Consider the following 114,868-nt stretch of genomic DNA (forward strand, 5'->3'; position numbering starts at 1 on the left):
GTGGGGCCGTCCCAGGTGAAGTCTGTTTGCTCCAGGACGGTTTCGCCGTCGGCGGCGAGGCGTTGTTTTGTGGTGCGGCGGCCGAAGGGGTCGTATTGGTAGCGCCAGAGGGTTCCGTCTGGGGTGGTGACGGTGGTGAGGCGGTCTTCGGTGTCCCAGGTGTAGTGCCAGGTGTCGGGCTTCTTGGAGAGGCGGGTCTTCTGGCGGAGGGTGAGGCGGCCCGCTTCGTCGTGTTCGTAGCGGATGGTGCCCGCGCGGGTGATGCGGGTGCCGGTGTAGGTGCGTTCGCCGGTGGCTTCCTGGGGGGCACCCTTGGTGGGCCAGGTTGCTTGGGTTTGGTTGCCTGCTTCGTCGTAGGCGTACGTCTCGGTCCAGCCGGAGGCGCGGACCGTTGTCACGCGGCCTGCCGCGTCCAGGTCGAAGGTGCTCGGGCCGTTCAGGCGGTCGTTCACGGCGGTGACGTTGCCGTCTGCGCGGTAGGTGTAGGCCCGGTGCTGGATGGGGGACGCGTCGGATCCCCCGGCAAGGGACTGGGTGGTCAGGCGGCCCAGGGGGTCCCAGGTGTTGGTGAGGGTGAGCGCGTCGCCGATGTGGCGGGTTGTTTCGCGGCCTGCCTCGTCGTGTTCGGAGGCGAGGGTGTGGCCACCTGCGGTCAGGGCTGTGCGGTTGCCTGCCGCGTCGTAGGCGTACGTGGTGATCGCGCCGCTTGGCGTGACGCGGCGGGTGCGGCGGCCCAGGGGGTCGTACGAGTGGGCCAGTACGCGGCCGTTGACCATCTCCGACTTGATTCGGCCCAGGCGGTCGTGTTGGTAGACCACCTCGGTGTCGGGGCCGACCGCCGAGGTTAGGCGGCCTGCTGGGTCGTAGGTGAGGGTCGTCACCTGGTCTGCGGCGGTCTTGCGGGTGATCTGGCCGAGTGCGTCGTGGTCGTATGTGACGGACTCGCCCAGGGGGTTGGTGCGGCGGATCAGTTGGGCGGCTGCGTCGTGTTCGTATGTGACGGTGCGGTTGTCGAAGTCCGTCTCTGAGGTCAGGCGGCCAGCGGGGTCGTACTCGTAGGACCAGGTCAGGCCCTGGGGGTTCGTGACCTGGGTGAGGCGCAGGGACGCGTCGTGCTCGAATTCGTAGCGGACGCCGTCCGGGCCGGTGCGGGCCGCGAGCAGGTCGAAGTGGGTGTACTCGAAAACGGAGGTCGCGCCGATGGCGTCGGTGTGGGTGGTGCAGTTGCCTTCGCCGTCGTACGTCCAGGTCTCCGTGGAGCCGTCCGGGGCGGTGCGGCGGATGAGCTTGCCTTCCACCGTCCAGGTCAGATGGGTGGTGGCGCCGACCGCGTCGGTGATGGTCACCGGGCGGCCGAAGGCGTCGCGTTCGTAGCGGGCCACCGCGCCCAGGGGGTCGGTGATCTTTACGGGGAGGCCCGCCTTGTCGCAGCCGACCTGGGTCGTTTCGCCCAGCGCGTTGGTGACGGAGGAGAGGTGGCCGTACGCGTCGTAGGCGTAGCGCGTGGTGTGGCCCGCCGCGTCGGTGGACGAGGTACGGCGGCCCGCCTCGTCGTACGTCTGGGTCCAGGTGGCGCCGTCCGGGCCCGTGACGGACGTCGGCTGGCCGAGGTCGTTGTAGGAGGCTGAGGACTCGCTGCCGTCGGGGGCGGTGATCCGGGTGAGGTGGCCTGCCTCGTCGTAGACGAATGCCACGGTGCGGCCCAGCGCGTCCGTGCGGGACAGGACGCGGTCGTGGCGGTCGTATTCGGTGCGGGTGGTGTGGCCCAGGGGGCTGGTCTCGGCGACAACCTTCCCCGCGTCGTTGATGAAGTAGCGAGTGGTGTGGCCCTCGGGCGTGGTCACCCTCGTGACGCGGTGGCCGGTCGCCTGGTCGACCTCGTCGTACGAGATGTGGATGGAGACGTGTCCCGCCTCGCCGCCCTCGGCGATACAGCGGTCCTGGTTGTCGTAGACGTAGTCGTACCGGCGGTCGTTGGTGTCGATCCACGCTATGACGCGGCGTTCTTCGTCGTACTCGAAGCGCAGGGGGAGTTCGCTGGAGTTGATGACTTCGGTGAGGTTGCCGTCCGTGTACGCGTAGCGCATCAGCTCCTGGTCGCCGCCGTCCTCCGCCGCGCCCGCCAAGTGGAGCGCGGTGATGCGGCCCTCGGCGGTGCGGAGCTTCAGCTCGTATCCGGCGCTGTGAGCGATGCCGGTCGGGGTGCCCTCGGTGTCGTACTCGAAGGTGATCCAGTGGCCGGAGCGATCGGATATCTGCTCCAGCGGCGCGATCCCGTCGCCACCGGGGTCCACGTCCCGTGGACCGTTGAAGTGGCGGACCCGGCCGGTGGTGGGGTCAGTGAGGGTGTAGTCGCCGTGGGGGTCGCGTTCGAGGGGCCAGCGGGGGCCTGCCTCCGGGAGGGTCGGGAGGTCGGGTGCGGGGTGCGGGTAGGACAGCAGCAGTCCGTCGTCGCTGATGAAGACGACACCTTGAGCGTCGATCTCCAGCCGCTGGTCCGCCGTGCTTGTCCAGGAAGGCCCGAACCAGCGCCCCGCCGTGTAGCCGGATTCCACCCGGCGCGTGAACACCAAGGGCAGGGCGCCGGGCAGGGAGACATCGGTCTGCGGCAGGAACATCTTCCCCGTGGCGAGGTCGATCGGGTCCGTACCGTCACATGTCTTTTCGCCGTCTTTGTGCCCGTGGCCGTGCGGCCCCTCGCTGTTCAGCGTGTCGCGCGCTTTGCCCTTCGGGAGACCCCCGTGCTTGCCGAGGCTGGCCCCCTTGCGGGCGGCGCCGAGGCCCTTGGTGCCGAAGAGTTCGGGGAGGAGCCGTCCCGTGCCTTCGGCGGGGTCCTTGGCGAACCCGTCGATCATGCCCTTGAAGGCCTTGCCTGGGTTGCTGGCCACCGTGTGGAGTTGTGCCGCGGCCTTGTTCAGGTTCGTGTAGTACTCGGCAGGGTGGGTGAGGTTGTACGGATCCCACACGTTCAGTGCCCGCGCTTGGCCGAAGAGCCCGGCGGTGCCTTTGAGGGCGCCGCCGGTGAAATGCATCGAGTCCAGCTGCAGCCCCTCGAGCCCGTCGCCGACCTGTTTGCCGTACGACGGCTTCGGCGGGGCCGAGTCCTTGGCCTGCTGGACCGCCTTGCGCGCCGCGATGACCGCCTCGTCCCGCTGGCGCCGCGCCTCGTCCAGCTTCTCCTGCGCGGCCTTCGCCTTGGCCGTGCCGGGGTCGTGGAACTCGCCCGGCTTGGTGGGTTTGGCGCCCGGGTCCTTTCCGGACTCCGCCTTCGTGTTGTACGCCTCGGCGGCCGTGTTGTACGCGTCCACCTTGGTGTTGTGCGCGGAGCGGGCCTCTTCGGAGGCGGTCTTGGCCTCCTTGTACGCGTCGATCGCGTCCTGTGCCTGGCCCTGCGCCCATTCCACGGTTCCGGCGAAGTCCTCCAGCGCCCCGGCGGCCTTCTTGCACGCGTCCGCCGCCTTGAACCACTCCTTCGGCTTGACCGACACCTCCTGCCGGAAAGCGTTGGCGGCCTCGCCCTTCCAGTGGGAGGAGTCCAGGGCCTTCAGGCCGTTGCCGACCTTCTCGAACGCCGACTGGAAATCCGTGAGGTGCTTCACCGTGGAGCGGATTTTGTTCACGCTGCCGTAGACCAGCTTCTTGGGGTCCTCGGTCTCCCCGAGCTGCATCTCGGCGACGTCCGCGCCCAGGTAGTTCGCGGCGGAACGGGACGTGTCGCGGACCGCGTCCGCGCCGCTCTCCCAGCCGACCTTGTCCAGGCCGTCCGCTGTCTTGTTGCCCGCCCATTCGACGCCGTCGCCGACCAGCTCACCGCCCTTCTCGACGGTGTCGTCCAGCCAGTCGGGCGTCAGGTCACCGATACCCATCAGCGGTCACCCTTCTCCGTCGCCTGCTGGGCGAGCTGTTCGCTGGCGTGCTGAAGGCCGGGTGCCTTCTGGGACGTCTCTTCGCCGGTGGCCTCCCAGATTTTGTTGACGTCGGCCTGGCTCTTCTCGAAGGACTCTTTGCTGTAGTCAGGGTCGTAGGTGTCGGAGGAGAACAGTCCTCCCCGCCCTCCCCAGTCCTTCTTGACGACTTCCTCCTCGCTCAGGTGCGGATTGCCCGCGATCGCGTTCGCGGTGACCTTGAACGTCCCCTGGGCGTACTGCTCCTGCTCCCACTGCGAGCCGGCCGCCAGTCCCACCTTCTCCGCGAGCTTGCTCGCGTCCTCGATCAGGCCGCGCACACCCCAGTCCCACAGCTCGCAGAACTCCTCGAAATCCTTGGCCAGGCCGTTGTGTCCGGCCTCCATGGACGTCATCGACAGATCATCGAACCCGGCACCCATCTCCGCGCCCGACGCGGAGCCGACGTCCCGCAGTTCATCGATCGCCCCGCGCAGCCCCTTGACGATCAGCGCCTGCGAATCCTCGTCCAGAGCCAGGTCCGCGTTGCCACCCTTGGCGCCGCCCTCGCCACCGCTCACCGTTCGCCCTCCCCGTTCGACACAGCCCCCATCCAACCAGCACCGTACGACACTCGGTCACCGCGAGCGACGAAGGGTAGGCGGTGTGTTCGATTGTGGAGCCGGGTCTCCGGGGCTCAGTCCGCTACGAGGACGACTTCCAGGGTGCGGGGGCCGTGGACGCCCTCCACGCGGTCCAGCTCGATGTCGCTCGTCGCAGACGGGCCCGAGATCCAGGTCAACGGGCGGGCCGGGTCGAGGAGTTCGAGGGCCTGCGGGACCGAGTCCACGACCTGGGACGGGACGCGGATCACGCAGATGTGGTGGTCGGGGACGAGGGAGATGCGGCGGCGGCCCTGGTCGGTGTCGGCGTCCAGGACGATGGTGCCGGTCTCGGCGATGGCCACCGCGCAGGCGGTGACCACACTGGACACGTCGTCCAGGTCGTGGGGCGTCTGGTCGGGGGAGTCCGTCAGCCGTACGGCGTCGGTGGCGGACAGCCACTCGGCGGGCAGGCCGGACGGGGCGACCACGCTCGTGGCGCCGCGTGCGGTGAGCAAGCCCGCGATCACACCGGGCAGGGCGGAGGCCGTGGTGCGGTGGACGATCGCGCGGTAGTCGGCCAGGTGCTCCGCGAGCAGGTCGACGGTCTCGGCGGTGGTGCGGTCGCCGTGGACGCGGTGGTACGTACGGTCGACCGCCACCTCGCGCGGTGTCTCGGCGCGCGGGATGTCGGCCAGGGCGCGGCGGATACGGGCCATCACCAGGGCGCGGGAGCCGGAGGGACCGGATGGGGTGCTCATGGGGTTTTCCTCGCGTCGTGGTCGGCCTGAGTGGCGCCCCGCGTCCGTTGCCACCAGTCGCGGAACGACTCCGCCGGTACCTTCGGCACCTCCCGGGTGTCGCTCCACGCCCGCCCCGGCCCTGGCAGGCGGCGCGGGTGGAAGCGGCGGGTGCGGGCGGCCAGGCGCTGGCCGGTGCGCAGCACCCCGGGGTGGTCCAGGGCCCAGCGCGCGGCCCGCATGGCGGCGCGTTCCGCGGCGTGGCCCTTGGCGGGCTTGATGACCGTACGGGTGCCACGGACGGAGGCGGGGCCGCCCTCGACCACCCGCTCGCGCAGGTGCACCAGGATCTCGGGGATGTCGATGGCCACCGGGCACACCTCGTAGCACGCGCCGCACAGCGAGGACGCGTACGGGAGCGAGGCGTCCAACTCGCTCTGCGTACCGCGCAGTTGCGGGGTCAGGATGGCGCCGATCGGGCCCGGGTACGCCGAGCCGTACGCGTGGCCGCCAGCCCGCTCGTACACCGGGCACACGTTGAGACACGCCGAACAGCGGATGCAGCGCAGCGCCTGGCGGCCCACGGTGTCCGCGAGGGTGTCGGTGCGGCCGTTGTCCAGCAGGACGAGGTGGAAGGTGCGCGGGCCGTCGCCGTCCGTGGTGCCGGTCCAGGTGGAGGTGTACGGGTTCATCCGCTCGGCGGTCGAGGAGCGGGGGAGGAGCTGGAGGAAGACCTCCAGGTCCTGGAAGGTGGGCACCACCTTCTCGATGCCGACGACGGAGATCAGCGTCTCCGGGAGCGTCAGACACATCCGGCCGTTGCCCTCGGACTCGACCACCACCAGGGTGCCGGTCTCCGCGATCATGAAGTTGGCGCCGGAGATGCCCACCTTGGCGTTCAGGAACTTCTCGCGGAGGTGGAGACGGGCGGCCTCCGCCAGGTCGGCGGGCGCGTCGGTCAGCCCCTCCGGGGCCGGGCGGCCCCACCCCGCCATCCGCTCCGTGAAGATGTCGCGGATCTCGCCGCGGTTGCGGTGGATCGCCGGGACCAGGATGTGGGACGGGAGGTCGTCGCCGAGCTGCACGATCAGCTCGGCGAGGTCGGTTTCGTACGCTGTGATCCCGGCGGTGGCGAGGGCGTTGTTGAGGCCGATCTCCTGCGTGGCCATCGACTTGACCTTGACGACCTCGCGCTCGCCCGTGGCCCGCACCAGCTCAGTGACGATCCGGTTCGCCTCCTCCGCGTCCGCCGCCCAGTGCACCTGGCCCCCGGCCGCCGTGACCGCGCTCTCCAGCTGCTCCAGATAGTGGTCGAGGTGGCGCAGCGTACGGTCCTTGATGGCCGCGCCCGCGGCGCGCAGCCCCTGCCAGTCGTCCAGCTCGGACACGGCCGTGGCGCGCTTCGCGCGGATGGTGTGGGTGGCGTGGCGCAGATTGGCGCGCAGCTGGGTGTCGCGGGTGGAGGCGTCGGCCGCCGCCGGGAAGGCGGGCATGCCCAGGTAGGTGGCTTGGTGGGTGGCTTGGTGGGTACCGCTCACCAGACATCTCCTTCCGTGCTGGCCAGGATCTCCGCGATGTGCACCGGGCGGACCGCCGAACCCTGGCGGGCGAGCGTGCCGCCGATGTGCATCTGGCAGGAATTGTCGACCGTGCAGATCGCCTCGGCGCCGGTCGCCGTGATGTTGCGCGCCTTGTCCGCGCCCATCGCCGCCGACACGGCCGCGTTCTTGACCGCGAACGTGCCGCCGAAACCGCAGCACTCCTCCGCTCCCGGCAGCTCCACCAGGTCCAGCCCCTTGACGGCGGTGAGGAGCGCGCGCGGGCGGTCGCCCAGGTGGAGCATGCGCAGACCGTGGCAGGTGGGGTGGTACGTCACGGTGTGCGGGTAGTACGCGCCCACGTCCGTCACCTTCAGGACGTTGGTCAGGAACTCGGTCAGCTCAAGGGTTTTCGGGACGACGGTCGCCGCGAGGTCCGAGAGTTCGTGGCCACGGCCCTCGGCGGCGGCCTTCGCGCCCATCCTCGGGTAGTTGTCGCGCACCATCGCTGCGCACGATCCGGAGGGCGTGACGATGTAGTCGTAGTCCCGGAAGGCGGTGGCGTAGCGGCGGAGGAGGGGTTCCGTCTCGTGGCGGTAGCCCGTATTGAACTGCGGCTGGCCGCAGCAGCTCTGCTCGGGTGGGAAGCCGACCTCGACGCCTAGGCGTTCCAGGAGGGTGACCACGGCCTGGCCGGTGCGCGGATAGAGCGTGTCGTTGACGCAGGTGATGAAGAGCGCTACCCGCACGGTTCCTCCTCGGCCGCCTTGGCCTCCTGGGTCGCGGTGACCTGTGTGCTGTCCAGGCGGGATGCTGCCCTGTCCCACGCCGAATGATCACCTGTGGGCTCATACTGCCTCAGCGGCTGGGTGCTGTGAAGGAGCGCGCGGAGTTCCGGCAGCCCGCCGCTGATCGTTCCGGCCGTGCGCGCCTGGATCAGGACGTTTCCGAGGGCTGCTGCCTCGGCCGGGCCCGCGACGACCGGGAGGCCGCAGGCGTCGGCGGTGAGCTGGCAGAGGAGTGTGTTGTGCGCGCCACCGCCCACGATGTGCACGGTGTCGACCGTACGGCCCGACAGGCGCATGGCGTCCTCGATCGCGCGGCGGTGTGCCAGGGCGAGGGAGTCCAGGATGCAGCGGGTCGTCTCGGCGGGGGTACGGGGTGCGGGCTGGCCGGTGCGGTGGCAGGCGGCGGCGATGCGGTCGGGCATGTCGCCCGGGGCGATGAACGCGGGGTCGCCCGCGTCCACGACGGAGCGGAGCGGGGTGGCGTGGGTTGCTGCCTTGAGGAGAGTGGGGAGGTGGTGTTCTTGGTTGGTGTTCTGCCAGGTGCGCAGGGACTCCTGGAGCATCCACAGGCCCATGATGTTGCGCAGATAGCGCACCGTGCCGTCCACGCCCAGCTCATTGGTGAAGTTCGCCAGCCTGCTCGCCTCGGTGAGGACCGGCGCGTCCAGCTCCAGCCCGGCCAGCGACCAGGTGCCGGTGGCGATGTACGCGAAGCGGGGGGTGGTGGCGGGGACGCCGACTACGGCGGAGGCGGTGTCGTGCGAGCCGACCGCCGTTACGGGGGTGGGGTGGGGGAGGCCGGTTTCGGCGAGGACGTGCGGGAGGAGGGTTCCGGCGGGGGTGCCGGGGTTCCGGAGGGGTGGGAAGAGGGACAGATCGATGTTGAGGGTGTCTGCGATGTGGCGGGACCAGGTGCGGGTGCGGGGGTCTATGAGCTGGGTGGTGGAGGCGTTCGTCAGCTCCGTGCCCGCCTCGCCCGTCAGCCAGTACGAGATGAGGTCGGGGATCAGGAGCAGGCGGTGGGCGGCGGCCAGGGCGGGGGTGCCCTCGGCGGCGATGAGCTGGTAGATCGTGTTGAAGGGGAGGTGCTGGAGGCCGGTGGCGGCGTAGAGATCGCTCGGCGGGAGCGTTGTTGCCACCTTCTCGGATGCGCCGGTGGTGCGGGTGTCGCGGTAGTGGACTGGGGTGGCGAGGAGCGCGCCGGTGGTGTCCAGGAGGCCGTAGTCGACGGCCCAGGTGTCGATGCCGATGCTGGTCAGGGGGGTGGTGGTTGCGGTTGCGGTTGTTGCTTTGAGGCCGTTCAGGACGCCCTGGTAGAGGGACAGGATGTTCCAGTGCAGGGTGCCGTTGAGGCGCACTGGGTCGTTGGGAAAGCGGTGCACCTCGTGGAGCGTCAGCGTGTCCGGCGTGACGTGGCCGACCATGACGCGGCCGCTGGACGCGCCGAGGTCTACGGCGGCGAAGCGGTGTTCTGTTGGGGGCACCTTGACCTCGTGGTGGGTGGGGTGGGTTCTTGGTTGCGGTGGTTCGGTACGGGGCGGGTGCCGGGGCCTGCGGGGCAGGGCCCTGGACTCATATATTTTTGGCGCCGGTGCTCGGAAACGTGGGGTGGGCCGGAAGTCCACGGCGCCACAAATACACGTCGTCGTCCAGGGCCCTACCCCTCCGACCCCGTCCCCCTCACGCGCGCGTCAGCGCAGGAACGCCGCCGCGACCCCCGCGTCCACCGGGATGTGCAGGCCCGTGGTGTGGGACAGGTCGCCGCCGGTGAGCGCGAAGACCGCGTTCGCCACGTGGGACGGGAGCACCTCGCGCTTGAGCAGGGTGCGCTGGGCGTAGAACTCGCCCAGCTTCTCCTCGGGTACGCCGTACACGGCGGCTCGCTGGGCGCCCCAGCCGCCCGCGAAGATGCCGCTGCCCTGGACCACGCCGTCGGGGTTCACTCCGTTGACGCGGATGCCGTGCTCTCCTAGTTCGGCCGCCAGGAGGCGTACTTGGTGTGCCTGGTCGGCCTTGGTGGCGGAGTAGGCGATGTTGTTCGGGCCCGCGAAGACGGAGTTCTTGGAGGCGATGTAGACGATGTCGCCCCCCATGTTCTGGGCGATGAACACGCGGGCCGCCTCGCGGGAGGCGAGGAAGGAGCCCCGGGCCATGATGTCGTGCTGGAGGTCCCAGTCCTTGGTTGTTGTTTCCAGGAGTGGTTTGGAGATGCTGATCCCGGCGTTGTTGATGAGGAGGTCTACGCCGCCGAAGGCCAGGGCTGCGGTGGTGAAGGCTTCCTTGATCTGGTCTTCGGATGTGACGTCCGTTGTGATGGGGATTGCTTTGTCCGGGCCGCCCAGTTCTTGGGCTACGGCTGCCGCTGAATCGGCGTTCAGGTCGGCTACGACGACGCAGGCGCCCTCGGCCACTAGGCGGTGGGCGATCGCTTTGCCGATGCCCGAGCCCGCGCCGGTGACCAGGGCGATGCGGGTGGCTAGGGGCTTGGGCTTGGGCATGCGCTGGAGCTTGGCCTCTTCTAGTGCCCAGTACTCGATGCGGAACTTTTCGGATTCTTGGATGGGGGCGTAGGAGGAGACTGCCTCGGCGCCTCGCATCACGTTGATCGCGTTGACGTAGAACTCGCCCGCGACCCGGGCCGTCTGCTTGTCCTTGCCGTAGCTGAACATGCCTACCCCGGGGATCAGCACGATCGCCGGGTCCGCGCCGCGCATCGCCGGGGAGTCGGGGGTGGCGTGGCGGTCGTAGTAGGCCGCGTAGTCGGTGCGGTAGGTGGTGTGGAGTTCCTTGAGGCGAGTGATTGTCTCGTCTAGGGGGGTCGTTGGGGGGAGGTCCAGGACCAGGGGGCGGACCTTCGTACGGAGGAAGTGGTCCGGGCAGGACGTGCCGAGTGCGGCCAGGCGGGGGTGTTCCGCGCGGGAGACGAAGTCCAGGACGGTGTCGCTGTCCGTGAAGTGGCCCACCTGCGGGCGGTCCGTGGAGGCCAGGCCACGGATCACGGGGGCGAGGGCGGCGGCGCGGGCGCGGCGCTCGGTTGGGGGGAGGGTGGTGTGGATGGTGGGGCCGAAGGGGTCCGTCTTGCCGCGTTCGGTGAGGAACTTCTCGGCGGTGCGGATGATGCGCAGGGAGTTGGCTTCGCATTCGGTGGAGGTGTCGCCCCAGGCGGTGATGCCGTGGCCGCCGAGGATGCAGCCGATGGCCTGGGGGTTGGCCTTCTTGATGGCGGCGATGTCCAGGCCCAGTTGGAAGCCGGGACGGCGCCAGGGCACCCAGACCACCTGGTTGCCGAAGCACTCCTTGGTGAGCGCTTCGCCGTCGGCGGCGCAGGCCAGGGCGATGCCGGAGTCGGGGTGGAGGTGGTCCACGTGGGCGGCGTCGACCAGGCCGTGCATGGCGGTGTCGATGGACGGCGCCGCGCCGCCCTTGCCGTGGAGGCAGTAGTCGAACGCGGTGACCATCTCGTCCTCGCGCTCGACGCCCGGGTAGACGCCGGTGAGGGCGCGCAGGCGGTCCAGGCGGAGGGCGGCCAAGCCGGAATGGGTGAGGGTGCCCAGGTCGCCGCCGGAGCCCTTGACCCACATCAGCTCGACGTCCTGGCCGGTGACGGGGTCGGTGTCGGTGCCCTTGGCGGAGGTGTTGCCGCCCGCGTAGTTGGTGTTGCGCGGATCGGCACCGAGGCGGTGGCTCCGCTCCAGCAGCGCGGCCGCGGTGGGGTGGAGTTCTGCGGTCATGTCGTCCTCTGTGGGTGGGGTGGGCCTGTCTGTCTCAGTGGGTTTCCAGCTCCCAGCCCCTCCGGCGTTTGAGGAGCGGGGTCCGGGGGCTTGCCCCGCCACGCGGCGGAGCCGCGTATCAGATGCTGCGGGAAGTGGCGGGGTGCGCGCCGCAGGCGCTACGCGCCCCAGCCCGCCTGTTCGCCGCCCACGCGCTCCGCGACGATCCGGTCCGCCCAGCCGGACGCCCGGTACGCGGCCATCGGGTCGGGGCCGATGCCCAGCTCCTCGCGGACCTCGGCGAGGAGGGGGCGTACGTCGGTGTTGTACGCGTCCATCAGGACCGCGTTGGCGCCGAGGACGTCGCCCGAGCGCTGGACGGCGGCGAGGGCGTCGCGGTCGACCAGGAGGGCCTTGGCGGTGGCCTCCTGGACGTTCATCACCGAGCGGATGATGGCCGGGATCTTGGGCTCGATGTTGTGGCACTGGTCGAGCATGAAGGCGATGTCGGAGGTGAGCCCGCCGCCCCGGATGACCTCGTACATGATGCGGAAGAGCTGGAAGGGGTCGGCGGCGCCGACCATGAGGTCGTCGTCGGCGTAGAAGCGGGAGTTGAAGTCGAAGGCGCCGAGCTTCCCCTCGCGCAGGAGGAGGGCGACGATGAACTCGATGTTGGTGCCGGGGGCGTGGTGGCCGGTGTCGACGCAGACCTGGGCCCTGGGGCCGAGCTTCAGGCAGTGGGCGTACGCGGTGCCCCAGTCCGGGACGTCCGTGGTGTAGAAGGCGGGCTCGAAGAACTTGTACTCCAGCAGCATGCGCTGGTCGTCGCCGAGGCGGTCGTAGACGGTGCGCAGGGCCTCGGCGAGGCGGTCCTGGCGGGCGGCGATGTCGTCCTGGCCGGGGTAGTTGGTGCCGTCCGAGAACCAGAGCTTGAGGTCGCGGGAGCCGGTGGCGTCCATGATGTCGACGCATTCCAGGAGGTGGTCCACGGCCTTGCGGCGGACCGCCGGGTCGGGGTGGGTGACCGAGCCGAGCTTGTAGTCGTCGTCCTGGAAGACGTTGGAGTTGATCGCGCCCAGCCCGAGGCCGCGTTCCTCGGCGTACTTGGCGAGGGCCGCGTAGTCGTCGGTCTTGTCCCAGGGGATGTGCAGGGCGACGGTGGGGGCGACGCCGGTGAAGGCGTGCACCTGGGCGGCGTCGTCCAGCTTCTCCTGGGGGGTGCGGGGGACACCGGGCTGGGCGAAGACCTTGAAGCGGGTGCCGGAGTTGCCGTACGCCCATGACGGCGTCTCGATCGCCTGGCTCTTGAGTGCTGCCTTCACGGCCGGAACGTCAGTCATGGGTCTCCTTGGAAGTGAAACGATTCAAGAAAGCTAAGCGCGCTGGTCGGCGCGCGTCAAGAAGTGGTACGAGCCCGAGCCCGCGGCGTACACCGCGCAGCCGTCGGCCAGCCGCAGGAAGCGGGCGCCCCGCTGGGTCACGTCGGTTTCGCGGCGGGCGGGTACCCAGATCTCGGCGGTGGTGTTGACCGGTATGGAGACGGAGAGCGTGAACTCGCCGTTTTGCTGTGACCAGCGGGTGGTGATCGGCCCGTAGAGGGAGTCGTGGCGGCCCTCGGCGGAGCGCACCTCGCCGCCGGGGCGGGGCCGGATCAGAATGCGGCGGAAGCCGGGGGCGTCGGGGGTGATGCCGGTGATGTTCTGGTACATCCACTCGCCGACCGAGCCGTAGGCGTAGTGGTTGAAGGAGTTCATCCCGACGTCCTCGAAGCCGCCGTCCGGCTTGATGGAGTCCCAGTGTTCCCACATCGTGGTCGCGCCCCGGTCGATCTGGTAGCCCCAGGAGGGGAAGGTGCGCTGCTGGAGGAGGCGGTGGGCCAGGTCGGTGTGGCCGGTCGCGGTGAGGGTCGGGAGCAGCCGCGGGGTGCCGAGGAAGCCGGTGGACAGGTGCCCGTCGCGGGCCTCGATCAGGGCGACGAGGCGGTCGGCCGCGGGGCGGCGCAGGGTGGCGGGCAGCAGGTCCATGGAGAGGGCGAGGACGTACGCGGTCTGGGTGTCGCCCTTGACCTTGCCGTCGGCGGAGACGTACGCGGTGGTGAACGCGGTCTTGATGCGGGCCAGCAGGTCGTTGTAGGGGGTGGCGTTCTCGCCGAGGGCCTGTGCTGTGCGGGCTACGAGGTCGGTGGCGTGGGCGAAGTAGGCCGTGCCGATGACGTCCTTGGGGGTCTCGGCGTCGACATTGAGCCAGTCGCCGTAGCCCTCGGCGGGGCGCAGGAGATCGGTGCTGTGCTTCTCCAGGTAGGTGATCCAGCGTTGCATGGCGGGCCAGTTCTCGCGCAGGACCCGGGTGTCGCCGTACGCCTGGTACAGGTTCCAGGGGACGGTCACCCCGGCGTCGCCCCAGCCCGCGGTGCCGCTGCCGAGGCCGCTGACGACCGGGGCCACGTCGGGGAAGGCGCCGTCCGCGCTCTGTCCGTCGCGCAGGTCCTGGAGCCACTTGGTGAGAAAGCGGGCCGACTCCATGGTGTACGCGGCCGTGCCGGAGAAGACGTTGATGTCCCCGGTCCAGCCGAGCCGTTCGTCGCGGGCCGGGGTGTCGGTGGGGACGGAGAGGAAGTTGCCGCGCTGGCCCCAGGTGATGTTGGAGTGCAGTTGGTTCAGCATCGGCACGTCGGTGCGGAAGGACATGGTGAACGGGGCGGCGGTGTGCATGACCCGGCCGGTGACCGCGTCGAGCGGTGGTGTGCCGGGGTAGCCCGTGACTTCGACGTAGCGGAAGCCGTGGAAGGTGAAGCGCGGTGCGTAGGTTTCGCGACCGCGGCCCTTCAGGGTGTACGTGTCGACGGGGTGGGCGGTGCGCAGATTGGCGGTGTACGCGGTGCCGTCGGGGTTCAGCACCTCCGCGTGGCGGATCCGGACCGTGTGACCGGCCGGTCCCGAGACGGTGAGGCGGACGCTGCCGACCATGTTCTGGCCGAGGTCGAAGAGGTGGACGCCGGGGGCGGGTTCGGTGCGTTTGACGGGTTTCAGCTCGCGTTCCACCCGGGTCGGCGCGTCGACCTGGGCCACCACTTCGGTGGTGATGTCGGCGGCGGTGGTGGCGGGCCGCCATCCGGTGTCGTCGAAGCCCGGTGAGGTCCAGCCCGGGGTCTCCTGGCGGGCGTCGTACGCCTCGCCCATCAGCGGGTCGGCGGTCAGCAGCGGGCCGGTGGCGGCGCGCCACTCGGGGTCGGTGGTGACGCGCTCGGTGCTGCCGTCGGTGTACGTGACCTCCAGTTGGGCGAGCAGCGCGGGGTGGGTGCCGTACTGGTGCTGGCCGAGCCAGGCGACGTTTCCGGCGTACCAGCCGGGGGCGAGGGTCACGCCGATGGCGTTGGTCCCGTGGCGGAGGGCGTCGGTGACGTCGTACGTCTGGTACTGCACGCGTTTGCGGTAGTCGGTCCAGCCTGGGGTCAGCTGGTCGTGGCCGACGCGGACGCCGTTGAGGTGAGCCTCGTAGAGGCCGAGCGCCGTGGCGTACAGCCGGGCGCGGGCGACGGGCTTCCGGGCGAGCCGGAAGGTGCGGCGCAGCTGGGCGGGCGACTGCTGTGGCAGCACCCTTCCCCATGGTCCGCCGCCCCAGGGGGCGAGTTCTTTGGCGGTGGTCCAGTCGCTGTCGTCGTGGCCGGGGGAGGTCCAGGTGGCGGGTGGGCGCTGGTCGGTGGTGCGCCAGGTGCGGTCCGTGTGGTGGTGGGTGGTGCCGTCCTCGGTGGTGAGTTCGAGGGTGGCCAGCAGACCGGCCGGGCCCTGCTCGGCGTTGGTGGCCGCGATGGCGAGGGTGGCCGAGCCCCGGCGCAGGTGCTCGGTGACGTCGACGGTGACCGGGTGGGCCCACGCCTTGGCCACGCCCAGCGCCTCGCGGGCGGCGACCTCGGCGCCGTCCACGTGGGCGGTGAAGCCGTCGTCGGCCGCCACGATCAGGCGGGCGCGCCGGACGGTGCCGGTGGCCGGGATGGTGGTGCGGAACCAGAGGGTGGCCGCCGGGGCGTCGGTGGCCGGATCGCCTTCGGGGAACCAGATCCAGGTGGCGCCGTCCAGTCGCGGGGGCGCGGTCAGTTCGGTGGGCGCGGTGATCCAGCGCGCCTGCCACTGCCCGGCGCCGAGCAGCCCGGTCTCCCACCAGTCGGCGGCGGACCACGGGGAGGGGCGGCCGCGGTCGTCCCAGACGCGTACGGACCAGTGGTAGCGGGTGCGCGGGCGCAGGGCCGGGCCGTCGTAGGGGACCAGGACCGATTGGCGCGATGTCCGCTTGCCGCTGTCCCAGACGTCGGGGGAGTTGAGTCTGTCCGGGGAGGTGGCGACCCGGACGCGGTAGGCGCTCTGCGACTGGTCGCGCGCGTCGGATGCGAGGATCCAGCTCAGCCGGGGGTGGGGGGTGTCCAGGCCGAGCGGGTGGGTGGCGTACTCGACCGTGGTGCTCCTGATGTGCAGTCCGGCGGTGGGGCGGTCCTTGGCGGCGGCGGACGGGGTGAGTGCGGGCAGACCCGTGAGGGCCGTACCGGTGGCAGCGGTGGTGGCGAGCAGGTGGCGTCTGCTGATCACGAGCTTCCTCCAGGGACGGCTGGATGAAAACGATTCAATCGCACAGGCGCCTGGACCGTAGGGCCGGTGGCCGGGGTGCGTCAAGTGGTCGCGCGGGTAGGGGATTTACCTGCCGCGCACCCTCTTGACGGGTCCATGGCGCGGGGCTAGCTTCCCGGAATCCGCTTTGAAACATTTCATTCTGGAGCCTCCGTGAGTCAGTCTGTTCCGGTCCTCGCCCTCAAGGGGGTGAATAAGTCCTTCGGCGCCGTACGGGCCCTCATGGACGTCTCGCTGGACCTCTTCGCCGGTGAGGCGCACGCCCTGGCGGGGGAGAACGGCGCGGGCAAGTCGACGCTCATCAAGGCGCTGGCCGGAGTGCACCGGCCGGACTCCGGTGAGGTGTTGCTGGACGGGCGGCCGGTGGTCTTCCACGGCCCCGCCGACGCCCGGGACGTGGGCATCGCCGTGATCTACCAGGAGCCGACGCTCTTCCCCGACCTGTCGATCGCCGAGAACATCTTCATGGGCCGCCAGCCCCGGCGGCCGCTGGGCCGGATCGACCACAAGGCGGTGCGCGCTTCGACGGCCGGGCTGATGGCGCGGCTCGGTGTCGACCTCGACCCGGACCGGCCCGCGCGCGGACTGTCCATCGCCGACCAGCAGATCGTCGAGATCGCCAAGGCGCTCTCCTTCGACGCCCGCGTACTGATCATGGACGAGCCGACGGCGGCGCTGACCGGCAGCGAGACCGCGCGGCTGTTCGCGGTGGTCGAGGCGCTGCGCGCGGAGGGCGCCGCGGTGCTGTTCATCTCGCACCGGCTGGAGGAGATCTTCGAGCTGTGCCAGCGGGTCACCACGCTGCGGGACGGGCGCTGGGTGGCGTCCGAGCCGCTGGCCGGGATCACGCAGGACGACCTCGTACGCCGCATGGTCGGCCGGGATCTGGAGGAGCTGTATCCCAAGCAGCCGACGCGGGTCGGCGAAACCGCGCTGTCGGTGCGCAGGCTGACCCGGGAGGGCGTCTTCCGGGATGTGTCGTTCGAGGTGCGGCGCGGGGAGATCGTCGCGCTCGCGGGGCTGGTCGGCGCGGGGCGCAGCGAGGTCGCGCAGGCCGTCTTCGGGGTGGACCGGGCGGACGCGGGCGAGGTGCGGGTGGGCGGCACGGTGCTGCGGCCCGGTTCGCCGACCGCCGCCATGGACGCGGGGCTCGCGCTCGTCCCCGAGGACCGGCGCCAGCGCGGCCTGGTCATGGAGATGTCCATCGAGCGCAACATCGGGCTGACCGGTCTGGACCGGCTGGGCCGGGCGGGGATGGTGAAGCGCGCGCTGGAGCGCGGTCGGGCGTCGGACTGGGCGGTACGGCTGCAGTTGAAGTACGGCAGCCTCGGCGACCGCGTCGGGGTGCTGTCCGGCGGCAACCAGCAGAAGGTCGTGCTCGCCAAGTGGCTGGCCACCGAACCGGCGGTGCTCATCGTGGACGAGCCGACGCGCGGCATCGACGTCGGGACGAAGGCCGAGGTGCACCGGCTGCTGTCGTCGCTGGCCGCGGACGGGCTCGCGGTGCTGATGATCTCCTCCGATCTGCCCGAGGTGCTCGGCATGGCGGACCGGGTGCTGGTGATGCACGAGGGACGGCTGGTCGCCGAGATCCCGCGCGCCGAGGCCACCGAGGAGTCGGTGATGGCCGCCGCGACGGGGCTGGCGGGCGAGGGGAGGGCCGTGGCATGACGGTCACGGTGGAGAAGCCCGTATCGGCGGACGAGGCGCGTTCGGCGCGTTCGCTCGTCGACGCCGTCTTCCGGGCGCGGGAGATCAGCATCGCGGGCGCGCTGGTGCTGCTGGTGCTGTTCACCTGGGTCGCCGAGCCCCGCTTCCTGAACGACCAGGGCGTCAAGGACCTGCTGCTGAACGCCGCGATCCTGGTGCTGCTCGCGGTCGGGCAGTCCGTCGTGGTGATCACTCGCAACATCGACCTGTCGGTGGGGTCCGTGGTGGGCCTGTCCGCCTTCGCCTGCGGGAAGTTCGTCTCGGGGACGGACCACGGGGTGCTGACGGTGCTGGTGCTCGGCGTCCTCGTCGGCGCGGCCTGCGGGGCCGTCAGCGGATCGCTCGTCAGCTTCGGCAAGGTGCCCGCGCTGGTGGTGACGCTCGGGATGCTCTACATCATCCAGGGCCTCGACTACTGGTGGGCGCAAGGAGAGCAGATCAGCGCCGCCGATGTGCCGCAGTCCGTGCTGGACCTGGGCAGCGGCAGCGTGCTGGGCGTCCCGTATCTGCCGCTGATCTCCCTAGCGGTGCTCGCCGGGACCGCGTACTTCCTGCGGACGTACCGCAGTGGCCGCGAGCTGTACGCCATCGGCTCCAGCCCCGAGGCCGCCCGGCTCGCCGGGGTGCCGATCCGGCGCCGGGTGCTCGGCGCGTACCTCTTCTCCGGCGCCGTCTCGGGCTTCGCGGGCGCGCTGTGGCTGGCCCGCTTCGGGACCGTCGTCGCGGACAACGCGCACGGCTGGGAGCTGACCGTGGTCAGCGCGGTGGTGGTCGGCGGTGTCGCCATCGTCGGCGGCACCGGGACCGTGTGGGGCGCGGCGCTGGGCGCGCTGCTGCTCACCACCATCGGCAGCGCGCTGGCCGTGCTGAAGGTCGACTCCTTCTGGGCGGACGCCATCGCGGGCGCGCTGCTGCTGGCCGCCATCAGCGTCGACCGGATCGTGAACGTGCGCATGACCCGTGCGCTGAGGAAGAGGAGCGCACGTTGAACAGGGCACTGCTGCGCTGGGACACCGCCGTCGGGGTGCTGCTGGTCGCGGTGTTCCTCACCGGGCTCGGTACGACGGACGGCTTCGCGAGCCGCGACAACCTCGCCTTCGCCTTCAACGACATCGCCGAGGTCGCGCTGATGGCGCTGCCGATGACGCTGCTGGTGGTGGCCGGGCAGGTCGATCTGTCGGTGGCCTCGATGCTGGGTCTGTCCAGCGCGCTGACCGGTCAACTGTGGGAGGCGGGCTGGGCGTTCGAGACCATCGTGCCGGTCGTGCTGCTGGTCGGCGTGGCGGGCGGGCTGCTCAACGGCTGGCTGGTCACCCGGGTGGGGCTGCCGTCGCTGGCCGTCACCATCGGCACGCTCGCGCTCTACCGGGGGCTGGCCTCGGTGGTGCTCGGCTCGAACGCCATCACCGACTTCCCGGAGACGTACGCGAAGTGGGCGGTCGACACCACCACCGTGCCCGGGACCTTCCTCACCTATCCGGTGGCGCTGTTCATCGTGCTGGCCGTCGTCGCCGCCGTGGTGCTGCACTCCACGGGCTTCGGCCGGTCGCTGTTCGCCATCGGCGCCCAGGAGGACGCCGCGTACTTCGCGGGCATCCGCGTCAAGCGGGTCAAGCTGCTGCTGTTCGTCGTGGCGGGGCTCATCTCCGCCTTCGCCGGGGTGGTGTTCACCCTGCGGTACGGGAGCGCCCGCGCGGACAACGGCCAGGGCTTCGAAATGCTGGTCATCGCCGCCGTCCTGCTGGGCGGCGTCGACTTCGACGGCGGCAAGGGCACCCTGTTCGGCGCGGTCGCCGGGGTGCTGCTCATCGGCGTCCTGAAGAACCTGCTGACGCTCAACGACGTGGCCAACGAGGTCCAGGTGATCGTCACCGGGCTGCTGCTGGTGGCGTCCGTCCTCACGCCCCGCATGGCCAAACGGCTGGCAGCTGACGGATGACAGATTTCAGATATTGATAGACGTGAAAGGTCCGCCCATGACCCAGCGCTCCTCCTCGCGGCGCCGCGCCGCCGCCACCGCCGCCGCGGTGTGCGCCCTCGCCGTCACCCTCGCCGCATGCGGCGGCACCACCAAGAAGGACACCGACAACAGCGGCAAGGCCAACACCGGGTCGGGGGCCAAGGCCAACCCCGACGCCCCGCTGAAGAAGGGGCTGAAGCTCGCCTTCCTGCCCAAGCAGATCAACAACCCGTACCTGAAGATCCTGGACACCTCCGGGATCGGCGCCGCCCGGGAGTTCGGCGGCAAGGGCAAGGAGGTCGGCCCGTCCGACGCCAGCGCCTCCTCCCAGGTGTCGTACATCAACAGCCTGGTCCAGCAGCGGCAGGACGCCATCCTCATCGCCGCCAACGACCCCAACGCGGTGTGCGGCCCGCTCAAGCAGGCCATGAAGAAGAACATCAAGGTCGTCGCGTACGACTCGGACACCGCCCCGGCCTGCCGCCAGCTGTTCATCAACCAGGCCAGCTCGGAGGAGATCGGCCGCAGCCAGGTCCAGCACCTGGCCAAGCAGCTCGATTACAAGGGCGAGATCGCGATCCTCTCGGCCACCCAGAACGCGACCAACCAGAACACCTGGATCGGGTTCATGAAGGACGAGCTGAAGAAGCCCGCCTACAAGAACATGAAGCTGGTCAAGACGGTGTACGGGGACGACGACGACCAGAAGTCGTTCCAGGAGACGCAGGGCCTGCTGAAGGCGTATCCGAAGCTGAAGGGCATCATCTCGCCCACCACGGTCGGCATCGCCGCGGCCGCCCGCTACATCAGCGACTCCTCGTACAAGGGGAAGGTCGTGCTGAACGGCCTCGGCACGCCCAACCAGATGCGCAAGTACGTCAAGGAGGGCACCGTCGAGCAGTTCGCGCTGTGGGACCCCAAGAAGCTGGGGTACCTGGGCTCGTACGCCGCCGCGGCGCTCGCCTCCGGGCAGATCACCGGGGCGGAGGGGGAGAAGTTCACGGCCGGGAAGCTCGGTGAGTACACGGTCGGCAAGAACGGCGAGGTCATCCTCGGCCCGCCCACCGTCTTCGACAAGTCCAACATCGACAAGTTCCACTTCTGAGGCGGGCGGTCCGCGATGCGGCGTGTGTGTTTTCTGCTGAAGGTCCGCCAGGAGCGGCTGGCCGAGTACCGCGAGCGGCACGAGGCCGTGTGGCCGGAGATGCTGGAGGCGCTGTCGGCCGCCGGATGGCACAACTACTCGCTCTTCCTGCGCGAGGACGGGCTGCTGGTCGGCTATCTGGAGACCGAGGACTTCGCGGCGGCGCAGGCCGCGATGGCCGCCACCGATGTGAACGCGCGGTGGCAGGCCCAAATGGCTGACTTTTTTGAGGAGTTGGACGGTGCCAAGCCGGATGAGGCCATGGCACCGCTCACCGAAGTGTTCCACCTTGCTTAGGACACGTAGGAGACACAGGAATATGAGACCCCTGCCCGTGGCTCTGCTTGCCGCAGCACTCCTCGCGGCCGCCACCCCGGCCGACGCGACCGGACGGGCCCCCGGCCCGGCGGTCAGCAAGGTGGCCGACACCCAGCTCGACCCCAAGGCCATCTACTTCGAGTCGTACAACGGCCTCGTCAACAACAACGCGTTCCAGAAGAACGGGCTGCTCACCTACAAGGGCTACCAGTACGCCGTCTGGTACACCGGCGACCGCAGCGCCGTCATCGGCCGTCGCGCGCTGGGCCGGGCGGACTGGCAGACCGCCCGGCTGCCGCACAAGCTCACCGCCGACGACTCCCACAATGTGATCTCCATGGGGATCTCGCGCCTCGACGGCCGACTGCACCTCAACATGGACTCGCACAGCAGCGGCTTCTTCTACGTGAAGTCGGTGGCCGGGCTGCTGGACAACCCCGCCGGACAGCCCTGGAGCAGTGACCGGTTCGGCGCCGTGCAGACCACGCTGGACGGGCTCGCGCTCACCTCCCAGTTCACGTATCCGCAGTTCGTGGCCACCCCCGAGGGCCGCCTCCAGCTCAGCTACCGGGTCGGCGTCTCCGGCAACGGCCGCAACGCGCTGGCCGAGTACGACGGCACCAAGTGGACCGCGCTCGGCGAATGGTCCGCCTCCACCGGTACGTACACCAGCGAGCACGGCTCCAGCACCGCCCGCAACATGTATCTGCACGGCATCGACTACGGCGCCGACGGCCGTCTCCACGCCTTCTACACGTGGCGCGAGCAGAACAACGCCGTGATGTGCGATGCCGGTGGCCTCACCAACCACGACACCGGCTACGTCTACAGCACCGACCGAGGCCGCACCTGGCGCAACGCGGCGGGCACGGTCGTCGGCACCACCGGCGGCGCCGACAAGGTGGCCGTGAACGACACCGGCACCGTCGTCGATCCGCTGAACCCCGACCACTCGCTGATGAACCAGGAGAGCCAGGCCACCGACTCCGCCGGGCGCCCGCACGCCGTCATCAGCTACGTCCCCGGCCGCTTCGGCCAGTGCACCACCGACTATGTGGCCGACCGCACCGCCAACGGCCGCGCCTTCCACCTCTTCAAGAACGCCTCGGGCGCCTGGAAGAAGACCGAGATCCCGGTGGCGCTGAACTCCAGCCAGCGCACCCACCTGGCCTTCGACAAGCACGACAACGCCTACGCCGTCATGCCGTACGGACGCGTCGTCGCCGCGTCCAGCGCGTCCGGCTACACCGACTGGAAGACGCTCTTCGACGGCAGCGGGCTGAACGCCTTCGGCGAGGTCGTCGTGGACGACACCCGCCTCGCCCAGGACGGTGTGCTCTCGTTCATGTACCAGCGGAAGTCCAGTGGCACCACGCCCTCGGCCCTCCGTGTCATCGACTTCCAACTACCGGGCTAGGGAGGTGACTTGAGGGCCCGTGGCGTGGGCATCAAGGAGGTGGCGAAGGAGGCCGGGGTCTCGGTCGGCACGGTCTCCAACGTCATCAACCGCCCCGATGCGGTGTCCGAGCGGACCCGGGCCCGGGTGCTGTCCACCATCGAGCGGCTGGGGTACGTCCGCAGCGAGTCCGCGCGCCAGCTGCGCGCGGGCCACAGCCGCATCGTCGGACTGCTGGTGCTCGACATGGCGAACCCCTTCTTCGTGGACGTGGCGGGCGGCGCCGAGCGCGCGGCGCGCGAGGCGGGCCTCGGGGTGATGGTGTGCAACAGCGCCCAGAGCCCCCAGGAGGAGGCCGACTACCTGGGGCTCTTCACGGAGCAGCGGGTACGTGGCGTCCTCGTCACCCCCGCCGACGCCACCGGGCGCAACCTGGAGTCGTTCCGGCGGCACGGCATCCCGTTCGTCTACGTCGACCGCGAAGTGCCCAGCGCCGAGGGCTGCTCGGTGTCGGTGGACGACATCGAGGGCGGCGCGCTCGCCGCCCGCCACCTCCTCGACCAGGGGCACCGCGCCCTCGCGTACGTCAGCGGCCCGATGCACCTCGCCCAGTGCCGCGACCGCCGCACCGGCGCGCTGAACGCCCTGCGCGAGGAGGGCGTCGGCGAGGCCGCGCTGCGCCATGTGGAGGTGGAGCGGCTGGACGTGGCGGGCGGCCGGGACGCGGGGGCGCGGCTGCTGGGCATGTCGCCGTGTCCGACGGCGGTGTTCTGCGCGAACGACCTGCTGGCGCTGGGGGTGTTGCAGGCGCTGTACGCGGCGGGGGTGTCCGTCCCCGGCGAGGTGGCGCTCGTGGGGTACGACGACATCGAGTTCGCGGCGGCCGCGGCGGTGCCCCTGACCTCGGTGCGCCGCCCCGCGTTCCGGATGGGACGTACGGCGGCCGAGCTGCTCATCGACGAGACGGGGGAGGCGGCCGACGCCCACCGCCACCGGCGGATCGTGCTGCGCCCCGAACTCGTCGTCCGCGGATCCAGCCTGGCCCGAACCGTTCACGGCAGGTGACCGTGGCGGCGGGGTGGCGGCAATCACCGCCGCGTACGCCATAGCATGGGTCCCGCGGCCGAGGTGGGCCGCGGAAAGGCGGAGGCCGAGGTCGTGGGACGCATGGTGGGGATCAAGGACGTCGCACGGCAGGCGGGAGTGTCCGTCGGCACCGTATCGAACGTGATCAACCGTCCGGAGATGGTCGCCGAGGCCACCCGCGACCGGGTGCAGGCCGCCATCGAGCGGCTCGGCTACGTACGCAGCGAATCCGCGCGCCAGCTGCGCGCCGGGCGCAGCCGGATCATCTCGCTGCTGGTGCTCGACATGGCGAACCCCTTCTTCGTGGACGTGGCCAGCGGCGCCGAGCGCGCCGCCCGGGACGCGGGCCTCGGCGTCATGGTGTGCAACAGCGCGCAGAGCCCCGACGAGGAGGCCGACTACCTGGGGCTCTTCGCCGAGCACCGGGTGCGCGGCGTCCTGGTCACCCCCGCCGACGCCACCGGTGGCAACCTGGAGAACTTCCGCCGCCACGACATCCCCTTCGTCCTGGTCGACCGCGAGGTGCCCAGCGCCGAGGGCTGCTCGGTGTCGGTGGACGACATCGAGGGCGGCGCGCTCGCCATCCGCCATCTGCTCGCCCAGGGACACCGCGGGCTGGTGTACGTCAGCGGCCCGATGCAGCTTCCGCAGTGCCAGGACCGCCGCGCCGGGGCGCTCGCCGCGCTCGCCGAGGAGGGCCTGCCGCCGGAGGCGCTGCTGCACATCGAGGCCGCCCGGCTGGACGTGGCCGCGGGCCGCGACGCCGGGGCCCGGCTGCTGGGCATCTCACCCCGGCCGACGGCGGTGTTCTGCGCGAACGACCTGCTGGCGCTGGGCGTCCTCCAGGCGCTCTTCGCGGCCGGGGTGTCGGTGCCGGGCGACGTGGCGCTGGTGGGGTACGACGACATCGAGTTCGCCGCGGCCGCGGCGGTGCCGCTGACCTCGGTGCGCCAGCCCGCGTTCCGGATGGGGCGCACGGCGGCGGAGCTGCTGATCGAGGAGACGGGCGAGGACGCCGACGCCCACCGCCACCAGCGGATCGTCCTCCAGCCGGAGCTGGTCGTACGGGACTCGACGCTGGCGGCGAAGCCGGGCGCCTGAGCGGCGGGCTGTTCCCGGGGCGCGGTGCCAGTGACGGGCGCCGCGCGCCGTACGCCTCGGCCCGGCGGGTCAGACGACGGCCGGGGTGGCCGCCCCGTTCAGCAGCGCCCGGATGTCCTGTACGGCGGCGCGGCCCGCCCGGTTCGCCCCGATCGTGCTGGCCGACGGCCCGTAGCCGACCAGATGCACGCGCGGGTCCCGGACGGCGCGGGTCCCCTCGACGGCGATCCCACCGCCCGGCTCGCGCAGCCGCAGCGGGGCGAGATGGTCGATCGCGGCACGGAAACCGGTGGCCCACAGGATGACGTCCGCCGCCACCGTGCGGCCGTCCGCCCAGCTCACCCCGGACGGAGTGATCCGGTCGAACATCGGCAGCCGGTCCAGCACACCGCGCGCGCGGGCCCGCTCCATCGCCTCCGTCATGGGCAGCCCGGTCACCGACACCACGCTCTGCGGCGGCAGCCCCCGCCGCACCCGCTCCTCCACCAGCGACACCGCCTCCCGGCCCTGGTCCGCGCCGAACGGCCCGGTGCGGAAGACCGGCGGGCGGCGGGTGACCCAGGTGGTGGCGGCCGCCACCTCGGCGATCTCCAGCAGATGCTGCACCCCGGACGTCCCGCCCCCGACGACGATCACCCGCTGCCCGGCGAACGCCTCGGGGCCCGGGTACCGCGCGGTGTGCAGCTGCCGCCCCCGGAAGGTCTCCTGCCCCGGGTAGCGCGGCCAGAAGGGGCGGTCCCAGGTGCCGGTGGCGTTGATCAGCGCGCGGGCGGACCACGTCCCGGCCGAGGTCTCCACCCGTAGCCCGCCGTCGTCGGTGTCCCGTACGGCGGTGACGTGCACGGGCCGCACGACCCGCAGGTCGAAGGCGCGCTCGTAGCGTGCGAAGTACGCCGGGATCACCTCGGACGACGGCCGCTCGGCAGGGGCGTCGTCGCTGGTCAGCCGCATCCCGGGCAGGTCGTACATCCCGTGCACCTTGCCGTACGTCAGCGACGGCCACCGGAACTGCCACGCCCCGCCGGGCGCGGGGGAGTGGTCGAGCACCACGAATCCGGTGCCCGGCTCGTACCCGGCCCTCCGCAGGTGATGCGCGCCGGACAGCCCGGCCTGCCCGGCGCCCACGACCACGACGTCCACCTTGTTCATGCTTCTGCCAACTCTCCTGCGGCGCCGGATCTTCCCGGTGTGGGGCGGTAAGGTCCAACTCTCGCTGACAGAAGGGGGATCGCTGTGAGGTTCCATCGCCTGCGGTGGCCGGTCGCCGCACTGCTGGCCACGGTGGCCGTGGCGGGCTGCGGGTCCGGCGCCACGACCGGGTCATCCGGCGAGAAGAGGGGCGTGCCGCAGGTCAAGGAGGCGAAGGATCTGCCCCGGCTGCCCATCGACCGGTACCGGCTCGGCGAGCGGGCCTCGAAGGACTTCGACGCGGCGCGGGATCGCCTCGCCCAGCGCTGCATGGTGGGCCTGGGCTTCACCGACTTCCCCCTGGACCCGAAACCCCCGAAGAGCTACGGCGGGGGGTCGTCGCTCCTGGCGGTCAGCGTGTCGGAAACGCCGCTGGGCCCGCTCGACCTCGACCGGGCGAAGCGGTGGGGCTACGGCTGGGCTTCGAAGACGAATCCGCTGGGCCTGCCCGGGCCGAAGGGCCGCGCCATGACGGACAAGGAGTACGCGGCCCTGTACGCCCTGTCATCCGGCTCCGGCGCCCCCAAGGGCGGCTGCTCCGGGCAGGGGGACACGCGGCTGCTCAAAGGCGTGGCGGACGCCAACCGCATGTGGACGTATCCGGATCGGCGCGCGAAGCGGCTGAAGGGGGCGGTGGCCAAGGACCGCCGTATCCGGCAGGCGTTCGCCACCTGGTCGGACTGTGTCGCGGACAAGGGGATCAAGCGATACGGGAACCCGGAGGCCGCGCGGGAGGACAAGGCCTGGGACACCGGCCGCGACGGCGACACCACCCACACCAAGCGGGAAGTGGCCACCGCCGTCGCGGACATCGAGTGCAAGCGGAAGCACAACACCCTCGGGGTGTGGTGGTCCGTGATGAAGGAGCGCCAGCGGACCGACATCGCCCGGCACAAGGCCGCGTACGAAGCGGTCCGCCGGGACCTGGACACCCTGCGGGCCAACGTACGCTCGGCCGCCGACTAGGGCCTGTCCGGCGGATCGGATACTGCCGGACAGGCCCGGGACTGCGATCAGTCGCACCGGCCGCACAGGTATCCACGCCGCACAGCGGACCGAGACGTGGCCACCCCCGGCACAGGCGCCCACCGGCCGCGGTGTGCCCGGTGCGGCGGCGGACCGTACGGCGACTGCCAGGCCGGCCGCTCGGTTCGCGCGAGGAGCCAGGCGTTGAGGAGCTTGTGGTTCGCAGTGACGCGGAATGTGCCGTTCACTCGGAAGTGCTCGGACGCGCACGTGTGGCATCGGCGGAGACCGATCGGCAGGCAGATGGGCACGACCGCCCAGTTTTTGGACACAGAGTTACACCGGTTCCAGTGAGAAGACCGCAGCGAAAAGGAGCACGGCGCACATGTGCGACGCGCGACGGATCAGCGCTTGGGTGTGCTCACTTGGTGTACAACGGCGTGTCCTTGGCAGGGTGACTGTGGGCGGGAGCACGGTAACGGCACACGGGGGCGCGGTTCCACAGATTTTCGGGCGGGTGGCGATGCCTGGCGGTGGGCGCCCGCACCACCCTCCGCCCACCGGACAGCACGCCTAGGACCTGTCGTTTGGATCATCCCGGCGGCGTGGGGTCTGGAGTGCACATCTGCGGATCAGACCCCCTCGGGTCGGCCAAGAGGTACCGCACTTCACAGCCGGGGTGATCCAGGCGACGGCCCTGGTGCTGCGCCGCGGAAGTTCCGCCGATGAGTTTCCGGTGGCTGTGCGGTCTACCCGTCGACGAAGGGAGCGCACCATGCGCAAGATCATCGTTTGCACGTTCCTGACGCTGGATGGCGTCATGCAGGCGCCGGGCGGTCCGGACGAGGACACTCAGAGCGGCTTCGAGCACGGCGGCTGGCAGAAGCCGGTGGCCGACGACGAGGTCGGCACGGCCATCGCCGGTTGGTACGAGTCCTCCGACGCGATGCTGCTCGGCCGCAAGACGTACGAGATCTTCGCGTCGTACTGGCCGACCGCCGATCCCGACAACCCGTTCACCCATCGGATGAACAGCATGCACAAGTACGTGGCGTCTCGGACCCTGACATCCGTCGAGTGGCAGAACTCCACGCTGCTGGAGGGCGACATCGTCGATGCCGTACGCAAGCTGAAAGCGTCCGACGGCGGCAACATCAACGTCGTGGGCAGTGGCGACCTCGCCCAGACCCTCATGCGGCACGACCTCGTCGACGAGTACCGGCTGACCATCCATCCGGTGATCATCGGCACCGGCAAGCGGCTGTTCGCCGACGGAGCGATCCCCACTGCGCTGGAGCCGGCCAGCGTCTCGACGACGAAGGGCGGCACCATCGTCGGCGTCTACCGGCCGAACGGTAAGCCCAGCTACGACAGCTACTAGGCGGCATCGTTCGGATCACCGAGCCATGTCTGACATCTCAACGGGCCCCACGTCGCCGCCGGTTGGCGCCACCGCTTCAGCCAGCGCTTCTACGCGGGAGCGATCCGGAGCGATCTGACGCCGGGTAGCGGGCACCGGTTGCCGAGCCGGGAGGGCTGGGTGCGCCGGGCTCAGCGCTTGAGCAGGAAGGTGAAGTCGCCGGAGTGTTTGACGCTTAGCCGCACGGCCGAGACGAGTGCGCCCCCCGTGATCAGACTCTCGACCTCGGTCCGTGACAGACCAAACCCTTCGGCGATCAGCCGCACCGGCCGGACAGGAATCCGCGCCGCGAAGCGGACCGAGACATCGATCACCTCGTGGTCCAAGTGATCCGGTCTGCCCGTGTCGAGACGCCAGGCTCCGTCCCAGTCGAGGGCGATGCGGTTACGGCGCCGCACGACCGGATCCTGCAGCAACTCGGCTGCCAGACCGGGATCGTTGTCGTGCATCCGCTCCAGCAGATCAGGCCGTACGGAGCGGATGTTCATGCGCTCCAGGACCGTGATCTTCGTGGTGTTCCCGCAGTCGGAACAGAGCGCGAGGAGCCAGGCGTCGATGAGCTTGTGGTTGGCATTGACGCGGAACTTGCCGCTTGTCCGGAAGTGTCCGGAAGCGCACCTGTGGCAACGGCGGAGAACGATGGGCAGGCAGGTGGGTGTGAGCACCCAGTTGATGAGCAAAGAAGTACACCGGTTTCAGTGAGAAAGTCCGCAGCAAGAACCAGCACGGCGCGCAGTGCGCGACGCGCGACGAATCAGCGCTTGGGAGGTCTCACAGGGTGTACAAGGGCTCTTCCTCGCCTCGACGACTTGGTCCGACAGCACGGTAATGACGCGCAACGGGGCCGTGCCACCGGTTTTCGGGCGTCTCGCCCAACGACTGCTGCCGCCGCCACCGCGTCAACTCGGGCTGCCCATATATTCGTTTGCCGTAGGCGAGCCAAGTCGGATAGGAAGCCCGCATGCTAAAGGGCGGCAAGATCGGGCTGAGGGCCCGGCACGAGGACGACATCCCCACTCTGCGGACCGAGCTCTACGACGACGTGGTCAACTCCGCGCGGGCCGAGGCCGGGCCGTGGCGGCCGATCTCACCCGGTTCGAAAGACTCACGGCTCGTGGTAGACGACACGGCGCAAGGCAGCGTCGCGTTCTCCGTGGTGGAGCTGGAAGGAGGCGCCCTGGTCGGCACCGCGACGCTGTGGAGCATCGACAACCACCACCGGTCCGCCCACATCGGACTCGGGCTACTGCCGGCGGCGCGCGGCAAGGGCTACGGCACGGACGTGGTCGCGACGCTCTGCTACTACGGTTTCGTGGTCCGCGGCCTGCAGCGGCTGCAGATCGAGACACTGGCGGACAACCACGCCATGCTGCGCTCCGCCGAACGCAACGGCTTCATCCGCGAGGGCGTGCTGCGCTCCTCGGCGTGGGTGCTGGGCGAGTTCTTGGACGAGGTACTCCTCGGGCTCCTCGTTCAGGACTGGAAACCGGTCTCGGGGAACAACGGCACAGCCATTAACGCTAAGGAATGATCTTGGCCAGTAGGGGCCCCGCCGCGTGACGGGCGCGAATCGAGCCGTTGCTCCCGACCGGACGCCGAAGCGCCCGACCACGCCATCGGCCGGTCACGCGGCGGACTGACCACGAAGATCCACCTCGCAGCGGATGCCCGGTGCCGCCCCCTCGCGTTCGTGCTCACTGCCGGACAGGCCGGTGATGCCCCTGGCCTTCCCTCACGTCATGGCCCGCCTCCGGGTTCCCCGACGGCGTGGCCGTCCGCGCACCAGGCCGGACATGGTCCTGGCGGGCAAGGCCCACTCATCCCGCGGCATCGTGATCACTTCGGCCGGTTCGGTGGTACCTTCCAGGACATCTGTCCGACAAGAGACATGGGGGGCGAAATGCCTGCGTATGTCATTTCCGAGGTCGAGGTGCTCGACGAGTCGCGCGCCGCTGCCTACCGAGAGCTGGCCACTGCCTCGATCGCCCAGTACGGCGGCCGCTTCCTCGCCCGGGGCCGCCGTCCGGACGCGGTGGAGGGGGAGTGGCCGGAGGAGCGCAGGATGGTGATCCTGGAGTTCCCCTCCATGCCCGAGGCTCGCCGCTGGTACGCGTCGCCCGAGTACGCCGAGGCGCTGGAGATCCGCGAGGACGCCCTGGACCGCAGGCTGCTGTTCGTCGAGGGCGGGTCCTGACCACACGGGCGGGTCCTGACCACACGGGCGGTCCTGACCCCAACGGCGGGCCCGGTCACGGACGTTCGTACGGCCTACCGGCCCCCGGCGACCAGCAGTGGCGCGCCGCCCGGGGCCGGGATGTCCGCCACCAGGCCGCGCGAGGCCAGTTCCGGTGTCACGCCCTCGCCGAACCAGTACGCCTCCTCCAGGTGCGGGTAGCCGGAGAGGATGAAGTGCTCGACGCCCAGGGCGTGGTACTCCTCGATCCGGTCGGCCACCTCCGCGTGGCTGCCCACCAGGGCCGTGCCCGCGCCGCCGCGCACCAGCCCGATCCCCGCCCACAGGTTGGGCGAGATCTCCAGCTTGTCGCGCGAACCGCCGTGCAGGGCCAGCATCCGCTGCTGGCCGACCGACTCGCTGCGCCCCAGGGCCTGTTGGGCCCCGGCGACCGCCTGCGGGTCGAGATCGTCCAGCAGCCGGTCGGCGACGGCCCACGCCTCGCGCGAGGAGTCACGCGCGATGGTGTGCAGCCGGATGCCGAACCGGACCTCCCGGCCCTCCCGCTCCGCGAGGCCCCGGATCCAGTCGATCTTCTCCTTGACCTGGGCGGGCGGTTCGCCCCAGGTCAGATAGACATCCGTGTGCCGGGCGGCGACCGGTCCGGCGGCCGGGGAGGAGCCGCCGAAGAAGATCTGCGGCAGGGGGTCCGGCGGTACGGCGGTCAGTCCGCCCGCGACCTGGTAGTGCTCGCCGTCGAAGTCGTAGGGCTTGCCGCCCCACACACCCCGTACGACCTCCAGGAACTCCGCCGTGCGGGCGTATCGCTGGTCATGGTCGAGATGGTCGCCGAAGCGCCGCTGCTCGGCGGAGTCACCGCCGGTGACGATGTTGAGCAGCAGCCGTCCACGGGTGATCCGCTGGTACGTCGCCGCCATCTGCGCGGCCAGCACCGGTGAGATCAGCCCCGGCCGGAAGGCCACCAGGAACTTCAGCCGCTCGGTGTGCTGGGCGAGCGCGGCCGTCGTCAGCCAGGCGTCCTCGCACCAGGTGCCGGTCGGGGTCAGCACCGCCTCGAACCCCAGGTGTTCGGCGGCCTTGGCGATCTGCGTGAGGTAGTCGATGTCCGGTGTCCGGACGCCCCTCACCGGGGTGATGCGCGAGCGGTCACCGCCGGTGTAGGCGTGCCGGTCGACGAGGCTGCGCCCGTCTCCGCCCGTGGGCAGGAACCAGTGGAGATGGGCGGACATCAGGAGCCCTTCGGGAAGGTGCGCGGCGCGGTGCTGGACGGCGGCAGACCGCCGTTGAAGCGGGTGTCCACGTAGTCGGCGAAGTTGAAGCGGCGCGGGGTGAGCTTCAGCTTGGCGAACGTGTCCGCGATCTGCTGCTCGGAGGCGATGGCGGGCTTGTCGACGGCGGTGTACACCCGAGTGCCGTTGGTCCGCTTCACGGAGTCCAGCGCCACCTGGTACGGCAGCCCGGTCTCCTTGCCCCACACCTTGGCCCACGCCTCGGGGTGCTTGTAGACCCAGTTCTGGGCCCGGCGCAGCCGCTCCAGGTAGTCCTTGATGACCTTCGTCTTCTTCTTGTCGTCGAGGGAGGTCGGGTTGGCGACCTGGAAGTTGAGGCCGTTGGTCACCCCCTTGCCAGTGGTGATGGCCCGCGCGTCCGCCTGGCGCTCCGCCTGTGCGGTGTACGGGTCCCAGATGGCCCAGGCGTCCACCTTGCCGCCCTTGAAGGCCGCCAGCGCGTCGGCGGGCTGCAGGAAACTGACCTTCACGTCCTTGATCGAGAGCCCGGCCTTCGCGAGCGAGGCGACGAGCTGGTAGTGGGCCGAACTGCCCTGCGCCACCGCCACGTTCTTGCCCTTGAGGTCGGCGGTCTTCTTCAGCGGCGAGCCCTTCTTCACCACGATCGCCTCGCCGTCGGCCGTGCCGTGCTTGGCGCCCACGATCTTGATCTTGGACTTGGCGGCCGCGGCGAAGACGGGCGGGGTGTTGCCGACGCCGCCGATGTCCACGGCCTTGGCGCTCACGGCTTCCAGGATCGGCGGACCGGAGGTGAACGTCGACCACTTGATCTTGTACGGGAGGTTCTTCAGCTCACCGGCGGCGCGCAGCACCGCCTCGTCATTGCCCTTCTGGTCGCCGACGTTGAGCGTCACATCGCCCTTGCCGTCGACGTGGCCGCCGGAGCCGGAGGACGCGTTCTGGGTGTTCGAGCTGACGCATGCGGACAGCGGCAGAGCGAGGGAGATGAGCAGGGCCGGGGCGATTCGCCGTCTCATGTCAGCGGGGTTCCGTTCGTGAGGGTCGTACAAGAGGGGACGGGGGGTGAGGGGTGGTGACGCGACTGGTTACGCGACCTTCTCCACCTCGGCGGTCTCGGGCGCGTCCACGCCCAGCCGGTCCAGCAGTTCGGCGCGCAGGTCCGTGAGATACGGATCGCCGATGTCACGCGGCCGGTCCCGGTTCACCCGGACCTCGTGCGCGATGACACCGCCGTCCATCACCAGCACCCGGTCGGCGAGCAGCAACGCCTCCTCGACGTCGTGCGTCACCAGCAGCACCGCGCAGCCGCGCCGCTGCCACAACTCGGCGACCAGCCGCTGTGCGGTGATCCGGGTCAGCGCGTCCAGCGCGCCGAACGGCTCGTCGAGCAGCAGCAGATCGGGTTCGCGCACCAGCGCCCGGGCCAGCGAGGCGCGCTGCGCCTCGCCACCGGACAGGGTCTTGGGCCACGCGTCGGTCCGGTGGCCGAGCCCGACCTCCTCCAGCGCCTTCTCGGCGACCTCCCGCCCCGGGCGGCCGGGAAGCCCGAGCAGCACATTGCGCCACACCTTCTTCCACGGCATCAGCCGCGGCGCCTGGAAGGCCACGGCCTTGCGGCGCGGCACCAGTACCTCGCCCTCGATCTCCCGGTCGAGTCCGGCCAGTACGCGCAGCAGCGTCGACTTGCCGCAGCCGCTGCGGCCGAGCAGCGCCACGAACTCGCCCTGCTGGATGGTCAGTTCGAGGTTGTCGATGACGGCGCGGCCGTCGAAGGAGCGGGTGAGCGAGCCGACCCGTACCGCCGCGTCGTCCGTGGCTTCCTTCGTCAGCGCGTTCACTGTGGGCGGGGTCACTTGCCGGTGAAGGTCGGTCGCCATTGCAGCAGCAGCCTCTCCAGAGTGCGGACGATGAAATCGGCGAGCAGGCCGAGGGCGGCGTAGACGATCAGGCAGACCACGATCACATCGGTCTGGAAGAACTCCCGCGCGCGGTTGAGCAGGAAGCCGATCCCGTCGTCCGCGTTGATCGTCTCGCCGAAGACCAGCGCCAGCCAGGCCGTGGCCAGCGAGTACCGCAGCCCGGTCATGGCCCCGGGCAGCGCCCCCGGCAGGACGACATGGCGGATCAGCCCCCAGCGCCCGAGCCCCAGCGCGTTTCCGGCCTCGATGAGCTGCGCGTCCACGCCGCGGATGCCCGCGTACACGTTCAGATACAGATGGAACGCGACACCGAGCGCGATGAGCGCGATCTTCGGCGCCTCGCCGATGCCCATCCAGATGATGAACAGGGGGATCATCCCGACCCAGGGGATGCTGCGCAGCATCTGCACGGTCGCGTCGACCAGGTCCTCACCGAGCCGCGAAAGACCGGAGACCAGCGCCAGCCCGACCCCGACGATCCCGCCGATGACCAGCCCGTTCAGCACCCGCTGCACCGACACCAGCATGGCGTGCGGCAGCGTGCCGTCCTCGAGCAGACCGGAGGCGGTACCGGCGATGGTGCCGGGCGCGGCGAGCATGTCGGCGGGCAGCACACCGGTCGCGCTGCACACCTGCCAGAGCACCAGCAGAAGAAGAGGACCGGTCGTGCGGCGCAGCCAACGGGGTACGGTGCGGCGGCGCGCGGACAGGGGCACGACCGGTTCGAGAAGAACCGGGGACACGGGGACTCCAGGGAGGGGATACGCCTCGGCGCCCGCACGGCATGACGTGTTCAGCGGTCAGCGCGGTACGGCGAGAACGAGAAAAGGGGGGGAGGTACGCGAAAAAGTCAGCAGGCGCCGGGACACGTGGCGGACGCCACCCGCAGCAGGTCGATATGACCGCGCGTGGTGAGCAGGGCTGACGTAGGCATGTCCTCGAAGCTAGCGACGACGTCCGACACAGGTCAACGGTGTCTTGCCCCTCGGACCTTTGTTGCGGGAGTTTTAAGCGAGCACGTACGAGGATGGAGACATGGCTACTTTCCGCACCCACACACTCGACATCACCACCGGCGGCACCGAGACCGTCGCCGACCTCACCGCCGACTGCGAGGCGTATCTGCGCGAGGTGGCGCGGGGCGCCGATGGCCTGCTCAACGTCTTCGTCCCGCACGCCACCGCCGGTATCGCGATCCTCGAAACGGGCGCGGGCAGCGACACCGACCTCCTCGCCGCCCTCCGCGACCTGCTCCCCGCCGACGACCGCTGGCGCCACCGCCACGGCTCCCCGGGCCACGGCCGCGACCACGTCCTCCCGGCCATCGTCCCGCCCCACGCCACCCTCCCGGTCATCGGCGGCACCCTGGCGCTCGGCACGTGGCAGTCGGTGTGCCTGGTCGACACCAACGGCGACAACCCGCGCCGTCAGGTCAGGCTGTCGTTCCTCGGCTGACCCCGCAGTCCGCCGGGCGGCGCCCGAGCCGCCCGACCCGTACGCGAACGAGAGAGGTTGCTGGTGGATACCGGTGGCACGACCGGAGCCAGTCGTCTGGACGATCAGGTTCCGTTCCTCGCCCGGCTGGAACACCCGGAGCGGGTCCTCCTGTTGGAGCTGGGACGTCCCGTGAAGTACGGCCCGCGCACGGTCCTGGTCCGGCAGGATGATCCGTCCACCCATGTGATCCTCATGGTCGGCGGCTGGACCAAGGTCACCCACACGGCGGCGAACGGCTATGAGGCCCTCCTCGCGCTGCGCGGTCCGGGCGACATCGTCGGCGAGGCTTCCGCCGTGAGCGGCCGCCCTCGCTCGGCCACCGTGACGGCTCTTGACGATGTGGCGGCCGTCACGATCGAGCGTGACCGCTTCCTGGCCCATCTCGCGGCCCATCCGGCGACCTCCCTCCAGCTCCTCAGCCTGACCGCGGACCGGACCCGGGCCAGTGACCGGCAGCGCGTGGAACAGGGCGCGCTCGGAGCCCGGGAGCGGTTGTCCCTCCTGCTCCTGGACCTGGCGCGCACGCATGGCGCGCAGGTACCCGAAGGCGTGCGGCTGACCAGCGGCCTCAGCCAGCACGAACTGGCGGGCTCGGTGGGAGCTTCGCGTGAAGCGGTGGCCCGGCTGCTGAGGGAGTTGCGGGAACGAGGCATCGTACGGACCGGCCGCCGAGGGCTGGTGATCGTCCGTCCGGATCAGCTGCGTCTGATCGGACGTGGCGGTTAGCCCTTGTGCGTCATCGGTCACAGAAGGTGTGTGACAACGTCCCTCCTCCGATGTCAGACCCTCAAGGGATAGTGCTGCGGACCGAGTTCGAGCCGTCTCCGAGAGGCACGCATGACACTGGCCCTGACAGAACCCGTCAACCGCACCATCCTGCTGCTGGACATCGAGAACTTCAGCCGCCGGGACGACGTGGAGCAGACGTTCCTGCGCCGCAGCCTGCACAGCCTGGTCGAAGACGCCCTCGCCGCGGCCGGTGTCGAGCCGAACATGCAGTACCGGGAGGATCGGGGGGACGGGCTGATCATCCTGGTCAGCGCCGAGGTCCCGAAGACGGCGCTGCTGCGCTCGCTGCTGGTCACGGTCCCGGACTCGCTGAGCGCGTACAACCGCCTGGCGTCCAGCAGCGCCCAGATGCGGCTGCGGATGGTCCTGGCTTCCGGTGAGGTGGCCCTCGACCCCTACCGCGGCACGGTCGGCGGGCTCGTCGGTCACGACCTGAACCAGTCCTGCCGACTTCTCGACGCCGACGTCCTGCGCGAAGCGCTCAAGCAGCGTGACGAGGACTGCGTGCTGTGCGTGTCGGCACCCGTGTACCACGGCGTCGTCCGTCACGGTCACCGCGGGCTGCGGGCAGCGGACTTCCACCACGTCGACGTGGCGGTGAAGAAGGACCGGCTCGAAGCGTGGCTGCACGGACCGCTCCCGCGAGCCACCGCCGCCACCGCGCCGGATTCGGCTCGGCGGGACGGCTCCCCGGGCGCGGCCCGGGAAGCGGGAGAGGACGCCGCAGAACGGCCCTCCGCACCGAGCGGTACGGACACCGGCGGAGCGCGGATCACCGTCAACGGCGGTTCCTTCGGGGGCAGTCTGGTCGGCGGCGATCAGACGGGCGTGAGCGGCGGCAACGTCACAGGCGACGTCGTGCTGGGGAGCGTCCGGCATGAGAACAACGGCGGGCGGGCATGAGCGAGCAACCGGCCGCCGAGGAGAAGGCCGACCAGCACCTCGACGAGACCGCTCCGGGTTCCGAGGAGTCAGAGCAGGCGAACGAGCAGCGGCCCGAGGAGGAGAACGACCGCCCCCAGGACCCGTGGGCGGCCCGGCGCGAACTCCACCGCCACGCGCCGACCGCCATCGGGGGCAGCCTGGTCGGCGGCGATCAGACGGGTGTGAGCGGCGGCAGCGTCACGGGCGATGTCGTTCTGGGCACGAAGATCGAGCAGCACCACTACCGCTTCGGCTCCGCCACCCACACTTCTGGTTCCATCCCCGACAGCGAACTCGCTGATCTGGCACAGGTGTTCGCGGGTTACGAGGAGCTGGTGCACCCGCTGGTGGACCGGCTGCGCGAGCAGCGGGTCCTCGTGCTGTCCGGCGCCCCCTTCAGCGGCCGGCGCAGCGCCGCCCTGATGCTGCTGCACGCCCTGGACGCCGTACCGGTACGAGCCCTCGACCCGAAGACCAGGCCGACCGCGCTCAACGAGCAGGTGACCGGCGACACGCGCGGCTACCTCGTCCTCGACCTGGTGACCGACCACGATGCCCCGCTGCGCGACATCGACCTGTGGTCCCTGCGGGACGAACTCAAGGAGAAAGACGCCTACCTGGTCATCACCGTTGACCTGTTCGCCGTCCTGCACGGTGTCGACGCCGTCGAGTGGCACCCGCCGTCCCCCGAGTCCGTCCTTCGCTCACATCTGCACCACCTGGTGGACGATCCGCCACGCGAACGCGAACTGCTCGGCCTGTCACCCGCCCAGGAATTCCTCGGCCGGACCGACCACCAGCTGCGCGAGGCCGCGGAGTTCGCGAAGGCCTTGGCCGACCACGCGAAGGACGGGCGAAGCCTTGAGGAATTGGCCGCCTTCGGCTGGTTGATGATCCAGGAACAGGTGCGGGAGTGGTTCGGGGGCGACGAGGCCGACCTGCGGGACAAGGCGTTCCTGATCTCCCTCGCGGCGTTCGACGAGGCCGCTTACGCGCTGACCGCCGAGGTCAGCGACGACCTGTACGCACAGTTCCAGGGCACCGAGGACGCCAACCGGAGAGCTAGGGTCGGCGTCTTCGGGACATCCATCACCAAGCGATTGCGGCTCGCCCGTGCCACCGCGTACTGGCAGGAGGAGCACACCGAATGGGGGCCAGTCACCCAGCGCATGGCCCGCTTCCAGGAAGGCAGGGTCGCCGCCGAGGTGCTGCGCGAGGTGTGGACCGGCCACCCCTCGGCACGCCCAGGCCTGATCCGCTGGCTCCAGCGGCTGGCGAACGACGGCCGGCCGCTGGTGCGCACCAGGGCGGCGGTGGCCGCGGCGGTGCTGGCCCAGGCGGACCTGCCGTCGGCGATGGCGCTGCTCATCGAGGGGTGGGCGAAGTCCAAGCGCTACCGCGACTGCCTGGTGGCCGCCAACGCCCTCGCGACGGCGCACGCCGTAGGCGCCCCGAACATCCCCGCGATCCTGCGGACCTGGTGCGACAGCGACGCGTCCGAGCCACGGCTGCGGTGGACGGCGATCCGTGGTTACGCCCTGGTGGGGGCGGTGATGCCGCGCGAGGCGCTCGCGGCGCTGGCGGACGCCGCCCGGACGGGGGAGGACGAGCAGGAGGCCCGGCACATCGCGGAGTCCGTCGCGCTGCTGCTCACCGATGAGTCGCCCGCGGTCCGCCAGCAGGTACTGCGGGACATGGTCGAACTGTTGGGGGACGGGCCGCCGGTCAGGCGGCTGGCGCTGCAGGCCTTCGTGCTGGCCTGCACGCACACCGACGACCTGCTGATCCTGCGGTGGTACGCGACGGCCGGTGAGGTGGGCGACCCCGAGGACGCCCGTCAGCTCGCCCAGCTGTGGCGCACGGTCCTGAACGACATGCGCTACACCGGTGAAGCACTGAAGGCGTTGGGCGACTGGGTCCGCGAGGCGGACCAGGACCCGGAGGCCGAACGTCACTTGGCGGTGCTGCTTCCCGCTCTCGCCGTCACCGGAGACGACCGGAAACGCATCGGACACCTCCTCGCGACGCTGCGCGACCGACGTGGCGACGCCCCACTGCCGGTGGCAGCCCGTCTGTCGGCCGCGCTGTAGGCGCCGCGGGTCCGGCATCCCACTTCTCTCACCCCTCATCCCTCATCCACGAAGTACTGGAACGCAGACCAAGGAGACATGAACCATGGCCGACTCCCGTCACCAGTTCGACTGGGACCAGGGCGTGGACCGGCACAGCGTCCTGGCCGACCCGGTGGTCACCGTGCGCACGCTTTCCCGGTTCGACTACCGCAAGAACCACAGCCGGATCGACAACGCCCTGGTGTTCACCACCGGCAAGGGCGGCTACGACGTCTGGCTGCCGCCCCGTCGCCCCTCCCGCTCGGAATGCGCCACCAAGCGGTACACCGCCGTCTACGAAGTGGACATGGGCGTCCACCGCTGCGCCGCCACGCTCCTGCTGCCGAGCGACAACGACGCCTTCGACTTCACCACCGCACTGGAGACGACGTGGCAGGTCAACCGGCCCGATCGGTTCGTCGCCAGCGGTGAGCGGGATGTGCCCGCCCTGCTCACCCGGCGTCTGGAGGAGCTGATGCGGCCCGTCAGCTGCGGTTTCTCCATCGACCACAGCGCCGCCGCCGAAGGCGCGGTACGCCACATCCTCACGAAGGCCGGCGCACTGGCCGACGACATCGGGCTGCGCGTGACGTGGACCGTCCAGCTGCGACGGGACGACGACGCCCTCGCTCACCAGCGGGAGCTGCGCCGGATCCGCTATGCCGACGAAGAGTTGGGTGACTCGCACGACCTGGCGATGCGCGAGGACCGCCTCCAGGCAGAGCGTGACACGGCACAGGCGCGGCACGGACACGACCTGGCCATGCTCCAGGGCCACCAGGAAGCGGAACTGCGGGAGTTGGAGGCGAAGAAGATCGAGTTCTACGAGTACTACCTCCAGCACGGTGGGGTGGCGACCTGGGCCCTCCATCTGGCGCGGCACCCCGAGGACTCGCGCCTGGTGATGGAGAACCTGCGCGCGGACCAACTGGCCCTCATCAAGAGCCAGACCGAGGTCGCCCTGGAGGTCCTGAAGGGGGAGAACATGGAGGAGTACCAGCGTTCGGGCCTGAACAAGCAGGCCGTGCAGATCATCGAGGAACTCCTCACCCACAGTCTGCCCGGCGCCTCCCCGGCCCCGCCCATGCCGGGCTCGCTCCCCTGGGGCGGACACGCCGAATCCACGGCGGACGAGGCGTGAGCGGCGGCAGGGCAGCGGGCGGGCCCGGTGTGGGAGGGCGCCTGCTCGCAGAGGTGCGAGCGGAAGTGGCCCATGCCGACAGCAAGGCCGCCCTGCTGCTGGGTGCGCTCAGCATGACGGTGGGTCTGCTCGGGGCTCTCCTCGCCGCCCAGGGCGGGGCGTTGTCCGGGCTCTCCGGTACCAGGACCGGGCTGCTGTGGGTCGGTCTGACGGCGTTGGCCGGATCGCTGGTGTGCCTCCTCCTGGCCGTTCTGCCTCGGTACGGCAGCAGCCGCTGGGCCCCGGGGCGACCGCTGACCTACTTCGACGACATCCGCCGCGCCGCGGACCAGGGCGTGCTGGCCGAGGCGCTCGACGCCACCGAGGAGGATCCCACCGGCGGTCTGCTGGAAGCCCTCGCCCAGAACAGCCGCATCGTCGGCAGCAAACACCGCTGGATACGCGCGGGCCTGGCCGCCTTCTGCGCGGGGGTGGTGCTGATGCCCGCCGCGCTGACCATCCGCTGAACGTCGCCGGCTCGCCGCACCATCCGGACACGTCCCGTTCGTACGTAGGGGAAGACACTCCATGGCCACTCCACCCGACCCCACCGGTTCCGATCTGCCTCCGCCACCGCCCTATCCCGGCGAGGAGCCACCGCCTTATCCCGGTGAGGAGCCGCCTACATACCCCGATGACCGGCCTCCGGATCCCGGTCCTGTGGGCTCCCGTCCGCAGGACATGGACTTCGGCCGGTCAGGCCGGGTGCACCTTTCCGATCGGCAACGGTGGACCGACGCGACGGCCATGGGACGACTCCTGCTGTACCTGCCGTGGTGTGCCGCCAGCCTGTTGCTCGTGGCGCTGGTCTCCTGCGCCCTGCTCTCGACCGCGGGCTGGGTCGTCGTTCTGGCGTGGCTGGCCACGGGCGCGCTGGCGTTCCACCGGCCCACCGAGAGCGCCCTTGCCCGCCACCTGCTCGACTTGCGCTACCCGACCCCTCGGGAACGCAGCCGACTGGAACCGGTCTGGCGGGAGGTGACGGCCAGGGCGGGCATCGACGGCAGGGCCTACGAGCTGTGGATCCAGGACAGCGACGCCATCAACGCCGTCGCCGCGGCGGGCCACATCGTCAGCGTCACCGGGTATTCCCTCGAACACCTGCCCAGCGACCAGCTCGCCGCGGTCCTCGCCCATGAACTGGGGCACCACGTCGGCGGACACGCGTGGTCTTCGCTGCTGGGCGAGTGGTACTCCGCGCCGGGACGGATCGCCTGGGCCGTCGTCCGGCGGCTGGCCCGGCACGCGCTCCGGGTCGGCCGACGGCTCAATGGCTGTGTGGCACTGGTGCTCGTCCTGGCGGTGGGCAGCGTTCTGGTGGCGCTCGCGCTGTCCTACTGGTTCGTTCTGCTGGTGCTGGTGGTGGCGCCGTACCCGATGGCGGCACTGGCCCGCCAAGCCGAACTACGGGCCGACCGGTATGCGGCGGCGCTCGGTTTCGGTCCCATGCTCGCCGAGGTGCTGCACACGATGCGGAGCGGGGAAGCGGAGGCCGAGCGTCGTCGCATGGTCGCCGCCACTTCCGGCTGCGGCGGAGCCGCGAGCATGTCCGGTGCGACGGGACGGGCTCCAACCAGCCGCCTGATCATGATCGACAAGCTGCTGTCCACCCACCCGGACTACCACACGCGCCTCCATCATCTGGCCCCCTACCTGGCGAAGTGGCGGTGAAAAGGCCGCCCGGGGCCGCCTCCTGTCGCCGCCACGGTGGCGGAGACAAGGAGGACGGCAAGGGGGAGGCGGCTTCCGGGGTCAGCAGGTGGAGTTGGTCTGGGTGAGGAGGCCGAGGCGCCACGGCAGGGTGTTGTAGTCACCGCTGGCGTTCGGGCTCATGCCCTGGTAGAGGTACTGGAGCTTGCACGGGTTGACGGTGAGCGTCTGGTCGGTTCCGGCACGGATCAGCTCGCCGTGGCTGACGTCCTTGGTCCAGGCGCCCGCGGGGAAGGTGGTGTTGTTGGCCCGCGCGAACGGATTGCTCTCGGAGGCGGCCAGCGGGGTCCACGAGCCCGCGATGCTGCCGGAGGTCCAGGAGCGGAAGTAGCGTTTGCCGTCCGATCCGATCGCCTCGACTATCAGCAGGTATTGATTGCTGCCCTGCACCTTGTAGACGTTGCTCGCTTCGAACAAGGCGTATTTGTTGGAGTCCTGGGCCGCGATGACGGTGTTGGTGAACCCGTTCGGGAACTGGGCCAGGGTGGTCTGCGAGCGGTACAGGTGTCCGTTGTCGTCGGAGGAGAACAGGTAGCAGTTGGCGCTGTCACAGATCACCCACATGTCCACCCAGTAGCCGTTGCCGATGTTCTGCTTGATGATGTCCGGCATCGAGGAGTAGAAGTGGCGCGGGGCGCTCCAGCCGTTCGGGTTGCTGATGTCGCTGTTGGTCGAGTACGAGGCGTTCCCGGTCTGGTAGACGAGGTACCACGTGTTCTGGGGTGCGAAGAAGAACACCTGCGGCGCGGCCCGGTAGCCGGTTCCGATGCCGCTGCGGTCCAGGTAGTGATGGGTGGCCGAGGCCGCCTGGGACCAGTCGGTGAAGCTCAGGTAGACCAGGTTGTAGCCGGAGGCGCTGGCCACGCTGGCGAACACGTGCCACTTGCCGTTGTGGCGGACCACCGTCGGGTCCTTGAGTCCGGCGATGTTGTGGGTGGCGTCCGGCTTCGGGGACATCAGGATGCCGCTGGAGTTCCAGCGGAAGGTGGAGGGCAGTGCGGACGCCTTCTTGGGCGTGGTGGTGGGTGTGGCCTTGGCCGCCGGGGTGCCGCCCATCGCGGTGAGCGTGGCGTTGTAGGCGGGCTTCTTGTTGCCGTTGTTGTCGAAGAGCAGCGGGTTCTCCCCGGCGCGCCACGAGTCGCGGTCCCGGATGCCCCAGACGGTGATGCCGTTGCAGCGCGGGACGTTCATGCAGGCCTTGACGGTGTTCGCGTACGCGGTCGTCGGCGCCTGCGCGATGTCCAGCTCGGTGATCTGCACGTCCACGCCGAGGGCGGCGAAGCTGGACAGGGTGGTCTGGAAGCTGGACGGCGGGCCGCCGGTTCCGAAGTGGGCCTGGAGGCCGACGCAGTCGATGGGCACCCCGCGCGCCTTGAAGTCGCGCACCATGCGGTAGACGGCCTGGGTCTTCGCGTCGGTCCAGTTCTCGATGTTGTAGTCGTTGTAGCAGAGCTTGGCCGCCGGGTCGGCCGACCGTGCGGCGCGGAAGGCCTCCTCGATGAAGCCGTTGCCCAGTACGTTCTGGAACACCGAGGGGCGGTGCTGGCCGCTGCCGCCGTCGGCGAACGCCTCGTTCACCACGTCCCACGCGTAGATCTTGCCCTTGTAGTGGGCCATCGTGGTGGTGATGTGGTTCTTCATGACGCTGCGCAGGGTGGTGGCGTCGCCGATGGAGCTGACCCAGCTGGGGAGCTGGGAGTGCCAGACCAGGGTGTGTCCCCGTAATCGCTGTCCGCGCGAGGTGGCGTGGTTGACGATCTGGTCGGCGGGAGCGAAGTTGAACGAGCCCCGGGAGCGCTCGATCGTGTCCCACTTCATCTCGTTCTCCGGGGTGACCATGTTGAATTCCCGGCCCAGGATCCCCGTGTACGTGGCGTCCCCGAGCTTGCCCGCGGCCACGGCGGCCCCGAAGTACCGCCCGGACTGGGCCGCTTGGGCGCCCAGGGTGGAGGCCTTGGCGGAGCCGGTCGCGGTCGGGGCCTTGGCGGAGCCGGGCGCCGTCCGGTCCTGAGCGGGGCCGGTCGCCGCACCGGCCGTCCCGGCCATCGTCATGACGGTGGCGGCCAAGAGCCCCAGCCCGAGCGCCGTCACGCGGCGTCGGCCGTGCCGTTGTGGAAGAGCCATGTCTCTCCTTTGAGGATGGCGTGTGGTCACGCTATGGGAGCGCTCCCATAGCGTGACATGAACACGACCTTCCCGGAAGTATCCCGGCGCCCCCCGCGTCGGACGGCTGGGAAAGACTTCGTCGAGTGGGCCCGTGATGGGATGATCGTGATGTGGACAGTCCTGATCGCCAAGTGGGCAGCCAGCTGCCCGAGTTCCGGAGCCGCCGCTGTCCCTGGAACGCGGCGGCACTGCGTCTGCTCGGCGACACCTACACCTTCGCGGCCGCCGGTCCCCGTCGGCACGAGGGCTGGGCGCACGACGTCCTTGCCGTGCTGCACCGGTCGGTGCCCGACCCCCGGGGCTTGGTCCGGTTGGACTGGGACCACGACAACGCCGCCCGCCACACGGTGCCCGCCTACCCCTTCGACCCTCCGGCGGCGTCGGAGTTCCCCGACCGCCTGTATCCCCTGGACGCGGAGGCGGCGGTCGCCGCGCTCGCAGTCATGGCCGAGGAATGGCAGGCGGAACCCGTGCCCGTGCGCTTCCGCCCGGATCGGGACGTCGTGCTGTCGGACGCCCGAACCCTGCTCGGCAGGTACGGAACCACGGCGCGCTACTGGACCAACGCGACGGCCGCCGCCTCGGGCCCGGCCCCGGACTTCCTCGCGGCGGGCCTCCAGGGCACTACCTCCCACACCTTCCTCACCTCCGCATACCTCAACGGTCTCGACCTGTTCGAGGATCTGGGTGTGATCGCCGTGTCCGACGACGAGGTGGGCGTCTTCTGGTCGTTCGGGGCGTACTGACGTACATGATCGCCTTCCCCCCCCCGGCAGGGGCGTAGCACGCGAGGCGCACACGGAGTGCCCAGCCACATGCGCCCTGACCAGCGGCGGGCCAGCGTCGGGTCAGTGCTGGAGTGCGACTTTGAAGATCACGATGACCAAGCCGAGGAGCAGATTGGCCGCACCGGCGATCAGGACCAGACGGCGCGGGGCGCCGACGCGGACGGCGGCCAGCGCTGCCCAGCCGACCTGTCCCGCCAGCGCGACACCGAGCGCCAGCCATGCCGCGCCCTCGATGCCCAGCCCGAAGAGGGGACTGATCGCCACGGCAACGGCTGGTGGCACGGCCGCCTCGAGGATGGGCCGCTCGTCGGCGCACACGCGGCGAACCGTCTCCCGGCTTCCAGGCTCCTGCGCCATCCGGATGCCGAAGAGGCGGGAGAAGACGTGTGCGGCCCAGAACACCACTCCCGTGCAGAGCAGGAGCAACACGAGTTCCAGTCGTGGATACGAGCCGAGGCTGCCGACACCGGCCACCACGGAGGCGGCGAGCAGCGAGCCGTACACCGCGCCGCTGTAGTCGACGCGCCGCGTGTCATGCGCATGGGACTGGTGGGTCACATCCCCAGGGTCGCCGAGCGGGCCGCGCTGCGCCTCCGCAGAGGGCTCCCGGCCCCGGGGCCCGCGCGAGGGGCCCCGGGGCGAGGGCGTGACCGGGTTACGCCGCCTGGCGGATGAGGTCGGCCGCCTTTTCCGCGATGGCGATCGTCGCGGGGTTCGTGTTGACGGAGACGATCGTCGGCATGACCGACGCGTCCACCACCCGCAGCCCCTCAAGGCCGTGCACGGTCAGATCCGGGGCGACCACGGCGTCCTCGCCGACCCCCATCGCGCAGCTGCCCACGGGGTGGTAGTACGTTCCGGTGCCGCGCGCCAGGAAGGCGCGCAGGCCTGCCTCGTCCTTGACGTCGTCCCCGGCGAGCACCTCGCGCGAGCGCCACGCCGCGAAGGGGCCCGCGGCCGCTATGTCCCGCGCCACCTCGATGCCGTGCAGCATGCGCCGGACGTCCGACTCCTCGCCGAGGTAGTTCGGATCGATCAGCGGCGGCGTGTCCGGGTCGGCGTCGGCGATGCGTACCGAGCCCCGGCTCTCGGGCACGGTCGCCACTCCGAGGGTGAAGCTGTTCTGCGGTGCCTCCATGCCCGGTGGGTGGAACGGCACATGAATGAACATCAGCTGCATGTCGGGGCCCTGAGCGGACGCGTCGCTGCGCCACAGCATCGAGGTCTCGGCGTGGTTGGTGAGTCCGTCCGGGACCGGCCTGCTCGCCTCGTAGACGACCCCGCACAGCGGATGGTCGTGCAGATTGCGCCCCACGCCGGGCAGGTCGTGGCGGACGTCCACCCCGGCCTGCCGCAGTTCGTCGGCCGGTCCGATGCCCGACAGCAGAAGCAGCCGGGGCGAGTCGACGGCGCCGGAGCTGAGGATCACCTCGCCACGGGCGTGCGCGGTGACCGGCTCACCGCCCCGCCGGAACTCCACGCCCGTACACCGGTTGCCCTCGACGAGCAGCCGGTGCGCGCGCGAGTCGGTGGAGACCGTCAGGTTCGGCCGCTGCGCGCTGACCGGGTGCAGATAGGCGTTCGCGGTGCTCTGCCGCTTGCCGTCCGCGATGCTCAGGTCGTGCCAGCCGACGCCCTCCTGGTCGGCGCCGTTGAAGTCGTCGGTCGTCGGGTGTCCGGCCGACGCGGCGGCGTCGACGAAGACCTGCGAGAGCGGGTTGCCTTCCCGCGCCTGCGCCGGACGCATCGGGCCGCTGTCGCCACGGAACTCCGGGTCCTTACCGGAGACGGTCTCCATCCGCCGGAAGTACGGCAGGAGCGCGTCGTACCCCCATCCCGTGCAACCGGCCGCCGCCCAGCGGTCGAAGTCGTTGCGGTGTCCGCGCAGGAACACCATCGCGTTGATGGCACTCGACCCGCCCAGCGTCCGGCCCCGGGGCCACGGTTGCGCCAGGCCGCCCGTACCGGCCTGCGGCACGGTGGTGTACGCGTAGTCGACCTCCGTACCCCACAGCGCGGGCCAGGCGGGTGGCACGGCCAGCTCCGCCTTGGTGTCCGCCGCCCCGGCTTCCAGGAGGAGGACCGTTCTCTCCGGGTCTTCGGACAGCCGCGCCGCGAGCACGCAACCGGCCGAACCGGCCCCGACGATGATGTAGTCGTACTCCTCGTGGCCGAACTTCTCGGACAAATGTCCGCCCTTCGCTTGCCGGTGTGCGGTGTGATCCAAAATGATCTTGTCAGCCGGTCAGGGCTCGTGGCCAGTCACACCCGATGGATCGGCGCGGATCGCGGCGCGGTCAAGGTCGTAAACGTGCGGAGTTGTGTCCGCGTTCCAGGGGAAGTACGCATGGGACGTCACCGCACCCACGCGCCCGGGTGGCGCCCGTGTGCTGCTGGAAGTACGCGTACGGCGCTGGCTGCTGGCCGGTACGGCTCAGTGAGTGTGGCGGGGCGGCGAACCATTCCGTCGCCCCGCTCGTCTCCATGGGCGATGTGGCGTCTCGGTCAGAGACGCCTCGGGGTGACATCGGCCGTATAGATGTCTATGGAAAGGCTCCTGAAAGCGTGTCAGAGGGCTACAGGAACAGAACCGTCCGCTGGATCGCCGGGGCCGCCGTGGTGGCGGCCGTCGTCGGGGTCACGGGCTGCTCCAAGGAGGCGGAATCGGACTCCGGCACCGTGGAGAAGAAGCCGGTGGCGAGCAACTCGACCGGCACCGGGGCGGAGAAGAAGGGGGAGGGGTCGGCGGATTCGCAGGCCTCGGAGCCCCGCCAGGCCACGGCCGAGGAGGCGGTGGCCACGTGGGTGACCGCGGTCGTGAAGAAGAAGCCGAAGGAAGGGTGTCTGGTGATGGCGGCCCCGGCTAAGGGGGCGTCGCCCGCGCAGGTCGGCACCCCGGAGAGGTGCGGCAGCGACGCCCCTGAGGTGCGGCAGTTGCGCGAGAGCGTCACCAGGTTCCATGAGTCGTTCACGCCCAAGCAGTCCACGGGCGAGCCGAAGGTCGAGGTCGCCAAGACCCCGGCCACCGGGGACAAGGCGACGATTCCCGCCGACAAGATCACCATCGACGGGCAGACGCTCGACAAGGTCATCGTGTCCAACTCCACCGGGGTGAAGCCGGGGCAGCTGGACGTGAAGGTGGAGTCCACCAAGATCAAGGACGTCTGGTATGTGACCAACCTCGATCTCAACCTCGGCTGATGCCGTGACCGGGCCTCTCCGGCCACCTGCCGCAGGTGGCCGGAGAGACCGTCGCCCGGCGGGCGGCCACGTGCCGTATCAGCCCGTCGGGCGGGGCTCGCCCCGGTAGGTGCCGAACGACCACTTGTTGCCCTCGGGGTCGGCGATCGCGAACTCGCGGCTGCCGTACGGCTGGTCCGCGATCTCCCGGATGACCTTCGCCCCGGCCGCGCTCAGCCGCTGATACAGGTCGTCGACGTGGTCGGTGACGACATAGGCGCCGAAGGTGCCCGGCCGCAGACACCATTCCGCGCTGTCCGGTTTGTAGGAGCCGAGCATGATGGCGCCGCCCTCGGGCCAGTCGAGCTGGGCGTGTGCCACCCGGTCGCCGTCCTCGTACACGGCGGTGCGCAGGAAGCCGACCGTGCCGACGAGGAAGTCGATCAGGGCGGGCGCGTCATGGGCCTGGAGGGTCGGCCAGACGCTCGGGGCACGCTGCTGGTTCTCCATGGTGTTCATGCCTTTCACTCTTCGCCGTTCCGGTGCCCGCCCGCTTGGATATTCCGGCACTCTTCGGCCAGCCAGGCCGTGGGGCTGACACCGGTGTACTGGCGGAAGTCCCGCACCAGATGCGAATGGTCGTAGTAGCCGCAGTCGGCCGCGACCCGCGCCAGATCGGGCGAGCCGCCCGCGGCCACGATCCCGGCCACGGTGGCCTTGGCGTGCTCGAACCGCATCAGCCGGGCGGCCTGCTTCGGGCTCAGACCGGTCTCGGCCCGGAAGAGCGCCGTGAGCCGCCGAGGGCTGAGCGCCACGTGCTCGGCCAGCCCGCGCAGCGTGCCCGCGCCCCGGTGCCGGGCCAGCCACGCCCAGGCCTCGACCACCTCGCGTCGGACCGGCGCGGCCCCGTCCGTCCCTGCCGCGCGCGCCCTCAGATACGAGCCGAGGAGGGCGAACCGCTCCTCCCACCCCTGTCGCTCCCGCATCCGCTCATGGATCTCCGTGGCCCGCGCGCCCAGCACCTCCGTCCCCGACACCACGAGCTGCTCCGCGAGCGCGCCCGCGGGCAGGCCGAGCAGCCTGCGCGCCGCCAGCGGGTGCACGGCCAGCTGCACCCCGCTCTCGTGCTCCGGCTGGATGATGTACGCCGGGCTCTGGTGCAGCCCGCCCACGACGATGTCGGTCCGCACCGCGTCCGCGCCCCGCGCCTGCTCCAGGGTGAGCCCGCTGGTCACGGGCCCGTCCAGCGAGAAGATCAACGTCAGCCAGGGGGAGGGCAGCCCCCGGTGCACGGCCGGTGGCAGCCCGCCGGTGCGATAGCCCACCGCGGACGCGACCATCCCGCCGAGCCGGGGCGCGAACCGCACGAACTCCCGGAACGCCTCACCTTCCCGCCCCGCCGCAGCAGCCATGTGGCCAGTATGCGACGCACCGACGCCTACGGCTTCGCCCTGACCAGCCCGGTGTCGTACGCCGTGATCACGGCCTGGACGCGGTCGCGGGCGCCGATCTTGGCGAGGACCCGGCCGACGTGCTTCTTCACCGTGGACTCGGTAAGGACGAACCGATCCGCGATCTCCGCGTTCGTCCAGCCCTGGCCGATGGCGACCAGCACCTCCCGTTCGCGGTCGCTGAGCGTCCGTAGCCGGGGATCCTCGGGCGCGGGCGCGCCGGGCGGTGCGAGCACCTGGTGGGCGTAGGCGTCCAGCAGCCGCCGGGTCAGCCGTGGAGCCACGACGGCGTCGCCGGTCGCGACCGCGCGGATGCCCGCAACGACCTCCTCGGGGCGGGCGTCCTTGAGCAGAAAGCCACTGGCCCCGGCACGCAGCCCCTCGTACGCGTACTCGTCGAGGTCGAAGGTGGTCACGATGAGCACCCGGGTGCGGCCGCCGGTGGCGACGATCCGGCGCGTGGCCTCCAGGCCGTCCATACCGGGCATGCGGATGTCCATGAGGACGACGTCGGGGCGCAGTTCCGCGGTGAGCCGGACGGCCTCGGCGCCGTGCTCGGCCTGGCCGACCGGTGTCAGGCCGGGCGTGCCCTCCAGGAGCATGCTGAAGCCGAGGCGCTGCAGCGGCTGGTCGTCGGCGATCAGCACGGTGGTCATGTCAGCCGCTCTCCTGGTGCCGCTGGGGCGGACGGCACGTCGAGCATGACGTCCACGATCCAGCCGTGTCCGCCGGTGCGCGGGCCGATGGTGACGGCACCGCCGTACATGGCGGCCCGCTGGCGGATGCCGACCAGGCCGTGTCCGGGTCCGTGTCCGGTGCCGCCTGAGCCCGCGCCCGCGCCGGTCGGCGCGCCCGGCGGTGGTCCGGTGTCCGCCACCCGGATCCGTACGGTGCCGGTGTCGGCGGCCACGGTGACCTCGGCGGCGGAGCCCGTCCCCGCGTGCTTGAGCGTGTTGGTCAGCGCCTCCTGGACGACGCGGTACACGGTGAGCTGTACGCCGTCGCCCAGCGCGTCGAGGCCGCCCACGGTCCGGTAGGTGACCGCCAGCCCCGCCGCCCGCACCCGCGTCAGCAGCGGGTCCAGATCGCGGATCCCCGGCTGCGGGCTGAGCGACGTCGCGTCCTCCCGCTCCTCCCGCAGGACACCCAGCACCCGGCGCAGTTCGTCCATGGCCTGGCGGCCGGTGTCGCCGAGGATGCGCAGCGCCTCGGCGGAGCGCTCGTGCCTGGTGGCGGCGAGGGTGGCGGCGCCGTCCGCGACACTGACCATGACGGAGAGGTTGTGGCCGACGATGTCGTGCATCTCGCGGGCCACCCGGGACCGCTCGGCGGCGGCGGTGAGCCGGACACGTTGCTCCTGCTCGACCTCCAGCCGCCTGGCCCGGTCCTCCAGTGCCGCCAGATACATCCGGCGGATACGGAGCGTCAGGCCGACGGCGGTGGCCGCCGTCACCGTCCCCAGCAGGAAGAACACGCCGGGCAGCGGATGGCGGACCGGCACCAGGACACACACGGCCAACACCACATTGGTGGCCGCAACCGCGACGGCCCAGCCCAGCACCCGCAGCGAACCCTGCCGGGCCAGGGTGTACAGGGTGATCAGGGCGCTGATACCGGACGGCAGCCACAGGCCCAGCGACCACTGGGCCAGGGACACCAGCGCGATCACGAAGAAGGTGACGGCCGGAGCCCTGCGCCGCCACCACAGCGGCACGGCGAGCGCGGCGGTGAAGACGAACGGGACGGCGGACGGCAGCTGGTCGCGGGAGTCCGTGTCCCCGAAGGGCGAGCTGCCACTGCCCCACACCAGGTCGGGCACGCTGACCAGGACCACGAACAGCACCACGGCGGTGTCCAGCAGCCACGGATGCCGCCGGTCCAGCCGCTGCCGCTCCCGCTGACCGCGCAGCAGACGGCCCAGGACCGGATGCGCCCAGGCGGCGTCGAACCCGGGGGACGGCGGGAGCGCCGTCCCCCGGGCGGTGTCGGCGGCGGCTGCCGCGTGTTCCGGACTCATCGCCACCATTGTCCTCGGTGTCCCTGGTGTCCTCAGCGTCCTCGGTCCGTGGGTCACGCGTCGGTGCGTACGAGCCGGTACGCCGCCCCCGCGAGGGCCAGCGCCACCCACCCCGCGAACACGGCGAGCCCCGCCCCGGGCGAGAGGGAGTCGGCGGACTGGTGCAGGGCGTAGACGGCCGACCCCGCGTTGCTGGGGAAGTACGGGGTGATCGTGTCGTACCACGCGTCGGGCAGCAGCGAGGCCAGGCCGGGGAGGATGAGCAGGGTGCCGACCAGGGCCGCGATGGCCCCGGCGGACGAGCGGATCAGCATGCCCAGGGCCACGCCGAACACCGCCACCAGACCCAGGTAGACGCCCGCGCCCGCCAGGCTGCGCAGCACACCGTCGTCGCCCAGGGACAGCGCGATCTTCTCGCCGTCGAGGCCAGGGGTGCCCAGCTGGAACGCGGCCACCGCGGCGATCGTGGTGAGGACCAGCGCGATCGGCCCGATCACCAGGCCCTTCGACCACAGGACCGGCAGCCGTCGCGGCACCGCGGCGAGCGTGGACCGGATCATGCCGGTGCTGTACTCGCCCGCCGACAGCAGCACCCCGAGCACGCCGATGGCCAGCTGCGCGAAGGACACACCGGTCAGGGCGAGGCCGACCGCGTCACTGCTGGCACCGCTGCTCCCCGGGCCGGGCGGACCGCTGGTGGCGACGGCGTCCGGGCTGTAGGTGGCGGCGGCGATCGCCCCGAAGACGATCAGCAGGACGACGGCGACACCCAGCGTGATCCAGCTGGAGCGCAGGGACCAGAACTTGGCCCACTCCGCACGCAGGACACGCGGGCCGGTCACCTTGTAGGCGGTCTTGGGGGCAGGGGCCACCGAAAGCGTGGTGGACATCAGGCGGCCTTCCGTTCGGGCTCGGCGGGAGCGCTGTGGTATTCGACGGCGTCGCGGGTGAGTTCCATGAAGGCCTGCTCCAACGAGACGGACTGCGGGGTGAGTTCGTACAGCGCCACCCCGTGCCGGGCGGCGATCGCGCCGATCTCGCGGGCGTCACGTCCGACCACCCGCAGTTCCTCGTCGGAGGAGGAGCTGATCGTGACATCCGGGCCTGCCAGCAGCGAACGCAGCTTCGTGGCCTCGGCGGTGGCGACCCGTACCCCTCCACCTGCGCCGCCGCCACCGCCACCGGCCTCCCGGACGAAGTCGTCCACCGTGGTGTCCGCGAGCAGACGGCCACGTCCGATGATCACCAGATGGTCGGCGATCAGCGCGGTCTCGCTCATCAGATGCGATGAGAGCATCACGGCCCGGCCCTCGTCGGCCAGCCCGCGCAGGAGATTGCGTACCCACAGCACGCCCTCCGGGTCGAGGCCGTTGACCGGTTCGTCGAGCATGACGACCGCCGGGTCGCCGAGGAGGGCCGCCGCGATACCGAGCCGCTGGCCCATGCCGAGCGAGAAGGCGCCCACGCGCTTGTCGGCCACGCTGCCCAGTCCGGCCAGCTCGATCACCTCGTCCACCCGGCGGCGCGGGATGCCGTGGGTGTGCGCGAGCGTCATCAGATGGCTGACCGCGGTGCGCCCCGGGTGGACGGACTTGGCCTCCAGCAGCGTGCCGATCTCCCGCAACGGCGCTGCGTGGCGGGCGTACGCGCGTCCGCCCACGGTGACCGAGCCGCCGGTGGGGGAGTCCAGGCCGATGATCATGCGCATGGTGGTGGATTTGCCCGCGCCGTTGGGGCCCAGGAAACCGGTCACCTCACCCGGCTTGACGGTGAAACTCAACCGGTCGACCACCGTCTTGTCCCCGTACCGCTTCGTCAACTCACGCGCTTCGATCATGGGTGGGCCTTTCTCACGACTGATGTGCTCGACGCTACGAGCGCCACCGGTCGCGGGACTGGGACCGCGGGGGACACTTCGGCCTGCCAGTGGTACCGCGGTACCACTCGCCCGGCCCTCGCCGACAGTTCTCAGCGAGGACTCAGCGGACTCTCGGCGAATTCCCAGCTCGCTGTCGCGAAGTTCCCTGGTTGGGCCGCGAGGGTTCTGCCCCATGCCCCAGACATCCCATGGCCCGGGCGTCGCTCATGGCTTCCAGCCCGCGGCCCGGCCCGGCCCCTCCGAGCCGCCCCAGGTGCACACCACCACCGTCGAGATCGTCGTTCCCGTCTACAACGAGGAGCGGGCCCTGCCCGGCTGCCTGCGCACCCTGCACACCAAGCTGCGTGAGCAACTGCCGTTCCCCTGGCGGATCACGGTGGCGGACAACGCCAGCGTCGACCGCACCTTCGAGGTGGCGACGGAACTGGCCCGCGAACTGCCCGGCGTGGACGTGTTCCACCTGGACCGCAAGGGCCGTGGCCTGGCGCTGCGTACGGTGTGGGGCGCCAGCGAGGCCGACATCGTCGCGTACATGGACGTCGACCTGTCGACCGGGCTCGACGGGCTGCTGCCCCTGATCGCACCCCTGGCCAGCGGCCATTCCGACCTGGCCATCGGCAGTCGGCTGGCGTCCGGCGCGCGGACCGTGCGCGGGCCCCGCCGCGAGGCGATCTCGCGCTGCTACAACGGGCTGATCCGGCTGACCCACGGGGCCCGGTTCAGCGACGCGCAGTGCGGCTTCAAGGCGGCCCGTACGGAGGTGCTGCGCCCGCTGCTGGAGAAGACGCGGGACGACGCCTGGTTCTTCGACACCGAACTCCTGCTGCTGGCCGAGCACAACGGGCTGCGCATCCACGAGGTCCCGGTCGACTGGGTGGAGGACGTGGACACCCGGGTCGACGTCGTCGGCACCGCCACCGACGATCTGCGGGGCCTGTACCGGATGGCGCGGCTGAAGGCGTCCGGCGCCGCCCGGGTCGCGCTGCCGCGCCGTCCCGCCCCGGCCGCCGAACACCCGGACGCGGTGCTGGCCCCCGACACCGGCCGGTCCCGGTTTACCTGGGAGGTCGGCTGCTTCGTCGCCATCGGCATCGTCTCGACCATCGGGCAGGCGCTGCTCTACTGGCTGCTGCGCGGCTGGTGGCCGCCGGTGCTGGCGAACCTCGTGTCGCTGCTGGTGCTCACCGTGCTCAACACCGAGGCCAACCGCCGCCTGACGTTCCGCTGGTCGGAGACCGGTGTGGGACGGGCACACCTGGGCGCGGGCGCCCTGTTCGTCCTGGGCTACCTCGTCACCTCCGCCGCCGTACTGCTGTACCGCCAGAGCAGCCCGGACGGCTCGACGGGCGCCGAAGCGCTCGTCCTGGCCGCCTCCTCCGTGCTGGTCACCGCCGTGCGCTTCCTGGTGCTGCGGCTGGCCGTCTTCCGGCGCCCGTGAGCCCCCGTACCCCCTCAGGAAAGCGAAGCGCACCATGACCCGAACGTCACACGGCCCACGCTGGGCCGCCCCGGCCGCGCTCGGCGCGATCCTGCTGCTGGCCGCGGCGCTCTACGGCTGGGCCCTCGGCTCGCTCGGCTGGGGCAACAGCTACTACGCGGCCGCGGTGAAGTCGATGGGCGGCAGTTGGACCAACGTCGTCTTCGGCGCGTACGACCCGGCCGGGGTGCTCACCGTCGACAAGCCACCGGCCGCGCTGTGGCCCCAGGTCCTCAGCACCAAGGTGTTCGGCCTGCACGGCTGGGCGATGCTCCTGCCCCAGGTGCTGGAAGGTGTCGCGGCGGTGTTCGTCCTGCACCGGACGGTACGCCGCTGGGCGGGCGAAGGCGCCGGGCTGCTCGCCGCGCTGGTGCTGACCCTCACGCCCATCACGGTGGCCATCAACCGTGACAACAACCCGGACACGCTGCTCGTGCTGACCCTGGTCGCGGCCGCGTACGCGCTGACCCGGGCCCTGGAGACACCGTCCGGCCGGGGCGCGCTGTGGTGGCTGTGCGGCAGTGGCTTCCTCGTCGGCGCCGGGTTTCTGACGAAGATGCTGGCCGCCTGGATGGTGATCCCGGCCCTCGCGGCGGCGTGGCTCGCCGGGGCGGCCGGGACGTGGCTCGTCCGGGTGCGCCGGTTGCTCATCGCGGGTGCGGTGCTGGCGGTGTCCTCCCTGTGGTGGGTGGCCATGGTGGCGCTGTGGCCCGGCGACCGCCCGTACATCGGCGGCAGCGAGGACGGCTCGGCCTGGGACCTGGTCATCGGCTACAACGGGCTCGGCCGGATCTTCGGCGAGAGCGGCGCCACCGGTGGCATGGGCGGGGTCTCGTTCGGTGGCGCCGCCGGTGCCGGGCGGCTCTTCAACGACCAAGTCGGCGGCCAGATCAGCTGGTTGCTGCCGCTGTGCGCGGTGGCCCTGGGCGTGGCGGCGGCCGTCGCGGTGCTGCGCCGACGCGGTGAGACGGCCACCGGCGAACCACTGGCCACCTCCGGGTGGGTGCTGTGGGGGACGTGGCTGGTGGTGTGCGGGCTGGTGTTCGCCACCCAGGAGGGCACGTTCCACCCGTACTACACGACGCAGCTGGCCCCCGCCGTCGCCGCGCTCACCGCGGGCCTCGCGACCGCGCTGGCCCGCGCCCACCGGGCCGGTGCCCGCTGGGCCCTGCCGACGGGGGCCGGGGCCGTGCTGGTCACCGTGGTGTGGGCGGTCGTGGTGATCGAGCGGGAGCCGTCCTGGAACGGCTGGCTGACGTGGCCGGTGGCGGCCGCCGGACTCGGCGCGACCGCGCTCCTGCTGCTCGCGGGCCGAGCGCACCGGCTGCTCCCGGCCGCGCTGGGCGGCGCCGTCCTGGCGGTGCTGCTGGCGCCCGGCGCGTGGTCGGTCAGCGTGCCGGGGACGACGTCCGCGATGGGCGGCGCCAACCCCACGGCCGGACCGGCCAACTCCGGGGGCATGCCGTTCGGCCGGGGCGCTGCGGGTCCCGGTGGCGGCCCGGGTGGGTTCGAACCGCCCGGGGGCCCGGGTGGCATGCCGGGCGCGGGCGGGGGCGCGGGCGCGGGCAAGCAGCCGAAGGGCATGCCGTCGGGGACGCCCGGCGGGCGGCCGGGCGAGAAGCCGAAGGGCGCGCCTTCGGGGATGCCCGACCTCGGCGGCGGCAGTGGCGGCAATGACAGCGGTGGCGCCGGAAACATGCGTGGCGCGAACGGCATGGGCGGCATGGCGCGGCTCATGGGCGGCACCGGCCTCACCGCCGATCAGCGCAAGATCCTCGACTACGCGGTCCAGCACTCCGGCTCCGCCCGGATCAGCCTCGCCGCCGAAGGGGGCGCCATGGCCACGTCCTCGTACATCCTGAACAGCGACGCCACGGTCATCGGCATGGGCGGCTTCATCGGCACCGACGACGCCCCCTCCGTCCGCCAGCTGCGGACGTGGACGGAAAAGGGCGAGCTGCGCTACGTCCTGGGCTCCGAACCGGGCTCGCGCGGCGCGGGCCCCGGCGCCATGATGGGCGGCTCCGACAGCCCCGCTACCCAGCGCACCCAGTGGATCGGCGACCACTGCGCCAAGGTCCCCGCCTCCGCCTACGGCGGCAGGTCAGGCGGCTCCACCGGCATGATGGGCATCGCCACCACCCTGTACGACTGCGCCGCCACGAAAACGAAGTAAGCGACGGCAGAACGGACCACCACGCACCATGGCCGAGCAGCCCGCCACCCAGCTCACCCACCGCATCCTCGTGGTCGAGGACGACCCCGGCATCCGCCTGTTGCTGGAGTCGGCACTTGGCCTGGCCGGATACCAGGTGAGCAGCGCCGCCACCGGCCGCGACGGCCTGCTGGAGGTCGAGCGGTTCCGCCCGGACCTGCTGGTGCTCGATGTGATGCTGCCCGACCTCGACGGTTTCGAGATCACCCGGAATCTGCGCGCGGTGGGTGTGCGGACACCGGTCCTGTTCCTGACCGCCCGTACCGAGGTGGGCGACCGCATCGCCGGTCTCGGTGCGGGCGGCGACGACTACGTCGGCAAGCCGTTCAGCATCGAGGAGGTGCTGCTGCGCATCCGCGCCATCCTGCGCCGTACGGGCCACGATGTGCCGTACGGCGCGGGCGAGGACGATACCGAGGTGCTGCGTTACGCGGACCTCGAACTGGACGAGCGGGCACACGAGGTGCACCGGGCGGGGCAGTACATCGCGCTGTCCCCCACCGAGTTCAAGCTGCTCACCCTGTTGTTGGAGAACGCCAACCGGGTGCTGAGCAAGAGCCGGATCCTCGACCGCGTGTGGGGCTTCGACTTCTCCGGCGACGCCCGCATCGTGGAGACGTACGTGCGGTATCTGCGGCGCAAGATCGACCACCTCGATCCGCCGCTCATCCACACCGAGCGGGGCGTGGGCTACTGCCTGCGCCTGCCGCGCGACCACGCCCAGCAGCGGGCCGACGGATGATCCGCCTCACCGGGATGCGCGGCGGACGGCCCGCGTCGCTGCGCAGCCGTCTGGTGTGGGGCGCGGCGCTGCTGGCCGCCGTCGCGGTCCTCGCCGCCCAGGCCATCGGGTTCCTGGTGCTGCGTTCATGGCTGCTCGACCGTGTCGACCAGCAGCTCGACGACTTCCAGTTGCCGCCGCACACCTTCTCCCGCGACATCGGCTCCGAGCAGATGCCCCGGCCCCCGGACCCCGGTTCGGTGACCCTGCCCTCCGACTTCCGCATCACCTTCTACGGTGCGTCAGGACACCGGCGCGGCATCCTCGGCGGCGGCGAGGCACCCGGACCGCAACTGCCAGCTTCGCTAGGCGAGTTGCGGCTGTCCAAGGGCCGTCCTGGCACCGTTCCGGCGCTGTCCGGCGACGGACACTGGCGGATCCAGAAGAAGACGGGCCCCGAGCACACCTCGTACGTGGTCGCGCTGCCCCTGGACACGTTCGACGGCGCCACCGCCAAACTGCTGTGGCTCAACGTCATCGTGCTGGCGGCCACCGTCACCGGCCTGATCGCGCTCAGCCGGTGGGTCGTCCGTATCGGCCTGCTGCCGCTGACTCGTATGGAGCGGGCCGCACAGGACATCACGGCCGGTGATCTGAGCCCCCGGCTGCCGGACACCGACCCCCGCACCGAGACGGGCCGCCTCGGCACCGTACTGAACACCATGCTGGACCGGCTCCAACAGGCCCTGCGTGAACGGGAGTTCTCCGAGGCCCGGCTGCGCCGGTTCGTCGCCGACGCCGGACACGAACTGCGCACCCCGCTCACCTCCATCCAGGGCTTCGCCGAACTGGCCCTGCGCCACGAGGAGCGGTCCAGCGCCGAACGGCGCGAAGGCGACCGGCTGATCGCCCAGAACGCCGAGCGCATCAGCCTGCTCGTGGACGACCTTCTGCTGCTGACCAAGCTGGACAAGGAGCCCGACTACCGCCGCGAACCCGTCGACCTGCTCTCGGTCGCCGCCGACTCCATGAGCGCGACGGCACACCAGACCCGCGGCCACCCGATCCGGCTGGGCCCCCTCGGCACCGGGAGCACCGCCGACACCGCCGACACCGCCGACGAAGCGGAACTGGACGTCGTCGAGACGACCGGCGACCCCCACCGGCTGCGCCAGGTCGCGGGCAACCTGCTGTCCAACGCGCTGCGGCACACCCCGCCCGGTACGCGGGTGGACGTACGCGTCGGGGCCGGGCGGGCCGGTCCCGCGACCGGTGGCACGGACCGCCCGGGCCGTACGAGCCCCTCGCCACCGCTGCGCGAAGGGGCCAGGATCTGTGTGCTCGAAGTGGCCGACCAGGGCCCCGGGCTGTCCCCGGAAGCGGCCGACCGGGTCTTCGAGCGCTTCTACCGGGCCGACCCGTCCCGCTCCCACCAGCACGGCGGCTCCGGCCTCGGCCTGGCCATCGCGAGCGCCATCGCCCAGGGACACGGCGGCAGACTGGAACTGGAAACCGCCACCGGACGCGGAAGCGTCTTCCGGCTCGTCCTGCCCGCCACCGGTCCCGGGACCCACTGAGCGATTCACATGTGCACCACGGGAGCCGCCTGGGCGTCGGGGGCGGGCGCGCCGCGCCGGTAGAGGAGCACGCTGATGACCAGGCCCGCGCCGAAGAAGAGGGCCGACCACCAGTACGCGGTGGAGTAGGCCTCCAGACCGGCCTGGGCGAGGACGGCGGGGGCCTTGGGGTTCTTGCCGGTCAGGTAGTCGGTGGCGGCGCTGGTGGACAGGGTGTTCAGCAGGGCGGTGCCCAGGGAGCCGCCGACCTGCTGCATGGTGTTGACGGCGGCGGAGGCGACACCGGCGTCCTCGGCGGCCACCCCGGCGGTGGCCAGGCTCATGGCCGGGGCCATCACCAGCCCGAGGCCGAGTCCGGCCACGACCAGCGGGGGCAGGATGTCCGTCGCGTAGCCGCTGTGCAGGTCGAGGGCGGTCAGCCAGGCCATGCCCGCGGCGGCCGTGCCCATGCCCAGCGGCACCACCGGCTTGGGGCCGAGGCGGGGGATCAGCACGGTGGAGGCGAGGGTCGAGGTGACCATGAGCGCCGCCACCATGGGCAGGAACGCCAGCCCGGTCCTGATGGGGGTGTAGCCCAGGCTCTGCTGCAGGTAGTAGGTGAGGAACAGGAAGACACCGAACATCCCGGCGCCGCTGATCAGCACGGAGATGAACGACGCCCCGCGGTTGCGGTCGAGCAGGACACGCAGTGGCAGCAGCGGGTGTGCGGCGCGCGTCTGCCACCCGGTGAAGACGGCGAGCAGGACCGCACCGGCGACCAGGAAGCCCCAGGTGGCCGGGGAGCTCCAGGCGTGGCTTTCGGCGTTGGAGAAGCCGTAGACCAGGCCGAACAGACCGGCGGAGACCAGGACGGCGCCGGGGATGTCGATGGTGGCGGTCTTGTCGCGGCTGGTGCGGCTGAGCAGGACGGCGCCGCCGAGGAAGGCGACGGCGGCGAAGGCGAGATTGACGTAGAGGGTCCAGCGCCAGTCGAGGTGTTCGGTCAGCACACCGCCGAGGAGCAGCCCGATGGCGCCACCGGCGCCCGCGATGGCGCCGTAGACGCCGAAGGCCTTGCCGCGCTCCTTGGCGTCGGTGAACGTCGTGGTCAGCAGGGACAGCGCCGCCGGAGCGAGCAGGGCGCCGAACAGGCCCTGAATGGCACGGGCCGCGACGAGCACCTCGAAGCTGCCCGCCGCGCCGCCCAGGGCGGAGGCACCGGCGAAGCCGACCAGCCCCACCAGGAAGGTCATCTTGCGCCCGAACAGGTCGGCTATGCGGCCACCGAGCAGCAGCAGGCTGCCGAAGGCGAGGGCGTAGGCGGTGACGATCCACTGCCGGTCTCCGTCGGAGAACCCCAGGTCCTTCTGCGCGGAGGGCAGGGCGATGTTCACGATGGTCGCGTCCAGGACCACCATGAGCTGGGCCAGGCCGATGACGGCGAGGATCCACCAGCGATGGCGAGGGGGCGCGTCGGCGGCCGCCAGGGGCGCGCCGACCGTGCCGACAGACGTGTCGGAGGTGGTTCGGGGCATGAGGGATATCTCCGGAAGAAGAGCTGATCAGCGAGTCGATTGACTCGCCTGACACCTGTCAGATTAGAGTGAATCTGACAGGTGTCAAATAATCGGGGCGGAGGTCCCTAGGATGTCCATGGCAAGCAGTGCGCACGTGGCAAGGGAGACGACGGTGGGAGTACGAGCCGAATCCGCTCGACGGCCGGGGCGCCCCGGCGCGGGCACTCCCGCCCTGCCCGAGGAGGAGAACATCCTCCAGCGCGGGCTCGAAGCCTTCGCGGAACTGGGCTACGAGCGGGCCTCCGCGCGCGAGCTGGCCCGGCGCCTGGGCGTCAGCCACAACTTCATCAACGACCGGTACGGATCCAAGGCGGCGTTCTGGCGCGCGGTGGTGGACTCGGCCCTGGGAGCCCAGCTGGCGCGGCTGCCGCAGCCGGAACCCTCGGCCGACGACGCCGAGTGCCTGCGGCGGACCATCACCGGCTTCTACCTGACCGCGGCCGACGCGCCGCTGATCGGGCGGCTCTTCGTCAACGAACTCAACCAGGACAGCGAGCGGCTGGACTATCTGTACGAGGAGTACATCGCCCCGACCCTGCGGACCCTGACGGCGAGCATCGAACGGCTCGTGGCCGCCGGACGCATGGCGCCGGTCCCGATGGACGTGCTGTTCTTCGCCGTCGTCCCACCCGTATCGGGCATGGTGGACGTGCCCCTGGCGCGACGGCTGGGCAGGCCCGAGCCCGCCTCACCGGAACAGCTCACGGCCACGGCCGAATCGCTGGCCGCGCTCGTGGTGGGCGGACTGCTCGCGACGGGGCCGGGGAGCCGCTGAGCGCAGGGCGAGCGCGGCCGGGACGACGGACGAGACCACGGCCAGCACCGCGCAGGCGCCCACGGCCGCGCCGATGGCCGCCCAGGGAACCGCGACCGTGGTCCGCACCGACAGCAGGGCCAGCGCGCTCCCCATGCCCGCCAGGTTGAGCGCGGCGACCACGACACCCAGCACCGCGCCGACCCCGACTACCATCAGCGCCTCGGCGCCCACCAGCCGCAGCACCTGCCCCGTGGTGGCCCCGGCCAGCCGCAGCACGCGGAGGTCGCGGACGCGGTCGGAGGTCGCCATGGCCATGGTGGTGGCCACCGAGATGCCGGTGTAGAGGAGGGCGATGCCGAGGATCAGCAGGAGGCCGAGCCGGGTCGTGCTGTTCGTCGCGGGGTAACTCGCCCTGATCCACTGGTCCTTGGTGAGCAGCCGCCCGCCCGTGGTGTGCGCCGCCTCCCGCAGCCCGGTGGCCACGGTGTCCGCGTCGGCGCCACCGGTGAGGGTGACGTCGACCCGGTCGACGGTCGCGCCGGGGGCGTTGCGCGGGGTGACGTAGGCGCCGTTGCTTCCGGTGCCGGTGGCCAGCACCGCGGCGACGCGCAGCCGCTTGCTCGTACCGTCGCCGAGCCACACCCGCACGCGCTGGCCCACGGTGTGCTGCTGCCACTCCCCATTGACGATGATCGAATCGTCGTCGAGATCGCTCGCCCTCCCGGCCTCGACCGGCAGCCGGGTGGTGGCGGCGAGCAGGCCGGGCTCGGCGGTGCGGGCCTCGGACTTCTGGAGGGACACGCCGTCCTCCAGGACATAGACGGCGCTCGACGCGGTCGCGGACACCTCGGCGCCGGGCACGGCGCGCAGACGGCGCAGGGTCGCCGCGTCGAAGCCCGCGCCGTCGGCCGGGGTGAGGACGAAGTCGGCCGCCATGTGCGCGCGGATTTCGGTGGCCTTCGCCTCGTTCAGCGTCGCGGTGGCGCCCAGCAGGGAGCCGGTGAGGGCGACCGTGACCAGTACGGGCGCCGCGATCGCGGCGGTGCGGCGCACCCCGGCGGCGGCGTTCTCCCGCACCAGCATGCCCGCTGCGCCCGGGAGTTGGGCAGTGGGCCACGCGAGCAGCCGGGTCAGCGGGCCCACCACGACCGGCGCGAGCAGCGCGACCGCGGTGATGAGCAGCATCGGCCGGGTCACATAGGTCTTCCGGCGCAGCAGCTCGCCCGGGTCGGTGGCCAGGGCCAGGCCCAGGGTGACGGCGGCGGTCGCCAGGAGGGCCAGACCGTACAGCCACCGCCCCCGGGTCATCGTCCCGGTGTCCACGGAGGCCTCACGCAGCGCCTGGGCCGGACCGGTGCGGCCCGCCCGCCAGGACGCGGCCGCCACGCCGCACAGGGCGACCGACAGCCCCGTCCAGAAGGCCAGCTGGTACGGCCACACGTGGTCGCCGATGGCGAACCAGCCGGGCGCGAGACCACGGTCGGCCACCCAGCGGGCCAGCCGTGGCGCGCCGTACGCGCCGAGCAGACAACCGGTGGCCGAGGCGAGCACGCCGACCATCAGGGCCTCGGCGAACACCATCCGGCGAAGCTGCCCCGGGGTCGCCCCGGCCGTGCGCAGCAGCCCGAACTCCCGGCGCCGCTGGGCGACCGCGAACGCGAAGGTGGAGGCCACCACGAACACCGACACGAAGGTGGTGACGCCACCGGCCGTGCCGAACAGGGCGTTCATCGCCGTGAGGGCTTCGCGGTCCCGGTCCGGGCCGGGGTCGGCGTGGCGGCGCCCGTCCCCGGTGAGGACCCGCACCCCGGCGCTGCCGCGCACCGCCTCGCGCACGGCCGCCACGTCGGCGTCCACGACGAGCTGGACGCTGCGCGGCGAGAGGCGGGCGGCGCGTTCGTCGGTGTAGAAGACGGCGTTCTCGAAGCCGCGCCCGGCCACGGTTCCGGCGACCCGTACGGTTCCGGCGACCCGTACAGTGCCGCCACCGGTCCGTACGTGCTCGCCCGGCTTCGCCCAATTCCCGCTGATGACGACCTCGTCGGCCGCCCGGGGCGCGCGGCCCGCCCCGATCTCGTATCGGGCGAAGGCGGCGGTGGACCAGGGGTGGCCCACCAGGTCGCCCGGTCCGCCCCGGGCCCGTACGGCGAACGACCGGTCCTCGACCACGGAGCCGAGCTTCCGCAGCGCCGCGACGGCCCGCGCGGGCACGGCGCGCGGATGGGCGAGCCGCTGGACCCGGCTGCCGCGCGGGGTGTCCACCCGCAGGGTGTCGGCTCCCTTGACCACCACCGGTGCGGCGGCGAACCGTTCGGGCTTCCGGTCGGGCGCGTCCAGCGACGAGGCGAGGGCCAGGCCCATGACGGCGATCAGCGCGACGCCCAGCGACAGGGCGACGAAGCTGCCGGTGAAGGTGGTCCAGCGGGTGCGCAGGGTACTCAGGGCGACGGTCAGCACGGCACGTCCTCCAGGGTGGTCATGCGCGCGGCGATGGCGTCGGCGCCCGCCCCGGCCAGTTCGCCGCCCGCCCGTCCGTCGACGAGGAAGACCACCCGGTCGGCACAGGAGGCCGCCACCGGGTCGTGCGTGACCATGATGACCGTCTGGCCCTCGCCGTCGACCATGCCGCGCAGCAGGGCCAGCACCTCACGGCTGGTCCGGGTGTCGAGAGCGCCGGTCGGCTCGTCGCCGAAGAGCACCTCGGGGCGGGTGATCAGGGCGCGGGCCAGGGCGACCCGCTGCTGCTGGCCGCCGGACAGCTCCGATGGCCGGTGCCGGGCCCGTTCGCCGAGCCCCACCTGCCGGAGCGCGTCCCGCACCCGGTTCGCGGAGGGGCGGCGGCCCGCGAGCCGCAGGGGCAGCGCCACGTTCTGCTCGGCGGTCAGCGACGGCAGCAGGTTGAACGCCTGGAAGACGAAGCCGATGCGGCGGCGCCGCAGCAGGGTCAGCCCCCGTTCGCTCAGCGCCGTCAGTTCGGTGCCGCCCACGGTGACCGACCCCGAGGTGGGGCGGTCCAGCCCCGCGGCGCACTGCAGCAGCGTCGACTTGCCCGAGCCGGAAGGGCCCATGACGGCGGTGAACGTCCCCGTGGGGAACGTCAGCGAGACCTGGTCGAGCGCTGTCACCACGCCGTCGTCGGAACCGTAATGCCTGCTGAGAGAGCGTAATTGGATCGCGTCGTTGTTCATCTGTCCCCACTCGTCCGGTGTCGAACGCCACGAAACCGTGCGCGGACACCGTGGCGCAGTGAGGCAGAACCGAGACTTGGGGTAGGGCCAGGCATACCCCCGGCACACCCTCTGGGCCGATGGCACCGGCCGGGCGGGGCTTCTACGGTGACCTCCATGCACCCTCGGAATGTGTGGCAAGCCATGTCCGGGCCGGGTTTCCTGCTCTCGTCGTGGCCGTGGCGTTCGGCCGGATATCTGCTCACCGGCGCGGTGACCGGCGCGGCCGCCCTCGTGGGGATCGCGGTCACGGTCGCGGCCGGTGGCATCCTCACCGTCGTCCTGGTGGGGCTGCCGCTGCTCGTCCTCGCCGCGCTCGCCGGGATCCCGGTGGCCTGGGTGGAACGGCGGCGGCTGCGGCTGATCGACCGTGACCCGGCCCCCGACCAGCACCGGGCGCCCACCGCGTACGGCCTGTGGGCCTGGCTGACGACCCGGGTGAGGGAGCGGACGACCTGGCGGGAACTCGGGTACGCCCTGCTGTTCGCGGTGGTGTTGTGGCCTCTCGACGCGCTCGCCTGCGCGGTCGCCCTGCTCCTCCCGCTGTCCATGGTGGCCACCCCGCTGCTGATGGCCACGGTCGGCGGCGGCCAGGAGGCGAAGGTGCTCAAGCAGTGGATGGTCACCTCCTGGCCCGTGGCCTTCGCCGTCGCCGTCCTCGGGCTGCTGCTCCTGGGCCTGTGCGCCTACCTGCTGGGGGTCGTGGCCGGGGCCCGCGCCGAACTGACGCGGCTGCTGATCGCCCCGCGCGGGGGCGATCTGGCGGCGGAGGTCACCGAACTCGCCCGCTCCCGCCTCCGGTTGGTGGACGCCTTCGAGACGGAACGGCGGCGCATCGAACGCGATCTCCACGACGGGGCGCAGCAGCGGCTCGTGGCGCTCACGATGACGCTCGGCCTCGCCCGCCTGGACGTACCCCCCGGCCCGCTCGCCGACCAGCTCGCCACCGCCCACGACGAGGCCGACCAGGCCCTCGCCGAGCTGCGCGAACTCATCCACGGCATCCACCCCAAGGTCCTCGCGGACTACGGCCTCCCGGCGGCGGTCGCCGACGCAGCGGACCGCTCCCCGGTCCCCGTGGACATCGGCCTGGAGCTGACCGGGCGGCTGCCCCAGGCGGTCGAGGCCGCCGCGTATTTCGTGGTCCGCGAAGCCCTCACCAACATCGCCCGGCACAGCGGGGCGCACCGCGCGGAGGTCAGCGGCGGACACCACGGCGGACGGCTGGTCCTCCAGGTGCGCGACGACGGCCGGGGCGGCGCGGATGCCCGCGCCGGAAGCGGGCTGACCGGGCTCGGGGACCGGGTGTCGGCGCTGGGTGGCAGACTCTCCCTGTCCAGCCCGCCGGGCGGACCGACCCTGTTGCGTGTGGAGTTCCCTTGCGAACGGACCGATCCCTGCGCGTAGTTCTGGCCGAGGACAGCGTGCTGTTGCGGGAAGGGCTCATCGGCCTGCTCGGCCGCTGCGGCCACGAGGTGGTGGCCGCCGTCGGCGACGCCCCCGCGCTGCTGGCCGCCGTCGAGGAGCACGCCCCCGACATCGTCCTCACCGATGTACGCATGCCACCCGGCTTCCAGGACGAGGGGCTGCACGCGGCGGTGCGGCTGCGCGAGCTACGGCCCACCCTGCCCATCCTGGTGCTCAGCCAGTATGTGCAGCGCACGTACGCCTCGGAGCTGCTGGACTCCGGCGATGGCACGGGCGTCGGCTATCTGCTGAAGGAACGCGTCGGCAAGGTGGCGGAGTTCGTGGACGCCCTGTGCGAGGTGGCGGACGGCGGCACGGTCGTCGACCCCGAGGTCGTACGGCAGTTGCTGCGCCGCCGCCGCGACCCGCTGGAGCGGCTCACCGCGCGCGAGCGGGAGGTGCTTGCCCTGGTGGCGGAGGGCAAGTCGAACGGCGCGATCGCCCGCCAGCTGGTGGTGTCCGAGGCGGCCGTGGGCAAGCACATCGGCAGCATCCTCGGCAAGCTGGACCTCCCCCTCACCGACGCGACGCACCGCAGAGTGCTGGCCGTGCTCGCCTATCTGCGGGCGTGACCGGTCGTCACGTCGCCGTTTCGGCCGTGCGCACCGGGCGGCGGTCCTCGGCCCGTTGCAGGGCGCGGAAGTCCTCGAAGAAGCCGTAGCTCCGCGCGGGCTTTCCGCCCTCGCCGTCCTGGACGGTCAGGTTGGAGTACAGGCTGTTCAGCAGCCACGGCTGCTTGTCCGGGCCGAAGTCCTTCACCATCGCCGGCGCCTGCGCCACGCCGTAGGTGGCCACGGCGAGCTGTCCCGTGTCACGGAACTTCTGGACCTGGTTGCGCAGGTAGTGCTTGTGGTCCTCGAACCACGGGCTCATGGACAGGAAGTCGTGCCACTTCCGCTGCGGGAAGGGGTGCTCGGTCGCCTGCTTGATCACCTGCCATACCTTGGTGCCCGCGGGCAGCCGGTAGCGCCGGGCGAACTCGGCGGGGATGGTGTCGCGCAGGTGCCGCTCCCACAGCAGGACCAGGGAGAACTCGGTGACCAGGAACTTCTGGTCGCGGCGGAGCCCCGGAAGGATGTAGTCCAGGTACTTCTGCGAGTCTTCGAGGGACGCCACGTGCGGGTGGATGTCCACGCCCTCGATCTCCGGCGTCTCCCGGGCGAACGTCATCCAGCGCTCGGTCGCCCGCGTACGCCAGTCGGGCCGGTCGAGGTGGTTGAGCGAGCCCATGTACAGGCGTGTCCGGCAGCGTTCCCCGAAGTGCTTCTCGCGGTAGACGATGACGTGCCGTGCGACCTTCTCGTAGAAGGCGTTCAGCGTCCCGTCGTCGTGGTCCTTCTTCAGGCTCTCGATGAAGGGCTCATTGGCCAGCGCGAGGATGTCGGCCTTGCCCATCGCGGCGTCCAGCACCTTGTCCACCCGCGCCAGTTCGGCGTCCATGGCCGAGCTGTCCACCGCGGGCATCGGACGGTGGTTGTACGGGAACTTGAGCGACAGAACCGTGCCGTACCCGTGGTCGTGCGCGCTCAGGAGCGCCTTGACGGCGGCCTGTTGCTCGGCGGGGGTCTTGTCGATCTCCGGCATGGGCACGAAGCCGCGGAGCCAGCCCGCGGAGAGGCCCTCCAGCATGGACGAGTCCATGGTGGAGGGGTCCTCGTTGAAGTTGGCCCCCAGCGCACCGCTCGGGGCGACGGCCCGCTTCCCGGACGTGTTCTCGCTCGTGTTCTCGCCGCTCTCGGTCTTCCCGCCGGTGTCCTGACAGCCCGTGGTGAGGAGGGCCGCGCCGGAGGCACCCAGGAACCACCGGCGTGACATCGGCGCGCGCTCGTTCTGTATTCGCATCCTCCATTCCTACGGATGGAGAAGGGGGTCCGGCAACGTGGGCAGGGGCAGCCGTCAGCGGCGGAAGAGGCGGAGCGGGAAGGCGTCGGCGATCGCGCGGTAGCCCGCGGGGTTGAGGTGCAGATGGTCGCCCACGTCGAGGTCCGGGCGCAGCCGCCGTGGGTCGTCCTGGTCGCGGGTCGCCCGGTCCAGGTCCACGACGGCGTCGAAGCGGCCGCTGGTCCGTATCCAGTCGTTGACCCGCTGCCGCGCCGCCTCGCGGTGGCCCGCCGCGTCGTCGTACGGGGTGCTGCCGCCGAACGGGGTGAGAGTGGCGCCGTAGACGCGGATGCCCTGCGCGTGGGCGCGCACGATGATCTGGCCGTAGGCGGAGATGAGCCGGTCCGCGATGTCCTGCTGTCCGCCGGGGGTGGCGGGGGCGGTGCCGATGTCGTTGATGCCTTCGAAGACGACCAGGGAGGTGACGCCGCTCTGCGCCAGCACGTCACGGTCCAGGCGGGCGAGGCCGTTCGGGCCCAGCCCGTCCTGGAGGAGCCGGTTGCCGCCCGCCGCCTGGTTCAGCACCGCGGCGTCGGCCGTCCGGTGGTCCGCGCGCAGACGGGTCGTCAGCTGGTCCGTCCAGCGGTCGTTGTGGTTGGTGGTGGAGCCCCTGCCGTCGGTGAGCGAGTCGCCCAGTACGGCGGTGGCCCTGGTGCGCGCCGTCGACCACACCTCGACGCCGCTCAGGAAGTACCAGTGCTCGACCGGGGTCGCCCCCTTCAGGTCGGCGGCGTCGACGTGGTCGCCGCGCAGCAGATGGGAGGCGGTGCGCGAGCCGGGGTGGGAGGTGATGGCGGTGGACTGCTGCCCGGTGGCCAGGTGCATGGTCACGGTGAGGTTCGAGCCCGGCGGCAGCCGGAAGTCCAGCGGGTCGGACACCACCAGCGCGCCCATCGGCACCGTCGTGGCGGCGCGGCCGTCGAAGGTGACGGGCCGGGAGGTGCCCGGTTCGATCGCGCTCGCCCCCGCCCGGCCGTCCACGGGACGGGCCACGGAGACGCGGGTGATGGGGAGCGGCGCGCCGCCGAAGGCGTTGGAGAAGCGGAGCCGCAGCTGGCGGCCGCCCACCGACACGTGCACGGTCTGCCGCAGGGTGCTGTCGGTGAGGACCGCGCCGTCCCCGGTGTACGGCGGGGGCGGCATGTTGCCCGGCTCGGTCAGCTGCGGCATGGACGTCCAGGTGCCCACCCAGTGGCTGCCCGGACGCGGCTTTCCCTCCTCGGCCGGTGCGGTGCGCGCCCGGCTCCGCTCGGCTCCCTGGGCCACGGACACCAGCGCCACGACGAGGAGAACCGCCACCAGCGGACCAAGTCTTCGAAGCATGCCTCGCATGGAACGTCCTCTCCAACAGGGGGACTTGACGCACCCACCCTGCCCACCGGAGCGCCGGGGAACCCCCGCTACGATCGGTACGTCACATGAGCCCGCTCCGGGGCTTCGCAAGGGGGATACTCGTGCCCGCACCGACCATGGCCCACCGCACCGACACACCCGCCGTCGCGCTGGGCCCCACCGCCGTGGTCCTCGGTCTCTTCTCCGTCGTCGGTGTCCTCGCCATCGTCGGCGTACTGCCGTCCGTGCTGTTGGCCTTCACCCTCCCGCTGGTGCCCATCGCCGGGGGCCTCGCCGTCGTCCTCGGCGCCATGGGCATCCATCACGCCCGCCGTGGTGCGGGCCGTCTGGGGATGGCCATCGCCGGAACCGTTCTCGGCGGTCTCGGCTTCGTGGGTGTGGTCGCTCTCCTCTTCATGGTCAGCGTCTGATCTTCATGGTCAGCGGCTGAGAGATCGGTTGGCTGGCGCCCCTGCCGCCGCTGCCGTCATCCCGTACACCTCGCCCACCTGCGGCGATGAGCCGGGTCGATTTCCAATACGTCGGAGGTCTTCCCTTGGTCCTCCACGGCCTGCACCATGCCGGGTAGTTCATCACCAGGTATGGGAGGCACATACGTGACCCCGACAACAGGGAACGGGATCTCTCGAAGAGGTGTGATCGGCTCGGCGGCCGCGATCGGCACCGTCGGCACCACGGGCTGGCTGGCCGGATCCGGCACCGCCTGGGCCACGCCCCCGTCGGACGCGGGCCGGGCGGGAAACCTGACCGAACGCGTGGTCAGGGCCGCGGCCCTGCGGTGGCGCCGGCTGCCCGGCGACTGGAAGGACGGCCCCTTCCTCGCCAACGGACTGCTCGGTGTGCAGGTCTACCGGGGCGCGACGCCCAACTCCGTGAAAGTGATGGTCAGCCACAGCCAGGTGCAGGACCAGCGGCCCCAGTGGCGCGCCCCGTACGGCTTCTCACGGCTGCCCATCGGCCACTTCGACCTCACCCTGGCCGGGGAGGTGACCGGCATCGACTGGACCCTCGACCTGTGGGACGCCGAGCTGCGCGGCACCGTCACCACCACCCGGGGCAGCGTCCGCTTCTCGATGCTCGTGCACAACGCCCGTACCGCGCTGCTGATCTCCACCCGCCCCAGCGCGGGCGAGGCGGCCGCGGCCTGGTCGTTCACCTGGCTGCCCGCCGCCTCGCCGCGCACCAAGGACAAGCCCGCCGACTACACGGGCAACCCCGACCCCCGCACCGGCACCGCGGGCGACACCGGCTACGTCGAGCAGCCGCTCATCGCGGGCGGCGGCTGGACCACCGCGTGGCGCGAACGGCGCGTCGGCACCGGCAGACTGCTCGCCGCGCACATCGTCTACCGCTACCCCGAAGACCTGTCGCGCACCACGGAGCTGGCCGTCGCCGAAGTGGCCCGCACCCTGGCCGCGGACCCCGACGACCTGGTGAGCGAACACCGCGCCTGGTGGCACCGCTTCTACCGGCGCAGCCTGCTGTCCGTACCCGACAAGCGCCTCCAGGACTTCTACTGGATCCAGCTCTACAAGGCGGCCTGCGCCACCCGGGCGGGCGGCCCCTCGATGTCCGAGTGGGGCCCGTGGTATCCGGAGACCGGCGGCAGCTGGACCGCCGTGTGGTGGAACCTCAACGTGCAGATCGCCACCTGGCTGATCCAGGGCTCCAACCACCTCGAACTCGACTCCGTCACCTCCACCTTCAAGGACTTCGAGCAGTACCTGCCGCTCTCGGTCCCACCGCAGTACCAGGACGGGCAGACCTACGCCCTCGCCCACCCCTCCGACTGGAAGCTGCGCCCCGGCGCCAAGACCGTCGGCATCCCCGGCACCTCCACCAAGACCGACAACAACGGCAACCTCATCTGGGCCATGCACAACGTCTGGCTCAGCTACCGCCACACCATGGACACCCGCATCGTGCGCGACGTCCTCTACCCGATCCTGGTCAAGGCGGTGAACTTCTACGACCACTTCCTCTACGAGGGCGGCGACGGCAAGCTGCACCTCCCGCTCACCCGCTCACCCGAGTGGGCGGACGCCGAGGACTGCGTCTACGACCTCTCCCTGCTCCGCTGGGGCTGCGCCACGCTCCTCGACTGCCTGCGGATCCTCCGTACGGACCATCCGCGCGCCGCGCGCTGGCGCGAGATCCTGAAGCGCCTGGTGGCCTACCCGCGCGACGCGACCGGCGTCATGATCGGCGCCGGGAAACCGCTCACCGAATCCCACCGCCACTTCTCCCACATGCTGTGGCTGTTCCCGCTGCACGAGCTGGACTGGGACCGGCCGGGCGACCGGGACATCATGCGGACCACCTTCGACCACTGGGTCAAGGACCGCGCCCTGTGGGCCGGTTACAGCTACGCCGCCGCCTCGTCGATGACCTCGCGGATGGACCGCCCCGAGGAGGCCCTCGACTTCCTCACCTTCTTCACCGGCGGCAACGTCATCAACAACGCCTGGATGACCGAGAACACCATGTACGTCGAGGGCGGGAACCTCGGCATCGAGAGCCCCCTGACGGCGACCCAGTCGGTGCTCGACATGGCCGTGCAGAGCCATGGCGGCGTGGTCCGGGTCTTCCCCTCCGTATCGCGGCGCTGGCCCGACTTCTCGGTCCAGTCCCTGCGCGCCCAGGGCGCGTTCCTGATCGACGCGGACCGCTCGGGCGGCCGCACCCGGTGGGTGCGCGTGCACAGCGAGGCGGGCGCGCCCCTGGTTCTGGACCACGGCATCCGTGGCGCCGTCGACGTACGGGACGAGCGCGGCCGGGCGCTGCGGTACCGGGAGACGGGACCCGGCCGCATCGAGATCCCGCTCCGCCGGGACGAGACGGCCGTCGTCGCCCCGCGCGGCACCCGGCCCGACCCGGCCCCGCGCGACGTACCGGCCGTGGGCGACGCCAAGCCGTGGGGGCTGCCGGACTAGGGATCGTGGTCCGAAAGCCACTCCAGGGCGAACCAGAGATCCATCCGGACGGCCGCGTCCTGGAGATCGGCGCCGAGGAGCCCGGCGACCCGGGACATGCGGTGGCGCACGGTGTTGCGGTGGACCCGCAGCTCGGCGGCCGTACGGTCCCAACTGCCGTGGAACGTCAGCCAGGTCCGCAGGGTGCCGAGCAGGACGGCGGCGCCCGGCGGACCGGCCCCGCCGAGCGCGGCGAAGCGGGCCCGGGCGAACTCCCGGGCGTCGGCGGGCGAGACGAGGGAGTGCACGGCCGGTGCCGTGTCCTCGTGCACCAGGGCCGCCACCTCGGCGGCGATCGCGCGCTGCAGTGCCCGTCCGGCCCGGGCGTCGGCACGCGGCAGGTCGGCCGTGGGGGAGGGGGTGCTGAAGCCGAGGGTCCACCCGAGGACGGCGGCCTGCGCGGGGACGCGCGGACGGGTGTCCGGAGCGCAGGGGACGAGCGCCCTCAAGCCCGGACCGTCGATGTGCACGTACGGAGTGCCGAGCGCCGTACCGAGGGTGACGAGCTGCGCCGGGTCGTCGCCCGGGCCGTGGACGTGGCGTCCGTGGACGACGATCCAGTGGTCGTGCGCCGGGTGTCCGGAGGGTACGAGGTCGGGCGCGACCTCGGCCGGGGAGGCGCCGAGCATCAGCCGCACCAGCGCCCCGGCGCTGTGGCTGCCGGTGTTCAGGGCATGCCGTGGACTGGTGAGCAGGGACAGCAGGACGGTGGCCGTGCTGGTCACCTGGCGGTGGACCGGAAGCGGCGCGGTGGCGGCGGCCTGGCCGAGCGCCAGGGGAGTGGCGGCGCCGGGCAGCGTGTGCACGGTCAGATGCACACCGTCGTGGTGGTGGGCCGCCGCCGCCGGTGGTGGTGGCCCACCCGTGGCCCGGCCGGTGGCGGGGCGGGCGGCCGTACGGACGGCGAGGTCGCGCAGCAGGCCGGGGGCGGGCTCCGGGGGACGGCGGCCCGCCCGGAACAGTTCGCCGCCCCGGCCGTCGAAGAGCACCGCCCAGGTGCCGGTGTGGGCGCTGAGCTGGGTGAGTACGGCTTGCAGCGCGTCCGGACGGGCGGCGGCCGAGGCGAGGGCCGACTGCGCCCGGGAGATCTTCGTCAGATCGCGGTTGCGGGCCTCGGCGATGGCGGCGTACGTGGCCCGGCCGACGGCCACGAACGGGGTGGCGGGCGGCAGCCGCAGCAGCGGCAGCCCATGGCGGTCGCACGCGGCGATGAGATCGGACGGCACCTCCTCGTACACCGGGGCGACACCGAAGCCGAGGGCGGCGACCCCGGCGGCCACCACGCGCGCCACATAGGTGTCGACGCCGTCCGCGCCGCGCGGCAGCCGTACCCCGGCGGTGAGGAGGAGTTCGCCGCCGACGAGATACGGCGTGGGGTCCTCGATCTCCGTGGTGCCGACCGTGCCGACACGCCGCTCCCCGGCGGGCCCGGCCACCTGGCGCAGCCCGAGCGAGGGGTCGGCCAGCAGCACACCGAGGGGGACGGACGTCTCGTCGGCATGGGTCTTACGGGTGGGATCGCGCGGGGTCACAAGGCAGGAATCCTCTCATCCCACGGCACCGCGCCGAAGTGTCGGAGGTGTCCAATGAAGGGATTCCCATCGGACGGATCCACGGGTTCAGCGACGGTACGCACCGTGGATAACGTCACGCACGACCCCCACGACCGAAGGACTCACCCGTGACCGCCGAAACCTGGAACACCTCCGCCGGGGAGGCCCGGCTGCGCCGCGAACTCGCCGCGGTCTACCGCCTGGTGGCGCACTTCCGGATGACCGACCTGATCTTCACCCACATCAGCGCCCGCGTCCCCGGCCCCGAACACCACTTCCTGATCAACCCCTACGGTCTCCTCTTCGAGGAGATCACCGCGTCGAACCTTGTCAAGGTCGACCTGTCCGGCCGTCCCGTCGAGGAGACCCGCCACCCGGTCAACCCCGCCGGGTTCGTCATCCACAGCGCCGTCCACGCCTCCCGGTCCGACGCCCACTGCGTCCTGCACACCCACACCAAGGCGGGCTGCGCCGTCGCCGCCCAAGCGGACGGGCTGCTGCCGCTGAACCAGATCTCCCTGGAGTTCTACGGCAGGCTCGGCTACCACGACTACGAGGGCGTCGCCCTCAACCTCGCCGAACAGCGGCGGCTGGTCGACGATCTCGCGGACCACCCGGCGATGATCCTGCGCAACCACGGCCTGCTGACCGTCGGGGAAACCCCCGCCCAGGCCTTTCTGCGCATGTACTACCTGGACAAGGCGTGCGAGATCCAGATCGCGGCGACGGCCGGGGGCGCGAAGCTCGTCACGCCGCCTCCGGACATCTGCGAATTGACGGCACGTCAGCTCGGTGGCGAGGACGACGGCTCCGACTTGCAGGACGACCAGGCGTACGACCTGGCCTGGGCCGCGCTGCTGCGGCTCGTGGAGCGCGTCGCTCCCGACTACAAGGACTGAGAGAAGGGTCAGTGCTGCGGCGGGCGGGGATCGGCGGCGCGCTCCGCCTGCTCGGCCTTCTTCTCCTTGATCCGCACGGCTTCCTTCCGCACCTCGGCCTGGGTGGCGCGCTCCTTCTCCAGCCACTCGGGCTGCTCCGCCTTCAGGGCGTCGATCTGCTCGGTGGTGAGGGCCTCGGTGATCCCGCCGCGCGCCAGGCCCGCGATGGAGGTGCCCAGCTTCGCCGCGACCACCGGCCGGGGGTGCGGGCCGTTGCGGCGCAGCTCCCGCAGCCACTCGGGCGGATCGGTCTGGAGGGCGTTGAGTTCGGCCCGTGAGACGACGCCCTCCTGGAACTCGGCGGGGGTGGCCTGGAGGTACACACCCAGCTTCTTCGCCGCGGTGGCGGGCTTCATCGTCTGGGTGGTCTGGTGCGACTTCATGGTGTCAAGGGTATCGAGCGCGCGGGCGGCCCCGGACCACGGCCCGGTCCGGCGCGACCGGTAGCCTGGCGGGGTGACAGGCTCGGAAGCATCCCCTACGTTCCGGCTCGCGTATGTCCCAGGGGCGACGCCCGCCAAGTGGGTGCGGATCTGGAACGAGCGCCTGCCCGACGTCCCCCTGACCCTCATCGCGGTGTCCGCCGCCGAAGCGCCCGAGGTGCTGCGGGGCGGCGACGCCGACGCGGGTCTGGTGCGGCTGCCGGTGGACCGTACGGTGTTCAGCGCGATCCCCCTCTACACCGAGACATCGGTGGTCGTGGTGCCGAAGGACCACATCGTGGCGGCGGTCGAAGAGGTCACCGCCGACGACCTGGCCGAGGACATCGTGCTGCACCCCCTGGACGACGTGATCGGCTGGGAGCGGCTGCCGGGGCGGCCCGCCATCGAGCGCCCCGCCACGACGGCGGACGCCATCGAGCTGGTGGCGGCCGGAGTGGGCGTGCTGGTCGTGCCGCAGTCGCTGGCCCGGCTGCACCACCGCAGGGACCTCACGTACCGGCCGGTCACGGACGCGCCCCAGTCGAGCGTCGCGCTGTCCTGGCCGGAGGACGCGACCACCGACCGGGTGGAGGACTTCATCGGGATCGTCCGGGGGCGTACGGTCAACAGCACCCGGGGCCGCGCCCAGCCCCCGGAGCAGCCGAAGCGCAAGCCCGCGGCGGGCAAGGCGGCGCCCAGCAAGGCGCCCGGGAAGACCCCGCGGGGCCGTTCCGCGGCCCCCAAGAGCGGCGGCAAGGGCGGCGGCAAGGGCGGCGCCAAGCGCGGCAAGCCCCGCCGCCGCTCCTAGCGAGAGGCGGTCCCGGGCGCCCCGGCGCGCAGCCCGTCCATCACCAGGTCCAGGAGCCGCCCGGCGCACCCCTGCCAGTCCCCGCAGGGGTCGATCTGCCAGAGCCCGGCGATGGCGAGCATGAAGTCGTCCGGGGTGACTCCCGGGCGGATCGTGCCCGCCTCCTCGTTCGCCGTCAGCAGGAGCGCGACGGCCGAGGTCAGCGAACCGCGTGCCAGCTGGACCAGGCCACCGTGCGTGGTGGCCTTGAGTAGCGCACCGGCCAGCCCCGCCTTGGTCATGGCGTACTGGGCGAGCCGGTCCATCCACTCCCGCAGTGCCTGTTCCGGGGCGCGGGTCCGCAGCAGCTGGGCCGCGGCGTCGGCGACCTGCTGCACCTCGTAGCGGTAGACCTCCAGGACCAGCGCCTCACGGTTGGGGAAATTCCGGTAGAACGTTCCCTGCCCGACGCCCGCCTTCTTCGCGATCGCGCTCAGCGGGGCGTCCGCCGAGCACGTCAGCTCCGCCAGGGCCACTGCGAGGATGCGCTCGCGATTCCGTTGCGCGTCCGAGCGCAGTGGGGTGTCCTTTTTCTCGGGCACTCGTCCTCCTTTCCGGAATCGCCAACGGGCCGCCCTTGCTAACCGGACAACTGTCCGATAAGTTCATAGCAGCCGGACAACTGTCCACTTAGGTCTACCTTACCGGCAGATCCGGCCAGTGCGAACGCCCGGTGCGAGCGGCCGGTGCCGGTCGCCACCAGCCCGCTCACCCTTCCAGACTCTTCCCGGGCCCGCCCGGACCACTCCCGCCCCCCGTCTGCCCGGATCATTTCGCTCGACGCGCACCAGCTACGCGAAAGAAGACTGATCATGGCTCCAACCTCCCCGACGTCCAGCGCCATCACGCTGAACATCAACGGCGAGAAGCACACACTGCCCGTCGACCACCGCACCACCCTGCTCGACGCCCTGCGCGAACGTCTCGATCTGACCGGCACGAAGAAGGGGTGCGACCAGGGCCAGTGCGGCGCCTGCACCGTGCTGCTCGACGGCCGCCGGGCCGTCTCGTGTCTCCAGCTCGCGGTGGCCGCCGAGGGGCGCGAGATCGTCACCATCGAAGGCGTGGCCGACGGCGAGGACCTGCACCCGGTGCAGCAGGCCTTCCTCGACCTCGACGGCTACCAGTGCGGCTACTGCACCCCCGGGCAGATCTGCTCGGCCATCGCCGTGATCGAGGAACACGCGGCGGGCTGGCCGAGCGCCGCGACCCAGGACGTACGGCCGGACGCGGGAGTCCAGCCGCTCACCGCCGAGGAGATCCGGGAGCGGATGAGCGGCAACCTGTGCCGCTGCGGCGCGTATGTGTCGATCGTCGAGGCGGTCGCACGGGCGGCGGAGGCCGCACAGCCACCAGCGGGCGGCTCGGGTGACGGTATCGGCGCGACGGAAGCGGAGGCAGCGGTATGAGGGAATTCGGGTACGAGCGGGTGCACGACGTCTCCGGGGCCGTGGCCCTGCTGGGCGCCGACCCCGACGCGCGCTACCTCGGCGGTGGCACCAACCTGGTCGACCTGATGAAGACCGGGGTGGAGCGGCCCGCGCGCCTCGTCGACGTGCGCGACCTCCCCCTCGACCAGATCGAGGCCACGGAGGACGGCGGATTGCGCATCGGCGCGACCGTCACCAACAGCGACCTCGCCGCCCACCCCGAGGTGCGCACCCGCTACCCGGCGCTGGCCCAGGCCGTGCTGGCCGGAGCCTCCGGGCAGCTGCGCAACATGGCCACGGTCGGCGGCAACCTGCTCCAGCGCACCCGCTGCGGCTACTTCACCGACACCGCCAAGCCCTGCAACAAGCGGGTCCCCGGCAGCGGTTGTCCCGCCATCGAGGGCGAGCACCACAACCACGCGATCCTCGGCGCCTCCGAGCACTGCGTGGCCACCCACCCCTCGGACATGGGGGTGGCGCTGGCCGCCTTCGACGCCGTCGTGCACTACGAAACGGCCGACGGGCCGGGCGAGTTGCCGTTCGCGTCGTTCTATCTGCCGGTGGGGGACACCCCGCACCTGGAGACCGCCCTGCCGTCCGGCGCGCTGATCACCGGCATCACCCTGCCGCCCGCCCCGGTCGCCACCGTCTCGCGCTACCGGAAGGTGCGTGAGCGCGCCTCCTACGCGTTCGCGATCGGCTCGATCGCCGCCGCCCTCGACGTCCGCGACGGAGTCGTCCACGAAGTGCGCCTGGCCTTCGGGGCGGTGGCGTCCCGGCCGTGGCGGGCCCGTGAGGCCGAGCGGGTGCTGACCGGGGGCCCGGTGAGCGCCGAGGCGTTCGCCGCCGCGGCCGACGCCGAACTGGCGGCCGCCGAGACGCTGCCGCACAACGGATACAAGGTGACGCTGATGCGCAACCTCGTCGTGGCCATGCTGTCCGAACTCTCCGAGGAGGCCGCCCGATGACCACGACGACCGGAACCGCCGCCGTCACCCCGTCCGTCGGAGCCGCGCGCACCCGCGTGGAGGGCCGCGAGAAGGTCACCGGCGCGGCCCGCTACGCCGGTGAGATCCCCTTCGCCGATCTGGCCCACGGCTGGCTGGTGGTGTCCACCATCGCCCGCGGCCGCATCCGCTCGGTGGAGACCGCGCCCGTCGAGGCGATGCCCGGCGTCCTCGCCGTCCTGCACCACGGCAACGCCCCGCGCGTCGACGGCGACTACGTCGGCCTGCTGGGGAAGCCCGATCCGACCATCACGCTCTTCCAGAACGACCGGGTGCCGTTCGCGGGCTGGCCCGTGGCGCTGGTCGTGGCGCAGACGCCGGAGCAGGCCCGGGAGGCCGCCGAGGCGCTGGAGGTCCGGTACGAGGAGGAGCCGCACGACGTGGTGTTCTCCGCCGGGCGCACCGGTACGTACGTACCGGAGGAGCAGCAGGCGGAGACCGAGAAGGGCGACATCGAGGCCGGACTCGCCGAGGCGGCCTTCGTCGTGGACGCGGAGTACACCACTCCGGAAGAGCACCACGCCATGATGGAGCCGCACGCGGCCACCGCCCGCTGGGACAGCGGACGGCTGGAGGTCGTCGACTCCAACCAGGGCAGCATGTGGGTGGCCGACGAGCTGGCGAAGATGTTCTCCCTCGACCCGGCCTCGGTCCGGGTGCGGTCCGAACACGTCGGCGGCGGCTTCGGCTCCAAGGGCCTGCGCCCGCACCAGGTGGCCGCCGTGATGGCCACGACCGTCCTCCACCGCCCGGTCCGGGTCGTCCTGACGCGCCGCCAGATGTTCGCCATCACCGGCTACCGCAGCCCCACCGCGCAGCGGATCAGGCTCGGCGCCGACGCGGACGGGCGGCTGAGCGTCTTCGACCACCAGGCCCAGAGCCTCACGTCGACCGTGCACGAGTTCATCGAGCGCAGCGCCGACTACGGGCGCGCGATGTACGACGCCGACGCGCACCACACCGTCAACCGCCTGGTGAAGCTCGATGTGCCGACACCGACCTTCGTGCGCGCGCCGGGCGAGGCACCCGGCTCGTTCGCGCTGGAGTCCGCGATCGACGAACTCGCCGAGAAGTGCGGCCTCGACCCGATCGCGCTGCGGGCCCGCAACGAACCCGAGGCGGGCCCGGTGTCCGGGCTGCCGTTCAGCACCCGCAGGCTGAACGACTGCTTCGCGGAGGGCGCCCGCAGGTTCGGCTGGGCGGACCGCGACGCGCGTCCCGGGCTGCGCCGCGAGGGCCGCTGGCTGCTCGGCACCGGCACGGCGGCGGCCACCTTCCCCTCGGGCGTCGCCCCGTCCACCGCGGCCGTGACCGCCGAGTCGGACGGCACGTTCACGGTACGGATCACCGCGGCCGACATCGGCACCGGAGCCAGGACCGCGCTGACCCAGATCGCCGCGGACGCGCTGGAGGTGACGCCGAGCAGCGTCCACATGCGGATCGCGGACAGCGACTTCGGCCAGGCGATGATCGCCGGTGGCTCCATGGGCACCCGCTCCTGGGCCTGGGCCGTCACCTCCGCGGCGAAGGAGCTGCGCGAGAAGCTGGCCCTCGGCGGCACCATCCCGGAGGAGGGCATCACCGCCCGGTCGGACACCTCCGAGGCCGTCTTCGCGCTCGCCAAGAAGGAACGGCACTCCTACGGAGCGCAGTTCGCCGAGGTCGCCGTGGACGCCGCCACGGGCGAGGTCCGGGTGCGGCGCATGCTCGGCATCTTCGCCGCGGGCCGCATCGTCAACCCGCTGACCGCGCGCAGCCAGTTCATCGGCGGCATGACCTGGGGCCTGTCCATGGCGCTGCACGAGGAGGCCATCAGGGACCAGGCCTTCGGCAGCCACGTCGGCCCCGACCTCGCGGGCTACCACGTCGCCGCGCACGCCGATGTGCCGCCGATCGAGGTGGGCTGGGTGGACGACCCGGACCCGGACGACCCGGTCGGCATCAAGGGCATCGGCGAGGTCGGCATCGTCGGAGCGGCGGCGGCCATCGCCAACGCCGTCTGGCACGCGACCGGTGTGCGCCACCGGCACCTGCCGATCCGTCCCGACCGCGTTCTGCTGGCGGGCACCGCGCCAGGTGGGGACGGGGATGCTTGATATCGCCACCGAGCTGAACCGGTGGGCCGAGGAGGGCCGGGACTTCGCCGTCGCCACCGTCGTGGCAGTCGGTGGCAGCGCGCCGCGTGGTCCCGGCGCCGCCCTCGCCGTCGACGCCGGGGGCACGGCCATCGGCTCGGTCTCCGGCGGCTGTGTGGAGGGGGCGGTCTACGAGCGCTGCCTCCAGGCGCTCCAGGACGGCACCACCGTCCTAGAGCGGTTCGGGTACAGCGACGAGGACGCGTTCGCGGTGGGGCTGACCTGCGGCGGTGAGCTGGAGGTCCTGGTCACGCCGGTGCGCGCGGACGCGCCGGTCCGGGCGGTGTTCGCGGCGGCCCTGTCGGCCGCCGCCGGTGGGGAGACGGCCGCGGTCGCCCGGGTCTCCCGGGGCCCGGCCGACCTCCTCGGCCGGGCGCTCCTGGTCCGCCCGGACGGCTCGTACGAGGGCGGCTTCGGCGGCGGCTCCGAGGTGGACCGTGCGGCGGCGGACGAGGCGGGCGCGCTGCTCGCCTCGGGCCGCACCGGCGCGTTCACCCTGACGGGTGGCCTCACGGTCTTCGTCGAGTCGAGCGTGCCGCCGCCCCGGATGATCGTCTTCGGCGCCGTGGACTTCGCCTCGGCCCTGGCGCGCACGGGGAAGTTCCTCGGCTACCACGTGACCGTGTGCGACGCCCGCCCGGTCTTCGCCACCCGGGACCGTTTCCCCGACGCCGACGAGATCGTGGTCGACTGGCCGCACCGCTATCTGCGGGACACGGCCACCGACGCCCGAACGGTGCTGTGCGTGCTCACCCATGACGCCAAGTTCGATGTGCCGCTGCTGGAGGAGGCCCTGCGGCTGCCGGTCGCGTTCGTCGGCGCGATGGGCTCGCGCCGTACCCACGACGACCGCACCCGCAAGCTCCGCGAGGCCGGTCTCACCGACCGCGAACTGGCCCGGCTGCGCTCGCCGATCGGCCTCGACCTCGGCGCCCGTACGCCCGAGGAGACCGCCCTGTCCATCGCGGCGGAGATCGTCGCGGCCAAACGGGGCGGCACGGGCGTGCCGTTGACCGGCTCGAAGACACCGATCCACCGCGAGACCAACGGACAATTGACGAAGATCATCTCTGGTTGACAGCGATCCGGCATGGCGGAAAGGCTCGTTCATGTCGTGCATCAGACTGAAGACCCAAGGAGTTGATCCAGCCCGGATGCCTTCGTACTACGTGGCTTCCGACATCGGTGGCACCTTCACCGACACTGTCGTGATCGATGACACCGGACGGGTCGGCCGGTACAAGTCCTCCACCGTTCCCGCGAACCCGGCCGAAGGGGTGCTCAACACCCTGGTCGACGCCGCCGAAGAGCGCGGCGTCGACCTGGCCGAACTGCTCGCGGACGTCGAGATGTTCGCGCATGGCACCACGATCGCCACCAACGCCATGCTCGAAGGCCGCACCAAGAAGGTCGGCCTGATCCAGACCCGTGGCTTCGGGGACACCCTGACGACCATGCGCGGGTTCAAGGGGACCGGCCTCGAAGAGGAGGAGATCAAGCGGTTCCGCACGCTGGTGAAACAGCCTGCGGCCGTGCCCCGTTCGCTGACCGAGGAGGTCACCGAGCGCGTCGACTACGCGGGCCGGGTCGTCTGTCCGCTGGACGAGGACGACGTGCGGCGCGCCGTGGCGCGGCTGCGGGACGCCGGGGCCGAGGTGTTCGCCGTCTCGCTCCTCTGGTCCTTCGCCAACGACGCGCACGAGCGCCGGGTCGGCGAGATCGTGGCCGAGGAGGCGCCCGGCGCGAGCGTCACCCTCTCCAGCGAATTCCTGCCACGGATCGGCGAGTACGAGCGCACCCTGACCACCGCGGTCAACGCGGGCCTGCGCCCGCTGCTCGGGGCGTCGCTGGACAGCTTCGAATCCACCCTGGCCAAGGCGGGCCTGCGCACCGGCCCGCTGCTCATGCAGTCCGGCGGCGGGCTCGCGACCTTCGCCGAGGCGGAGAAGCGCGCGGCGGCGGCCGTGATGTCCGGGCCGGTCGGCGGCGTGGTCGCCTCCCAGTACCTGGGCAGCCGGGGTGAGCACCGCAACATCGTCACCACCGACATGGGCGGCACCAGCTTCGACGTCGGGCTGGTGCTGGACGAGCGTCCCGTCATGTCCAACACCACCCTCATCGGCCGCGACCGGCTCGCCCTGCCGTCCGTGGCGGTGCGGGCGATCGGCGCCGGTGCCGGTTCCATCGCCTCCGTACGGGGCGGGGTGCTGACCGTCGGGCCCGAGAGCGCGGGCGCCCACCCAGGACCGGCCTGTTACGGGCGCGGCGGCGAGCGCCCCACGGTCGCCGACGCGGACCTGGTGCTCGGCTACCTCAACCCGGACAACTTCCTCGGCGGGCGGCTCACCCTCGACGTCGAGCGCGCCCGCACCGCCATCGAGGAGCACATCGCCCGGCCGACCGGCTTGAGTGTCGAACAGGCCGCGGAGGGCATCAAGACCATCGTGGACGCCCGGATGGCCGACCTGGTGCGCCAGGTGACCGTGGAACAGGGCTACGACCCGGCCGACTTCTCGGTGTTCGCGTACGGCGGCGCGGGCCCGCTGCACGCCTTCAGCTACGGCGCCGAGCTGGGCTGCCCGCGGATCGTCGTGCCGCTCACCGCCTCGGTCCACTCCGCGTTCGGCATCGGCAGCTCGGACCTGACCATGGTCGAGGAGCTGTCCAAGCCGCTTCAGTCGCCGCCCGGCACCACCGACTACGGGGCCGCGCTGCCGCCGGAGGAGATCGAGGCGGCGTTCAGCGCACTGCAGGAGCGGGCCGTGAAGGGGCTCGTCGAGGCGGGCGCCGACCGCGAGACGGTCACCTTCGCCCGGTCCGTGGAGATCCGGTTCCGGGCCCAGATCCATGTGCTGACCGTCGGCTTCGGGGACGGCCCGATCACCGCCGCCGAGGTGAACGCCATGGTCGAGCGGTTCATCGACACCTACGAGGGCCGGTTCGGCAAGGGCTCGGCGTTCCCCGAGGGCGGTGTGGAGATCACCACCTTCCGGGTCGTCGCCGCGAGCCCGGTGCCCCGCGCCGAACTCGACACCGTACGTACGCGGGGCACCGCGGAGGTGGCCGAGCCGGGCACCCGGCGGGTGTTCAGCGGCGGCGCGTGGACGGACGCCACCGTCTACCGCGCCGACCACCTGCACGAGGGCTTGTGCGTCGAGGGCCTGGCCATCGTGGAGATGCCGGACACCACCGTCGTGATCGGCACGGGCCAGGAGGCCGTTGTCGACCGGCTCGGCGGCATCGTCATCCACAACCGCCCCTGAATCCCCCCCCACATACGGAGCAACGATGAACACCGCTGCCCCCACACCCCCGGCCGCCGCGAACGGGACGGCCGACGCCGTCAACCCGGTCACCCATGAGGTGATCCGGCACAAGCTCTGGTCGATCAACGCCGAGGGCGCCACCACCGTCGAGCACGTCTCCGGCTCCCCGGTCGTGCACGCCACCGACTACAACTTCGGCATCTACACGGCCTCCGGCGAGATGGCCGTCATCGGCACCTATCTGCTGACCCCGGTCTACACGGGCGCGATGGCGATCGAGGAGTTCCAGCGCCGCTACGACGACATCGAGCCCGGTGACGTCTTCATCATCAACGACCCGTACATCGCCGCGATGCACCAGAACGACGTGCAGTTCTGCAGCCCGGTCTTCCGGGACGGCGAACTCGTCGCCTGGCTCGGCTGCATGGCCCACCAGGTCGACCTCGGCGGCATGGACCCCGGCAGCTGGTGCACCACCGCCACCGACGTCTACCAGGAGGGCATCCGCATCCCGCCGGGCCGGATCGTCCGCAAGGGGACCGTCAACCAGGAGCTGTGGGACACCATCGTCGCCAACTCCCGCATGGCGGGCACGGTCGCCAACGACTTCCGCGCCTTCCTCGCCGGACTGCGCGTCGCCGAGCGGCGCTTCCACGAGCTGTGCGACCGCTACGGCACCGGCCAGGTCCGCACCACCATGGAGCGCACCCTCGACCACAGCGAGGCCCAGCTGCGGGCCATGCTGGAGGAGCTGCCGGACGGGGTGTACGAGCACACCTCGTACCTCGACCGCCCGGACGGCTCGGGGAACGACGGCGATCAGGGCATCGAACTGCTGGAGGTCCCCTGCCGCATGGAGAAGACCGGCGACCGGCTGGTCTTCGACTTCTCCGCCTCCAGTCCGCAGAGCCCCGCGTACGGCATGACCACGCGCGGCGGGCTGCTCGGCGCCGTGGCCACGCTCATGCTGTGCACGTTCGGCGCGGAGATCCACTGGAACCACGGCATCATGCGCCCCGTCGAGGTCAAGGCGCCCGACGGGCTGTGCGTGACCGCCGTCGAGCCGATGCCGGTCAGCGGCGGCGCGGCGGGCGCGAACTGGACGGCGACCTGCTCGGCGGGCGGCGCGATCGCGAAGATGCTCAGCTTCTCCGAGGCCTACGAGAGCTTCGCCTTCGGCCCGAGCGACGGGTCGTGGCAGCTGAGCCAGTTCGGCGGCGCCGACCAGCACGGGCAGCCGTTCGCCTCGATGTACATGGACTCGCTGATGTGGGGCGGGCCCGCCTTCTCCTTCCGCGACGGCGTGGACGCGGGCGGCGCCATGGTCATCCTCGGCGGCGGCGCGACCGACGTCGAACAGCAGGAGATGCGGCATCCGCTGATGTACCTGTGGCGCCGTCAGGTCGCCGACTCCGGCGGCGCGGGCACCTACCGGGGCGGCAACGGCATCCAGTTCGCCCTCACCCCGATCGACACCCCGGAGGTGACCGGCGTCCTCGGCACCCACGGGGTGTCGCTGCCGAACCGCACCGGCCTCTTCGGCGGTCTGCCCGGCTCGTGCGCCCGCTTCGAGCGCGTCACGTCCGCCGCCCCGCTGGACCGGCTGGCATCCGGGCAGGCCATCACCCGCCTCGCCGACCTCGACGGCAGCCACGAGACGCTGCCCGGCGTCTCCCCGGCGGCCCGCATCGCCCACGGTGACGTCTTCGAGTGCACCGTCCAGAACGGCGGCGGCTACGGCGACCCGCTGCTGCGCGACCCCGCCAAGGTCGCCGCCGACGTGGAGCGCCACGCGGTGACCCCGGAGTCCGCCACCCGGCTGTACGGGGTCGCCCTGACCCCGGGCGGCGGCGTGGACGAGCCCGCGACGGAGGCCCACCGCCAGCGGATCCGCGAGGACCGCCGCGCCCGCATGACGGCCCCGGCCGCCGGGGCCCCCGCCGCCACGGGGGAGCCCACCGGGATCTGGGGCAGCGCCCTGGCCACCTTCCCCGGCCCGGACGGACAGCAGACCGCCGCCTGCCGCCACTGCGGGGCCGGGCTCGGCTCGCTGGCGGACGGCTGGGAAGCCCTCGCGGGCCGGGTCACCCTCGGCCCGGACGACCTGGGCCGGGACGTCCGCGTCCACGACGCGCTCACCGTCGTCGCCTACGTCTGCCCGCACTGCGTGACGTCCCTGTGGGTCGACACGGAGCCGGTCGCGGGCAAGCCCTGGCGGGACTTCGCCCCGCGCGTCTGAGCGGCGTTCACGGCGTCTGTGTGCCCCGGTCCGGATTCCGGCCGGGGCACACGTACGGATCAACTGCCGGACGTCACCCAGTCGTACGCCGCCCCCGCGTCGAACTCGCCCTGCCCGCCCCGGAAGATCAGCCCCGCGTGGTCGTACGCCGAGCCGCTACCGGCCGCGTGCTCGTCGTACGGGACGGCGACGCAGCGCATCCCGGCCCGCCGCGCCGCCTCCACCCCGGGCCCGGCGTCCTCGACCACCACACAGTCGGCCGGATCGGTGGCCAGCAGCCGCGCGGCCGCCAGGAAGACATCCGGTTCGGGCTTGCCCCGGCCGGTGTCCTCCGCCGAGACGTACAGCGGCAGCAGCGCGTCCAGACCGGTGGCGGCGAGCGCGGCCTCGATCGCGGACCGGGAGGAGCCGGAGGCCACGGCGAGCGGATGCCCGGCGTCGCGCAGCCGCTCGGCGAAGGCCCGCATCTCGGGGAAGACGGTGGTGGAGGTGCGGACCAGCTCCAGGTAGTGGCCGTTCTTGACGGCGAGCAGCTCGTCCACCGGCGCGTCGATCGCGTACCGCGCGCGCAGGGTCTCCAGGGTCTCGCGGGTGCCGATCCCGATGAACTGGGTGTGCTCTTCCCAGGTGAAGCCGGTGACGCCGTACTGCGCGAGGGTGCGCTTGCCCGCCTCGTAGTAGTTGGGCTCGCTGTCCACGAGCGTGCCGTCGAGGTCGAAGATCACGGAAGGGGTCCGCCGGAAGCTCATACGGACAGCATGCCAAGGACGTGATCAGGGCCGACGGCGGGTTCCGGCGGTCTGCCCCACCGCGTCGACCAGCGGCAGCATCCGGTGGCGGACCCGCTCCCTGAGCACCATCTCGGTGCGGGTGCGGACCACTCCCGGCTGCTGGATCAGCCGCTGCACGACGTCCTCCAGATGCTCGTTGTCCCGGGCCACCACCCGGGTCAGCAGATCGCCCGCGCCCGTGGTCGAGAACACCTCGATGATCTCCGGGACGGTGGCCAGCGCGTCGCCCACGTCGTCCAGATGGCCCTGGGTGACCTCGATGTGCACGAAGGCCAGCACCGGGTGGCCGAGCGCGGCGGGGGAGAGCGACGGGCCGTAGCCGGTGATCACGCCGTCCCGCTCCAGCCGGTCCAGCCGCGCCTGCACGGTGCCGCGCGCGACGCCCAGCAGCCGGGCGTACTCGCGCACGCTGGTGCGCGGCTGCTCCAGCAGCAGCCGCAGGATCTTCGCGTCCAGCGCGTCCACCGCGCCCACCGGTACGTGCATGGGCCATCGGCTCCCTCGTGGTCGGTTCGTCCGAGCGGCGACTGTACCAATGGCCCAGCGAAACGGTGATCGCTTGAGCCGATGGTGGCGGGATGCTTCTCTTGGGGCAGATGGCGTTGCGCTGGGCTGCGCCGGACGGCAAGGAAGCCGCATCCGGGTCCCCGCAGCGCCTTTGTCATGCCCGGAGGCGAAAGGGACAGGTCACAGCGGTGCTGCGCGGGTTTCAGACGGTGGTGAGGGCGTGCGCGACGATGTTCGCGGCCCCGGATCCGGGGTTGCGGCGGCTGCGGATCTCGGCGCGGGGCGCGCTGGGCGTCGGCTCCGCGGTGGCCGCCGTGGCCTGGGCCGGGCTGCCCCTGACGGCCGCTGTTGTGGGCGGCCTCGCGGCGCTCCTCGCGCTCTTCACGGTGGCGGACTCGACGGTGCGGCGGCAGGCCGTCACCACCGCGCTGCTCCCGGCCACCGGCCTCCCGGTGCTGGCGCTGGCCGCCGTACTGCACCGGGTGCCGCTCGGGCGCGACACCGCCTTCCTCGCGGTGGTCTTCTGCGGGGTCGCGGCCCGGCGGTGGGGGCCGCGCGGCAACGCCCTCGGCATCTTCGCGTTCATGATGTTCTTCGCGGCGCAGTTCCTGGGGGCCGGGTGGCGGGAGCTGCCCGTGCTGGCGGTGGCGGTGCCAATGGGGGTGGCGGTGGCCGCGTTCGTCCGGTTCGGCGTGTGGTGCCTTGAGCGGCGCACGCCCGGGGCGCCCGCCGCCGTGCCGCCCGGCGGGCGGGGCCTGGCGCGGCCCGCCACCCGGCAGGCGTTCCAGGCGGCGGCCGCCTGCGCCGCCGCGCTCGCCGTCGGCCAGGCGCTCTCCGGGGAGCGGTGGTACTGGGCCGTCGGCACCACCTGGTGGATCTTCGTGAACACCGCCTCGCGCGGTGAGACGCTGGTACGCGGCTTCCGCCGGGTCGTCGGCACCGTCAGCGGCATCGCGGCCGGGCTCGCCGTCGCCGTACCGCTGGACGGGGCCCCGGCGCCCACCGCCGTCCTCGTCGCCGCCTGCGTCTTCGGGATCTTCTACACCGCGCCGCTGTCCTACAGCTGGATGGTGTTCTTCGTGACGCTGATGGCCGGGCTGCTCTACGGCCTGCTCGGCGTGCTCCACCCCGGGCTGCTCGCGCTGCGCCTGGAGCAGACCGCCGTCGGCGCGGTCGCGGCGGGCCTGGCCGTGGCGCTCGTGCTCCCGGTGACCACCCACGCCGCGACGGACGGGTGGATCCGGCGCGCCCTGGAGTCCGTACGGCACTGCGCCGCCGACGCCGCGCGGCGGCTCGCGGGCGACCCGGCCGCGGACCCCGCGCCGCACGTCGCCGAGCTGGAGGAGGCGCTGCGGGGGCTGCGGATGTCGGTCGCCCCGCTGCTGCACCCGCTCAGCCCGCTGCGCGCCCGCCGGGCCCGCGCCCGGCAGGTCATGCTGGCGCTCGACGACTGCGCCCGCCAGGCGCGCGGCCTCGCCGCGCTGGCCGCCGACCCGGTCGCCTCCCACGACGTCCGGCTGACGGCGGCGTGCGCGCGGGTCGAGGCGGCGGTGAGCCCTCTGACCGCCCCCGTCGGCCCGTCAGCCGCCGCTCCCGCGCCCGCCGCCGGTTTGCCGCCCCACCCGGCCACGGACCGCGCCCTGGCCCATCTCCACGACCTGGAGGCCGCCCTGACGGGCCTCGCCGACCCGCTGCGCGCCCCCGTGCGGGCCTGACCCAGCGGGCCCCTGCGGGGCCTGTGCGGGCCTCAGCGCGTTGCCGCAGCGGCGCGGCGGACTGCGGGAGGGCCGGGTGGGGCCCCGAAGGGGCGCGGGGAACTGCGCGACCAGCCACGACGGCGCCGCGGACGGCTGACGGCGTGATGACCAACGGCGCGTTGCGCCGGGCCTCAGCGGGCCTGTGCGGGCTTGAGTGTGGCTCCTCCGGCCGTTCCGCCCACCGGGGCGCTTCCGCCAACCGGGGCGCGCTGAGGGCGCGTCACACACGGAATCGTCCATTCCAGAGTCCTGGTCCGGACCGGGCTGTTAGCGTCGGCCGCAAGCGAAACCGCTGGAGAGGCAGCACGGTGAGCACGGAGCAACGGACGTACAGCGCCTACATCGGGTCGTTCACCGAGGCGGGCGGAGCCGGGATCACCGTCGCGGACGTCGACCCTGACACGGGGGCGCTCACCCCGCGCTCCACCACGGACGAGGTCACCAACCCCTCGTATCTCGCGCTCTCACCCGGCGGCGACGTCCTCTACGCGGTGAGCGAGACGGACGACGGCGCGGCCGCCGCGTTCCGGACCGGCGGGCCGGGCCGCCCGCTCACCCTCCTCGGCGCCCCCGTCCCCGTCCACGGCGCGGCGCCCACCCATCTCGCGCTTGCCGCCGGGCATCTGCTCACCGCCAACTACGGCTCCGGCAGCGTCAGCGCGCTGCCCGTCCGCGAGGACGGCGGGCTCGGGGAGCCGACGGCCGTGCTGCGGCACGAGGGCGGCGGCCCGGTCCGCGAGCGGCAGAGCGAGCCGCACGCCCATCAGGTGCTGCCCGACCCGTCCGGCGGCTGGCTGCTCAGCGTCGACCTCGGCGCCGACGCGGTGTGGGTGTACGAGCCCGCCGGGCCCCGGGCGCACCGGAAGGTCCGGCTCCGGGCGGGGAGCGGGCCGCGTCATCTCGCGTTCCACCCGCGCGGCGACCGCGCGTACGTCGTCAACGAGCTGGAGCCGACGGTCACGGTGTGCCGCTGGGACGCGGCGTCCGGCGCCCTCGAACCGCTCGGCGAGACCCGGGTCGTCCCGCCGGGGACGGACACCGCCACCTTCCCCTCCGAGGCGGCGGTCTCCCCGGACGGCCGCTTCGTCTGGGTCGCCAACCGGGGCCACGACAGCGTCGCGACGCTCGCCCTCGACACCCCGGGCGATCGCATGGAGCTGGTCACCACCACGCCCTGCGGCGGCCACTGGCCGCGCGACCTGGCCCTCGACCCCTCGGGAACCCGGCTCTACGTCGCGAACGAACGCTCGGGCGAAGTGGCCTGGTTCGGCCTCGATCCCACCACCGGGGTGCCGGGGCGCGGCGGTTCGATCGAGGCCCCGGCCGCGTCCTGCGTGATCTTCGGCTGACCGCATGGCATGCCGTGAGGCAGAGCGGGCGTGGGCCGTGCGCGGGGCGACTCGCCCCGCGCGGCACACGGCCTCTCGCGGCTGGAGGGACGATTCAGCGCAGCCCCGAGGACGCCGGAAGCGTGATGCCCAGCGCCGCCGCGTACTTCGACAGCACCAGCTTGCCCACGGCCGGGTACGCGCCGAGCGCGTCGGCCGCGGCGCAGCCCGCCTCCTGGGACGCGGCCCGGATCAGCTCGGAGGAGACCTCCGGACCGATCAGGTACGGCGCGAGGGCGAGCCGGGCCGAACCGGCGGAGCGCAGCTGCTCGGCGACGCGGACCACGGCCCCGTCCTCGTCCAGCGCGGCGGCCATCACCGGCACGGCGAGGCGCGCGGAGAGCAGCATGCCGGTGATCCCACCGGCGTCGGCCGCCTCGCCGCCGCCCACGGTGGCCAGGATGATGCCGTCCGCGGCGGTCGCCACCGTGAAGAGGCGCGCCCGGTCGGCGCGGGCGAGGCCCGCTTCCGACAGCCGGACGTGCAGACCCTCCGCGAGCAGCGGGTGCGGGCCGAGGACGTCGGTGAGTTCGGCGGCGGAGCCGCTGCTCATGATCGACTGGCGTATCCGGCGCAGCAGCGCGTTGTCCGGGCCCGCGAGCAGCGGGACCACCACGGCCGACGGGCCGTCGGTCGGGACGGCGGGCGGCGGAGGCATCTCCGGGATCTCCTCGCCCGCGGCCTCGGCTGCGGCGATCGCCTCCGCGGTGGCGGCGGCGGTGGCCTTGGCGGCCTCCCGCGCCTGGCGCAGCCGCTCGGTGCGGTCCTGGACAGCGCGCGCGAGCACGGTCTCCAACTGCGGGAACTCTTCGTTCCCGCCTTCCACGTCCACATAGCCGACCTGGGCGTCGAGGCCGGGCAGCTCGGAGCGGGCGATGCTCACGATCTCCTCGGCCAGGCCCCGGGTGGCGGCTTCCGGCGTCCCCGGAACGGCCAGCACCAGCGGCGGTGCGCCCACGGGTGCGGCCGCGGGCTCCGGGCGGCGGTGCCGTCCGGCTTGGCGGGGACGCGGCATTCGTACTGGCAGGCCGGACGCGGGCCCTGTGGGGGAGCTCATGGCGCCGCATGTTAGTCGCTCTATAGGGTTGGCTGTTCGGGAGGGGTGCGACTGGGCGTTTTCTGTCCCCTTTTGCCGAGCCTTGCTGTTCGATGCTGTGCGGTGGGCGAACAGAGCTGCTCACATAACCGATAGGGTGTCCGTAATCCGTAACGGCCGCCCCGGCTATCGGTCGTGGTCGTCGTTCACCCCTCGGTGACGACGCTCAGCAGTCCCGCGTCGAGCGGCAGCCGCAGCTCACCGGCGGCGAGCGCCGCCGCGATGCGCAGGGCGCCGTCCAGCGGGTCCCCGGCCGCCTCGGTGACCCGGACCCCCGGCAGCCGTGCGGCCAACTCGGCGCGCAGAGGCGTCAGCAGGGGCGCGCCCATGCGGAAGAGGCCACCGGTCAGCGCGACCTCACCGGCCGCAGGGCGGGGGCAGACCGCCGCAGCGGCCCCGGCGATGTGGCGGGCGGCGTCCCGCAGGATCGCCTCCGCGACGGGATCGGCCCCGGCGGCGCAGCGGCCGACCTCCGGCGCGAAGGAGGCCAGGACGGCGGGCCGGTCGGGGCGCGGGTACAGCTGTCCCGGCAGCCCACCGGCCGGGCCGAAGACCGCCTCCAGCCGGGCCAGCAGCGGCCGTGAGCCGCCCTCGCGCCCGTCGTACGCGCGCATCGCGGCCTCCAGACCGGCCCGCCCGATCCACGCCCCGCCGCCGCAGTCGCCCAGCAGATGCCCCCAGCCGTCGGCCCGCCGCCACCCGGGCGCGGCGTCGCCCGAGCCGTCCGTACGCCCATCCAACGGCACCGGAACCGCGCCCAGCGCGATCAGGCCCGTGCCCGCGGCGACCACCGCGCCGGGCCGCTGGCCGAGCGCCCCGGCATAGCCGGTCACCGCGTCCGCCGCGAGCGCGAGGCGGCGCACGCCGAACTCCTCCGCGAGCGCGCCCGGCAGCGTCGCCCGCAGATCGTCGCCGAGCGAGGCCATCCCCGCGGCGCCCACGCAGACGGCGGCCGGACGCCGCGCCCCGGCCCGGCGCAGCAGGTCACGGGCGGCGGGCAGCACCCGCGCCAGCAGCCCGGCCGCGTCGATGCCCCGGTCGCCGACCTCGGCGGGGGTGGCTGAGGCCCAGGTCAGCGGCGTCTGAGCGGAACCGCTGAGCTGGGCCCCGGCGCGCGCCACGGCCACCCGTACGCCCGATCCGCCCGAGTCGATCCCGAGCACATGTGCCGTATCGTCCACCGGCTCAGCCGAACCCGCGCGAGTCCTGCTTGAGCGCGGTGTCCACGGTCAGGGCGGTGGCGACCACGAGGCTCAGCAGCGGGTCGGGAAGCTGACGGTGGATCTGCAGGACGTAGTTGTCCGCCGTCGTGAACATGGTCTTCGCCAGACCTTCCCAGGTCTTGGTGATCCGGGCGATCTCGGTCTCGGTGTGGTCGACGATGGAGAAGTTCCAGGCGCGCCAGTTCTCCGCCTTGATGGCGCCGATCTGCTGCCCGTTGACCTGTATCCCGAAGTTGATCTTGCCGATGGCGTTCTGCTGGACGATCTCGCCGACCGGCTGGCCGTCCGGGCGCTCCACCAGCACCTTGGACTTGATGAACTTGGCCGGGCGGGTGAGCACCAGATGCGGCTGCCCGGCCGCGTCCCGGATCTCCAGCTTGTGCGTCATGAACTGGTCGAGGCTCGACACGAACCGCGCGACCTTCTTGAGCGTGCTCTGACCGACCTGGACCACCGACCCGATGGTCTGGCCGTGCTGGTCGAAGACGCTGTACTCATTGGTCAGCTCGATCAGCTTGGCCTTCTGGTTCACCACCAGCACCGGCTCGGTGAAGAGCGAGCCGCCGCCGCCCCCGGCCGGGGCGACGTGCGCCTGCTGCTGCACCTGGTGCTGGACCTTGGCCGGGTTGGGGTGCGGCTGGGCGGCGTACCCCTGCTGCGGGGCGTGGCCGGACTGCGGGGCGTACCCCGGCTGCGGGGCGTGTCCGGGCTGGGCCGCATGCCCCGGCTGCTGGCCCGGGTGGGTGTGCTCGGTCCACTGGGCGCCGTCCCACCAGCGCAGCTGGTTGGGGGTGCCCTGCGGGTCGGCGTACCAGCCCGCAGGGGTGTTCGGATGTGTCGTCATGGCGGGCAGACTACCCCTCGCCCACCTGGAAAGAAGCGCTCAGGGAAGGCGCCAGTCGACGGGTTGCGCTCCCTGCTGTACGAGCAGGTCGTTGGCCCGGCTGAAGGGGCGCGAACCGAAGAAGCCCCGGTCGGCCGACATGGGGGAGGGGTGCGCGGACTCGACCGAGGGAAGCGGCCCCAGCAGCGGCCGGACATTGCGCGCGTCGCGGCCCCACAGGATGGACACCAGCGGGCGCCCGCGCGCGGCCAGCGCCCGGATCGCCTGCTCGGTGACCTCCTCCCACCCCTTGCCACGGTGTGCGGCGGGGCGGCGCGGCGCGGTGGTGAGCGCCTTGTTGAGCAGCAGCACGCCCTGCTGGGTCCAGGGCGTCAGATCGCCGTTGGACGGGCGCGGCAGCCCGAGGTCGCTGTGCAGCTCGCGGTAGATGTTCTCCAGGCTGCCGGGCAGCGGCCGCACCTCCGGCGCCACCGAGAAGCTCAGCCCCACCGCGTGACCGGGCGTCGGATACGGGTCCTGGCCCACGATGAGGATCTTCACCTCGTCGAAGGGCTGCTGGAACGCGCGCAGCACATTCGGTCCGGAGGGCAGATAGGTGCGGCCCGCCGCGATCTCGGCCCGCAGGAAGTCGCCCATCGAGGCGATGCGCTCTTCCACGGGCTCAAGTGCCTTGGCCCAGCCCGGTTCCACAATTTCATTCAACGGTCGTGCAGCCACACCGCGTCACTCTAGTGGCTCAGCCCCTGGCCGCGTGCCGTATGACCCGGTCACGGTCTCATCCGATCACCGCCGCTCGCACACAGAGCACATCAGGAAGGTGCTGGGCGATCTGCTGCCAACTCTCGCCCTCGTCCGCGCTCGCGAACACCTCGCCGTTGCGATTGCCGAAGTACACCCCGACCGGGTCCGCGTCGTCCGTACGGAGCGCGTCCCGCAGCACCACCCCGTAGTGCGGTTCGCCCGGCAGCCCGGCGGACCGCTCCTCCCAGGACGCGCCCGCGTCCTGGGTGCGGTAGACCCGGCAGCGGTAGCCGGGCGGATAGCGGTCCGAGCCGTCGGACGCGGGGAAGAGATAGGCGACTCCGCCGCGCCGGGGGTGGGCGGCGATCGCGAACCCGAAGTCGGCGGGCAGCCCCTCGCCGATCTCCGACCAGTGCGCCCCCCGGTCGTCGCTGCGGTACACCCCGCCGTGGTTCTGCAGATACAGCCGGTCGGGGTCCTCCGCGTCCTGAGCGATCTTGTGTACGCACTGCCCGAACTCCGGATACTGATCGGGCAGGAACTCCGCCCTCAGCCCGCTGTTCGACGGCGCCCAGCTCGCCCCGCCGTCCGTCGACCGGTACACCCCGCCCGACGAGACGGCCACCGTCACCGCCTCGGCGTCCCGGGGGTCGGTGACCACCGTGTGCACCGCCTGGCCGCCGAACCCGGCGCCCCACTCGGGCCGCTGCGGGTGGTCCCACAGGCTCCGTACGAACTCGAAGGTCTCCCCGCCGTCCTCGGAGCGGAACAGCGCGCCCGGCTGGGTGCCCGCGTAGACCACCTCGGGCGCGGCGGGCCCGGCCGGGTGCAGCTGCCACACCCGCTCCAGCGAGGTGTCCGTCCCCTCCGGGAACCGGACCGCGGGCCGGGCGGGTTCATGCCAGCTCTCCCCGAGGTCGTCGGAGCGGAAGACCGACGGGCCCCAGTGCGAGCTGTCCGCACCGGCCAGCAGCCGCGGCGCGCCGGAGCGGCGGGTGTCGATGCCGACGGAGTACACCGCCTGCATGGGGAAGTGCGGACCGGTGAAGTCCCAGTCCGGGCCGGTGCGGCGGCGGCCGAGGAAGAGACCCTTGCGGGTGCCGACGGCGAGCAGAACATCGTCCATGACGGACTCACTCCTTGGGGCGTAGGGAGAGGTGAGGGGGCGAAGAGACTCGATGAGGGATGTGTCCGACATCACAGAGTCTGCACCCCACCACTGACAACGGCCCGTGGAAGCGTCTTCCCGCAGGTCGGCGCGGGTGTCTCCACTGGAGGTCAGGTTCCGGACTTCGGCTGCGTCACCTTCGTAGCGGGCTTGCCGTCGAGGGCGGCGGCCAGCTGCGGGACCAGCCGGTCCAGCGTGTACGGCAGGCTCAGCACCGACACGAAGGAGATCGCGTTCCCGTAGTCGCCCGTCTCCTTGACGTAGACCTCGCGGTCCTGCTTCGCCACCTTCAGGTCGGCGTAGAGGGGGTGGCAAGCAGTTGTTGATTGAGTGTGTATGAGTGTGTTCTAGCGTGTGTGAGTGAGTATCCGGGCTGTGGACTGTGCGATTCCGGAGGAGGGAACGGGGGTTCCCGGTTCGAATGGGTGACCTTTTCGCGGGTGTGGTCGTTGGGTGGGTGATGGGCGTGTTGCCGCCGGGCTCGCGGAACGGGAGGGGTGCGGGGTGGGTGTGCTGCGTGAGCTGTCGGCGCCGTTCGTCGTCCCTGGTCCGTCCGGTGTCGCGATCCGTACGCGGCTCAAGGGCCTGACCGCGAGGGACGAAGAGGCGCTGCGGCTGATCGGCACGCATCTTGGAACACTGGCTTCGCGCGACCTCAAGCAGCGCTGTGCCGAGGGGCTGGAGCACTCCGCGGACTCGTGGGCGGCGCGTAAGCGCGCTGTGACCGGGGAGTCCTCGTCGCGGTGGGCGGGCAGTATCACCAAGGCCACGCACGACCAGTGGGCGTTATCGCGGCGTGCGCAGTACGCCCACATCCAGACCCTGGAAGCCGGTGTGCGCACCATCGCGGACCGGTTGTCGCTGCCGGTGGGTTCGAAGGGGACGAAGCGGAGCCCGGGCGGCTACCGCACCCGGCAGGAGTGGTTCACCAAAACGCGCCGCCTGCGCCTCCTGCGGGACCGGCTCGCTGCCGCGTGTGCCGACCGCGAAGCGGGCCGTGTACGCGTGGTGCGAGGAGGAAAACGGCTGGCCAATACCCGTCACCACCTCGCACAAGCGCAGCTCTCCGAGGCCGGGTGGCGGCAGCAGTGGGAGGCCCGGCGCTGGTTCCTCCAGGCCGATGGTGAGAGCGGGAAGCGGCTGGGGAACGAGACGATCCGCGTCACCCCGGACGGCCAGGTCAGCATCAAGCTCCCGGCGCCACTGACACATCTGGCGAACGCGGCGCAGGGCCGGTATGTCCTCACCGGTGCCGTCGCCTTCCGTCACCGGGGTGCGGAGTGGGCCGACCGTGTGGCGGCGAACCGGGCTGTGGCCTACCGCATCCACCGGGACGTGGCCCGCCACCGCTGGTACATCACCGCCTCCTGGACCATCCCGCCGGTCAAGACCGTTCCGCTGGCTCAGGCCCGCGCCGGTGGCCTGGTCGGCGTCGATACCAACGCCGACCACCTGGCGGCATGGCGCCTGGACAACTGCGGCAATCCGGTCGGCGATCCGCGCCGGTTCGCCTTCGACCGAGACGGACCGGCCACCTACCGCGACGCCCAGGTACGGCACGCGCTGGTACGCCTGCTGCACTGGGCCAAACGCCACAACCTGAGCATCGCGATCGAGGACCTGGACTTCCAGGCGGACAAGACCCGCGAGAAGCACGGCAGGCGGAAGCGGTTCCGCAAACTGATCTCCGGCATGCCCACCTCCAAGCTACGGGCACGACTGGCCTCGATGGCCGCCGAGCTCGGCATCACGATCGTGGCCATCGACCCCGCGTACACGTCAAAGTGGGGCGCCCAGCACTGGCAAAAGCCCCTCACCAGCACCACCAGGAGAACCACTCGCCATCACGCGGCAGCGGTGGCAATCGGAAGGCGCGCCCTGGGGCACCCGATCCGGCGACGGACGGCACCGCCCCCGCACGACCAGAGCGAACGTGCGGGGCATCGGACCGTCCAGGCCGCATCGGGCCTCCCGGGGCGTGAGGAAACCCGCCCCCGCATTCCCGGACCACGGACACGATCCGTCGCCGCCGGAGGCGGAGCGAAAGCGGGCGACCAGGGTGCCCAACACCGTCCGGGGCACCCGGCTGAGCACGAGTCCTGGAACCAGGACTCACTACCACTCAGTCTTTAGGAACGGTTCTTGTCGAGCTTGGCCCGGTCCTTCACCGGGTCGGCCACGATCCACACGATCGCGGGTACCGATGATCTCGGTCTGCCGCTGCCACGGCACGCCGAAGTCGGCGTTCTGCTTCGGCTGGGCCACCACCGGGGCGAACTTCGACAGCGTCGCGTACTGCTCCTTGGTGAGACCGCTGTAGACCGCGAGGATCAGGTCGGGCCGCAGGGCCGCGATCTTCTCCGTCTGCGGTCCGGTGCCGGTGTCCTTGAGCAGGGTCGACGGCTTAGCGTTGCCCAGCTTGGCCGTGGCTCAGGGGCCGATCGCGCCCGGGTGGCCGCCGATCCACTCGGTGGTTCCCACCGGCACCTTGCCCAGGGCGAGCACGGCGCCCTGGTCGGTCAGGCCGACGGTGACGATCCGCCGGGGTTCCTCCTTGAGGGTGGTGCTGCCGTACTTGTGCGGGATGGTCACCGGGAAGGCGCCCGCCGAGGCGGCGGGCTCACCGGAGTCGGCGTCCCCGGAGTCCTTGCCGGAGCCGCACGCCGAGGCGGTGGCGAACAGGAGCGCCAGGGTGGCGAGCACCGCGGCGAGCCGGGCGCTTCTGCCAGTGCTTCTGTGAGTGGTTCTGCGAGAGCCGGGCATCAGGGTGTCCTACACGGTCGGGTCGGGCCTGTGACGGTGCGGGGGAGGGGCGCGGCCGCCCTGTGGTGGCGCCCCACCGGGATGACCATGGGGGTGCCGAGAAGGGCGGTGAGCAGCGGCAGCCCGGCGGGCGGCCAGTGAGCCGAAGGTGATCAGCAGCACCACCGCAGCGATGCCGACGCCGATCACCTCGCCCGCCCCGGCCGACCATCCCGGCTACTCACTATCAAGTACGCCGGATGTGAGACTACGAGAAGCTTCGTACCATGGTGGGCCCGGAACGACGCGACGAGGAGCGGCAGTCGTGCAGAGGCAGACCACACCTCAGGAGCGCGGGGCGGGCCGTTCGCTGGAGCATCCGCGCCGCGAGGACATCCGGCTGGAGGGCGTGCTGCACGCGCTGTCCGACCCCATGCGGCTGCGGGTGGTGCGGACCCTGGCCGAGGAGAGCTGCGACCTGTCCTGTTCGGTGATCGACCTGCCCGTCAGCAAGTCCACCAGCACCCACCACTTCCGGGTGCTGCGCGAATGCGGTGTGATCCACCAGATCTACCGGGGCACCGCCAAGATCAACGCCCTGCGTCGCGAGGATCTGGACGCGTTGTTCCCCGGGCTGCTCGACAGCGTCATCGCCGCCGTCGTCCGCCAGGACGACCGGGCGGGCGGCCCCGGCTGATTCAGCGCGGCTTCAGTCTTCGCCGCGCGCCGCGCCCAGCAGCCCCGGCCAGTCCGGGATCTTCACCTTCGTACGGCCCAGCGCCTCCCCGAGCGTCGCCTCCGCCGCCTCGATCCGCAGCCAGCCGGTCCACTCGACCGGCTCGACGCCCGCCGCGCGCAGCGCGGCGAGGGGGTCCTCGGCCACCGGCCGCGCCGCCAGCACGTCCGCGTCGGCGAGCAGCGAGGCAACCGTCTCCTTGGCGCACGGCCGGTTGGTGCCGATCACCCCGGTCGGCCCGCGCTTGATCCACCCCGCCACGTACTCGCCGGGCGCGGGCACACCGCCGCGCAGCACCCGCCCCGCCGCGTTCGGCACGGTGCCCCGCCGCTCGTCGAACGGCAGCCCCGGCAGCGGTACGCCCCGATAGCCCACCGACCGCAGCACCAGCTGCGCCGCGATGTCCTCAAAGACGCCCGTGCCCGCCACCCCGCCCCGCCCGTCCGGCGCGGTCCGCTCGAACCGCACGGCACGCACCGCGCCCTCGCCGAGCAGCGCGGCGGGCCGCAGGAAGAAGCGCAGCCGGACGCGGCGCGGACGGCCCATGGGCGCGCGCCGTGACCAGTCGCGCAGCACCTCGACGTTGCGGCGCCCTGCCGCGGGCAGTTCCGAGGGGTCGCCGTACGCCGGGTCGAGCGCCAGCTCCTCGGGGCGTACGAGCACATCGGCACCGGTCAGCGAGCCCAGCTCGCGCAGCTCTTTGGTGGTGAACTTCGCCTGCGACGGGCCTCGGCGGCCGACCACATGGACATCGGCGACCCGGCTGTCGGCGAGCGCGCCGAGGGCGAGGTGGGGGACGTCGGTGGGCCGTAGCTCCTCCGCCCCACGGGCCAGGATGCGCGCCACGTCCAGCGCGACATTGCCGACCCCGACGACGACGGCGGAGCGCGCGCCGAGCGCGAAGGCGTCGCCGGGGGCGTCCGGATGGGCGCTGTACCAGGAGACGAACTCGGTGGCGGAGTAGCTGCCGGGCAGCTCCTCGCCGGGCACGCCGAGCCGCCGGTCGGTCGCCGCGCCCACGCAGTAGACCACCGCGTGGTAGAGCCCCAGCAGCCGCTGCGGCACCAGCGGCGGGGGACCCACGTGCACATTGCCGAGGAAGCTGACCCGTGGGTGCTCCAGGACCGCGCGCAGGGTGTTCTGCAGCGACTTGATCTTCTCGTGGTCGGGGGCGACGCCGTAGCGCACCAGCCCGTACGGGCACGGCAGCCGGTCCAGCACATGCACCGACACCTCGGGTACGGACTCCTGCTGGACGAGCGCCTGGGCGGCGTAGACGCCGCTCGGCCCGGATCCCACGACGGCGACGCGAAGCACGGAGGAACTCCTTCCGCAGGCTGTCTCCAGCATCGCACCCGGCGGGCCCGAGCGCTCCGACCCGGCGCGCCTGCGCGCCGCCCCGCCAGCCCCCTTACGTCAGCCCCCCCACGCCAGCCCCTTACGCCAGCTTCCGCATCCGGCGGATCTCGCTGTTCTGCTGCGCGATCACATCGTTGGCCATCTCCTCCACCCGGACGTTGTTGCCCCGGCCCAGCACATCCGTGGCCATCGAGAGCGCGCCCCGGTGGTGGGCGATCATCAGCTTGAGGAAGAGCGCGTCGAAGTCGGCGCCCTCGGCGGCGCGCAGCGCGGCCAGCTGCTTCGGCGTGGCCATGCCGGGCATCTTCGCCGTCCCGCCGTGGTGGTGCTCTCCGCTCGTCGCGCCGCTGGTGGTCTGCTGCCAGCCCCGCATCGCGTCGATCTCCGGCCCCTGCGCCGCCGCGATGCGCTCGGCGAGCCGTCTGACGTCGGCCGATCTCGCGCGGTCCGGTGCGAGGTCGGTCATGACCAGGGCCTGCTGATGGTGCTCGATCATCATCGTGATGTACGCGCGGTCGGCCGCGTTGGGGGAGTCGTCGTCGCCCGCCTTCGCCGCCTCCTCGGCCGACAGCGTCCGCGCCGCCTCACCCGGCCGCCCCGGGGCGATCACCGCGGGCTTGCCGTCCGTCCCCTTCCCGGTGTCCTGCCTGCCGCCGTCCGGCTCACAGCCGGTGAGGGCGAGCATCGCGGCGGTGGCCGCGGCCGCGAACGCGAGGGATGCGGCGTGAAGCCTCGTACGCCGGTGCAACACCGTTACCTCCAGGGGAAGTCAGGATTTTGTATGACGACTATGTTGCCGCCTGTTGTGGTGTACATGAGAGGCGCGATACTGCCCACGTCCCAGGAACCGTTCAACTCCGAGCGGGCACAGGACATAGGGAGGACGCAGTGAAGCCGTGGGAAAGATCCCCGCAGCGGCGCAGATACCTCGGTGCGGCCGTGGCCGCCTTCGGACTGGTGGCCTCGTTGCTGGCGGCGAGCCCCGCCGTCGCGACACCGGACCCCGGTGACGCGCCGCGCGGCGAGCGGGTGACGAAGGGTCAGGCATCCGACACCAGGGCCGCCATCGAGAACGGCGAGATCCCCGGGGTGGACGAGATCGTTCACAGCGACAACGTCAGTCACCTCACCAACATCCCCAAGCAGGACCTCAAGGGAACCAACTCGGACCTCGCTTTCCAGGGCAAGTACGCCTTCGCGGGCAACTACGACGGCTTCGTCATCTACGACGTCAGCCGTCCGAAGCGCCCGAAGGTCGTCAGCCAGGTGCTCTGCCCCGGCGCGCAGAACGACATATCGGTCTCCGGGGACCTGCTCTTCCTCTCCACCGACTCCTCGCGCAGCGACAACTCCTGCACCAGCACCACGCAGCCCGCCACCGAGAAGTCCTCCTGGGAGGGCATGAAGGTCTTCGACATCAGCGACAAGCGCAACCCGCGCTACGTCGCCGCCGTCGAGACCTCATGCGGTTCGCACACCCACACCCTGGCGCCCGACCGCAAGAACGTGTACGTCTACGTCTCCTCGTACTTCCCCAGCGAGACGTTCCCGGACTGCCAGCCTCCGCATGACGGCATCTCCGTCATCAAGGTGCCCCGCAAGGCGCCCGAGAAGGCCGCGGTCATCGACTTCCCCGTGCTCTTCCCGGACGGCGGCAACCCCGGCGGCCCCAGCAACCCGGGCGTCTCCCAGACCACCGGCTGCCATGACCTCACCACGTTCCCGAAGCTGAAGCTGGCGGCGGGCGCGTGCATGGGCGACGGCCTCCTGCTGGACATCGCCGACCCGGCGAAGCCACGGGTCATCGACCGGGTCGAGGACAACGTCAACTTCGCCTTCTGGCACTCGGCGACCTTCAACGAGCGCGGAAACAAGGTCGTGTTCACCGATGAGCTGGGCGGCGGCGGTGCCGCGACCTGCAACGAGGCGACCGGCCCGAAGCGCGGTGCCGACGGCATCTACGACATCGTCGGCAAGGGTGACAAGCGGAAGCTGGTGTTCAAGAGCTACTACAAGATCCCGCGCCACCAGGCCGCCACCGAGAACTGCGTCGCCCACAACGGCTCGCTGATCCCCGCCAAGGGCCGCGACATCATGGTCCAGGCGTGGTACCAGGGCGGCGTGTCCATCTGGGACTTCACCGACTCCGCCCGCCCGAAGGAGATCGGCTACTTCGAACGCGGCCCGATCTCGGCCGACACGCTGGTCGGCGGCGGCTCCTGGTCCGCGTACTACTACAACGGCTACATCTACTCGAACGACATGGCCAAGGGCTTCGACGTCCTGAAGATCGACGACCGGCGCACGGACAGCGCCCGGTCGGTGCGGCTGCGCGAGCTGAACGTCCAGACGCAGCCCGACTACCGCTGACGGCCCACCCGTTCGTTCACGCACGCTGAGGGACCCCGCCGGGCGGCTCACCGCCCGGCGGGATCCCCAGGCCCCAGCCCAGCCCATAGCGCTGGAACAGCTCCGCCCGCAGCCGCTCGGGCTCCATCGGCGCCCCCGGCAGCAGCACCGCGACCACCGCGCCCATCAGCAGCGCCCGCAGCAGCCGGTAGTCGGCCTCCGGGTCCGGCGAGCCGTAGCGGGTCACCGTGTCGCGCAGCAGGGCGGCCAGCCGCTGCTGCTCCGGGCACTGGATGAACCCCTCCGCCGTGAGGATCCCCGCCATGTGCGTACGCATCAGCCGCGGTCGCTCCCGGGCGAGCCCCAGGATGGCGTCGATCGCGCGCGCCAGCAGCTCGCGCCCGGCCTCCTCGCCCTCCGGGCGCGGCTCGCGCTCCAGGGCCGTGGCCAGCTCCATGTGCATCAGCCGGTGCACGGCGGTCTGCAGCAGCTGACGCTTGCCCGGGAAGTAGTACGAGACCAGCCCGCGGGCCGCCCCCGCCCGGTCGGCGATATCGGCGAGCGTCGTCGCCTCGTAGCCGCGCTCACCGACCAGTTCGACCGTCGCCTCCAACAGACGGGCCTGGGACCGGCGGCGCAACTCCTCATTGACCGACGGGCTGCGGGGGGACATGCTGTTAACTCCTGCGTTGGCTGGCTGCGAGCCAATATACTCAGGCGGCAGGATGCCGTCCGGCGATCTTTCGAGGATGGCTTGTAACCTCCGCCGGTTCGGGCGACGCGGGGGATCGTCCGAACCGGCGGTTTCAGTTCCTTACGAACAGCGCGAACTGTACGAACGTCAGCGCGCCGACGTGACGGTGAAGTCGAACTGGCTGATCTCGTCGAAGCCGCACTGGTCGTCCTCGCCGTACGAGTACCCGTGGGTGAAGAAGTAACCGGTGCCCGCCTTGGCGGTCTTGGCGATCTTGATGCGCATCGCGGCGTCCGTGTGCTCGCCCGGCTTGACCATGCCCAGCGTGGCGAAGTCGTCGTTGTCGAGCGGCTCCGCGCCCTCGCCCTCGATGGGCTTCCACGCGCCGGTCTCCGGGTTGAACCACTCGACCGTCATGCCGAGTTCGGCGATGTCGTCGAGGTCCGGGTCGGCGGTACCGGGGTAGAGGCTGATGACCGTCTCCATCACCGTGACGGTGGAGACGTTGGTGACGCGATAGGTGAACTCGTGCCATCCGGACCCGGCGACGATGGTGCCGGGCAGCCCGCGCAGCCCCGTCTTTCCGCGTTCCTCATCCGGAATGCCGGAGCAGAAGGCCGGGCGGGTGTACGTCGGGGACGGCGACGGCTCGGCGGTGGCCGCGGGCGCGTCGCTCGTCGCGTGTGTGGCCGTCGCGTGTGCGGTGGGGACGGCGAGCAGGGACGCGGAGCCGAGGGCGGCGACGGCGGCGGCTGCCGACAGGGCACGGCGAAGCTTCATGGATTCCTCTCAGGAAAGCCGGGAGTGGGCGCTTACATGACCCACCGCCCCCGCGCGGGGTTGCGCTCCGCGCGGAGGGAAGATCCACGCTGGCAGGATGTTGCCATGACGGATCATCAGGGAACGTTCTGCTGGATGGACCTCAAGGCCCGCGATCTGCCCGGCGCCACCGCCTTCTTCTCGACGGCACTGGGCTGGCACTTCGCGGTGGACGAGGAGGACTGGCGCCGGGCCACGAAGATAGCCGTCGGCGGCCACCGGATCGGCGGTGTGAGCGACCTCGCCGATCCGGTCTACCCACCGGACACCCCCGCCCACATCGCCTACTACCTCACGGTCGACGACGTCGACCGCCGCGCCGAAGCGGCGGTGGCGCACGGCGCCCGCCTCGTCGTCCCGCCCTTCGACGCGGGCGATCAGGGCCGCATAGCGACCTTGACCGATCCGGTGGGCGCCGCCTTCTCCCTGTGGCAGCCGTATCGGTTCACCGGCTGGGGGTTTCCGCCCGGCCTCGCGGGCGCCCCGTACCGCATGGTCCTGGCCTGCGAACAGCCGGACCGGGTACGGGACTTCTACCGCGAGACGACGGGCGGCGGCCTCGTCGGCGCCGACTTCGTCACCGGACCACCCCTCGCCACCGCCCCGCGGTGGGAACTCGTCGTCGCCGTGGACGACGTGGACGGTGTCCTCGCCCGGGACCTCGCCCCGGGTGCCGCCACCTGGCTGGACGAGACCGGCGGCCGCGAGGCGCGGCTGACCGGCCCGGAGGGGCTGACCGTGCGGGTCCGCCGCCCGGACGGCCTCAGGGCGCTCCGGTCCGGTCGGCCGCGATGACCTGGTGGGCCAGGGTCACCAGGTCCGGGATGGCCGGGTGGCCGAGGCCCTCGCGCCAGGCCAGGACGACGGGAATGGCCGGGGCGTCCGCGAGCGGGCGGTAGACCAGCGAGGGGTGGGTGTGATGGCTCGGGGTGGCCGACGTGGAGACGCCCACGGCCCGGCCCGCCGCGATGGCGATCAGCCACTCGTCGGTGTTGGTCACCTCGATGGTCGCGACGGGCCGGGCCGTCGGCGGCCACAGGCCCATCGTCGTCGTGCCGGAGACGGTGTTGAGGGCGATCGGATGGGCGGTGAGGTCCGCCAGGGTGACCCGGGGGAGCGCCGCCAGCGGGCTGTCCGCGGGTATCACCACCACCCGCTCCTCCGACATCAGCGCCTCCGTGCGGAGCCCGGCCCGGGTGACCTCGCCCCGCAGCAGCGCCGCGTCGACCTTCCCCTGGGTGAGGCCCGCCGTGCGGTCGTCGATGCGCAGCAGCTCCAGCGGAGTGCCGGGGTGGGTCTCGTCCCAGCGGCGCAGCAGCGGGATGGTGTAGTCGCCGAGCGCCGCCCAGGGATGGCCCAGCCGCAGGGGCCAGCTCCGCAGGCCCCGGGGGTCGAGGGCGGTCTCGGCGGCGGCCACGGCGGCGCGGGCCTTGTCGCGGAACGTATGGCCCTCCGCGGTCAGCTCCAGATGGTGCGTGGAGCGGTCGACGAGCCGGGCGCCGAAGTGCTCCTCCAGCTGGCGCAGCGTGCGCGAGAGCACGGGCTGGCTCAGGTGGAGACGGGTGGCGGCGCGCGTGACGTTGCCCTCCTCGGCGATGGCGAGGAAGGCGCGCAGATGCCGCAGCTCGATGGTCATGCCCGAGAAGCATAACCGCAGGGAAATCCGCATTTCACAGGGCGTGGGCCGGGTTCCTAGCGTGGGGCCCATGAAATCCACGGCGCGCGGCTCCTCCGCGACGACGACCGCTCCTGTCCTCCTCCGCCACGCCCCCGGCCGTGGCACGCTCGGCGGCGTCGGCCTGGTGCTGGTGGGCACCCTGTCCGTGCAGTTCGGGTCGGCCTTCGCCGCGCTGCTGTTTCCCCGGGCCGGGGCGCTCGGCACGGTCGCGCTGCGGGTGACGATCGCCGCGTTGCTGCTGCTGGCCATCACCCGGCCCCGGCTGCGCGGCTACGCGCGCGCCGACTGGGCCGTGGTCTGCGGGTTCGGGCTGGCCCTCGGCGGCATGAACCTCCTCTTCTACCAGGCCATCGCCCGGATCCCGCTGGGGGCGGCGGTCACCCTCGAAGTCCTCGGACCGCTGCTGCTGTCGGTCGTCGCCTCGCGCCGCGCCGCCAGCCTGCTGTGGGCCGGACTCGCCCTGGCCGGGGTGTACCTGCTGGGGTACGGCGGATTCGACCAACTCGGCGCCTCGGGCGTGGCCTTCTCGCTCAGCGCCGGGGTGATGTGGGCGGCGTACATCGTGCTCAACGCCCGCGCCGGGGCCCGCTTCCCCCGGCTGGACGGTCTGACGATCGCGATGTCCGTCGCCGCGCTGCTCAGCCTGCCGCTGGGGGTCGGGGCCTCGGGCGGGGCGCTGCTGGAACCGGCGGCCCTCGGTCTGGGCCTGGCGATCGCGGTGATGAGTTCCGGGGTGCCGTACACCCTGGAACTGCTCGCCCTGCGGCGGCTGCCCGCGGCGACCTTCGCGGTGCTGACGAGCCTGGCCCCGGCCGTCGCCGCGCTGGCGGGCTATCTGGTGCTCGACCAGGGCCTGTCGCTGCCGCAGTGCGCCGCGATCGCGATGGTGGTCGCGGCGAGCGCGGGCGCGGTGCGTACGGGCACGCGGCGTACGGGCACGGGGCGTACGGGCGAGGCTCGCGGGGTGGCGTCGAGCTGATGGACCAGCGCGGCCTGTCGGGTCAGCGCGGGTCGCGGATGCCGTCGATGATGCGGGTCCAGTTGTCGCCACCGTGGCCGTCGTCGATCGCGCGGCGGTAGTGGGCCTGGACGGCTTCGGGGAGGGCGAGCCCGAGGCCGAGCGCGGCGCTGGTCTCCACGATGTGGTCGGCCGTCGCGCCCATCATCGTGACGGTGCTGAGGTCGCCCGGATGCTTCCCGGCGTCCAGCGCGGCGCCGGGCGTCTCCTCGCCCGCCCGCATGATCTCGCCGACCGAGTCGGCGAGGGAGAGCAACTCCGGCAGCGCATCCCGGGCCCCCAGCCCCGCACTGCCCAGCATCGCGGTCGCGTGCATCATCCCGGACAGGGTGGTGAGGAACACCGCGAGCGCGGCCTGGTACATCATCTGGGCGAGGCCCGGATCCTCGCCCAGATACTTCGGCGCGCCGAGCAGCGCCAGCGCCGCCCGGTGACGCTCCATCACCTCGCCGGGTCCGCTGTAGTAGACGTACGACGCCTCGGTGCCGACCATGGGCGCCGGGGCCATGACGCCGCCGGTGAGGAACGCGGCGTCGTGGCCCGCCGCCCACGTGGCCGCCGCGCGGGTCCGCTCGGGAGTGTCCGAACTCAGATTGACGAGCGTCCGGCCGGTGAGCGATCCGGTGGCGCCGCCCAGGATGTCGTACATCGCCTGGTAGTCGGTGAGGCTGAGGATGACCAGCTCGCTCGCCCGGACCGCCTCGGCCGGTGTGGCCGCGAGCTTCGCCCCGTCCGCGACGACGCCGTCCGCGCGGCTCGCGGTGCGGTTCCAGACGGTGACCGGGTGTCCGGCGGTGAGGAGGGTACGGGCCATGGCCTGGCCCATGGGCCCGAGGCCGATGACGGTGACAGGGCTGTCCTGCAGGGGAATTGAGGTGTGTTGTTCGTTCACCCCTCCATGCTCGGAGGGCGCCGCTATTCTCGGAAGTACCCACTAAATACTGCGGTACTTACCTTTTTGTAAGGGAGAAGCTCAGCGATGGCCAAGACGCCGCGATGCGGGCCCTACATCTGCGGCGTCGACGCCGCGCTCGATGTCGTCAGCGGTAAGTGGAAGGGGCTGATCCTCTGGGAGCTGGACAACTATGGGGTGCGCCGCTTCGCCGAGCTGCGCCGTGGACTGCCGGGCGTGAGCGAGAAGATGCTGACCCAGCATCTGCGCGAGATGGAGGAGGACGGCCTCGTGCACCGGAAGGTCTACGCCGAGGTGCCGCCCCGCGTGGAGTACTCCCTGACCGAGCACGGGCACACGCTCAACCAGGCGCTCGGTCCGCTCGGCGCCTGGGGCCTGGAGCGGATCCGCCGCGAACGCTCCGAAGTGGTCGATGTGCACGGGGCCGCGCACTGAGCGGCCCGCTGTCCGGCGCGCCGTGACTCACGCCGGTTCGGGTTGTGGTTCCGGTGGCCGCACGGGTGCGGCCTTCGGTTCCCACCCTCTGGTGGTCCGTATATAGCCGTGGATCACCGAGGCCATCGCGAGCAGGAGAAGCGGGCCGAACACCCACGGGTGGTGGGCCATCTCCATCGGCAGATAGCGATAGGCCACCAGGAGCGCGGCGAAGACCGCCGTGCCATAGCCGACCAGTTGGATCGCCGACCGGTCCCAGCCTCGGTCGAGCGCGCGCAGGGTCGCCTCGATCGTGATCGTGAACACCACTCCGGCAATGAGGTCCACGCCGTAGTGGTAGCCGAATCCGAGCGTCGCGCAGAGCGTGGCGACCAGCCAGAACGTGCCCGCGAACCGCAGAATCCGTGGCCCGGTGCGGGAATGAATGAAGATCGCGGTAGCCCACGCCGTATGCAGGCTGGGCATGCAGTTGCGCGGCGTTTCCGCGTCGTACAGCACCGGATGCGGAGTGGCGACCGGCGTGGACGTGTGCGGCCACACATCGGCGATCGCCCAGTGCTCGCCGCCGGTGCCGAAGGCGCCGCTGCCGTAGGCGAAGACCGGCCCGACGACGGGGAAGATCATGTAGATGGCCGGTCCGACGAGGCCGATCACCAGGAAGGTGCGGACCAGGTGATGGCCCGGGAAACGGCGCTCGGCCGCCACGTTCCGCAGCTGATAGGCCGCGACGATGGCCGCGGCCACCGCGAGCTGGACGTAGACGCCGTCGAGCACCTTGGCGCCGACCGGGCCGGTGGCTTCGAGGATCCGGCCCGCCAGCCACGACGGGTTGCCCAGCGCGTGATCGGCCACGGACACGTACTGATCGAGCACCATCGGGCGGGTCTTCGAGGTGATCAGCAGCCACGCGTCGCCCGTCTTACGGCCCGCCACCAGCAGCAGCCCCAGCCCGACGCCCTTCAGCAGCAGGACCCGTTCCTGGCCCTCGCGGCGCGTGACGGCGATGACCGCGCAGGCCAGGATCACCCAGAGCGCGCCATTGCCGAAGGGGTGGCCATCGGTCGTCTCGATGCCCGCCGCCCACCGCACCAGGAAGAAGACGGCGTCGATGCCGATCGCGGCACCGGTCGCGATGAGCCGTTCCCGCCGGGTGAGCACCACCATCATCAACGCCATGCCCGCGTACAGCATGAACCCCGATTTAGGGGCGAATATCACCTCGCGCACCTGATTGGTGAGCGGCCCCGGCTGGCCATAGCGGCGCGAGGCGATCTCCAGCGCGACGATGAATCCGAGAGCCGCCACCACCGCCGTGGTCCACAACAATGCCCGTGGCCGGAGCCACGCGGCGAACGCATCTGCGCGGGGTATTCGGGAAAGCGCCCGCGATGGTTTGGGTATCAATTACTTGGCCGTTTTGTTGGGTGTTCCTTGATCGTGAGTTCGATCATGATATCGGAGCGGTGGGGCGGCTGACCGCCGGAGCGCGGAGGAGAACGAAGATGCCAGTCCGTGTGTCCACTCGGGCCGAGGTCGCCCTGCGCTGAAGACATCGGGGCCACGGCGCTCCTAGCGTCAGCGGCATGACGGACAACGTCGACTTCATAGCGGACATCGATGTGCCTCAGGTCGCTGATGCCGAAGTAGCCGCTCTGGTACGGGCCGAGGTGGAGTACCGATGGCCCAACGGTGTCTCGGGCCTCGACGAAGTGGTGCGCTACGGATTGGTGCCCTTCGGCAAGATGATGGGTCCCTGGCTGGTGATCCGGTCCAGCCTCGCGGTGGGGGGTGATCTGGCGCCCGCCCTGCCCGCCGCGGTAGCCCTGGAATGTGTGCAGGTCGGCGCGATGATGCACGACGACATCATCGACCGGGACGGAGAGCGGCGCAGCAAGACCGCCGCGCACACGGTGTTCGGGGAACCGACCGCGATCGTGGGCGGGGACGGGCTCTTCTTCCACGGCTTCGCCGCGCTGTCCGAGTGCGAGGCAGCCGGGGCGCCCGCCGCACGGGTCGCACGGGCCCTGGCCGTGCTGTCCCGGGCGGGTCTGCGCATCGGAAGCGCGGCCCTTCAGGAAATCCGGATGAGCCGCAGTGTCTGTTCCGTCGAGACGTACCTCGACATGATCAGGGACAAGAGCGGCGCTCTGCTGTGGATGGCATGCGGTGTGGGTGCCACCCTCGGCGGCGCGGACGACACCGCCTTCAACGCGCTCAGCCGGTACAGCGACCAGCTGGGCATCGCGTACCAGATCCGCGACGACCTGATGGCGTACGACGGAACGAGGGCGGGCAAGCCGAACGTCTCCGACGTGCGCAACGGCCGGCCCACCCTGCCCGTGCTGCTCGCGCACGAGCGCGCGCCGCGCGAACAGCAGCGGCGGATCGAGCGTCTGCTCGCGGACACCGCGTCGTCCGTCGAAGAGCGGTACGAGGCCATGTCCGAGCTGGTCAACGCCTTCGACGGGGTCCAGGCGGCACGGGAGGTGTCGCACCGGCACGTGCGCTCGGCCGAGGAGGCGCTGGAATGCCTGCCGCCCACCGAGCACCGGAACGCCCTCGCGGAACTCACTGTGCCCGGCCGCCTGGTGTAGCGCGGACTCACCCGAGGAGGTGGCTCTCATGACCGGCATGACCTATGCGACATACCTGCACCTCGACGAACTGCTGTCACTGCAGCATCCGCTCACGCCGGTGACGCTGCAGGACGAGCGCGACGACGAACGGCTCTTCATCGTCGTGCACCAGTCGTCCGAGACCCTGCTCAGCCAGGTCCTCGTCGACCTGCGCCACATCGCGGCGAACGAGTGCGGGCAGCGGTGTTTCGCCCATCGGGCGGAACGGGCGACCCGGCTGATCGACGCCCTGGAGGGGCAGTTGACGCTGATGCGCCACACGCTGAAGCCGGAGGACTTCCTGCGGTTCCGGGACCGGGTCGGAACGGCGAGCGGTCTGCAGTCCGAGCAGTTCCACGAGCTGTTCGCGCTGACCGAGTGCCTGATGCCGGGAGGCGCCGGTCACCTCCTCCCGGTGGAACCCGGCCAGCGCGACGAGCTGAGCGCCGCCGTGTGGCGGTGGCGCCGTACGCATCTGGAACTCGTCGAGTACATGATCGGCAACCTGCCCGGCACGGCGAAGACCTCCGGTGTCCGCTATCTGGCCAGCCGGTTGAACGGGACGCCACGGGACGAGCACGGCCACCGCGCCGTCGTCGCGGGGAAGCGGGCGCGTTCGTGACACACGAGAGGCAGCACATGCGCGCAACGCCCCCAGGGCTGTCGCTGGGACACGTGGTGGTGATGGGCGGCAGCGTGGCCGGTCTGCTCACCGCCCAGGTGTTCGCGCGCCACGCGGAGCGGGTGACGGTCCTCGAACGCGACCAGTACGAGGAGAGACCCGAACCCCGCGCGGGTGTGCCGCAGTCACGCCACACCCATGTGCTGCTGACCAGCGGCATGCACGCGCTGGACAAGCTGCTCCCCGGCCTGGTGTCCGAGCTGAGGGAGGCGGGCGCGCCCTGCCCCGCCGTCCCGGGGGACGTGGGCGTGTGGCAGGCGGGTCAGTGGATATCCCGCCGCAATCCGTCCCGCCCGATCATGACCCCGTCGCGCCCCTTCCTGGAACACCGCATCCGCCGGCGTGTCCTGGCCGATCCCCGGATCTCGGTCCGGACGGCGACCGAGGCGGCGGGCCTGCTCGGCCGCCCCGATCACATCACCGGCGTCCTGATCCGTGGCCGGGGGTCCGATCACCACGTCCGGCAGGAACTCACGGCCGACCTCGTGGTGGACGCCACCGGGCGGGCCAGCCGTACGCCCCAGTGGCTCACCGGCCTCGGGGGCTCACCGCCCCGCGAGGACGTGGTGGAGACCGGGCGGGCGTACGCCACGGCCGTCTTCCGTGGCGACGGCCCGCCCGAGGACCTCAAGGGCTTCTACATCGTTCCCGACGCCGGGCAGCCGTTCGGCGCGATCATCCTGCCCACCGAGGACGACCGCTGGATGGTCACCCTGTCCGGGCCCCGGGACCACGCGCCGCCCACCGACCCGGCCGGATTCACCGCGTTCCTCGACCGGCTCCCGCACACCGCCCCCCACAAGTGGCTCAGCGCGGCGCATCCCGTCGGCCGTCCCGTGGGATACCGGCACACCACCAACCGGCGCCGCCACTACGACCGGATGGGGCGCGCTCGCCGGGGACTGCTCGTCGTCGGCGACGCGGCGTGCGCCCTCAACCCCGTCTACGGGCAGGGCCTGTCCGTCGCGGCCCTGAACGCGGTCGCGCTCACCCGGGCGCTGGCCGCCGAACGCCCGCCGTCGCCGCACGCCCTGCAACGAGCGGTCCTGCGGTCGTCCCGCGACGCCTGGGACGTGGCGACGGGCGTGGACAGCACCATGCCGGAAGTCGTCGGCAACGCGGTACGCAGCGGCCCGGCCAACCGGCTGCTGACGCGGTACCTGGACCGCGTACGCGACCGCACACCCGGCGATCCGGTCGTGTGCACCGCCAACCGGGACGTCCTGTTCCTGCTCGCCCCGCCCCGCTCCCTGCTCACCTCCCCACAGGTTCTCCGCCGATCCCTGCTGCGTCCCGTGGTGCCGACACCACGCGACCTGCCCACGCAGTGACCACCCCCGAGCGACAGTGAAGGGCCACACCATGCGACACCCCAGCGTGCCCGTCCCGCCACGGGCGGACCGACCTCGGACGACCCGCCGCGTGTGCGCGCACCTCGCGAGCGGGCGGTGACGGCCATGACCACCACGACACCGGCCATGACCACCGCGACCCAGGCCGACCTGCTCTCCTCGGTCCTCGCCACCAGCCGGGCGGCACTCGAACCGGCCCTGCGCGACGCCGTCCGGACCCAGCTGAGCCCGGAGCTGGGGCAGATCGCCCAGTACCACATCGGATGGGCGGACGCCGACGGGCGGCCGACCAGCACCTGGGGCGGCAAGCTGGTCCGCCCCACCCTGGCGCTGCTGTCGGCGCGGGCGGCGAACGGCACGGCCACGGACGGCATTCCGGCCGCGGTGGCCATCGAGCTGGTGCACAACTTCTCGCTGCTGCACGACGACATCATGGACGGCGACACCTCCCGTCGCGGCCGGGCGACCGCCTGGAAGGTGTTCGGCGTGCCCGGCGCCATCCTCGCCGGGGACGCGCTGGTGGCCGCGGCCGGGTCCGTCCTGCTCGACTCCGACGGTAAGGGCGCCGCCTCGGCCGCCACATCGCTGATGACCGCCACCCAGCGCATGATCAGCGGCCAGGGAGCCGACGTCGGCTTCGAGCGGCGCGGCGATGTGACCCTCGCCGAGTGCGTGCGGATGGCGGGCGACAAGACGGGAGCGCTGCTCGCGTGTGCCTGCTCGCTCGGCGCGGACCTCGTCGGCGCGGACCCCGAACTGGTGAAGCGGCTCGCCGCCTTCGGTGAGCACGTCGGCCTCGCCTTCCAGCTCGTCGACGACCTGCTCGGGATCTGGGGCGAGGAGCGGCAGACCGGCAAGCAGGTGGGGGCCGACCTGCGGGTACGCAAGAAGTCGCTGCCCGTGGTGGCCGCCCTGTGCGCGGACGGCTCGGAGGAGCTGGCCGCCCTCTACCTCAGCCCCGAACCACTGAGCGAGCCGGACGTGCGGCACGTCGCGGACCTGGTGGAGCGCTTCGGAGGACGGTACTGGGCCCGGGACGAGGCGGCCCGCCAGGTCGCCGCGGCGGAGGAATGCCTCGCCGCCGCGGGGCTCGCGGACGGGGTGCGCCACGAGTTCCAGGAGGTCGCCGGGTTCATCGTCGGCAGGCGGTTCTGATGCGGCGACGGGTCACGGCGCCGCCGCCGACCGAGCCCGGACAGACCGGCGCGCCGGATCCCCCCGACACCGGACGCGGGACCGTCGTGGTCGTCGCCTTCACCGTGGGCGTGGCCGCGATGACCCAGACCATGGTGGTGCCGCTGCTGGGCGAGCTGCCGAGGCTGCTGGACGCGGGCGTGGCGGGCACCTCGTGGGTCGTCACCGCGGCGTCGCTGGGCGGCGCGGTCACCAGCCCGGTCGTCGGCCGCCTCGGCGACCTCTACGGCAAGCGGCGGCTGATGCTGATCGTGCTCGGGCTGGTGACGCTGGGCTCGCTGCTGTGCGCGACGGCCGACTCACTCGCCCCCATGGTCATCGGGCGCGGGCTGCAGGGCGTCGGCATGGGGCTCGCACCGCTCGGCATCAGCCTGCTGCGCGATGTGCTGTCCCCGCGCCAGCTCGGCCCGGCGATCGCGCTGACCTCCTCCGTCCTGGGGGTCGGCGCGGCGGTCGGACTGCCGCTGGCCGCCGCGGCGGCGCAGTACGCCGACTGGCACCT

98 protein-coding genes and 4 pseudogenes (1 of these 102 cut by a window edge) are annotated in these 114,868 nt (G+C 71.7%); 52 read left to right on the plus strand and 50 right to left on the minus strand.

All coding sequences use genetic code 11. From position 1 onward, the window contains the following. From ACWC5C_RS19970 to ACWC5C_RS20010, 9 genes are all read right to left on the minus strand, one after another. The coding region (locus ACWC5C_RS19970) for a putative T7SS-secreted protein (RefSeq protein WP_450876984.1) at nt 1–3,866 on the minus strand (3,866 nt) is incomplete at its 3' end. Beyond that, complete coding sequence (locus ACWC5C_RS19975; RefSeq protein ID WP_450876986.1) at nt 3,866–4,465, minus strand: hypothetical protein; 600 nt, start codon at nt 4,463–4,465, stop codon at nt 3,866–3,868. The genes ACWC5C_RS19975 and ACWC5C_RS19970, both read right to left, overlap by 1 nt. 116 nt (nt 4,466–4,581) lie before the next feature. Then, nucleotides 4,582–5,247, minus strand: a complete 666-nt coding sequence (locus tag ACWC5C_RS19980) for a LutC/YkgG family protein (RefSeq protein ID WP_450876988.1) — start codon at nt 5,245–5,247, stop codon at nt 4,582–4,584. Then, on the minus strand, nt 5,244–6,719 hold the full coding sequence (locus ACWC5C_RS19985; protein WP_450877347.1) for a lactate utilization protein B: 1,476 nt from the start codon (nt 6,717–6,719) through the stop codon (nt 5,244–5,246). The genes ACWC5C_RS19980 and ACWC5C_RS19985 overlap by 4 nt, the downstream gene beginning before the upstream one ends. Before the next feature lie 41 nt (nt 6,720–6,760). Then, nucleotides 6,761–7,513, minus strand: a complete 753-nt coding sequence (locus ACWC5C_RS19990; protein ID WP_450876990.1) for a (Fe-S)-binding protein — start codon at nt 7,511–7,513, stop codon at nt 6,761–6,763. Further along, a complete protein-coding gene (locus tag ACWC5C_RS19995) occupies nt 7,504–9,036 on the minus strand; it encodes a rhamnulokinase (protein WP_450876992.1) in 1,533 nt (510 codons plus the stop codon). The genes ACWC5C_RS19990 and ACWC5C_RS19995 overlap by 10 nt, the downstream gene beginning before the upstream one ends. A gap of 207 nt (nt 9,037–9,243) precedes the next feature. Continuing rightward, nucleotides 9,244–11,283, minus strand: a complete 2,040-nt coding sequence (locus tag ACWC5C_RS20000; protein ID WP_450876994.1) for a bifunctional aldolase/short-chain dehydrogenase — start codon at nt 11,281–11,283, stop codon at nt 9,244–9,246. Between the two features lie 158 nt (nt 11,284–11,441). Beyond that, nucleotides 11,442–12,602 carry an L-rhamnose isomerase gene (gene rhaI / locus ACWC5C_RS20005; RefSeq protein WP_450876996.1) on the minus strand — a complete coding sequence of 387 codons (1,161 nt, stop codon included), beginning with the start codon at nt 12,600–12,602 and terminating at the stop codon, nt 11,442–11,444. A 33-nt stretch (nt 12,603–12,635) separates the two neighbouring features. Further along, a complete protein-coding gene (locus ACWC5C_RS20010; protein WP_450876998.1) occupies nt 12,636–15,842 on the minus strand; it encodes an alpha-L-rhamnosidase in 3,207 nt (1,068 codons plus the stop codon). 261 nt (nt 15,843–16,103) lie between these two features. On the opposite strand from ACWC5C_RS20010, the gene ACWC5C_RS20015 reads away from it, so the two are divergent. The 8 genes from ACWC5C_RS20015 (at nt 16,104) to ACWC5C_RS20050 (ending at nt 24,596) form a co-directional block, all read left to right on the plus strand. Next, entirely contained in the window at nt 16,104–17,552 is a 1,449-nt protein-coding gene (locus tag ACWC5C_RS20015) for a sugar ABC transporter ATP-binding protein (RefSeq protein WP_450877349.1), read from the plus strand. Continuing rightward, nucleotides 17,549–18,580, plus strand: a complete 1,032-nt coding sequence (locus ACWC5C_RS20020) for an ABC transporter permease (RefSeq protein ID WP_450877000.1) — start codon at nt 17,549–17,551, stop codon at nt 18,578–18,580. Before ACWC5C_RS20015 ends, ACWC5C_RS20020 begins: the two co-directional genes overlap by 4 nt. Further along, on the plus strand, nt 18,577–19,530 hold the full coding sequence (locus ACWC5C_RS20025) for an ABC transporter permease (RefSeq protein ID WP_450877002.1): 954 nt from the start codon (nt 18,577–18,579) through the stop codon (nt 19,528–19,530). The genes ACWC5C_RS20020 and ACWC5C_RS20025 overlap by 4 nt, the downstream gene beginning before the upstream one ends. 37 nt (nt 19,531–19,567) lie before the next feature. After that, nucleotides 19,568–20,656: a rhamnose ABC transporter substrate-binding protein gene (rhaS, locus tag ACWC5C_RS20030; RefSeq protein WP_450877004.1), complete on the plus strand. Its 1,089-nt coding sequence runs from the start codon at nt 19,568–19,570 to the stop codon at nt 20,654–20,656. 15 nt (nt 20,657–20,671) lie between these two features. Continuing rightward, nucleotides 20,672–20,992: an L-rhamnose mutarotase gene (locus ACWC5C_RS20035; protein ID WP_450877006.1), complete on the plus strand. Its 321-nt coding sequence runs from the start codon at nt 20,672–20,674 to the stop codon at nt 20,990–20,992. A 22-nt stretch (nt 20,993–21,014) separates the two neighbouring features. Further along, nucleotides 21,015–22,430: a BNR repeat-containing protein gene (locus ACWC5C_RS20040; protein ID WP_450877008.1), complete on the plus strand. Its 1,416-nt coding sequence runs from the start codon at nt 21,015–21,017 to the stop codon at nt 22,428–22,430. Between the two features lie 9 nt (nt 22,431–22,439). Next, entirely contained in the window at nt 22,440–23,474 is a 1,035-nt protein-coding gene (locus ACWC5C_RS20045; RefSeq protein WP_450877010.1) for a LacI family DNA-binding transcriptional regulator, read from the plus strand. Between the two features lie 102 nt (nt 23,475–23,576). Next, entirely contained in the window at nt 23,577–24,596 is a 1,020-nt protein-coding gene (locus tag ACWC5C_RS20050; protein ID WP_450877351.1) for a LacI family DNA-binding transcriptional regulator, read from the plus strand. 69 nt (nt 24,597–24,665) lie between these two features. On the opposite strand, the gene ACWC5C_RS20055 is transcribed toward ACWC5C_RS20050, so the two are convergent. Next, entirely contained in the window at nt 24,666–25,745 is a 1,080-nt protein-coding gene (locus ACWC5C_RS20055; RefSeq protein ID WP_450877012.1) for an NAD(P)-binding domain-containing protein, read from the minus strand. Nucleotides 25,746–25,829: 84 nt separating this feature from the next. Here ACWC5C_RS20055 and ACWC5C_RS20060 point away from each other — a divergent pair, with 84 nt between their 5' ends. Continuing rightward, entirely contained in the window at nt 25,830–26,750 is a 921-nt protein-coding gene (locus ACWC5C_RS20060; RefSeq protein ID WP_450877014.1) for a hypothetical protein, read from the plus strand. Between the two features lie 191 nt (nt 26,751–26,941). Here the strand turns inward: ACWC5C_RS20060 and ACWC5C_RS20065 are convergent. After that, a pseudogene (locus ACWC5C_RS20065) lies at nt 26,942–27,061 on the minus strand (DUF1062 domain-containing protein); the annotation flags it as partial. A 464-nt stretch (nt 27,062–27,525) separates the two neighbouring features. On the opposite strand from ACWC5C_RS20065, the gene ACWC5C_RS20070 reads away from it, so the two are divergent. Next, nucleotides 27,526–28,131 carry a dihydrofolate reductase family protein gene (locus ACWC5C_RS20070; protein ID WP_450877016.1) on the plus strand — a complete coding sequence of 202 codons (606 nt, stop codon included), beginning with the start codon at nt 27,526–27,528 and terminating at the stop codon, nt 28,129–28,131. A 170-nt stretch (nt 28,132–28,301) separates the two neighbouring features. On the opposite strand, the gene ACWC5C_RS20075 is transcribed toward ACWC5C_RS20070, so the two are convergent. Further along, nucleotides 28,302–28,850: a DUF1062 domain-containing protein gene (locus ACWC5C_RS20075; protein ID WP_450877018.1), complete on the minus strand. Its 549-nt coding sequence runs from the start codon at nt 28,848–28,850 to the stop codon at nt 28,302–28,304. A gap of 281 nt (nt 28,851–29,131) precedes the next feature. Here ACWC5C_RS20075 and ACWC5C_RS20080 point away from each other — a divergent pair, with 281 nt between their 5' ends. The 3 genes and pseudogenes from ACWC5C_RS20080 to ACWC5C_RS20090 all read left to right on the plus strand — a co-directional run bounded on the left by ACWC5C_RS20080 (nt 29,132) and on the right by ACWC5C_RS20090 (nt 30,364). Beyond that, nucleotides 29,132–29,701 (plus strand): GNAT family N-acetyltransferase, encoded by a 570-nt coding sequence (locus tag ACWC5C_RS20080; RefSeq protein ID WP_385436671.1) that lies wholly within the window; start codon nt 29,132–29,134, stop codon nt 29,699–29,701. Between the two features lie 72 nt (nt 29,702–29,773). Further along, nucleotides 29,774–29,999, plus strand: a pseudogene (locus ACWC5C_RS20085) (IS5/IS1182 family transposase); the annotation flags it as partial. Nucleotides 30,000–30,070: 71 nt separating this feature from the next. Continuing rightward, nucleotides 30,071–30,364 (plus strand): DUF1330 domain-containing protein, encoded by a 294-nt coding sequence (locus ACWC5C_RS20090; protein ID WP_450877020.1) that lies wholly within the window; start codon nt 30,071–30,073, stop codon nt 30,362–30,364. Between the two features lie 74 nt (nt 30,365–30,438). Here ACWC5C_RS20090 and ACWC5C_RS20095 read toward each other — a convergent pair whose 3' ends face one another. The 5 genes from ACWC5C_RS20095 to ACWC5C_RS20115 all read right to left on the minus strand — a co-directional run bounded on the left by ACWC5C_RS20095 (nt 30,439) and on the right by ACWC5C_RS20115 (nt 34,467). Further along, the gene (locus tag ACWC5C_RS20095; RefSeq protein WP_450877022.1) at nt 30,439–31,593 is read right to left on the minus strand and encodes an LLM class flavin-dependent oxidoreductase; all 1,155 of its coding nucleotides are present in this window, start codon (nt 31,591–31,593) and stop codon (nt 30,439–30,441) included. Further along, nucleotides 31,593–32,630, minus strand: coding sequence for an ABC transporter substrate-binding protein (locus ACWC5C_RS20100; protein ID WP_450877024.1), 1,038 nt, complete (start codon nt 32,628–32,630; stop codon nt 31,593–31,595). Before ACWC5C_RS20100 ends, ACWC5C_RS20095 begins: the two co-directional genes overlap by 1 nt. A gap of 69 nt (nt 32,631–32,699) precedes the next feature. After that, nucleotides 32,700–33,491: an ABC transporter ATP-binding protein gene (locus ACWC5C_RS20105; protein ID WP_450877026.1), complete on the minus strand. Its 792-nt coding sequence runs from the start codon at nt 33,489–33,491 to the stop codon at nt 32,700–32,702. Further along, a complete protein-coding gene (locus ACWC5C_RS20110) occupies nt 33,464–34,276 on the minus strand; it encodes an ABC transporter permease (RefSeq protein ID WP_450877028.1) in 813 nt (270 codons plus the stop codon). Before ACWC5C_RS20110 ends, ACWC5C_RS20105 begins: the two co-directional genes overlap by 28 nt. Nucleotides 34,277–34,383: 107 nt before the next feature. After that, entirely contained in the window at nt 34,384–34,467 is an 84-nt protein-coding gene (locus ACWC5C_RS20115; protein ID WP_385436813.1) for a putative leader peptide, read from the minus strand. Between the two features lie 101 nt (nt 34,468–34,568). Between ACWC5C_RS20115 and ACWC5C_RS20120 the strand changes: the two genes are divergently transcribed. The 7 genes from ACWC5C_RS20120 to ACWC5C_RS20150 all read left to right on the plus strand — a co-directional run bounded on the left by ACWC5C_RS20120 (nt 34,569) and on the right by ACWC5C_RS20150 (nt 41,705). After that, complete coding sequence (locus ACWC5C_RS20120; protein ID WP_450877030.1) at nt 34,569–34,988, plus strand: YjbQ family protein; 420 nt, start codon at nt 34,569–34,571, stop codon at nt 34,986–34,988. Nucleotides 34,989–35,051: 63 nt separating this feature from the next. After that, a complete protein-coding gene (locus ACWC5C_RS20125) occupies nt 35,052–35,756 on the plus strand; it encodes a Crp/Fnr family transcriptional regulator (RefSeq protein ID WP_450877032.1) in 705 nt (234 codons plus the stop codon). A gap of 111 nt (nt 35,757–35,867) precedes the next feature. Further along, the gene (locus tag ACWC5C_RS20130; protein WP_450877033.1) at nt 35,868–36,722 is read left to right on the plus strand and encodes a hypothetical protein; all 855 of its coding nucleotides are present in this window, start codon (nt 35,868–35,870) and stop codon (nt 36,720–36,722) included. Continuing rightward, nucleotides 36,719–38,833 (plus strand): hypothetical protein, encoded by a 2,115-nt coding sequence (locus tag ACWC5C_RS20135; protein ID WP_450877035.1) that lies wholly within the window; start codon nt 36,719–36,721, stop codon nt 38,831–38,833. Before ACWC5C_RS20130 ends, ACWC5C_RS20135 begins: the two co-directional genes overlap by 4 nt. A gap of 85 nt (nt 38,834–38,918) precedes the next feature. Continuing rightward, nucleotides 38,919–39,995, plus strand: a complete 1,077-nt coding sequence (locus ACWC5C_RS20140; protein WP_450877037.1) for a PE-PGRS family protein — start codon at nt 38,919–38,921, stop codon at nt 39,993–39,995. A gap of 65 nt (nt 39,996–40,060) precedes the next feature. Beyond that, nucleotides 40,061–40,501, plus strand: a complete 441-nt coding sequence (locus ACWC5C_RS20145; protein WP_450877039.1) for a Pycsar system effector family protein — start codon at nt 40,061–40,063, stop codon at nt 40,499–40,501. A 280-nt stretch (nt 40,502–40,781) separates the two neighbouring features. Beyond that, nucleotides 40,782–41,705 (plus strand): M48 family metalloprotease, encoded by a 924-nt coding sequence (locus tag ACWC5C_RS20150; RefSeq protein ID WP_450877041.1) that lies wholly within the window; start codon nt 40,782–40,784, stop codon nt 41,703–41,705. An 81-nt stretch (nt 41,706–41,786) separates the two neighbouring features. Here the strand turns inward: ACWC5C_RS20150 and ACWC5C_RS20155 are convergent, their stop codons facing one another. Continuing rightward, nucleotides 41,787–43,868: a non-reducing end alpha-L-arabinofuranosidase family hydrolase gene (locus tag ACWC5C_RS20155; RefSeq protein ID WP_450877043.1), complete on the minus strand. Its 2,082-nt coding sequence runs from the start codon at nt 43,866–43,868 to the stop codon at nt 41,787–41,789. Between the two features lie 173 nt (nt 43,869–44,041). Here ACWC5C_RS20155 and ACWC5C_RS20160 point away from each other — a divergent pair, with 173 nt between their 5' ends. Further along, complete coding sequence (locus tag ACWC5C_RS20160; RefSeq protein WP_450877354.1) at nt 44,042–44,656, plus strand: hypothetical protein; 615 nt, start codon at nt 44,042–44,044, stop codon at nt 44,654–44,656. A gap of 102 nt (nt 44,657–44,758) precedes the next feature. Here ACWC5C_RS20160 and ACWC5C_RS20165 read toward each other — a convergent pair whose 3' ends face one another. Both ACWC5C_RS20165 and ACWC5C_RS20170 read right to left on the minus strand, forming a co-directional pair. Beyond that, nucleotides 44,759–45,256, minus strand: a complete 498-nt coding sequence (locus tag ACWC5C_RS20165) for a hypothetical protein (RefSeq protein WP_450877045.1) — start codon at nt 45,254–45,256, stop codon at nt 44,759–44,761. A 97-nt stretch (nt 45,257–45,353) separates the two neighbouring features. Then, nucleotides 45,354–46,886, minus strand: coding sequence for a GMC family oxidoreductase (locus ACWC5C_RS20170; RefSeq protein ID WP_450877047.1), 1,533 nt, complete (start codon nt 46,884–46,886; stop codon nt 45,354–45,356). A gap of 377 nt (nt 46,887–47,263) precedes the next feature. Between ACWC5C_RS20170 and ACWC5C_RS20175 the strand changes: the two genes are divergently transcribed. Continuing rightward, complete coding sequence (locus tag ACWC5C_RS20175) at nt 47,264–47,899, plus strand: hypothetical protein (protein ID WP_450877049.1); 636 nt, start codon at nt 47,264–47,266, stop codon at nt 47,897–47,899. 78 nt (nt 47,900–47,977) lie between these two features. On the opposite strand, the gene ACWC5C_RS20180 is transcribed toward ACWC5C_RS20175, so the two are convergent. The 6 genes from ACWC5C_RS20180 to ACWC5C_RS20205 are packed head-to-tail and all read right to left on the minus strand — an operon-like array spanning nt 47,978 to nt 53,183. Further along, the gene (locus ACWC5C_RS20180; RefSeq protein ID WP_450877356.1) at nt 47,978–48,388 is read right to left on the minus strand and encodes a VOC family protein; all 411 of its coding nucleotides are present in this window, start codon (nt 48,386–48,388) and stop codon (nt 47,978–47,980) included. A gap of 14 nt (nt 48,389–48,402) precedes the next feature. Further along, the gene (locus ACWC5C_RS20185; protein ID WP_450877051.1) at nt 48,403–49,290 is read right to left on the minus strand and encodes a helix-turn-helix domain-containing protein; all 888 of its coding nucleotides are present in this window, start codon (nt 49,288–49,290) and stop codon (nt 48,403–48,405) included. A 26-nt stretch (nt 49,291–49,316) separates the two neighbouring features. Continuing rightward, nucleotides 49,317–49,985 (minus strand): response regulator, encoded by a 669-nt coding sequence (locus tag ACWC5C_RS20190; protein ID WP_450877053.1) that lies wholly within the window; start codon nt 49,983–49,985, stop codon nt 49,317–49,319. Next, complete coding sequence (locus tag ACWC5C_RS20195; RefSeq protein WP_450877055.1) at nt 49,982–51,346, minus strand: sensor histidine kinase; 1,365 nt, start codon at nt 51,344–51,346, stop codon at nt 49,982–49,984. The genes ACWC5C_RS20190 and ACWC5C_RS20195 overlap by 4 nt, the downstream gene beginning before the upstream one ends. Nucleotides 51,347–51,399: 53 nt before the next feature. Then, the gene (locus tag ACWC5C_RS20200; protein ID WP_450877057.1) at nt 51,400–52,236 is read right to left on the minus strand and encodes an ABC transporter permease; all 837 of its coding nucleotides are present in this window, start codon (nt 52,234–52,236) and stop codon (nt 51,400–51,402) included. Further along, a complete protein-coding gene (locus ACWC5C_RS20205) occupies nt 52,236–53,183 on the minus strand; it encodes an ABC transporter ATP-binding protein (protein ID WP_450877059.1) in 948 nt (315 codons plus the stop codon). Before ACWC5C_RS20205 ends, ACWC5C_RS20200 begins: the two co-directional genes overlap by 1 nt. A 214-nt stretch (nt 53,184–53,397) precedes the next feature. Between ACWC5C_RS20205 and ACWC5C_RS20210 the strand changes: the two genes are divergently transcribed. Genes ACWC5C_RS20210 through ACWC5C_RS20225 form a run of 4 tightly spaced genes read left to right on the plus strand, consistent with a single transcriptional unit; the run spans nt 53,398 to nt 59,215 of the window. Further along, nucleotides 53,398–54,663: a glycosyltransferase gene (locus ACWC5C_RS20210; protein WP_450877061.1), complete on the plus strand. Its 1,266-nt coding sequence runs from the start codon at nt 53,398–53,400 to the stop codon at nt 54,661–54,663. A gap of 34 nt (nt 54,664–54,697) precedes the next feature. Further along, a complete protein-coding gene (locus tag ACWC5C_RS20215) occupies nt 54,698–56,878 on the plus strand; it encodes an ArnT family glycosyltransferase (protein WP_450877063.1) in 2,181 nt (726 codons plus the stop codon). A 28-nt stretch (nt 56,879–56,906) separates the two neighbouring features. Then, complete coding sequence (locus tag ACWC5C_RS20220; RefSeq protein ID WP_450877065.1) at nt 56,907–57,659, plus strand: response regulator transcription factor; 753 nt, start codon at nt 56,907–56,909, stop codon at nt 57,657–57,659. After that, nucleotides 57,656–59,215, plus strand: a complete 1,560-nt coding sequence (locus ACWC5C_RS20225; protein ID WP_450877067.1) for a sensor histidine kinase — start codon at nt 57,656–57,658, stop codon at nt 59,213–59,215. The genes ACWC5C_RS20220 and ACWC5C_RS20225 overlap by 4 nt, the downstream gene beginning before the upstream one ends. A 5-nt stretch (nt 59,216–59,220) precedes the next feature. Here ACWC5C_RS20225 and ACWC5C_RS20230 read toward each other — a convergent pair whose 3' ends face one another. Beyond that, nucleotides 59,221–60,729 (minus strand): MFS transporter, encoded by a 1,509-nt coding sequence (locus tag ACWC5C_RS20230; protein WP_450877069.1) that lies wholly within the window; start codon nt 60,727–60,729, stop codon nt 59,221–59,223. A 214-nt stretch (nt 60,730–60,943) separates the two neighbouring features. Here ACWC5C_RS20230 and ACWC5C_RS20235 point away from each other — a divergent pair, with 214 nt between their 5' ends. Next, nucleotides 60,944–61,546 carry a TetR/AcrR family transcriptional regulator gene (locus ACWC5C_RS20235; protein ID WP_450877358.1) on the plus strand — a complete coding sequence of 201 codons (603 nt, stop codon included), beginning with the start codon at nt 60,944–60,946 and terminating at the stop codon, nt 61,544–61,546. On the opposite strand, the gene ACWC5C_RS20240 is transcribed toward ACWC5C_RS20235, so the two are convergent. Further along, a complete protein-coding gene (locus ACWC5C_RS20240; RefSeq protein WP_450877071.1) occupies nt 61,460–63,985 on the minus strand; it encodes an FtsX-like permease family protein in 2,526 nt (841 codons plus the stop codon). The genes ACWC5C_RS20235 and ACWC5C_RS20240 overlap by 87 nt on opposite strands. Next, nucleotides 63,979–64,716, minus strand: a complete 738-nt coding sequence (locus ACWC5C_RS20245; protein WP_450877073.1) for an ABC transporter ATP-binding protein — start codon at nt 64,714–64,716, stop codon at nt 63,979–63,981. The genes ACWC5C_RS20240 and ACWC5C_RS20245 overlap by 7 nt, the downstream gene beginning before the upstream one ends. 183 nt (nt 64,717–64,899) lie before the next feature. Here ACWC5C_RS20245 and ACWC5C_RS20250 point away from each other — a divergent pair, with 183 nt between their 5' ends. Both ACWC5C_RS20250 and ACWC5C_RS20255 read left to right on the plus strand, forming a co-directional pair. Further along, on the plus strand, nt 64,900–66,162 hold the full coding sequence (locus tag ACWC5C_RS20250) for a sensor histidine kinase (RefSeq protein ID WP_450877075.1): 1,263 nt from the start codon (nt 64,900–64,902) through the stop codon (nt 66,160–66,162). Further along, complete coding sequence (locus ACWC5C_RS20255; RefSeq protein ID WP_450877077.1) at nt 66,135–66,794, plus strand: response regulator transcription factor; 660 nt, start codon at nt 66,135–66,137, stop codon at nt 66,792–66,794. Before ACWC5C_RS20250 ends, ACWC5C_RS20255 begins: the two co-directional genes overlap by 28 nt. 7 nt (nt 66,795–66,801) lie before the next feature. Here the strand turns inward: ACWC5C_RS20255 and ACWC5C_RS20260 are convergent, their stop codons facing one another. Together ACWC5C_RS20260 and ACWC5C_RS20265 are read right to left on the minus strand one after the other, a co-directional pair. Further along, nucleotides 66,802–68,064: a hypothetical protein gene (locus ACWC5C_RS20260; RefSeq protein ID WP_450877079.1), complete on the minus strand. Its 1,263-nt coding sequence runs from the start codon at nt 68,062–68,064 to the stop codon at nt 66,802–66,804. A 54-nt stretch (nt 68,065–68,118) separates the two neighbouring features. Beyond that, on the minus strand, nt 68,119–69,426 hold the full coding sequence (locus ACWC5C_RS20265) for an SGNH/GDSL hydrolase family protein (RefSeq protein WP_450877081.1): 1,308 nt from the start codon (nt 69,424–69,426) through the stop codon (nt 68,119–68,121). Between the two features lie 131 nt (nt 69,427–69,557). Between ACWC5C_RS20265 and ACWC5C_RS20270 the strand changes: the two genes are divergently transcribed. Both ACWC5C_RS20270 and ACWC5C_RS20275 read left to right on the plus strand, forming a co-directional pair. Beyond that, complete coding sequence (locus ACWC5C_RS20270; RefSeq protein WP_450877083.1) at nt 69,558–69,866, plus strand: hypothetical protein; 309 nt, start codon at nt 69,558–69,560, stop codon at nt 69,864–69,866. A gap of 186 nt (nt 69,867–70,052) precedes the next feature. Further along, entirely contained in the window at nt 70,053–72,389 is a 2,337-nt protein-coding gene (locus tag ACWC5C_RS20275; protein WP_450877085.1) for a glycosyl hydrolase family 95 catalytic domain-containing protein, read from the plus strand. Here ACWC5C_RS20275 and ACWC5C_RS20280 read toward each other — a convergent pair. After that, on the minus strand, nt 72,386–73,960 hold the full coding sequence (locus tag ACWC5C_RS20280) for a PucR family transcriptional regulator (RefSeq protein ID WP_450877087.1): 1,575 nt from the start codon (nt 73,958–73,960) through the stop codon (nt 72,386–72,388). The genes ACWC5C_RS20275 and ACWC5C_RS20280 overlap by 4 nt on opposite strands. A gap of 149 nt (nt 73,961–74,109) precedes the next feature. Here ACWC5C_RS20280 and ACWC5C_RS20285 point away from each other — a divergent pair, with 149 nt between their 5' ends. Next, on the plus strand, nt 74,110–74,880 hold the full coding sequence (locus ACWC5C_RS20285) for a class II aldolase/adducin family protein (protein ID WP_450877088.1): 771 nt from the start codon (nt 74,110–74,112) through the stop codon (nt 74,878–74,880). An 8-nt stretch (nt 74,881–74,888) separates the two neighbouring features. Here ACWC5C_RS20285 and ACWC5C_RS20290 read toward each other — a convergent pair whose 3' ends face one another. Continuing rightward, the gene (locus ACWC5C_RS20290) at nt 74,889–75,302 is read right to left on the minus strand and encodes a DUF5997 family protein (protein WP_450877089.1); all 414 of its coding nucleotides are present in this window, start codon (nt 75,300–75,302) and stop codon (nt 74,889–74,891) included. 73 nt (nt 75,303–75,375) lie between these two features. Between ACWC5C_RS20290 and ACWC5C_RS20295 the strand changes: the two genes are divergently transcribed. Beyond that, nucleotides 75,376–76,149, plus strand: a complete 774-nt coding sequence (locus ACWC5C_RS20295; protein ID WP_450877090.1) for a LysR substrate-binding domain-containing protein — start codon at nt 75,376–75,378, stop codon at nt 76,147–76,149. Here ACWC5C_RS20295 and ACWC5C_RS20300 read toward each other — a convergent pair. Continuing rightward, the gene (locus ACWC5C_RS20300; RefSeq protein WP_385436637.1) at nt 76,146–76,730 is read right to left on the minus strand and encodes a TetR/AcrR family transcriptional regulator; all 585 of its coding nucleotides are present in this window, start codon (nt 76,728–76,730) and stop codon (nt 76,146–76,148) included. The two genes, ACWC5C_RS20295 and ACWC5C_RS20300, sit on opposite strands and share 4 nt — an antisense overlap. Nucleotides 76,731–77,000: 270 nt before the next feature. On the opposite strand from ACWC5C_RS20300, the gene ACWC5C_RS20305 reads away from it, so the two are divergent. From ACWC5C_RS20305 to ACWC5C_RS20330, 6 genes are all read left to right on the plus strand, one after another. After that, complete coding sequence (locus ACWC5C_RS20305) at nt 77,001–77,597, plus strand: (2Fe-2S)-binding protein (protein ID WP_385436636.1); 597 nt, start codon at nt 77,001–77,003, stop codon at nt 77,595–77,597. Further along, on the plus strand, nt 77,594–78,586 hold the full coding sequence (locus ACWC5C_RS20310) for an FAD binding domain-containing protein (protein ID WP_450877093.1): 993 nt from the start codon (nt 77,594–77,596) through the stop codon (nt 78,584–78,586). Before ACWC5C_RS20305 ends, ACWC5C_RS20310 begins: the two co-directional genes overlap by 4 nt. Then, the gene (locus ACWC5C_RS20315; protein ID WP_450877095.1) at nt 78,583–80,721 is read left to right on the plus strand and encodes a xanthine dehydrogenase family protein molybdopterin-binding subunit; all 2,139 of its coding nucleotides are present in this window, start codon (nt 78,583–78,585) and stop codon (nt 80,719–80,721) included. Before ACWC5C_RS20310 ends, ACWC5C_RS20315 begins: the two co-directional genes overlap by 4 nt. Beyond that, nucleotides 80,714–81,838, plus strand: coding sequence for an XdhC family protein (locus ACWC5C_RS20320; protein WP_450877097.1), 1,125 nt, complete (start codon nt 80,714–80,716; stop codon nt 81,836–81,838). Before ACWC5C_RS20315 ends, ACWC5C_RS20320 begins: the two co-directional genes overlap by 8 nt. Nucleotides 81,839–81,914: 76 nt before the next feature. Further along, entirely contained in the window at nt 81,915–84,023 is a 2,109-nt protein-coding gene (locus ACWC5C_RS20325; RefSeq protein WP_450877099.1) for a hydantoinase/oxoprolinase family protein, read from the plus strand. Between the two features lie 25 nt (nt 84,024–84,048). Continuing rightward, nucleotides 84,049–86,265 carry a hydantoinase B/oxoprolinase family protein gene (locus tag ACWC5C_RS20330; protein ID WP_450877101.1) on the plus strand — a complete coding sequence of 739 codons (2,217 nt, stop codon included), beginning with the start codon at nt 84,049–84,051 and terminating at the stop codon, nt 86,263–86,265. Nucleotides 86,266–86,324: 59 nt separating this feature from the next. On the opposite strand, the gene ACWC5C_RS20335 is transcribed toward ACWC5C_RS20330, so the two are convergent. Beyond that, nucleotides 86,325–87,014 carry an HAD family hydrolase gene (locus ACWC5C_RS20335; RefSeq protein ID WP_450877103.1) on the minus strand — a complete coding sequence of 230 codons (690 nt, stop codon included), beginning with the start codon at nt 87,012–87,014 and terminating at the stop codon, nt 86,325–86,327. A 24-nt stretch (nt 87,015–87,038) separates the two neighbouring features. Further along, on the minus strand, nt 87,039–87,542 hold the full coding sequence (locus tag ACWC5C_RS20340; RefSeq protein WP_450877105.1) for an Lrp/AsnC family transcriptional regulator: 504 nt from the start codon (nt 87,540–87,542) through the stop codon (nt 87,039–87,041). 251 nt (nt 87,543–87,793) lie between these two features. Here ACWC5C_RS20340 and ACWC5C_RS20345 point away from each other — a divergent pair, with 251 nt between their 5' ends. Together ACWC5C_RS20345 and ACWC5C_RS20350 are read left to right on the plus strand one after the other, a co-directional pair. Next, on the plus strand, nt 87,794–89,278 hold the full coding sequence (locus ACWC5C_RS20345; RefSeq protein WP_450877360.1) for an FUSC family protein: 1,485 nt from the start codon (nt 87,794–87,796) through the stop codon (nt 89,276–89,278). Between the two features lie 350 nt (nt 89,279–89,628). Next, complete coding sequence (locus ACWC5C_RS20350) at nt 89,629–90,669, plus strand: lactonase family protein (RefSeq protein ID WP_450877107.1); 1,041 nt, start codon at nt 89,629–89,631, stop codon at nt 90,667–90,669. A 94-nt stretch (nt 90,670–90,763) separates the two neighbouring features. On the opposite strand, the gene ACWC5C_RS20355 is transcribed toward ACWC5C_RS20350, so the two are convergent. From ACWC5C_RS20355 to ACWC5C_RS20380, 6 genes and pseudogenes are all read right to left on the minus strand, one after another. Then, a complete protein-coding gene (locus ACWC5C_RS20355) occupies nt 90,764–91,765 on the minus strand; it encodes a hypothetical protein (RefSeq protein WP_385436626.1) in 1,002 nt (333 codons plus the stop codon). Between the two features lie 185 nt (nt 91,766–91,950). Further along, nucleotides 91,951–92,967 (minus strand): N-acetylglucosamine kinase, encoded by a 1,017-nt coding sequence (locus ACWC5C_RS20360; RefSeq protein ID WP_450877362.1) that lies wholly within the window; start codon nt 92,965–92,967, stop codon nt 91,951–91,953. Nucleotides 92,968–92,989: 22 nt separating this feature from the next. After that, nucleotides 92,990–93,871 (minus strand): phospholipid scramblase-related protein, encoded by an 882-nt coding sequence (locus ACWC5C_RS20365; RefSeq protein ID WP_450877109.1) that lies wholly within the window; start codon nt 93,869–93,871, stop codon nt 92,990–92,992. A 39-nt stretch (nt 93,872–93,910) separates the two neighbouring features. Next, the gene (locus tag ACWC5C_RS20370; RefSeq protein WP_450877111.1) at nt 93,911–94,588 is read right to left on the minus strand and encodes a uracil-DNA glycosylase; all 678 of its coding nucleotides are present in this window, start codon (nt 94,586–94,588) and stop codon (nt 93,911–93,913) included. 58 nt (nt 94,589–94,646) lie between these two features. Then, nucleotides 94,647–95,738 (minus strand): WD40/YVTN/BNR-like repeat-containing protein, encoded by a 1,092-nt coding sequence (locus ACWC5C_RS20375; RefSeq protein ID WP_450877113.1) that lies wholly within the window; start codon nt 95,736–95,738, stop codon nt 94,647–94,649. Between the two features lie 152 nt (nt 95,739–95,890). Further along, nucleotides 95,891–96,085, minus strand: a pseudogene (locus ACWC5C_RS20380) (iron-siderophore ABC transporter substrate-binding protein); the annotation flags it as partial. A gap of 199 nt (nt 96,086–96,284) precedes the next feature. Here ACWC5C_RS20380 and ACWC5C_RS20385 point away from each other — a divergent pair. Further along, nucleotides 96,285–97,913: an IS200/IS605 family accessory protein TnpB-related protein gene (locus ACWC5C_RS20385; RefSeq protein WP_450877115.1), complete on the plus strand. Its 1,629-nt coding sequence runs from the start codon at nt 96,285–96,287 to the stop codon at nt 97,911–97,913. A 66-nt stretch (nt 97,914–97,979) separates the two neighbouring features. On the opposite strand, the pseudogene ACWC5C_RS20390 reads toward ACWC5C_RS20385, so the two are convergent. Next, a pseudogene (locus ACWC5C_RS20390) lies at nt 97,980–98,543 on the minus strand (ABC transporter substrate-binding protein); the annotation flags it as partial. A gap of 304 nt (nt 98,544–98,847) precedes the next feature. Between ACWC5C_RS20390 and ACWC5C_RS20395 the strand changes: the two are divergent. Beyond that, a complete protein-coding gene (locus ACWC5C_RS20395; RefSeq protein WP_385436622.1) occupies nt 98,848–99,219 on the plus strand; it encodes an ArsR/SmtB family transcription factor in 372 nt (123 codons plus the stop codon). A 12-nt stretch (nt 99,220–99,231) separates the two neighbouring features. Here the strand turns inward: ACWC5C_RS20395 and ACWC5C_RS20400 are convergent, their stop codons facing one another. Continuing rightward, on the minus strand, nt 99,232–100,575 hold the full coding sequence (locus tag ACWC5C_RS20400; protein WP_450877117.1) for an FAD-dependent oxidoreductase: 1,344 nt from the start codon (nt 100,573–100,575) through the stop codon (nt 99,232–99,234). 121 nt (nt 100,576–100,696) lie between these two features. After that, entirely contained in the window at nt 100,697–101,368 is a 672-nt protein-coding gene (locus ACWC5C_RS20405) for a DUF305 domain-containing protein (protein ID WP_450877119.1), read from the minus strand. 137 nt (nt 101,369–101,505) lie between these two features. Here ACWC5C_RS20405 and ACWC5C_RS20410 point away from each other — a divergent pair, with 137 nt between their 5' ends. Beyond that, nucleotides 101,506–102,987: an LVIVD repeat-containing protein gene (locus ACWC5C_RS20410; RefSeq protein ID WP_450877121.1), complete on the plus strand. Its 1,482-nt coding sequence runs from the start codon at nt 101,506–101,508 to the stop codon at nt 102,985–102,987. A 16-nt stretch (nt 102,988–103,003) separates the two neighbouring features. Here ACWC5C_RS20410 and ACWC5C_RS20415 read toward each other — a convergent pair whose 3' ends face one another. Together ACWC5C_RS20415 and ACWC5C_RS20420 are read right to left on the minus strand one after the other, a co-directional pair. After that, nucleotides 103,004–103,639, minus strand: a complete 636-nt coding sequence (locus ACWC5C_RS20415) for a TetR/AcrR family transcriptional regulator (protein WP_450877123.1) — start codon at nt 103,637–103,639, stop codon at nt 103,004–103,006. Nucleotides 103,640–103,807: 168 nt separating this feature from the next. Then, a complete protein-coding gene (locus ACWC5C_RS20420) occupies nt 103,808–104,440 on the minus strand; it encodes a hypothetical protein (protein ID WP_450877125.1) in 633 nt (210 codons plus the stop codon). 105 nt (nt 104,441–104,545) lie between these two features. Here ACWC5C_RS20420 and ACWC5C_RS20425 point away from each other — a divergent pair, with 105 nt between their 5' ends. Beyond that, entirely contained in the window at nt 104,546–105,274 is a 729-nt protein-coding gene (locus ACWC5C_RS20425; RefSeq protein WP_450877127.1) for a VOC family protein, read from the plus strand. Here ACWC5C_RS20425 and ACWC5C_RS20430 read toward each other — a convergent pair. Then, nucleotides 105,243–106,115, minus strand: coding sequence for a LysR family transcriptional regulator (locus ACWC5C_RS20430; protein WP_450877129.1), 873 nt, complete (start codon nt 106,113–106,115; stop codon nt 105,243–105,245). The genes ACWC5C_RS20425 and ACWC5C_RS20430 overlap by 32 nt on opposite strands. A 70-nt stretch (nt 106,116–106,185) precedes the next feature. Between ACWC5C_RS20430 and ACWC5C_RS20435 the strand changes: the two genes are divergently transcribed. Continuing rightward, complete coding sequence (locus ACWC5C_RS20435; RefSeq protein ID WP_450877131.1) at nt 106,186–107,136, plus strand: EamA family transporter; 951 nt, start codon at nt 106,186–106,188, stop codon at nt 107,134–107,136. A 22-nt stretch (nt 107,137–107,158) separates the two neighbouring features. On the opposite strand, the gene ACWC5C_RS20440 is transcribed toward ACWC5C_RS20435, so the two are convergent. Beyond that, a complete protein-coding gene (locus tag ACWC5C_RS20440; protein ID WP_450877133.1) occupies nt 107,159–108,067 on the minus strand; it encodes an NAD(P)-dependent oxidoreductase in 909 nt (302 codons plus the stop codon). Nucleotides 108,068–108,154: 87 nt separating this feature from the next. On the opposite strand from ACWC5C_RS20440, the gene ACWC5C_RS20445 reads away from it, so the two are divergent. Next, nucleotides 108,155–108,523, plus strand: coding sequence for a winged helix-turn-helix transcriptional regulator (locus ACWC5C_RS20445; RefSeq protein WP_385436613.1), 369 nt, complete (start codon nt 108,155–108,157; stop codon nt 108,521–108,523). Nucleotides 108,524–108,550: 27 nt separating this feature from the next. On the opposite strand, the gene ACWC5C_RS20450 is transcribed toward ACWC5C_RS20445, so the two are convergent. Then, a complete protein-coding gene (locus ACWC5C_RS20450) occupies nt 108,551–109,894 on the minus strand; it encodes a phosphatase PAP2 family protein (protein ID WP_450877364.1) in 1,344 nt (447 codons plus the stop codon). A gap of 212 nt (nt 109,895–110,106) precedes the next feature. On the opposite strand from ACWC5C_RS20450, the gene ACWC5C_RS20455 reads away from it, so the two are divergent. From ACWC5C_RS20455 to ACWC5C_RS20475, 5 genes are all read left to right on the plus strand, one after another. Then, nucleotides 110,107–111,117, plus strand: coding sequence for a polyprenyl synthetase family protein (locus ACWC5C_RS20455; protein ID WP_450877135.1), 1,011 nt, complete (start codon nt 110,107–110,109; stop codon nt 111,115–111,117). Further along, nucleotides 111,095–111,760, plus strand: a complete 666-nt coding sequence (locus tag ACWC5C_RS20460) for a tryptophan 2,3-dioxygenase family protein (protein ID WP_450877366.1) — start codon at nt 111,095–111,097, stop codon at nt 111,758–111,760. The genes ACWC5C_RS20455 and ACWC5C_RS20460 overlap by 23 nt, the downstream gene beginning before the upstream one ends. Before the next feature lie 17 nt (nt 111,761–111,777). Continuing rightward, a complete protein-coding gene (locus ACWC5C_RS20465) occupies nt 111,778–113,151 on the plus strand; it encodes an FAD-dependent oxidoreductase (protein WP_450877137.1) in 1,374 nt (457 codons plus the stop codon). A 126-nt stretch (nt 113,152–113,277) separates the two neighbouring features. Further along, a complete protein-coding gene (locus tag ACWC5C_RS20470) occupies nt 113,278–114,327 on the plus strand; it encodes a polyprenyl synthetase family protein (protein WP_450877139.1) in 1,050 nt (349 codons plus the stop codon). Next, nucleotides 114,327–114,868, plus strand: the 5' portion of a protein-coding gene (locus ACWC5C_RS20475; protein WP_450877141.1) for an MFS transporter. 910 nt of this gene lie beyond the right edge of the window; the window shows 542 of its 1,452 coding nt (coding positions 1–542); its start codon is at nt 114,327–114,329; its stop codon lies beyond the right edge, outside the window. The genes ACWC5C_RS20470 and ACWC5C_RS20475 overlap by 1 nt, the downstream gene beginning before the upstream one ends.

The sequence above is a fragment of the Streptomyces sp. NPDC001700 genome, from assembly GCF_053596435.1.

Bases quoted from the DNA above. Each gene is read 5' to 3' on its own strand.
- ACWC5C_RS19980 (WP_450876988.1), bottom strand. From the start codon at position 5,247: ATGAGCACCCCATCCGGTCCCTCCGGCTCCCGCGCCCTGGTGATGGCC.
- ACWC5C_RS19985 (WP_450877347.1), bottom strand. From the start codon at position 6,719: ATGCCCGCCTTCCCGGCGGCGGCCGACGCCTCCACCCGCGACACCCAG.
- ACWC5C_RS20000 (WP_450876994.1), bottom strand. From the start codon at position 11,283: ATGACCGCAGAACTCCACCCCACCGCGGCCGCGCTGCTGGAGCGGAGC.
- rhaI (WP_450876996.1), bottom strand. From the start codon at position 12,602: ATGACTGACGTTCCGGCCGTGAAGGCAGCACTCAAGAGCCAGGCGATC.
- ACWC5C_RS20015 (WP_450877349.1), top strand. From the start codon at position 16,104: ATGGACGTCTCGCTGGACCTCTTCGCCGGTGAGGCGCACGCCCTGGCG.
- ACWC5C_RS20020 (WP_450877000.1), top strand. From the start codon at position 17,549: ATGACGGTCACGGTGGAGAAGCCCGTATCGGCGGACGAGGCGCGTTCG.
- rhaS (WP_450877004.1), top strand. From the start codon at position 19,568: ATGACCCAGCGCTCCTCCTCGCGGCGCCGCGCCGCCGCCACCGCCGCC.
- ACWC5C_RS20035 (WP_450877006.1), top strand. From the start codon at position 20,672: ATGCGGCGTGTGTGTTTTCTGCTGAAGGTCCGCCAGGAGCGGCTGGCC.
- ACWC5C_RS20040 (WP_450877008.1), top strand. From the start codon at position 21,015: ATGAGACCCCTGCCCGTGGCTCTGCTTGCCGCAGCACTCCTCGCGGCC.
- ACWC5C_RS20050 (WP_450877351.1), top strand. From the start codon at position 23,577: ATGGTGGGGATCAAGGACGTCGCACGGCAGGCGGGAGTGTCCGTCGGC.
- ACWC5C_RS20055 (WP_450877012.1), bottom strand. From the start codon at position 25,745: ATGAACAAGGTGGACGTCGTGGTCGTGGGCGCCGGGCAGGCCGGGCTG.
- ACWC5C_RS20070 (WP_450877016.1), top strand. From the start codon at position 27,526: ATGCGCAAGATCATCGTTTGCACGTTCCTGACGCTGGATGGCGTCATG.
- ACWC5C_RS20080 (WP_385436671.1), top strand. From the start codon at position 29,132: ATGCTAAAGGGCGGCAAGATCGGGCTGAGGGCCCGGCACGAGGACGAC.
- ACWC5C_RS20090 (WP_450877020.1), top strand. From the start codon at position 30,071: ATGCCTGCGTATGTCATTTCCGAGGTCGAGGTGCTCGACGAGTCGCGC.
- ACWC5C_RS20095 (WP_450877022.1), bottom strand. From the start codon at position 31,593: ATGTCCGCCCATCTCCACTGGTTCCTGCCCACGGGCGGAGACGGGCGC.
- ACWC5C_RS20100 (WP_450877024.1), bottom strand. From the start codon at position 32,630: ATGAGACGGCGAATCGCCCCGGCCCTGCTCATCTCCCTCGCTCTGCCG.
- ACWC5C_RS20105 (WP_450877026.1), bottom strand. From the start codon at position 33,491: ATGGCGACCGACCTTCACCGGCAAGTGACCCCGCCCACAGTGAACGCG.
- ACWC5C_RS20115 (WP_385436813.1), bottom strand. From the start codon at position 34,467: ATGCCTACGTCAGCCCTGCTCACCACGCGCGGTCATATCGACCTGCTG.
- ACWC5C_RS20120 (WP_450877030.1), top strand. From the start codon at position 34,569: ATGGCTACTTTCCGCACCCACACACTCGACATCACCACCGGCGGCACC.
- ACWC5C_RS20130 (WP_450877033.1), top strand. From the start codon at position 35,868: ATGACACTGGCCCTGACAGAACCCGTCAACCGCACCATCCTGCTGCTG.
- ACWC5C_RS20135 (WP_450877035.1), top strand. From the start codon at position 36,719: ATGAGCGAGCAACCGGCCGCCGAGGAGAAGGCCGACCAGCACCTCGAC.
- ACWC5C_RS20140 (WP_450877037.1), top strand. From the start codon at position 38,919: ATGGCCGACTCCCGTCACCAGTTCGACTGGGACCAGGGCGTGGACCGG.
- ACWC5C_RS20150 (WP_450877041.1), top strand. From the start codon at position 40,782: ATGGGACGACTCCTGCTGTACCTGCCGTGGTGTGCCGCCAGCCTGTTG.
- ACWC5C_RS20155 (WP_450877043.1), bottom strand. From the start codon at position 43,868: ATGGCTCTTCCACAACGGCACGGCCGACGCCGCGTGACGGCGCTCGGG.
- ACWC5C_RS20180 (WP_450877356.1), bottom strand. From the start codon at position 48,388: ATGGAGAACCAGCAGCGTGCCCCGAGCGTCTGGCCGACCCTCCAGGCC.
- ACWC5C_RS20185 (WP_450877051.1), bottom strand. From the start codon at position 49,290: ATGGCTGCTGCGGCGGGGCGGGAAGGTGAGGCGTTCCGGGAGTTCGTG.
- ACWC5C_RS20190 (WP_450877053.1), bottom strand. From the start codon at position 49,985: ATGACCACCGTGCTGATCGCCGACGACCAGCCGCTGCAGCGCCTCGGC.
- ACWC5C_RS20195 (WP_450877055.1), bottom strand. From the start codon at position 51,346: ATGAGTCCGGAACACGCGGCAGCCGCCGCCGACACCGCCCGGGGGACG.
- ACWC5C_RS20200 (WP_450877057.1), bottom strand. From the start codon at position 52,236: ATGTCCACCACGCTTTCGGTGGCCCCTGCCCCCAAGACCGCCTACAAG.
- ACWC5C_RS20205 (WP_450877059.1), bottom strand. From the start codon at position 53,183: ATGATCGAAGCGCGTGAGTTGACGAAGCGGTACGGGGACAAGACGGTG.
- ACWC5C_RS20210 (WP_450877061.1), top strand. From the start codon at position 53,398: ATGCCCCAGACATCCCATGGCCCGGGCGTCGCTCATGGCTTCCAGCCC.
- ACWC5C_RS20215 (WP_450877063.1), top strand. From the start codon at position 54,698: ATGACCCGAACGTCACACGGCCCACGCTGGGCCGCCCCGGCCGCGCTC.
- ACWC5C_RS20220 (WP_450877065.1), top strand. From the start codon at position 56,907: ATGGCCGAGCAGCCCGCCACCCAGCTCACCCACCGCATCCTCGTGGTC.
- ACWC5C_RS20225 (WP_450877067.1), top strand. From the start codon at position 57,656: ATGATCCGCCTCACCGGGATGCGCGGCGGACGGCCCGCGTCGCTGCGC.
- ACWC5C_RS20230 (WP_450877069.1), bottom strand. From the start codon at position 60,729: ATGCCCCGAACCACCTCCGACACGTCTGTCGGCACGGTCGGCGCGCCC.
- ACWC5C_RS20245 (WP_450877073.1), bottom strand. From the start codon at position 64,716: ATGAACAACGACGCGATCCAATTACGCTCTCTCAGCAGGCATTACGGT.
- ACWC5C_RS20250 (WP_450877075.1), top strand. From the start codon at position 64,900: ATGTCCGGGCCGGGTTTCCTGCTCTCGTCGTGGCCGTGGCGTTCGGCC.
- ACWC5C_RS20260 (WP_450877079.1), bottom strand. From the start codon at position 68,064: ATGCGAATACAGAACGAGCGCGCGCCGATGTCACGCCGGTGGTTCCTG.
- ACWC5C_RS20265 (WP_450877081.1), bottom strand. From the start codon at position 69,426: ATGCTTCGAAGACTTGGTCCGCTGGTGGCGGTTCTCCTCGTCGTGGCG.
- ACWC5C_RS20290 (WP_450877089.1), bottom strand. From the start codon at position 75,302: ATGAAGTCGCACCAGACCACCCAGACGATGAAGCCCGCCACCGCGGCG.
- ACWC5C_RS20305 (WP_385436636.1), top strand. From the start codon at position 77,001: ATGGCTCCAACCTCCCCGACGTCCAGCGCCATCACGCTGAACATCAAC.
- ACWC5C_RS20310 (WP_450877093.1), top strand. From the start codon at position 77,594: ATGAGGGAATTCGGGTACGAGCGGGTGCACGACGTCTCCGGGGCCGTG.
- ACWC5C_RS20315 (WP_450877095.1), top strand. From the start codon at position 78,583: ATGACCACGACGACCGGAACCGCCGCCGTCACCCCGTCCGTCGGAGCC.
- ACWC5C_RS20320 (WP_450877097.1), top strand. From the start codon at position 80,714: ATGCTTGATATCGCCACCGAGCTGAACCGGTGGGCCGAGGAGGGCCGG.
- ACWC5C_RS20325 (WP_450877099.1), top strand. From the start codon at position 81,915: ATGCCTTCGTACTACGTGGCTTCCGACATCGGTGGCACCTTCACCGAC.
- ACWC5C_RS20330 (WP_450877101.1), top strand. From the start codon at position 84,049: ATGAACACCGCTGCCCCCACACCCCCGGCCGCCGCGAACGGGACGGCC.
- ACWC5C_RS20335 (WP_450877103.1), bottom strand. From the start codon at position 87,014: ATGAGCTTCCGGCGGACCCCTTCCGTGATCTTCGACCTCGACGGCACG.
- ACWC5C_RS20340 (WP_450877105.1), bottom strand. From the start codon at position 87,542: ATGCACGTACCGGTGGGCGCGGTGGACGCGCTGGACGCGAAGATCCTG.
- ACWC5C_RS20345 (WP_450877360.1), top strand. From the start codon at position 87,794: ATGTTCGCGGCCCCGGATCCGGGGTTGCGGCGGCTGCGGATCTCGGCG.
- ACWC5C_RS20355 (WP_385436626.1), bottom strand. From the start codon at position 91,765: ATGAGCTCCCCCACAGGGCCCGCGTCCGGCCTGCCAGTACGAATGCCG.
- ACWC5C_RS20365 (WP_450877109.1), bottom strand. From the start codon at position 93,871: ATGACGACACATCCGAACACCCCTGCGGGCTGGTACGCCGACCCGCAG.
- ACWC5C_RS20375 (WP_450877113.1), bottom strand. From the start codon at position 95,738: ATGGACGATGTTCTGCTCGCCGTCGGCACCCGCAAGGGTCTCTTCCTC.
- ACWC5C_RS20415 (WP_450877123.1), bottom strand. From the start codon at position 103,639: ATGTCCCCCCGCAGCCCGTCGGTCAATGAGGAGTTGCGCCGCCGGTCC.
- ACWC5C_RS20420 (WP_450877125.1), bottom strand. From the start codon at position 104,440: ATGAAGCTTCGCCGTGCCCTGTCGGCAGCCGCCGCCGTCGCCGCCCTC.
- ACWC5C_RS20425 (WP_450877127.1), top strand. From the start codon at position 104,546: ATGACGGATCATCAGGGAACGTTCTGCTGGATGGACCTCAAGGCCCGC.
- ACWC5C_RS20430 (WP_450877129.1), bottom strand. From the start codon at position 106,115: ATGACCATCGAGCTGCGGCATCTGCGCGCCTTCCTCGCCATCGCCGAG.
- ACWC5C_RS20435 (WP_450877131.1), top strand. From the start codon at position 106,186: ATGAAATCCACGGCGCGCGGCTCCTCCGCGACGACGACCGCTCCTGTC.
- ACWC5C_RS20445 (WP_385436613.1), top strand. From the start codon at position 108,155: ATGGCCAAGACGCCGCGATGCGGGCCCTACATCTGCGGCGTCGACGCC.
- ACWC5C_RS20455 (WP_450877135.1), top strand. From the start codon at position 110,107: ATGACGGACAACGTCGACTTCATAGCGGACATCGATGTGCCTCAGGTC.
- ACWC5C_RS20465 (WP_450877137.1), top strand. From the start codon at position 111,778: ATGCGCGCAACGCCCCCAGGGCTGTCGCTGGGACACGTGGTGGTGATG.
- ACWC5C_RS20470 (WP_450877139.1), top strand. From the start codon at position 113,278: ATGACCACCACGACACCGGCCATGACCACCGCGACCCAGGCCGACCTG.